Consider the following 115,343-nt stretch of genomic DNA (forward strand, 5'->3'; position numbering starts at 1 on the left):
CCGCAATTTAGTTGCTCTCGTGCTGATTTGGTTGCTTTCCGATTAGAATTGATTGCTCTCCACTTGGTACTGGTTGCCTTCCATCATCAATTGATTGCCCTTATCCATTTCCTGGATGATATTACTGGATAGTGTATTTACTAAAAAATTATTTTCCACTGCATTTCTACTATCCATTTTTAAAGCAATACGATAATTTGCTAGCAAATCTTGTGGATTGAAGCGGAAGGGCGGCGACTCCAGCGGGATGAGTGAGACAGATGAACCATCACAACGGACGCGTAGCTACGGTGATGGTTCATCGCTCACCCCGCGGAAAGCGTCCGCCCTGCAGCGAAAATCATAGCGGTCACCGTACGACGCATTTTCCCTAGAATACGTCGCAGGGAGTTCTATGAAACGTCTACTATAATGATCAATAAAAAAATAACTTACTATTTTAAATTTATCTTGTAATTGAAAACCCTTTCAGTTTATAATCTATATAAACCGATTTACTAAACCGGTTTATAAAAAAGAAAGTAAAAACATTTATGACTAGTTTAGTTATTAACTAGAATAGAAAAGTGCTACTCATGTGAAAGGAGTAAATGATTTTGGTTTCAAATTTTGGTGTTTTTACACTAGGGGATGCTCTGATTACATTTAATCCATCCGAAACTGGACCGCTTAGATATGTCCCAACTTTCTCACGAAAAGTAGGAGGGGCTGAATTGAACTTTGCGATTGGTTGTGCACGCTTAGGACTTAAGTCAAAGTGGATGAGCCGCTTAGGTGGCGATGAATTTGGTCGAGTTATTTATAATTTTGCACGTGGTGAAGGAATCGATGTTTCTGAAGTGAAGTTAGTAGAAGGTTATCCAACTTCTTTAAACTTTAAAGAAATTCGTGAAGACGGTTCTGGAAAAACATTTTATTATCGTTATCAATCACCCATTTTAACGATGGAACCAAGCGATATTACCGAAGCGGTGCTCGATGGTGTGGATATTGTTCATTTAACAGGCGTATTTTTAGCAATTGACCCTAAAAATATTGATATCACCATGAAAGTGTTGAAGCTTGCGAAAGAAAAGAATATTCCTGTTTCGTTTGATCCAAATATTCGGTTGAAGCTTTGGACAATAGAAGAAGCCATTACCGCATACATGAAGGTATTTCCGTTTGTGGACATTTTACTTACAGGTCGAGATGAGATTGAAATGATACTAGGAGAGTCTTCTGAGCGATCGCTTGTAAACTTTGCAAAACTATTTCATATCTCCCATCTTGTTATTAAAGATGGCGGAAACGGTGCGAAAGTATTGTTAAGCAATAAGTGGCATGAGAAAGAAGCCTTTAAAGTACAGCCTATTGATACAGTTGGAGCAGGAGACGGCTTTGATGCTGGTTACATTTATTCATACTTACATAATTACTCTCCACTTGAAAGTTTACAATTTGCTAATGGAGTAGGGGCACTTGTGACAACGGTTTCAGGAGATAATGAAGGACTACCTGAACTCGATGAAGTATTTGCATTTATTCGAAATGAAAAAGTAATTGAGAGATGAACATAATTTGGAAAGAAAAAGTTTTCTACTTTCAATACAAGGAGGAAAGATTAAATGTCAAAACATGAAATTCTTGCACAACTGACAGCAACAAAAGTAGTGGCAGTAATTAGAGGAAGTAGCTATGAAGAGGCTGTTCAACTGACTAAAGGAGCTGTAGAGGGTGGTATTCGTGCAATTGAGTTAACGTATACAACGCCACAAGTGCAAAAAGCATTCGAAGAACTACAAGACGTAGATGCACTACTAGGTGCTGGAACAGTACTTGATCCTGAAACAGCAAGACATGCAATTCTACACGGCGCGAAATTTGTCGTAAGTCCTCATTTTAGCGAAGAAGTTGCAACTGTATGTAACAGATATGCGATTCCATATTTACCTGGTTGCATGACAATCCGAGAAATGGTGAAAGCACTAGAAGCTGGATGCGACATTTTAAAACTTTTCCCGGCGAATAATTTTAGTCCTTCTTTTATTAAGTCTGTGAAGGGACCACTTCCACATGTACAAATTATGCCGACAGGCGGGATAAATGCAGGGAATATGAAGGAATGGCTTGATGCAGATGCAGTTGCTGTTGGTGTAGGCAGTGATTTGAATAAAGCATATAAAGCGGGCGGCTACGATGCTGTTGTAGAAGCAAGTAAAAAATATATAGAAGCAAGCGGCAATTAAAAAGGGAGGTAGTACGATGAATATTACGTTTCGTTGGTATGGAAGAGACAATGACACTGTGACACTGGAGCAGGTAAAACAAATTCCAGGTACAAAAGGGATTGTATGGGCACTACATCAAAAACCTGTTGGAGAAGTATGGGAAAAAGAAGAGATTAAATCGGAAATCGATTATATCCAATCATTTGGTTTTCATGCAGATGTAGTAGAAAGCGTTAATGTACATGAATCGATTAAATTAGGTAATAGTGAACGTGATCAATATATTGAGAACTACAAAGAAACCATTCGTAACTTGTCCGAATTTGGCGTAAAAGTCATTTGTTATAATTTCATGCCAATTTTCGACTGGACTCGTACAGAAATGTTCCATCCCCTAGAAGATGGTTCTACTGCTTTGTTCTTTGAGAAATCAAAAGTAGAAAATTTAGATCCACAAGAGCTTGTGAAAACAGTTAGCGAAGCATCCGATTTAACTTTACCAGGATGGGAACCAGAGAAAATGGCTAGAATTGCGGAATTATTCGAAGCTTATGAAGAAGTAGATGAAGAAAAGCTGTGGGATAACTTAGCGTACTTCTTAAACGAAATATTGCCGGTTGCGGAATCCGTTGGTATTAAAATGGCCATTCACCCAGATGATCCTCCGTACTCTATTTTCGGATTGCCAAGAATTATTACGGGTGAAGCAAGCTACGAAAAGCTAATTGAAATTTCGGACTCGGCTGCAAACGGTTTTACTATGTGCACAGGTTCAATGGGTGCTAATCCTGAAAATGATATGGTTCAAGTAGCAAAAAAATATGCTGATCGTTCTCCGTTCTCTCATATTCGTAATGTGAAGGTTTATGATAATGGGGACTTTGTAGAAACATCCCATTACACAAGCGATGGCTCGATTGATGTAAAAGGTGTTGTACAAGAGCTACACAAGCAAAATTATGATGGATACGTAAGACCAGACCATGGTCGCCATATTTGGGGAGAAGTTTGTCGTCCAGGTTATGGCTTGTATGACCGTGCGTTAGGCATTATGTACTTAAATGGATTATGGGATGCCTTCGAGATGAAGAAGGGGGATGCAGAATAATGATTCCTATTCATGAAAATTTAAAAGACCGTGTTGCTGTCATTACTGGTGGAAGTGGTGTTTTATGCTCCCGAATGGCGCGAGAACTTGTGCGACAAGGGGTTAAAGTAGCAATTTTAAATAAAACTGCTGAAAAGGGTCAAAAAGTGGCATCAGATATTTCAAAGGCTGGCGGAACAGCCATTGCAATCGAAACAGATGTTTTAAATAGAGAATCGCTTGTTCGTGCGAAAGAAATAGTTTTAGAGCAATTTGGTCGTGTAGATATTTTGATCAATGGCGCAGGTGGGAATCATTCGGACGCAATTACTGGACCAGAAAAGTTTGTGGAAAATGGGGAAGGCAAATCATTTTTTGAATTAGACGAAAACGGATTTTCAAATGTCTTTTCACTGAACCTTACTGGGACGTTTCTTCCAAGTCAAATATTCGGGAAAGAACTATTGAAAGCAGAAGCGCCTGTTATTGTGAATATCTCATCTATGAGTTCGTATACACCTCTTACAAAGATACCAGCTTATAGTGCTGCAAAAGCATCTATAAATAACTTTACGATGTGGATGGCCGTTCATTTTGCTGAAACTGGTTTGAGAGTGAATTCAATAGCTCCCGGCTTTTTCTTAACAACGCAAAATAAAGATTTACTGCTAGATGAAAATGGAAACTATACGGCACGTTCTCAAAAGATAATTGAAGCAACCCCTATGAAAAAGTTTGGTCAGCCGGAAGATTTACTCGGAGCATTGCTTTTTCTAGTAGATGAATCGTACTCCTCCTTTGTTACAGGCACGACACTAGCAATCGACGGAGGATTCATGGCTTATTCGGGGGTGTGATGTTAGATGAACAATGTAACCATAGCTGATGTTGCCACTCATGCAAATGTATCTAAAAGTACAGTTTCCCAATATTTAAACAAACGATACGAATATATGAGTGAAACTACACGTAAAAGAATTGAAGAGTCGATTAAAGAGTTGAATTATCGACCAAATATTGTAGCACGTAGTTTAAAACAAAAATCTACTTTCACGGTGGGAGTAATCGTGGCTAACATTCTTCACTCATTTTCGACTCAAATTATTCGTGCGATTGAAAACAATTTTCATGAACATGGCTTTCATATTATTGTGTGTAATGCCGATGATGAACCGGAAAAAGAAAGAAATTATATCGAAATGTTAATGGCAAAACAAGTCGACGGTATTATTATCTTTCCAACTGGGGGAAATTTAGATTTATATAAACAAATGAAAAAACAAAAATATCCAATTGTATTTATGGACCGAACAATCGAATCCATAGAGATTCCGACAGTAATGCTGGACAATCATCAAGCATCCAAGTTAGCTGTTGATCTTTTCGTGGAAAACGGTTACACACGTATTGCGATTGTCACTACTTCGATTATTCGAAATATTAGTCCACGTATAGAAAGGATCGAAGGGTATAAACAAGCACTGGAGCAGCACGGTTTGACGATCGATCCAGCATACATCAAAACTTCGGAGCCGGAAAATATAGAAGAGGTACTAAACGAGTTATTTAACCATGATCAAGTGCCAAAAGCTATTCTAGCTGCAAATGATAGGGTTTTAATAGAAGTATTAAAATATATAAAAAAGAGGAATTTAATCATTCCTAATGATATAGCAGTTATCGGTATTGATGATGTGTCATTTGCCAGTTTTTTTACACCACCTATTACGACTATTTCGCAACCTGCTATCGAAATGGCAGATCAAGCAGTTAGTCTGCTATTGGATCAAATTAGAAATGAAGCGAATGCTAAAGATTCGAATATATACCGTTTATCAGCTACTTTGAATAAAAGAGAATCATGCTAATTTAATAGATTAATCATTTATTTCAACATGGTGTGCATAATGAGAGGTAGAAAAGTGTTAATTAATAAAGGGTTAGTATATGGGAGGAAATATACATGGATTGGATAATAGAATATTTGCCATTAATTTGGGTTGCTTTAGGGGTAGCGTTACTATTATATTTGAATATAGTTGTAAAGCTTAATAGTGTATTGGCTCTACTTATTGTAGCAATTCTAGTTGGTATTTTAAATGGGTTAACATTAGATGCAGTTATCGTATCGATTAAAACTGGATTTGGAGGTACGCTCGGTAGTTTAGCGATTATTATCGGGATGGGTGCTGTTCTGGGTAAACTAATGGTCGATTCTGGAGCCGCACAACGTGTAGCTTCCACTTTATTGAACAAATTTGGTGTGAAGAACGTAGAATGGGCAATATTAATTGTCGGTTCAATTTTTGGAGTTTCCGTTTTTTATGAAGTAGCCTTTATCATTCTTGCTCCACTTGTAATTAGTATCGCGATTGAAGCTAAAATTCCTTACCTTCGTCTAGGAATTACAATGGTTGCTGCGGCTACAATGGCGCATAGTATTTTCCCTCCACAACCTGGACCAACTGCACTTGTAGAAGCGTATGGTGCAGATATGGGGATGGTATACATATTGGGATTAGTCGTTGTAATCCCAGCAGTTATTGCAGCAGGAATTATTTTACCTAGATTGTTACGTAATCTAGATCGTCCAGTGCCACCACTATTGAAAAAATCGAAAGAATTTACAGATGGTGAAATGCCTGGTTTTGGAATTAGTTTAGTCGTTCCACTATTACCTGCAATCATTATTACGAGTGCTACTGTGTTAAATCTATTTATAGACGAAACGACAAAATTTGCTCAAATTGTAAACTTCTTTGGTAGTGCTGAAATTAGTATGATACTAGCTGTATTAATAGCTATCTATGTATTCGGTATTAAAAGAGGGCGCAAAATGCCTGAAATTATGTCTTCATTCTCAGGTGCAATTGAAGGCATAGCAATGATTGTTTTCATCGTTGGTGCTGGTGGTGCTTTTAAACAGATCATTTTAGACACAGGTATTGGTGATTTCATTGCTGGTATGATGGAGAATACAAGTGTGTCTCCGTTAATAATGGCATGGGTCATCACAGCGATGATTCGTATTGCAACCGGGACAGGCGTTGTTTCGGCAATTACTGCTGCTGGAATCGTTGGCCCACTCATTCATACATTTGATGTGAACCCTGTACTAATGGTATTAGCAACTGCAGCAGGAAGTAACACAATTACTCACGTAAATGATGCATCGTTCTGGTTGTTCAAAGAATACTTTAACTTATCGATTAAAGATACGTTCAAAACATGGGGTCTTCTATTATTTACGACATCGATTGTTGGACTTGGAGTAGTATTAATCTTGAGCTTATTTATATAAATAAATTGAAACTGTCTTAAAATTCTTGGAAACAGGGATTTAAGACAGTTTTTTTAAAATTATGTTAAGCACTAGTTTATTATAGATACTTTTTCATATTAATCTCCAAAATAATTTTATTTTCAGTATAATGAAATAGTAAGTGTTTTAATATTTACAAAGGGGATGGAGAAATGAATTTTGATTTGACGCAAGAACAACAAATGATTCGCAAGACAATTCATGAATTTGCGAATGAGGTAGTCGCACCAGGTGCAATCGAGCGAGACAAAACGAAAGAGTTTCCAAAAGAGATTTTTAAACAGCTAGCCGACATGGGGATGATGGGCTTGCCGTTTGCAGAAGAGTATGGTGGAGCTGGAGCAGATACAGTAAGTTTTGCTATTGTAACAGAGGAACTAAGTCGTGCATGTGCATCGACAGGTATTACTTATTCTGCACATATTTCACTTGGAGGGGCTCCTCTAAACTTGTTTGGAACAGAAGAACAAAAACAAAAATATTTAGTGCCAATTTGTACGGGTGAATCATTCGGAGCATTCGGACTAACAGAACCTAACGCTGGATCGGATGCAGGTGGAACTCAAACGACTGCCAAAGAAGATGGCAACGATTTTGTTATTAATGGTAATAAGTCATTTATCACTAATGCAAGTTATGCCAAACATCTAGCATTAACGGCAATTACAGATGTAAATGATGGTAAAAAAGAGATTTCCGCTATTATTGTACCAACTGATGCGGAAGGATTTAAAGTGATTGATAATTACGAGAAAATGGGTCTGAATGCATCGAATACGACTGAATTAGTTATTGAGAATGTTCGAGTACCGCAAGAAAACTTGCTTGGGAAACGTGGTAATGGATTCAGACAATTTTTAGTAACGCTTGATGGCGGGCGAATCGGTATAGGAGCGATGGCAGTTGGAATTGCGCAAGCTGCATTTGACCGCGCATTGCGCTATTCAAAAGAACGGAAACAATTTGGTAAAACTTTATCTGAATTTCAAATAACGCAATTTAAGCTAGCAGATATGGCCATGAAAATCGAATTAGCAAGAACAATGGTATATAAAGCAGCATGGTTGAAAGATCAAGGGCGAGCGTTTGGCAAAGAGGCTGCTATGTGCAAACTATACGCTTCAGAAATTGCGATGGAAGTGGCAGATCAAGCAATTCAAATTCATGGCGGCTATGGCTATATGAAAGAATATGAAGTAGAACGTTTTATGAGAGATGCAAAACTTCTTGAAATTGGTGAAGGTACATCCGAAGTGCAGCGCATGGTAATTTCAAGACATATTGGTTGCTAAGTCGAAATTATGTCTAAATTGTCACAAAGAAATAAAACTTCCTCCTTAGGACTTTTCGTTTTGGTTAGAATGCAGTACAATATTAGTGTTGACTAATTCTATTTAGAAAAGTACATATCAAGAGGGAGGGTAAATTATGAAAAAGAATCCAATTATTCCGTTTCTATTAATTATGGGATTTGGAATTGGTTTAATTTTCTTCTTATCGATTCAAGGTGTTAATAACAAAGAAGAAATGGCTGCTACAGAAGAAGCTGCTGAAGGTGGCGGCGAAACGGCATCTGCTGGTGAGTTCGACCCTGAAGCATTTGCTCAAGGTAAATGTATCGGATGTCACGGTAACAGTTATGAAGGACAAGGTGCTTTCCCATCACTAGTAGGAACAGCTCTTTCTGAAGATGAGATTAAAGACATTTTAGCTAATGGTAAAGGTGCAATGCCAGGTGGTTTAGTACCAACTGAAAACATCGATGCTATGGCTGCATGGGTTAAATCTTTAGAATAGTACCATTTTTAAAAGACCATCGATTCTATAAAAGAATCGAGGTCTTTTTTATTTTTTGTTATAATGAGATACGGAAGAGGTGTTTACTATATGAATGCAAAAAATTTATCGGACAGACTGAAAACAGTCGCTTCTTTTGTTAAAAAAGATACTATTTTAGCGGATATTGGAAGTGATCATGCTTATTTGCCTTGTTATCTAGTACATACAGGTATTATTACACAGGGAATTGCAGGAGAAGTAGTAAAAGGTCCTTTTGAATCGGCGCAAAAGCAAGTGAGAAGTGAAGGCTTAGAACAACAAATAGACGTACGTTTTGGAAATGGACTTGAAGTGATTCAAGCGGCTGACAATGTGCAAACCATTACAATTGCAGGTATGGGAGGTCCCCTCATTGCTTCCATATTGGAGGCTGGGAAAGAAAAACTTTCAACTGTAGAAAATTTGATATTACAGCCGAATGTGCATGCAAAAGCGATTCGTGAGTGGGGCCAAAAAGAAAATTGGAAAATCGTGAACGAAACAATACTTGAAGAACATGACAAAATTTACGAAATTGTTGTCCTTCAAAAAGGTCATATGGAACTTACTGAACAAGAATTATTAGTTGGTCCATTTTTAATGAAAGAAAAATCAGCTGTTTTCCATAAAAAATGGTCAAATGAACTACGCGAATGGCAACGAATCATAGACCAACTAAATAATTCTGCCGAGTCTAAGGAAGTACAACAAAAGAAAGAAGAGCTCGAAAGAAAAATCGCCTTAGTAAAGGAGTCGTTATAAACATGAAGCAAACAAATGGTCAACAGATCATCTCTCTTTTTGAACAATGGGCACCAAAATCACTAGCTGTTGAAGGAGATTCGGTTGGACTTCAAATAGGTACACTTAATAAGCCGGTTTTCAAAGTACTTGTTACACTAGATGTTAATACAAAAGTTGTTCAAGAAGCGATAGAGCAGGGATGTGAGTTAATCATTGCACACCATCCTCCTATATTCCGCGGGATGAAAAATATGCGAACAGATTTGCCTCAAGGAAGATTAATCGAACAATTAATCAAGCATGATATCGCTGTTTACGCAGCACATACGAATCTTGATATAGCAACTGGCGGAGTAAATGATTTATTAGCAAATGCATTGCAACTAGAAAATGTAGAAATTTTAGAGCAGACAACTGCAGAAAAGTTAATGAAATTAGTAGTATTCACACCAAAAGAGTCAACCGAACAAGTAAGAGTAGCTCTAGCGGACACTGGAGCTGGTCAAATTGGTGATTATACCGATTGCAGTTTCATCTCACAAGGACAGGGAAGATTTAAACCTTCCGAAAGCGCTGATCCTTATATTGGTGAAGCCAATGAGCTTGCCATTGTAGAAGAAGATAAAATGGAAGTAGTATTTCCTGTTTCGATTAAAAATCGTGTACTAAAAGCATTGCTTGCAACGCATCCTTATGAAGAGCCTGCATATGATTTATACGAGCTAGATGTAGAAGTAAACGAAAAAGGGCTAGGAAGAGTCGGGATATTACCAAACTCGATTAATCTGGCCACATATGCCCAAACAGTGAAAAACCAATTACAAGTTCCATTTGTTCGTGTAGTAGGGGATTTGAATAAACCTGTCCAAAAAGTAGCGGTATTAGGCGGGGATGGTAATAAATATATCCATGCAGCCAAAAGAGCAGGTGCGGATGTGTTAATCACAGGAGATTTATATTTTCACGTTGCACAAGATGCCGAGGCGATTGGTCTTGCAGTCATTGATCCGGGACATCATATAGAACAAATTATGAAAACTGGGGTCTCCGATTATATGAATACAATATGTAAAAATAAAAATATTACATGCACCTTTATTCCATCTAAACTATCTACTGAACCATTTCAGCTGATATAAGTAAAAAGAAGCTGCTTCCGATTGATAGAAGCAGCTTCTTTTTATTAGTTGTTAACTGGATATGGTTCAATACGATCCACTGGTTTAGGTACTTTAATTTTTGGTAATATTTTTTCTGGCATTACTTTTTTCGTTGTATCATGAGTCGTAGGATCTTTTGGATCGTACTTCTCTAGAAACTGAATAACTTCCTTCACAATTGGAGTAGGAGTGGATGCTCCAGCAGTGACCGCAACATGGTTTACATTTTCTAACCATTCCAATTTCAAATCTGAAATATCTCCGATACGATAAGAAGGTGTTCCTGCAATTTCCTCTGAAACTTGTGTGAGTCTGTTAGAGTTATTACTCATCGGATCTCCAACAACGATTAATAAATCTGCTTCTCCAGCTTGTTCTGCAACGGCTTCTTGTCGAACTTGTGTCGCAAGGCAAATTTCTTTATGAACTTCAATTTGCGGATACTTTTCTCTTAAACTATCCATTAAATGTACAACATCCCATTGTGACATCGTCGTTTGGTTCGTTACAAGTAATTTGTCTGTTTCAATTGTTAACTCTTCCACATCTTTTATTGTTTGAACAAGATGCACTTTATCAGGTGCTACACCAATTGCACCTTCTGGCTCGGGGTGGCCTTTTTTCCCGATATAAATAATATCAAAGCCTTCTGCCGTTTTTTCTTTTATTAAGTCATGTGTGACAGTAACATCAGGACAAGTTGCATCAATCGAAACTAATCCTTTTTTACGAGCGAGTTCCTTTACTTCAGGAGAAACTCCATGTGCCGTAAAAATAACAGTACCCTGGTCTACTTTAGAAAGAATATCTAAACGGTTTTCACCGTCTAACGTAATAATTCCATCTTGCTCAAACGCATCAGTTACATGTTTGTTATGGACAATCATTCCTAATATATATATCGGCCTTGGAAGAGAAGTGTCGAGTGCAGCATTGCGGGCAATAATCATTGCATCCACTACACCGTAACAATATCCCCTTGGCGAAATTTTTTGTACAATCATTTCAGAAACTCCCTTCTGGTACGAACATATATCTATTATAACGGAGCCCTGGGCTGAATACAAAAGTTTAACTATTATTAAAACGGCGGTTGGAAAATACGTGGAAGTGAAGCACCGTTCGTTACTGCGGCAGTTCTTGCTACACTAGAGGCAGCCGAAGCGGCGGTTGTAGTAGCAGTGGCTGCAGCTGCCGTATTTGGAACACTTTGAAACCCGCGGTATAACTTCAGTAGTGCAGGCACATTTTGAATCATAGGGGCGTATTGTCTTACCATAGGGGTAAGCTGTTGGGCGGTATTTAAAAATTTATCGGCAGTTTGTAAATAGGACATTGCTTTACTAGGTCCTTGTGCTGCCTGTGCAGCTTGTGATGCTCCTTGTGCCATACCTCCGAATGGGTTACTCGATTGCATCCCGCTGGCCATACCTCCAAATGGGTTACCCGATTGCATTCGGCCTGCTATATTTCCGATATTGCCTAAAAAGTTACCGGTAGGACTATTTGCTCCCATATTGGAGGCTATATTACCAAGATTACTGAAAAACCCACCGCCTTGGCTAGTAGGTGCTGAGGGAGCGGAAAAATTTCCTAGACCACCGCCAAAAAATCCTCCAGCAGGCGAGGAAGGTGGAGTTTGGGGAGCCCCTGTAAAATTTAAAAAACCACCGCCAATGTTTCCAGCTTGAGAAAACGGATAAAAAGATTCGTAGCGCATTTTTTCATCTCCTTTCGAACAAATAAAGACTAATCTATTCTATGCAAATTATACGTTTTATGTACAATCGTGGTACAATAAAGAAATGTGAGGGAGGGACTAATATGTCCAAATATACAGATTATAATTTTCAGCCTTTTTTACAAAAAGCAATCGATAAACTAGGCTTCCAAGAACCAACGCCAATTCAAAAAGAAATCATTCCTTTAGTGTTAAAAGGGAAAAGTGCGATTGGTCAAGCACATACTGGAACAGGAAAAACACATAGTTTTTTGATCCCAATTGTTGAAAAAATAGATGCTAGTAAACAAGAAGTACAAGCAATTATTACATCACCAACAAGAGAGCTTGCAACTCAAATTTATAAAGAGTTGAACAAGCTAGTAGAAGGTACAGAGATTCAAACAAAATTATTTATTGGTGGTACAGACAAAGTACGTTCCATCGAAAAGTTGAAAACGCAGCCGCAAATTGTTGTAGGTACACCAGGAAGACTTCGTGATTTAACTGTAGAACAAGCATTACTCGTGCATACTTCGAACATTTTAGTAGTCGACGAAGCAGATTTAGCGTTCGACTTAGGATTTATCAATGAAATTGATCAGTTCGCATCTCGAATGCCAGAACAACTGGAAATGTATGTATTCTCTGCAACGATTCCAGAAAAACTACAACCATTCTTAAAAAAATATATGGATGCACCTGTTCATATTAAAATCGGAGACAAACGTCCCGTTGCAGAAGGTATAGATTTTACAGTTGTACCGGTGCGTAGTAAATCACGTAAAAAACGTTTACTTGAAGTTATGGAAGGAATCAATCCATATTTAGCGATTATTTTTGCCAACACAAAGCAAAATGCGAATGAAGTAGCGAATTTCTTACAAGAAAATGGGATGAAAGTGGGCGTTGTGCACGGGGATATCGCGCCTCGTGAACGTATACGTGTGATGAAGCAAATTCATGACCTAGAATTCCAATATATTGTTGCAACGGATTTGGCAGCACGTGGAATTGATATTCCAGGCGTAAGCCATGTCATTAACTATGAAATTCCGGATGATTTAGAGTTTTTCATTCACCGTGTCGGAAGAACTGCACGCGCAGGGCTTACTGGTTTAGCTATTACACTTTATGAACCATCAGATGAAGATGCATTAAATCGCATCGAAAAGATGGGTATTACGTTTGAACATAAAGATGTTATAAATGGCGAGTGGTCGGAGTTAAAAGAAAGACATGCCCGTAAAAATCGTCCAAAAATGGAAAATGAAATAGACGCCAAAGCAAAAGCATTAGTACGTAAGCCGAAAAAGGTAAAGCCAGGCTATAAACGTAATATGAAATGGGAAATGGAAAAAGTAAAGAAGAAAGAACGTCGCATTAAAAACCGTAAGAAATAAGGGGGACATACCAATGCTTTTAGGTTCACATGTTTCGATGAGTGGAAAAGAAATGCTGCTTGCATCAAGCAAAGAAGCAGCATCGTACGGTGCAAATACATTTATGATTTACACTGGCGCACCTCAAAATACACGTAGAAAACCAATAGAAGAATTGAATATTGAAGCCGGATTACAACATATGAAAGAAAACGGAATATCCAATATTGTTGTACATGCTCCGTATATTATTAACCTAGGAAATACGACAAAACCAGAGACTTTTGCTTTAGGAGTCGATTTCTTACAAAAAGAAATAGAACGTACTGCAGCTATTGGTGCCACTCAAATAGTATTGCATCCAGGTGCGCATGTCGGCGCTGGTGCAGATGCTGGAATAGCCAAGATTGCGGAAGGGTTAAATGAAGTCTTATCCCAAGACTTCCCAGTCCAAATCGCACTGGAGACGATGGCAGGTAAAGGGACGGAATGTGGTCGTACATTTGAAGAGCTTGCACAAATTATAGAAGGTGTGACGAATAACCATCGCCTATCGATTTGTCTAGATACCTGTCATATTCACGATGCTGGCTACGATATCGTAAATGATTTTGACGATGTACTAAACCAGTTCGATAAAACGATTGGGCTTGATCGTTTAAAAGTATTGCATATTAACGATAGTAAAAACGTTCGTGGTGCAGCAAAAGACCGACATGAAAATATTGGTTTTGGAGAAATTGGATTCGATGCTTTACTGCATGTAGTTCATCATCCACAATTATTAGAAATTCCCAAAATCCTAGAAACACCTTTTGTTGGAGTAGATGCGAAAACAAAACAAGCTCCTTATAAAGTGGAAATTGAAATGCTTCGTTCCAAATCATTTATACCAGACGCAATTGACGCGTTACGATAATACATTTAGTACCCTCTTCTAGCGAAAAGAAGAGGGTGCTTTTTCAATTATCTCTTTATATAAAGCGGTAGCACGTTTTTCACCAAGCAACCCAATAAGTTTATGTTGTACTGGGAGTGGTACCCCTAGCACAATCCAAGATAACGAAATTTCTTGCAATAAAGGATGTACTCCATCTAATTCTTTATCAGATAGCTTTATATCAAATCCTTTTAAAATTGTTTTAAACTCCTTTTTAGAGCAGCTTTGTAGCTGAGCGATGAACTTCGCTATATCCATCTAAACTTCCTTTCAAGTTTTATTTATTTACACCAAACAAATTTTCCTCTATACTTGAATATTGTAAATCGTAACGATTATGAATTAGAATAGAGGAAATGATACATGGCCACAGCATTAATACAATTAGACAATATATCCTATCAATATGAACAAACAAAAGCATTAACCGATATAAACTTAACAATAGAAGAAGGGGACTTTTTGGCGATTATTGGTCCAAATGGATCTGGAAAGTCCACTTTATTAAAAATTATTCTTGGATTATTAAAGCCAACAAATGGGAAAGTCCTTCTACTAGGACAGCCGGTTCATCAATTTAAAGAAAAAGAACAGATCGGATATGTTTCCCAAAAGTCCAATGCTTTTAATACGGGTTTTCCTGCAACAGTAGCGGAGGTAGTACGAAGTGGATTAGTGAAAAAAATTGGTTTATTTCACCGCTTTCCAAAAAATGTTCATCTAGAAGTTCGACAAGCACTAAAATCTGTAGGAATGGAAAAATTCGCACACCGCAATATTGGAGAACTTTCTGGTGGTCAGCAGCAACGTGTATTTATCGCTAGAGCATTAATAAGTAATCCAAAGGTATTGATACTCGATGAGCCGACGGTAGGTGTAGATAGTAAAAATGTTCGTTCGTTTTATCTTATGTTATCTCATTTAAATCGGGAACATAATATCACAATTGTTTTAGTAACGCATGATGTGGACGCGGTTTCGAAAAGTATAAGTCATGTAGCCTGCCTAAATCGGACGATTCACTTTCACGGATTTAAAAATGATATGGATACCATGAGCGATGAACAGCTTGAGGCTTGGTATGGGCATGCAGTTCGTAAAGTGGATCATCGAAGTGAGGTGCAACAATGATAGAGTCGATTTTTCGTTATGAGTTTTTACAAAACGCCTTTGCATCTGGCTTGATCATCGGAGTAATCGCACCACTTCTGGGCGTGTTTATCGTTGTACGAAGGTTGTCTTTAATCGCAGATGCACTCAGTCATGTGACGCTAGCAGGTATAGCAGGTAGCTTGTACTTAAGTCAATCCATTAGTGCCTTAGGGCTTTTGAATCCATTATATTTAGGAATTGCTGCTTCTGTTACAGGATCTTTGTTTATCGAACGTCTTCGCAGATTGTATAAGCATTATGAAGAGCTGGCAATTCCGATCATAATGTCAGCTGGTCTTGGCTTTGGGGCAATTTTCATTTCACTTGCAGAAGGCTTTAGTTCTGATTTATTTAGTTACTTATTTGGATCTGTTTCAGCAGTAAGTAGGCAAGATTTATGGATTGTAGTAATTATTGCATTGATTGTTGTATTATTTCTGAGCTTCTTTTTTAAAGAATTATTTGTTTTGTCTTTCGACGAAGAATATGCAAAAGCATCGGGACTTCCTGCCAAATGGATTCATGTGTTGTTTATGGTAGTCACGGCATTAGTTATTGCGGGCTCGATGCGTATAGTTGGTATATTGCTTGTTTCTTCTTTAATCACCTTGCCGGTTGCTGCAGCCATGCGTATTTCTAAAAGTTTTAAACAAGCGATTTTTTTCTCTATCGTTTTTGGTGAATTGGCGGTTATTGTAGGATTAGCAAGCGCATTTTATCTGGATTTAGCTCCAGGAGGGACGATTGTGGTCGTTTCTATTATTATCTTACTTCTGACGATATTTTCGAAAAAGTGGACGAAGAAGGGAGTTCTCACGCAATGAATATTGAAAAAGCATGGGACATTCTGAAAAAAGAAGGATTTAAAAAAACGGACAAGCGCGAACAAATTTTAGAGATTTTTTCGCAAACGGAAAAATATATTACGGCAAGAGATATTTTAGATGTAATGATGGCGGAGCATCCCGGGATGAGTTACGATACGATTTATCGTAACTTAAGTACCTTTGTGGAATTAGGTATTTTAGAAGAAACAGAACTTACCGGAGAAAAGCATTTTAGAATGCAATGTGAAGCAGAACATCATCATCATCATTTTATCTGTATGTCTTGTGGGAATATTAAAGAGATTCATTATTGCCCGATGGAGACGCTGCAAAATGCGATTCCCGGATATGAAATTGAAAATCATAAATTTGAAATTTACGGTAATTGTCCGGAATGTCATTAAAAAAACCTCCACCAGAATTTTGGTGGAGGTTTTATTGGTCATGTATTTGTTGTAACTTAAATATATCCAATTCATTTTTCGATGTTTTTTGATAGGTAAATGTTACTTCATCTTTAATGTCCTTCAATTCGTCTTTTAAAGAAGATAGGTCGCCGTGTATTTTGTGGACTTCCATTGTAAGGTTTTCTAGTTTTGCATCCGTTTCTTCTTGTCGATTGAAAATTGCCTTCGTTAATTGCGTATTTTCTTCTAATTGAGACTTTATCGTTGCTTGTTCGTTCTTAATACCAGTTACTTCATTCTTAATACCTGTGAGTTCAGTTAAAATTTGTTGTAATAGTTTTTCACTCACCTAATTTCATCTCCTTTCTTTAGTTAGTTGGATTTGCTTCTTAAAAAGATTATAACATCTGCTTTGCTATTAATCATGTAATTTGTCGAAATAGAATGGATGAAAAAAGACCTCGTCTATTATGGACAAGGTCTTTTGAAAATTATCTATTTAAGGAAAGCGCAAATTCCTTTTCAATCCAGTTATTTGCTTCAATCCAATTATTGACGCGAATGACTCCAGTTGGAGCTGGTTGTTGATTGTATGGTGTGTTAAATAATAACACGGGAATATCCAATTCCTCATGTATTTCAACCGCATTATCATGTTTGTCTTCGAAAAATACGTGGACGCCATGTTTTCTAGCGGTTTCAATTTTTTTATGTGTACCGATTAATTCAATATGATCGTACAGCAACTCTTGCTCTTTAAACCAGTTGAGCGTAACATCCATCACGTTTTCCCCGCGTGCAGAGATGAAAAATAATTCATATTTTTCTTTCCAGGCAGATAATACTGCATGGGCATCTGGCTGAATAGGGGAGGTTGCATAAATCGTTGCTTCTGATTTTTTAAACCACTCATAAAACTCCAGTTCACTAACAGGAAAAGCTTTAGTTAAGTCATATTCTTTAATATCACTTAATTGTAAATTACATTTAAATGCTTCATTAATATGTGGAAGCAAAGAAGTTGGGCATGTTACTGTCCCGTCTATATCGATTCCGAATCGAATATTCGTCATTTTCCAGACCCCTTATGCTTTTTGTATTTCTTGTTTTTGTTCGAGTTCTTGCTGTGCAAAATATTCTGCTGCAATTTTATCGATTTCAATTTTCAGTTCGTCGACCATTGTTTCTTCTGGTACTTTTCGTACTGTTTTTCCTTTACGGAATAGAAGACCTTCTCCGCGTGCTCCTGCAATTCCGATATCCGCCTCACGTGCTTCACCGGGACCGTTAACTGCACAGCCTAACACTGCAACTTTAATCGGTGCTTTAATATGAGAGATATATTCTTCTACCTCGTTTGCAATCGAAATCAAATCGATTTCAATACGTCCGCATGTTGGACATGAGATTAAAGTTGCTGCATTAGAAGATAAGCCGAATACTTTTAATAATTCTCTAGCGACTTTAATTTCTTCCACAGGATCCGCACTTAAGGATACACGAAGCGTGTTCCCAATCCCCATAGAAAGTAATGTGCCAAGACCTGCTGCACTTTTAATCGAACCAGCAAAAAGTGTACCTGATTCTGTAATACCTAAATGTAATGGGTAGTCAAATGCTTGTGAAGCTTTTCGGTATGCCTCAACCGCTAAGTTAACGTCTGAAGCTTTCATCGACACGATAATATCGTGAAAATCTAAGTCTTCTAGTATTTTAATATGGTGCAATGCACTTTCCACCATACCATCTGCGGTAGGGTAACCATATTTCTCTAAAATTTTCTTCTCTAGAGAACCAGCATTTACACCAATACGAATTGGAATACCTTTTGCTTTTGCAGCGTTTACAACTGCTTCTACTTTTTCTTTACGTCCGATATTTCCTGGGTTAATACGAATTTTATCTGCACCTTGCTCAATTGCAATAAGCGCTAGTTTATAGTCAAAATGAATATCCACAACTAGTGGAATATTAATTCGTTTTTTAATTTCCCCGATTGAATTTGCAGCGCGTTCATCTGGACAAGCAACACGGACGATTTGACAACCAGCTTCCTCTAATCGCAAAATTTCTGCAACTGTTGCTTCCACATCATGTGTTTTTGTTGTCGTCATACTTTGGATAAAAAGTTCGTCACTGCCACCTATTGTTAAGTTTCCAACTCGAACTGGACGAGTTTTGGAACGATGAATTATTTCACTCATGTAATTCTCTCCTTCTCGAGGCTTTATGCCATCACTACGATCATTTTATCAGTCTTTAGAAGGTATTGACAAGGAAGAAACCTCTATTTCTAATTTTTACATTGTGCGGGTGTTGTATAAAATGGCAAAAGTACATGTTCACCTGCGATAAGGCTTTGATTGATCAGATGTGGATTCAATGTATAAAAATCATTTAATCGCTCTGTAAAAGTAATAGACTCTTCTGCAGGATACAAAGAAAATAAGGAGTAAATGGTGTCACCACCAACAATTTCGACTGAAATATAATCGAGTTTTTCTACACATTCTTCCATTGTTGGCTCAGTTGGATAATAAGCAAGTGGGATTGTACCTTCGAATAGATCTACTTTCACTATATAGAACGAGATTAAGAGTAAGATAGTTGCAAAGAATATTTTCATATAAAAACCCCCTTGTCCTACTTTATGCATGGCAAAAGGGGTGTATGACTATCTTTTAATGGGATAATATTTAGTTGCCAGTACCATATACACAAATGTGATTATGTATATTGCTAACTGGATATAGCTACCTGTCCACTGTAGCAATGTTGCCAAAATAGATAGTAGCATCGGAACTGTACTAGCGAAAAGAGTTGTTCGCCATATATGACGATATTCTCCTTTTCGTTTTCTTAAATAGAGAATACCGACGCCGATGTAAGCTAGTATACTTATTTGTACAAAGATTAATAATGTATTAAATACAAATAAAAATACAAAGGCAAAAGGATAAAGTAGCCATTGGATTTTAGAAAAGTATTCTAGTAATCCTTCCATGCTAGTTTGTTGATCAGATATTCCACTGGTGAAAAAAACAAAAGAAATAGTAGTCAAAATAAAAATATAGCTAAATATATATTGCATTACTTTTCCTATCGGAATAAGTCGAAACGCCGCGATTTTTTTCGGGCTATGCAGACTAGCTTTGAAAATTTGATATAAATTCACAAACGTCACCCTTTCCCTTTAATTTTAGCATCTTTCCTATTGGAAGGAGACAAAAATGAAAGCTAATTGTAAAGAAATTATTATTATGTATACTTTAGCTTTATATTTCCTTTATACTTTATACGTAATGAGTTCAAAAAAATGCGAAATTTGTCGAAACGGGAGTTGAATTACTACATGGAGCTGAATTGGCAAGAGATGCTCTTTGAGTTTTTTGGTGGATTAGGGATATTCTTATTTGCCATTAAGTTTATGGGTGACGGTTTACAAAAAGCCGCTGGAAATAAATTACGCGATTTATTGGACCGGTATATTACCAATCCATTATCAGGGGTTGTTGTAGGTATACTTTTCACTTTATTAATCCAATCAAGTAGCGGTACGATTGTCATTATTATAGGACTAGTTAGCGCAGGGTTTATGACGCTAAGGCAATCTATTGGTGTCATTATGGGTGCTAATATCGGGACAACAATCAAAGCATTTGTCATTGGTTTTGATATTGGTGACTACGCACTTCCTATTATGGCAATTGGTGCTTTTTTAATTTTCTTATTTAAAAAGAAATCCATGCAAAATATTGGTGAGATCATCTTTGGTTTTGGTGGTCTATTTTTAGGGTTGGAATTAATGACGAGTGGGATGAGCCCCCTTCAGCACTTATCTTCTTTTACGGACTTCACTTTAGCAATGAGTGAACACTCTCTATTAGGCGTTATCGCTGGTGCAGTTATGACGATGCTTATCCAAAGTTCTAGTGCGTCAGTAGCATTTTTACAAGGGTTCTATTCGGAGGGGTTAATTTCGCTACATGGTGCATTGCCCATTTTATTTGGTGATAATATAGGTACAACTATCACTGCAGTTCTTGCTTCTATTGGAGCATCGGTAAGTGCAAAGAGAACTGCTGCTGCCCATGTTCTGTTTAATGTAGTTGGAGCAATTGTATTTCTTATTTTCTTAACACCTTTTACATTGTATATAGAGTGGATAGCCGGCGTACTTTCATTAGAAAATAAAATGCAAATTGCATTTGCGCATGGCACATTTAATGTAGCGAATGTCATTCTGCAGTTTCCATTAATAGGTGCTTGGATTTACCTATTAGTCAAAGTGTTGCCTGGGGAAGACGTGAATTCAAAGTATAAACCCAAACATTTAGAGGAAGATTTCATCGAAGAAGCCCCATCGATTGCTATTGGACAAGCAAAAGAAGAAATATTACGAATGGGACAATTTAGTGTTCTGGGATTAGAAAAAACATTTGAATATTTAAAGAATGGACATCAACATGATGCAGAAGAAGCGTATCGATTAGAAGATGCCATTAATCATTTAGATAAGAAAATAACCAATTATTTAGTGAAAATATCTTCCCAGCCGCTCTCAAGTCAAGATTCCACTCGGCATTTTATGTTACTAGGTACAGCGCGTGATATCGAACGGATAGGTGATCATTTTGAAAATATTATCGAATTGATCGATTATCAAGGGGAACAACGTCTTTCATTAACGCCGGATGCCTTAGAGGATATTTCACAAATGTTTGAGTTGACGATTAGCACGGTGAAAAAAGCACTAGAAGCATTAGATTTAAATAATGATCAATTAGCACATGAAGTGGTAGAACAAGAACAAGTTATAGATCGAATGGAACGTCAATTCAGAAAAAACCATATAATTCGTTTAAATGAAAGATTATGTAGTGGCCACGCAGGAGTAATGTTTGTCGATATTTTAAGTAATTTAGAAAGGATAGGGGATCACTCTATGAACATCGCAGATTCCGTCTTAGGAAAACGTATATGATTGAAATTATTGGGTGGATTTTAATCGTTGCTAGTTTTGTAGTGGCTTATATTGGAACGTTTTATCCGATTATTCCATCGGTTGTTTTCATGTTGCTCGGGTATGTTTTGTATGGGCTGTTTTTTTCTTTTACAGAGTTAAGCTGGATATTTTGGGTAATTCAGGCCTTATTTATAGTTTTACTATTTAGTGCCGACATGGCTGCCAATGCTTTTGGAGTTAAAAAGTTTGGAGGTACGAAAGCTGGAGTATGGGGAAGTACAATTGGGCTTCTGTTTGGACCATTTGTTATTCCAGTCGCAGGTATTTTAATCGGACCATTCCTTGGAGCGATTTTGGCAGAGTTGATCGTAACGAGAGGAGGCTTGAAACAGGCAGTAAAATCTGGAGTAGGATCACTAATAGGTTTTCTAACATCTTCCGTAGTGAAAATTGTCATTCTAACTGCCATGCTTGTTATTTTTATCTTATTCCTCTAAATTCAGTCAAAAGTATGAGAATATATTAAGTTCTTTTCATTGAACGTTTCCTTTTAATTTGATACGCTAATATACGGAAAGAATTTTCTAAAATATTCTTTAGGAGGAAACAAACATKGCATACGAATTACCACAATTACCTTACGCGTACGACGCACTAGAACCACATATCGATAAAGAGACGATGAATATTCATCATACCAAACACCATAACACATATGTGACTAACTTAAACAACGCGGTATCAGGTAAAGCAGATTTAGAAAGCAAATCAGTAGAAGAGTTAATTGCTGACTTAGATGCTCTTCCAGAAGATATTAAAACTGCAGTTCGTAACAATGGTGGCGGACATGCTAACCACTCACTATTTTGGGAAATCCTTTCACCTAACGGCGGCGGAAATCCAACTGGTGAATTAGCAACAGCAATCGATGCTAAATTCGGTAGCTTTGATGCTTTCAAAGAAGAGTTCGCAAAAGCAGCGACAACTCGTTTCGGATCAGGTTGGGCTTGGTTATCCGTTGCTAATGGAGAATTAGAAGTTTCTTCAACAGCAAACCAAGATTCACCAATCATGGAAGGTAAAACACCATTACTAGGATTAGACGTTTGGGAGCATGCTTACTACTTAAACTACCAAAACCGTCGTCCTGACTACATCGGATCTTTCTGGAATGTAGTAAATTGGGATGAAGTATCTAAACGTTTTGAGGCTTCTAAATAATTTTGTCTTCCCGTTTTTATGTTCTTCCTTCTGTAACAAAGTTCGTACCTGCTGATATTAAGTTGGTACGCAGAGTAGGAAGAAAAGCAGGAGCAGAATAACAAAATAGCTCGAAATGGAATCAGAGAAGCGTACCGTTGGTACGCCACTCTGGTTCTTTTTTTATGCCCAAAGAAGCTGACGACACAAGTGTTTGTCGCCTTTCAAGCCTGAGAAAAAAGAAACCTGAAAAAACGCCTGAGAACCATCCCTATCCCCTTAAACCTTATTCCTACTACGTTCCAACTTAATTACATTTTAAGCCCGTTTAAAAGCCTGAAAAAGAGGCTGAAAGGGTCAAAACAGGGAAGAACTTAATATCAGAATAGAGTTAAGGAAAAAGGGTGAAAAGAGGGTGAAAGGCAGGTGGAGAAGGAATGGTGAGGAAATGGGGTAAGGGAAGAACTTAAAAACAGAAATACAAATTTCATATTAAAAAGAACCTTAGCACACACTTTTACGTCTAAAAGTGTGTGCTTTTTATGTTACAATAAAAGCTAATAATGAAGTAGGTGAACTTATGCGTAAAATTACCAATAAACGTGCACAAAGTGTGAAAGCAAAACAACGAGCTAATATTACTTTTCGTATGAATATACTTTTCTTTTCCATATTCATTCTTTTTACGATGTTAATATTACGTCTAGGCTATTTACAAATAGTAAAGGGCGAAGATTATACGAGAGCGATTGAAAGAACAGAAGAAGTCCCTGTCAATACAAGCGTACCTAGAGGTCGGATTTTTGATAGCGAAGGTCGAATTTTAGTAGACAATAAACCCCAAAAAGCAATTACGTACACGAAGATGCAGACAACAACGTCGAAAGAAATGTATGAGATAGCAAAAAGTCTAAGTTTACTTATCGAAAAGGATATTAATGCTATAACTAAAAGTGACTTACAAGATTATTGGTTATTTACACATAACGAAGAGGCCAATGATTTAGTAACTACGAAAGAACGAAATGAAGTTGAAAATGAAGAAGACTTGTCAAAAAAAGAAAAAAATGCCGCGATTAATCGGTTGATACGTAGCAAAATTACAGAAGAACAATTGAATTCATTTTCACCAGAAGAATTAGAAATAATTGCGATTTATCGAGAAATGGCTTCTGGATATGCCTTATCACCACAGATTATTAAAGGTGGAGATGTTGCAAATAAAGCACTCAAACCCGGCCAAGTTTCAGAAGAAGTAACGGTAGAAGAATTTGCACGAGTATCCGAACGTTTAGGTGATTTAAAGGGAGTCAATACAACTACAGACTGGAGAAGAGTTAAGAATTCCACATTGGCCATTTTAGGAACGACGACATTGCCAAAAGAGGGAATACCAAAAGATCGATTAGACTATTTCTTGTCACGAGACTATTCTCGGAACGATCGTGTTGGAAAAAGTTATATTGAGCAACAATATGAAGAAGTATTACAAGGACAGAAAAGTATTGTCAAAAATATAACCGATGGAAAAGGTCGCGTAATTGATGTTCAAACAGTTTATGAAGGGGAACCTGGTAAGGACCTTGTATTAACCATAGATAGCGAACTTCAAACTGAAATGGAAGCAATATTAGAAAAAAAATTAGTAGAGATGAAAAGTAATAATGCGGGTACCAAATATTTGGATAGAGCATTTTTAGTAATGCTAGATCCGTATACAGGAGAAGTTTTATCATTAGTAGGGAAGCAAATTGTAAAAGATTCAGAAACGGGAAAAACGACAGTTCGAGATTATGCCTTTGCAGCTTTTACAACAGCTTATGAAGTTGGTTCTACTATAAAACCGGGTACGGTACTTACTGGCTATCGTGAAAATGCCTTGTCCCCTGGTCAGGTATTAATAGATCAGCCCATTCGCATTAAAGGTTCTAACCCAAAAAGCTCCGTATTTAACCGATCTGGCAGAATTCCTATGAATGATTTAGAAGCGCTTGAACGTTCTTCCAACTCTTATATGTTCCAAATTGCATATGCCGTAGCAGGCCGAACTTATCAGCCAAATCAAGGGATAAATTTTGGTCCAGAAGCATTCCAGAAAATGCGCAATGGTTATGCACAATTAGGGCTTGGCGTTCCAACTGGCATTGATTTGCCTGGGGAAGTGTCAGGAATGGAGGGCGGTTTAGAAATGGGGAAATTACTCGATTTAAGTATTGGTCAGTATGATACGTATACCCCTTTACAACTTGCTCAATTTGTAGCGACGATTGCAAACGGAGGAAATCGAATTCAACCTCATGTGGTGAAGGAAATCAGAGAGCCATCTGTTGATGGGGTAGAGCTAGGGAAAATTGTGAAAGAGATGACACCGAATATATTAAATACTCTAGATAATACAAGGGCAGAAATTGAGCGGGTCCGTCAAGGGATGCAACGAGTATATTTTGGTAATAGAGGAACTGCTCGGTCTGCTTTCGGGAATGCATCGTATACTGGAGCAGGTAAAACAGGTACAGCGCAATCATTTTTTTGGGATGTGGAAAAACAGAAAAACATTCAAACTGTTAATTTAACACATGTTGGATTTGCTCCATTCGATAATCCAGAAATAGCATATGCGGTTGTCGTCCCACATGCATCTATTGAGTCTAGTTACAAAACTAATCTTACCACCCCGCTTACCAAAGAATTAGTCGACAAATATTTTGCAATTAAACAAAAAAACAATGCATTAAAAGAAAATGAGTCTACAGTGACTCCACTCATTAAAGCTCCATATACGAATGATTCGATTGATGAGGAACAAGCTGAATAATGTCTAGAAAACCGGTCATACTATTTAAATGTATAGGGTGACCGGTTTTCTCTATATTTAATCAAAATGTTGTACAGTTTACAAAAGCTTTACATTAGATTCATACCGACTCAACATGAAACCTTTAAAGTAGTTTTTGTAAGACAGAAAAGAAAAACATAATTTTAGGGGGATTTACCTGATGAAAAGCTGGAAATATTTAATGATGACGACAATGATTGGCTCAGCGCTTGCGCTTGCTGCATGTGGGGATGACTCTGACACAGAGACAACAGAAGAAACACCAACAGAAGAAACTGCTACTGATGCAGGAACAGAAACAGAAACTCCTGCAGCTGAAGAAGCAGCAATAGAAGGTTCAGTATCTGGTGATGGATCAAGTACTGTAGCTCCGATTACAGAAGCACTTGTAGAAGAATACGCTGGAGTACAAGGTAAAGTTCAAGTAACAGTTGGTGTATCAGGAACTGGTGGCGGTTTTGAAAAATTCATCGCAGGCGAAACTGATTTCTCAAACGCATCTCGTCCTATTAAAGAAGAAGAAGCTACAGCACTTGCAGATGCAGGTATTGATTTCACTGAATTCCAGGTTGCTAATGATGGTTTAACAGTTGTAGTAAGTAAAGATAACGACTGGGTAGAAGATATGACTGTAGAAGATCTTAAAAAGTTATGGATTGAAGATGGAACTACTAGAAAATGGTCTGATATTAACCCAGAATGGCCAGCAGAAGAAGTAGTATTCTATTCTCCAGGTACAGATTCAGGAACTTACGATTACTTTGATGAAGTAATTCTTGATGGTGAAGATCTTGTTAAATCTGCAACTCTTTCTGAAGATGATAACGTATTAGTACAAGGTGTACAAGCTGACAAAAATGCAATTGCATTCTTTGGATATGCATACTACTTAGCTAACCAAGATACTTTAAAAGCTGTAAAAATTGGTGGAGTAGAACCTAACAATGAAACAATCGAATCTGGGGAATATTCTCCATTATCACGTCCATTATTCGTTTATGCTAAAAACAGTGCACTTGCTGAAAACCCAGCATTTTACGATTTCATGAAATACACACTTGAAAATGCAGGCGACATGGCGGATGCTGTTGGATATGTACGCCTTCCAGCTGACAAGTATGAAGAAGGTCTATCTACTTTAGAAGGTTTAAAATAAGTTTGAAAAAGGTAAACCGAGTGTAAGTGAATGAGTAGCATAACTGCTACTCATTTCTTACGTTTTGGTAAAAGGGGGATTCACCATGGCTCGAAAACAAGTATCTGATCAACCATCAGTACAAGAGCTAATTGCAAAATCAAGCAGTAAGAAGCAAAAACAAATAGTTGAAAAATTAGTGCCATATGTTTTATTGATCATTGCTTCTATTTCTATATTAACGACAATTGGAATAGTTGGAACTTTAATTGTTGAAACTTTTATTTTCTTTAAGGAAATTCCTATATTTAGCTTTTTATTCGGTACAGAATGGTATCCATTTGCGAATAAAGAACCTGCGTTTGGAATTCTACCATTGATCGCTGGAACATTAAAAGTAACGATTATAGCAGTGATAGTAGCAGTACCTTTTGGTATTGGTTCCGCTATATTCTTAAGTGAATATGCGTCTGATACGACTAGAAGAATTATTAAACCGATTTTAGAAGTATTAGCTGGAATCCCAACAATTGTTTATGGTTTCTTTGCATTAACATTTGTAACGCCATTATTGCAACAATTTATTCCAGATCTAAAAATATTCAATGCATTAAGTCCAGGTATTGTTGTTGGAATAATGATTTTACCAATGATTGCATCATTATCCGAGGATGCGATGTCTTCTGTACCAAATTCAATTCGTGAAGGTGCACTAGCAATGGGGTCTACTAAATTGGAAGTAGCACTTAAGGTTGTAGTACCGGCAGCACTATCCGGAATTATTGCTTCGGTTGTACTTGCCATTTCACGAGCAATTGGCGAAACGATGATTGTTTCACTTGCTGGAGGGTCAACGCCAAAATTTGACATGGATGTAASAGGATCGATTCAAACGATGACTGCCTATATTGTACAAGTTTCTTCTGGAGACGCGGGCTATGGAACAACTATTTACTACTCAATTTACTCAGTTGGTTTCACATTGTTCTTATTTACACTGATAATGAACTTAATTGCTCACGCTATTTCGAAAAAATATCGGGAGGAATATTAATATGAAATATATAGATCATGAATCCGTTGTAAAAAGAATGATGAATCGCCTCACAATTAATAAAGTTTTTAAAGCAATCTTCTTTTTTGCGACATTATTCGCGTTAATCGCGTTAGCAATTTTGTTTTATCGAATTATTACACAAGGTGTCGGTTATTTAACACCAGAGTTTTTCCAAAACTTCGGCTCTCGTTTTCCTGCAAAAGCAGGTATAAAAGCAGCACTAGTTGGGTCTATTTGGTTAATGTTCGTAGTAGCACCAGTATCCATTATTTTGGGTGTTGGTACTGCCATTTACTTAGAAGAATATGCAAAAAAAAATAAATTGAGTGATTTCATTCGAATGAACATCTCGAACTTGGCCGGAGTACCGTCGGTAGTATTCGGGTTACTTGGTTTAACAATATTTGTTCGTGCGTTGGCTTTAGGGAACAGTGTTTTAGCCGCAGGATTTACTATGAGTTTGTTAATACTTCCTGTCATTATCGTTGCATCTCAAGAAGCAATTCGTGCAGTGCCAAATGATGTCAGAGAAGCTTCCTATGGAATGGGTGCTACAAAATGGCAAACAGTAGTGAAAATTGTATTGCCGTCTGCTATTCCTGGGATTTTAACAGGTGCTATTTTGGCTTTATCAAGAGCAGTAGGTGAAACAGCGCCACTTATCGTAATAGGAATTCCTGTAATTATTCAGTTCCTACCGACAGGACTACTAAGTCAATTTACAGCATTACCGATGCAAATTTACGATTGGGCAAAACGTCCGCAGCAGGATTTTCAATTTGTAGCTGCCGCTGGAATTCTTGTTTTAATGATTTTCTTGTTAATCATGAACTCAATCGCTATATTTATTCGTAACAAATTCTCAAAAAGGTATTAACATTATTAGGAGGAAGTATAATGGTACAATCGTTAGAAAACGGGTCAAATGCACAAACTAATACATCAAATATCGTTTATAATACGCAACAACTAAATTTATGGTATGGGAATCACCATGCACTGAAAGATATTAATTTGCAAATTAAAGAAAATGAAGTGACTGCGATTATCGGACCTTCTGGTTGTGGGAAATCGACCTATATTAAAACGTTAAATCGTATGGTAGAATTAGTACCTACGGTTAAGACATCAGGTAAAATTTTATACCGAGACCGTAATATTTTCGATAATGATTATGGTGTGGAAGAGCTACGTACAAAAGTAGGGATGGTATTCCAAAAGCCAAATCCTTTCCCAAAATCGATTTACGATAATATCGCATATGGTCCAAGAATACATGGGATCAAAAACAAAAAGATTTTAGATCAAATTGTAGAAAAAAGTTTGCGTGGAGCAGCTATTTGGGACGAAGTAAAGGATCGTTTGCACACGAATGCGTACAGTCTTTCAGGAGGACAACAACAACGTATTTGTATCGCGCGTTGTTTAGCAATTGAACCTGATGTTATTTTAATGGATGAGCCTACATCTGCACTTGATCCAATTTCTACTTTAAAAGTAGAAGAACTTATTCAAGAATTAAAAGAAGATTACTCAATCATTATTGTGACACACAATATGCAACAAGCAGCTAGAATTTCAGACAAAACAGCATTTTTCTTGTCTGGTGAAGTAGTAGAGTTTGATCAGACTGATGTAATCTTCTCAACGCCAGAAGATAAACGTACGGAAGATTATATTTCAGGTCGATTTGGATAAGGAAAGGGGTTCAGTAAAATGGTTGGTAGAGAGAAGTTTGACGAAGAATTACACAAGGTGCAAGATTTGTTGTTAGAACTAAGTAATACCGCTATTAGTACATTGGATAAATCCATGGATTATCTATTAGGGAATGATATTGAGGGTGCACTGACAGTTATCAATAACGATATTCACATTAATCGCATGGAAGAAGAGATTAATGATCGTGTCATTTTACTAATTGCTAAACAGCAACCAGTTGCTACGGATTTAAGAAGACTAATGGTTCTTGTAAAAATAGCTTCCGATATGGAGCGTATCGGTGATTACGCAGTTAATATTGCCAAAKAAACGATTCGTATTGGAAAAGATGAGCATATTGAGCCTATTCGTTTACTGGATGAAATGCGTGTGAAAACAATCGCAATGTTAAAACAAATATTAGATGCATTTATTCATGAAAATATGGATGAGGCTAGAAAAATCGCAAAACTAGATGATGAAGTAGATGAGTTGTATGGTCACGCCATTCGAACGCTCCTAAATGTAGGGGTAGAGAAACCAGAACAACTTAGTCAAGTAACTCAGTTATCCTTCGTTTGCCGATATTTAGAAAGATCTGCAGACCATGCGACAAATTTAGCAGAGCGATTATTATATTTACTAAAAGGTAAGCATTACGAGCTAAATAATTAAAAGAAAAGCACAAGGTCCAGTTTACGGGGGACTCTTGTGCTTTTTACATACAGCTCAAAATAGGGTGAATGTGTCTTAAGATAGTGTCCGCTAGTATTTTTGCTCCCAGAAGAACAAAAGCTAAGAGCGCCACATCATGTGGAAACGCCTTCGTGACCAACATCTTGTTGGCCTTGGCAAGAGTCGCCGTCTGCATCGAAAATCAATGGAAAATACTAACTTATCGGGGTCCATTATTAACAATAAATGGTTGTACGAGACAATATAGACTGCGAACGCGACAAACCTAACTAGCCTATGCTAACTGCCGAAATTCTAAGACGCTTTATCCCTAGATTGTGCGGATGAATTATATTAATAGTAGCTTTTTTATTTTGTAATGATTTCTGCTATTTGTTTGATTGACATCGTAGAGTTAAGTTCATATTGTCCGATTTGGATCTTACCAGAAAGGTCTTGGACAGTTAAATAATCTTCAAAATCTTGCTTATTTTGTATAATGCCAGTTTGCTCTAAGGAGACGCTTATATCTTTTGATGTCATACCCGATTGAATATGCAGTACTACAGTTGTAGGTGCATTAGATGTATCTTCAGTAGGTTCTATCTTATCTTCCTTTTCAGGAGTTGCCCTTTCTTTTTGTGCATTGTCTAAATCGAGTTGAAGTTGTGCTAATTGGTTTTTAACACTTTTTAACTCGTTTTGGGCTTGTTCATAAGCTTGTGGCGTAATTGTGTCATCCTTTGCTTGTTTGTCCTCACCTAATATCCATTGAATTTGAATGGCCGCGCCAGCTAAAAATAATCCAATTCCAAGAAATCGAATTGCAGATTTATTCATTAATTGCCACCACCTATCACAGATTGTACTTCTTCGATAGTAAGTGAAGATCGGCTACTTATTTCATTTAATGAATACCCTTGCCTATGTAATTCTAGAACTTGGTTTTTGATAATATCATGAATGAACGCTTTTTTTGTCGTTTTTTTAGGTATCGTTATTTTTGTTGATTCGATTAACAATTCTTCTTCAACTACTTTTAATCTGCGTTTTAAAGCACTCGTTTCTTGATACAATGAGAAAGAAAGTTCTTCGACTTCAGCTTCTACTTTTTTGTTGGAATCCTTCAAGAAAAAGGAAAGGGCGGTTAATATTATCCCGATAATCATAATGATGATTGAAAAGTCCACTGTATTCACCTCTATATAATAAGTTCTTCATCTAATACTACCATATCCTAAAAAACATTGAATAAAATCTTATGTTAATTGTAGATTTTATTTGATTATATGCTATAATTGATTAGTCGTATAAATCATGCTCAAGTTTTATATTTAATCCTGGCAAAGAGTGGGAGGGACAACCATGCGCGTTAATATTACATTAGCTTGTACAGATTGCGGAGAGCGCAACTATATTTCTAAGAAAAACAAGCGTAACAATCCAGAACGTCTTGAACTTAAAAAATATTGCTCACGTGAAAAGAAATCAACTCTTCATAGAGAAACGAAATAATAACTTAAACCAAAACCAAATGAGGTTTTGGTTTTTTTCTATTGTCTGGAGGGAAAAACTTGTCCAAATCAATATTAAGAAAAGAAATGAAAATCCAATTGGCATCTTTGAACCGGAACTCCTATTTAACCTACTCAAAAGAGATTGAAAAGCGTCTATTAATAGATGAAAGTGTGCATGATGCTTCCATTATTGGAATAACCATTTCTGCTTTCCCAGAAGTAAATACGGATGGAATTATAAAATGTTTATGGGATTTAGGAAAAACGGTTGTTGTACCTAAATGCAACCCTAAAGAACGCCTGATGACCTTTTATAAAATAGACAGCTATGACCAATTAGAAACGGTGTATATGCAGCTTCAGGAGCCAAATCCTCTTTTAACAGTGGCAGTTGCACCTATTGAAATAGACTTGCTTATCGTGCCGGGAATTGTGTATAGTAGAACAGGTTATCGTATTGGCTATGGCGGTGGTTATTATGATCGATTTTTATCAAATTATGTCGGAAATATAATTTCATTAGCATTTGATTTTCAAGTAGTCGATGAGGTTGTACAGGATGTGTTCGATATCCCTGTCGATAAAATCATAACGAATAAGCAAATTATTCCATGTAAAGAGAACCGTGAGAAGGAAGTATAAGATGAATTCAGTATATGACGTTAGGCAACTATTAAAACGATTCGGTATTTACGTGTACACGAAAAATCGATTAGCCGATTTAGAAATGATGGAAGAGGAAGTAAAAGAACTTTACCGGATGCAAATGATTGAGGCGAAAGAATTCCAAATGGCTTTATTGGTATTGCGTCAAGAACAAACTAAACACAAGCACTAAAAAACAACAGATACACGGACAATCTGTTGTTTTTTATTTTTGTAAATAAAATGAAACTTTTTTGAGGTACAACCGTCTATTAAAGGGTATGAGAAAAACAATATATAATTATAACATCAACACTATTCATTTTTGTTGATTTATTGTGAAGAAAGTATTAAGATATACTCTGTTACTTTTACTCATACAATAAAGAGTGAAAAAAGGGGAGGATGTAGGCATGAGAAAGAAAAGCTGGCCGACACATTCTATTCTTGTTCTAGCTATTGTGGCCACATGGATAAAAACATACTTTGTCTATCACACAAGCTTTGATATGAAAATCGAGAATATAATGCAACAAGTAATATTATTTATTAATCCGCTTAGTTTTATATTATTTATTTATGGGTTTTCATTATTTTTCAAGAATCCTAAAGTAAAAAACAGATATATCGTCATTATAAGTTTTATTCTTTCTGCAGTGTTATATGCCAATGCAGTGTTTTATCGTTTTTTTACAGATTTTATTACGCTACCGGTATTATTCCAAACTAGTAATTTTGGCGACCTAGGTACATCGGCAGCAGAAAGTATTTATTGGTACGATATTTTCTATTTCACGGATGTCGCGATTATTATCATTGCATTAAAATGGTTGAAAATCGGTCAAACAGCATCTGTTATTAAACCGGCAGCTAGAAGAGCATACTTTGTGTTGACCGCAGCTATATTATTTTTGAACTTAGGCTTATCTGAAATCGAAAGACCACAATTGTTAACAAGAAGTTTCGACCGAGAAATGTTAGTGAAAAATATTGGCTCTTATAATTATCATTTGTATGATTTGTATATCCAATCTAAATCGCATGCACAGCGAGCGCTTGCTGATGGTAGTGAGCTTGTGGAAGTAAATAACTATGTTCGTTCGAACCAAGCAGAACCAAACGAAGAAATGTTCGGACTTGCAAAAGGTCGTAATTTAATCGTTATTTCTATGGAATCATTACAAAATTTTGTGATTAATAATGACATGAATGGGCATGAAGTAACGCCATTTTTAAATTCATTAACGCGGGATAAAAATACATTTTATTTTTCAAATTTCTACCATCAAACCGGATTAGGAAAAACATCTGATTCCGAATTTTTAGTTGAAAATTCCCTATATCCTTTAGGTGGGGGAGCCGTATTCTTTACGCATAGTGGGAATAACTTCCATTCTATGTCTGAGAGCTTAAATGAGCACGGTTATTTTACGAATGTTATGCATCCGAATAATAAAAGTTTTTGGAATCGTGATATGATGTATCAAGCGCTTTCTATTCAAAAATATTATGATGTGAACAGTTATGTAGTAAACGAGGGAGATGCGGTAAACTGGGGTATGAAAGATATTCCGTTTTTTGAGCAATCCGTTTCACTCATGAAAGAAATGCCTCAGCCATTTTATTCACGATTAATTACATTAACAAACCATTATCCGTTTGATTTGGATGAAGAAGATCAATTGATTCCTCCATATGATTCTAATTCTCGAACGTTAAATAAATATTTTCAATCTGTCCGATATATGGACGAAGCGTTGAAAACATTATTTGCCGATTTAAAAGAACAAGGTTTGTATGATAATTCTATTATTGTTATGTATGGAGACCATTATGGTATTTCTGAAAACCATAATAAAGCAATGTCCCAATATTTAGGTAAAGAAATTACACCATATGAATCTGCAAAATTACAACGTGTTCCTTTCTTTGTTCATATACCGAATAGCGGTAAAGGAGAAGAAATTACAGAGACTGCTGGTCAAATAGATATTCGACCTACACTGTTGCATTTACTTGGTGTGGAAACAGCTAAAGATATGCAATTAGGTGCAGATTTGTTCTCTAACGAGCATGAAGAGTTTGTTATTTTCCGAAATGGTGGATTTGTTACGGATAACTTAGTATTTGCAAATAATGCTTGCTATGACAATGCAACAGGAGAAGAGATTGCAATCGAAAGTTGCCAACCATATATAGACCGTACTATACAAGAACTCAGTTATTCTGATCAAATTATTAATGGAGATCTACTCAGATTTTATGATTTAAAAACAGGAAATCTATTAATAGATCAAGCGGAGCAGAAAAATCCGTAATTAGCTAAATGAATAGAAAAAGCACAGACTTCTAATGTCTGTGCTTTTTTGTGAAACAATTAGCAAACTGGGGCGTCTAATTGTATGAGAGTAAACAAAGTATATTGAAATAAGAAAGGGGGAGTCGATTGAAGAAGGTTGCAGTATTGTTAGTATGCCTGTTTTTTCTACAGGCATGTGAAGAAAAAAATATACAAGTAGTAGTCCCTGTTACGCCAAATAAGGAAGAAGTACCACAATCTTTACCGTCTGATGTTGATAATGCTCCTTCTACAGAGATTCCGTCTATCCAGATAGATCGTTCCGTCTTTCATAGTGTCATTGGTTGGATATCTGATGATGAAATACTTTTCATTTTAATGGAAAATGGGGAATGGACAGTACAATCCTATACATTGTCCACGGAAATCTGGAAAACGATATATACAACGACGACCCCGATTATTCAAGGTGAAATTCATCCTGGCAAAGAAATGATTCTTTTACATACATCTAGTAATTCGTCTTCAGCAGAAGTTCTTTTATTACATAGGGATGGTTACATAGTGCAAAGTTTATTTTTTGAATCTGCTGAAATGTATATGAACTGGCACCCTGAAAATCCAAATCTTATTGTATTTTCGACATTTTACGAAGATTGGACATATGATACCTTTATTTATGATGGAACGACCCAAAATTTAGTTGCAATTGAAGTGGATAATCCTTTTGTCAAATGGTATGACGATAATCGTTTAATGGTGTTTAAATGGACTGAAAGCAGTTTGGATGGAAGTGAACTTTTCTTTTATTTGATAAAAGAAAAAACTTTAGAAAAAACAAGTTGGACTCATCTATTGGACATACAAAATTTAGGGGCGAGCATGCTTTATATGACCATAAATGAACCACTAAACCAATTTGAATATCGATTGGAGGAAAAAGAAACGAATCAAGTGTTTGAGTGGACTTCTCCCGCTGTTAGCAATTATTCAGAATGGATTATACCGAATATGTCCATCATTCAGCCAAATGAGCTAATAATGCTACAATCAAAACAATCTGGGAATGTGGATGCCTTTACGGATAAAAGTGTACTTTTTAATATTTCATTAGATGGAGCCAAGCAATTTGGGGAATTAGATGCAGGACCTATTGATTGTTCACCAAATGGTGCAGTTTGCCTTGGTGGATACGAGAAAGAAAATTGGATACAAGTAGATCCATTCAAAGAACAAATTTGGTTGGATTTGAAGGAATAGAAAAAAGCTGTCATACATAAAGTATGACAGCTTTTTTCTTGTACATTTTAGTGTAAACTTGGTGGAAAGCCTTGGTTCAAAATAGTCATGACTGTAAAGAAGCCAAAAACTGCAAAAGTACCAAAGTTAAATAGAACTCCTAGCACATTCTTTTCTTTAAAAGCTTGGAAAGTGCCGATTACAGCTAAAACTGTAACTAGTCCAAAAATAACCATTAATAAGTTCATGAAAGACACTCCTTTCGACATCAGAAAATGAATGTCGCTTTGCATATTCCTCTTCTATTGTAATTGTATTCTTCAATTTTGTCGAGTGAAAAAAGTGGCGAAACGTTGAACAACAGATGGACTATCGTTTAAACTAGAAAAGAGGTGATTTTAATGTTGAACATACGTACGTATCCACTAGGATTTATTCAAACCAACTGTTATATTATTTCAAACGCAGAAAAAGATTGTTTAATCTTTGATCCAGGTGGAGAAGGGGAAAAAATAATAAGCGAACTTCGCAAGTTAAATTTGAAACCACTTGCAATACTTCTAACACATGCTCATTTCGATCATATTGGAGCAGTGGAAGATGTACGAAAGGCTTTTCAGATACCTGTATACATTCATACTGCGGAAAAGAAATGGTTGCTTGATCCTTCTAAAAATGGTTCTGCAAAATATGCAGAAATTCCATCTATTGTTTGTAATGAAGCAGATGTAATTGTAGAGAATGAATCAAATCTAGAAATCGGTAGCTTTACCATGCAATTATTGCACACCCCTGGTCATTCGCCGGGAAGTATAACTTATTATTTTGCAGAAGCAGAATTTGCGATAGTCGGGGATACTTTGTTTCAAAATAGTATTGGGCGGACGGACCTACCAAGCGGCAATCAAGCTGAATTGATGAAATCCATTCATACGAAGTTATTAACATTACCGGAGTCTACGATCATTTATCCAGGTCATGGACCAGCAACAACTATTGAAGATGAAATGGAATCCAATCCATTTTTAAATGGGTTTTAACTTCATCATTCAGCCAAATACAAAAAAGCAGCTCAACTTGAGCTGCTTTTTTGTATGGACGATTAATGTCCTGCGCCTGGTACGTGCATAAAAGTAGTGTAGTATGTAAAACCTGCGAAGAAGAACATTAAGTAAGCTCCGAAGATGTACATATACATACGTTCCGAAAGGTTTAAAAACCCTAAAAGAAGGAATAATCCCGTATTTGCTAAAAATAGTAAAGAAGCTTCTGACATACCACCTAAATAAAAGAAGACTGCGAAAATCCCTGTCCAGAAAGCCATCACTTTATACATATTGCCCATTTGTAGTCCCTCCTTTTGCAACGACACAAATATTCTCTTAATCATTATAGATGATAATGTCGACAACTGTAAACTGATTATTGCATTTCGATTTAGAATATACATTGGATTGTCACAATTATGATTCATCTATAGCCTCATTATAGAACTTCTATTTGATATACGCAATTGTTACAATGATTTTGCATACTTTCAGTCTGAAGAAATTTGTTAGCTGGGAAAAGTGCATCAAATTGTCCCTTTAAAAAAGATTCATGTAGGGAACAAACAAGGGCAGGGTATTTATGTAACTGATTTTTATATGGGCAATTATAAATGGAAAAAGTAATAACCTTTTTGCCATCGTTTTCTGCAATTTGAGGTATATACCCAATCGCATTTGCTGTTTCTGTTAATAATTCCATTTTATTTTCAAAAGTATGTGTAGAAGAAGTAGTTTGATTAATAATTGCTAATCCGTGTTGGTAGCTAATGTTTTTTGCTTTAGTAAGGGCTACTTCTCCCATTGAATCTACTAATTCTAATAACCATTGTAACAATAAATGATTTTCTTGTTTTGGAAAGCTTAAATAGATTGGTTCTTCTGCAGGAAAATATACTCTAGCAGGGCGTCCACCTTTTTTGTTATTTTCTAATTCAGAGCAAACTAATTTGGAGTCATTTAATTTCGTCAAATGTAATCTTGCGACGTTCGGATGTATGCCAAATTGTTCTGCAATTTCTTGCACATTGACTTGTTTCTGTTTTTTCACAATATATTGATATATTGAGTACCTAGTCTCGTCAGCTAGTGTATTTGTAATCTTTAAAGTATCTGGCATACTATTTTCTCCTTTCCATCTTTTCTTTAATTATAATGAAGAATAATCAAATGACAAATAAAACTGTAAATTAATAATTCGAAAATTTAGAGAAATCTCTTTATTTATTTTAAGTTTGGAAGTATACTAAATTTGTACAGGCTGTTTGCGGTCACAGCTTGTATCTGGAGAAAGGAACGATGCATGCAACAAATAGAAAATACAATTGAACAAAAATGTGCGCTTTTATTAAGAAAAGCACATCGGTTTGGCGCAAATGATTTGCATATGATCCCAAACGAAGAAAATTATTTTTATTATTTCAAAAAACAAGCTCAAATGTTTGAAGCAGGGAAGCTTCCCCTTCATTTGGGTGAACGTATTATATCATTCTTCAAATTTTTATCCTCTCTTGATATCAGCGAAAAACGGAAGCCACAAAGTGGTTCATTTCAACAAACATTCAATAATCAAAAATTCTCATTTCGTGTTTCAACATTACCATCAGTTTACGGTAAAGAAAGTCTCGTCATTCGTTTGCAACAACATGATAATGCAAAAATAATTCACTCTTTGTCCTTATTTCGAGATGCCTCCGAAAAAATAGTGGAGCTTGCCAACAATCGACAAGGGCTTATTCTTTTTGTTGGTCCAACTGGCTCTGGAAAATCGACAACTATGTACTCGCTTACTAAATATTGTTCTGAAAACTTAAATCGACATGTTATTTCACTGGAAGACCCCGTTGAGAATAGTCAATCACATTTACTGCAAATTCAAGTAAATGAACGGTCTGGTGTAACTTATTCGACAGGACTGAAAGCCATATTAAGGCATTCTCCAGATGTAATAATGATTGGTGAGATTCGTGACGAGGACACTGCTAAAGCTGCCATCCAGGCTACTTTAACAGGTCATCTGGTCGTCTCTACGATCCACGCAAAAGATGGCGTAGGTGCGTTTTATCGATTAATGGATTTAGGAGTATCTGCAGAAGAATTAAAACAAACGATTATCGGCATCGTCAGCCAAAGACTTGTAACCGTTGCGAATATGAAACAACCGGAGTTCTCCGCTATATTTGAAATTATCTCAGATGAATTTTTAGAAGAAGCACTAAGTTCTCTTTTTACTGGTAAGGATTTTCATATCCCGCACGCCATTACTCTTTCCTATCAAATCGAGAGAGGGGTAAGAGAAGGTGTTATTCAAAGAAATTAAAACATATTTCACCAGAAAAGATGAAACAATCCCTGCTAATATGCAGTCCCCATTTTTAAGTAGATTAAGTGATCTGTTGAAGGAAGGCTATACATTTCATGAAGCTGTTACTATGTTATTGCCTTTCCATGTAAAAAACACGGATAAAGCGATTTCTCAAGTAACCGAAATTCAAAAAAGCGGTCTGAATGTGACCGAAGTATTTAAATTATTAGGTTTTCCTAGTCGATTACTACTTCCGATAAATTTAGCGATGATTCATGGTCAATTACAGGAAACTGTTTCGACACTGGGTGTCAATGTCGCTGTTTATGAGCGAGCAAAAAAACGATTAAATAATCTATTAATGTATCCGCTGTTTTTGTTTGTCGTTATTTTTATCCTGTTTACCGTTTTTAGGCTGTATTTTCTTCCGAATATGGAATCTTTACTAGGTGCAAAAGAGTCTGGGGAATCTGAAAGCTCTATTGTTTGGACAAGTGTATTATTGCAATTACCCAATGCTTTTTTAATAGTACTGGTTTTGTTGGCAATAATTATAAGTGTTTTTCTGTTTATCTTAAATAAGAAGACAGTGGAAATACAACTCGCGTTTTACCGTAAAATCCCAATTGTGAATAGCTGGTATAAACTACTACTAACAAGAGTCTTTTCAAGGGAAATGGGAGGGCTAATTGAAAGCGGGATGCCTCTACAACAGTCGTTCGAAGCATTGATCAATCAACAAGAACATAAAACGCTTCAGTTTGTTGCAGAACAAATGAAAAATAAAATTGTGCACGGAGAATCTTTTTCTAAGTCTGTTTTACTGTTAGATTATTTCACGGAAGATTTTCATCTTTTTGTCGTGCACGGAGAAAACAGTGGGTATCTTGGAAGGGAATTAACCTTATATAGTGATTTTTTATCGGACCGAATTGAAACGAAGCTTACTCGTTATTTAAGTATTATTCAACCAACATTGTTTTTAATCTTAGCTATTTTCATTATTGGTGCGTATTTAGCGATATTATTACCAATTTACGAAATGATAAATATTGTGTGAAGGAGATTATTAGAATGAAAATATGGAAGAATGAACGAGGATTCACTTTAGTAGAAATGATGATTGTTTTATTAATTATTTCCGTTTTGATACTTATTTCTATCCCAAATGTAACGAAACATTCTGCTAACATTGATAAAAAAGGCTGCGATGCTTTTATCAAAATGGTAGAAGGGCAGGTACAAGCATACAAAATTGAGAATAATGATATTCCGACAATGGAGGAGTTAAAAACAGGTGAATTTATTAGTGGAACGGATGCTTGTCCAAACGGTGATAAGATAGAAATCGCTGGGGATGGAAGTGTGTTAGTGACAGAAAGCCCGGAATAGTAAGATGCGTGAACTTCTACGAAATGAAAAGGGCTTTACTTTAATCGAAACGGTTCTCATCTTATCTATTGTCATGGTAATAACTTCCTCCATTGTGTTTGTGTCGACTTCTAAACTAGTGGAAGCAGAAGAAAAGCGTTTTTTCCGGCAATTTCATTTAGACATACAAAAACTGCAATCAATTGGAATTGCTGAAAATAAATTAACAAATCTTAGTTTTGAAGAAAATGGCAGTAAGTATGTAGGGAAATGGAGAGATACCCGTCTATTCGAACACAAATTACCGAAGAATATACGCCTTAATTCGGGGAGTACATTACTTGGAGTGTCTTTCCATCCAAACGGAACAGTGAGCCAATTTGGCACTTTTTTCTTCGAAACGAGTAAAGGAGAAAAAACAGTTACGATATACATCGGTGGAGGCAGGGTAAATTATGAGGAATAGTAATGGGTTTTCATGGCCAGAAACGATACTGGGACTCAGTATTACAATGGTCCTTGCGACAACTTTACTACCATTGTTAAGTAATATGCATATACAATTAGAAGAAAAAAAGCGAAAATATCATGCCTCTATTGTAATGCATGAAGCTGCCAAAAAGTATATAACTGAAAATAGTTGGAATGGAATCATGCAAATTGAACAGGTTGCTTACGCGTATGAAATAGATCTTTCACAAATTTGCGTACATTATGAAGGGATGCGAGAGGAGAAAACGAATTGCGTAACCGTTTCAAACTAAGCATTCGCAACGAGAAAGGATATACGTTAGTGGATGGAATCATTCAGCTAGCTGTTTTAATGGTTTTTTCTCAAGTATTTGCATTTACGGTCGGTTGGACAGCTAAAGTGGAAGAAATGATTACCAACCCAACTGATATGGATTGGGCGCTGTTTGTCCAAAACGTAGAAGCCTATATAAATGATATTGATTCACTTATCATTCAGAAAGACCAGCCAGGAATTCGGTTCAATAAAAATGGGGAAGAGTATGATATTGAATTTTATACAAACTTAATAAGAAAGCAAAAAAAACGATTAGGTCATGAACAGATGCTGCTTCATGTAAAATCAATATCTGTAACAGTCGAAGGTCAATCTTTACACTTTTTTGTCACTTTTTTGAATGGGTTGAAAAGGGAGCATACTTTTTATGTTACATTTCGTTCGGAATGAAAAAGGCGTGTTGTTACCAGCCGCCATGTTACTGTTAGTCATCGTTTGTTTGTCGCTTTTTGCAACAACTGCTGCATACCAATCCAAATATAGAACGTATGATTCGTTGGAAATGAGCAATATTAATGCTACTATCATTAAAATAGATAATTTTAAAGAGCGAGAAAATAATCTAGATATGTAGCGAGTTGGTGAATCATGTACAAAGTATATTTGGTGGGATTTATGGGAAGTGGAAAAAGTGCAGTCGGAAGAAGACTAAGCTATTTATTAAAAATGCCTTATTACGACATGGATAAAGAAATCGTAAATAAGCAAAAAAGGGCCATACCTGAAATATTTGAACAGGAAGGGGAAGCATATTTCAGGCAATTAGAAACAGATTTCCTGCAAAATTTCCGTAAGGAGTCATGTATTATTTCTACGGGTGGTGGGGTTGCGATGAATGAAGAAAATGTTCGAATTATGCGAAATACAGGATTAGTGTTGTATTTAGACGCAACGTTTAATGATATTTGGATGCGTATTAAAAACGACAAAAATCGACCTATCGTGCAAAATAGTACAAGAGATGAGTTGGAGCAACTGTACAATAAAAGAAGAAGAGCCTATAAAAAAGCGACCCATATTACAATCCACACGGAAAATCGACCATTACGGCAAGTGACAGAGTATGCTGGATATCAAGTGAATCGCCTGAAAGGCGAATGAAAAATATTAATTTTAAAATAATGTTCGCTTTTTAAGTAATTTTATAAAAACTATTGCGTCTTTTCATGTTCAATGTTAGGATATAGACAAAGCAAGCCATTTAAACAGATATCGCGGATGAGTATACGGGGAGAGAACGCAGCAAGTAGCGTCGCCGAAGGAGCAAGTAATGATTATTATGAATCTCTCAGGCAAAAGAACTCGTATAGGACGCAACTCTGGAGAGTGCTTTCGTTTAGTATCACGCAAAGCCACCAAAGAGGCAAGCCGTTTTCGGTAAACTTTCAGGTGCCAGGACAGAGAACCCTTGTTAATATAAAGGGGTTTTTCTGTCCTTTTTTATGTGTGAAAAACTTAAGGAGGAGATTTTTTTGTCAGAACAGTTAAAGCGTACACCTCTATTCGATGATTATGCTACATACGGTGGAAAAACAATTGATTTTGGTGGCTGGGAATTACCTGTACAATTTTCTAGTATTAAAGAAGAACACGAAGCAGTAAGAACGAAAGCAGGATTGTTTGATGTCTCTCATATGGGAGAAATTATTGTTACAGGCTCTTCAAGTGAGGCGTTTTTACAAAAAATCATGACAAACGATGTTTCCAAATTAGTAAATGGGCAAGCGCAATATACAGCAATGTGTTACGAAGATGGTGGCATAGTAGATGATTTATTAGTCTATAAAGTTGAAGAGAACCATTATTTATTAGTAGTAAACGCAGGCAATATTGAAAAAGATTTTGACTGGATGAAACAATTTAAGACGGAAGATGTAGAACTAGTAAATAAATCGGATGAATACGGTTTACTTGCATTACAAGGACCACTTGCGCAAGAAATATTACAAAAGCTTACTTCTAAACCGCTAGACGAAATCGGATTTTTCCGTTTCGAGAATAATGTCGAAGTAGCTGGAAAATCAGTTCTTGTTTCCCGTACTGGTTATACAGGAGAAGATGGATTTGAAATCTATGCAGCTGGTAATGATGTAAGAGATTTATGGAGCGATATTTTAAAAGTGGGTAAGGAAGATGGACTTCTACCTTGTGGGCTAGGGGCTCGTGACACATTACGTTTTGAAGCTTGCTTACCCTTATACGGTCAAGAACTTTCCAAAGAAATTTCTCCGCTAGAAGCTGGTTTAGGCTTTGTTGTAAAACTGAAAAAAGAACAAGATTTCAATGGTAAAGCTGTGTTAGCTGATCAAAAAGAAAATGGTGTACCAAGAAAAAGTATTGGTATTGAAATGATTGATAAAGGAATTCCACGTACTGGATACCCAGTGTATGCTGGTGAAACACAGGTCGGTATTGTTACTACAGGAACTCAATCTCCAACGCTGAAGAAAAATATTGGTTTAGTGTTAATTGACGCAACATTCGCTGAAATAGGTAAAGAGCTAGAAGTGGAAATAAGAAATAAACGTTTAAAAGCAGTTACAGTTGCTACTCCATTTTATAAAAGAGAAAAATAATACGAAGAAAGAGGTTGTCTATTGATGAAGCATCGTTATTTACCAATGACTGAGCAAGATCAAAAAGAAATGTTAGATGTAATCGGCATTTCTTCTATTGATGAATTGTTTGCAGACATTCCGGAGAAAGTACGTTTTAAAGGCGAGTATAATATTAAAGCTGCGAAAGCAGAATCAGCTTTATTAAAAGAATTAGCAAATCTTGCAGACAAAAATGCAGATAGCAAAAAATACGCTACTTTTTTAGGTGCTGGCGTTTATGATCACTTTAAGCCAATTATAGTTGATCATGTTATCTCTCGTTCTGAATTTTATACAGCATATACTCCGTATCAACCTGAAATTTCACAAGGGGAATTGCAAGCTATTTTTGAATTCCAAACAATGATTTGTGAACTAACTGGCATGGATATTGCAAACTCTTCTATGTATGACGGTGGTACTGCCCTTGCTGAAGCAGGTAACTTAGCTGCAGGTCACACTCGTCGTAATAAGTTAGTCGTTTCGGAAGCTGTTCATCCTGAATATATCGATGTGGTTAAAATGTATGCAAAAGGACAAAATGTTCAAGTTGTAACGGTTCCAACAAAAGATGGCGTAACAGACTTAGCGAAACTGGAAGAATTAGTAGACGAAGAAACGGCAGCTGTATTAGTTCAGTATCCAAACTTCTTCGGTCAAATTGAAGATTTAGCAAAAGTGGAACAACTAACACATGCACAAAAAGCATTATTCGTTGTCTCTGCAAACCCACTTGCTTTAGGTGCATTAACACCTCCTGGTAAATTTGGAGCAGATATTACTGTTGGAGATGCGCAAGTCTTTGGAATTGCAGAAGCATTTGGTGGTCCACACTGTGGTTTCTTTGCAGTCTCTTCTAAATTGATGCGTAAAGTTCCTGGTCGTTTAGTTGGAGAAACAACAGATGAAGATGGTCGTCGTGGATTTGTATTAACTTTACAAGCTCGCGAGCAACATATCCGTCGCGACAAAGCTACTTCTAACATCTGTTCAAACCAAGCACTAAATGCACTGGCAGCTTCAGTTGCAATGACGGCACTTGGTAAAAAAGGCGTAAAAGAAATGGCAATCCAAAACATAACGAAAACACATTATACAAAACAAGCTTTTGAAAAAGCTGGATTTGAAGTACCTTTCCAAGGTGCACACTTCAACGAAATCGTCGTAAAAGTAAACGGTTCTGTTGCAGATGCAAATAAAGTACTGCTTGAAAAAGGAATTATCGGTGGATTTGACCTAGGTCGAGTGAACTCTGATCTTAAAAATCACGTATTAATCGCTGTAACTGAGCAACGTACAAAAGAAGAAATAGATGCACTCGTGCAAGAAATGGGGGCTCTTCATGCATAAGGACAATCAACCACTAATTTTTGAAATCACAAAAGAAGGCCGTGTAGGGTATAACTTACCAGAACTAGATGTGCCGGAAGTAGATGTAGCATCACTTTTACCACAAGGTATGCTTCGAGATGAAGAGGCGGAATTACCAGAAGTGTCTGAGTTAGATATTATGCGTCATTACACAGCTTTATCAAACCGTAACCACGGTGTAGATACAGGATTCTACCCACTTGGATCTTGTACGATGAAATACAATCCAAAAGTTAATGAATCGGTTGCACGTTTCCCTGGATTTGCAAATATTCATCCATTACAAGATGAATCTTCTGTACAAGGTGCAATGGAGTTAATGTATGATCTACAAGAGCATTTAATCGAAATCACTGGAATGGACGAAGTGACACTTCAACCAGCTGCTGGTGCACACGGTGAGTGGACAGCTCTAATGATGATTCGCGCATTCCATGAAGCAAATGGTGACTTGGAGCGAACGAAAGTAATCGTTCCCGATTCAGCTCATGGAACGAACCCGGCTTCTGCAACTGTGACAGGCTTTGAAACTATTACAGTAAAATCGGATGAAAATGGTTTAGTAGATTTAGAAGACTTACGTCGCGTTGCTGGTCTAGATACAGCTGCGCTAATGCTAACGAACCCAAATACATTAGGTTTATTCGAAGAAAGTATTTTAGAGATGGCTGAAATCATTCATGGTGTAGGCGGTAAATTGTACTATGACGGAGCAAACTTAAATGCAGTTATGTCGAAAGCACGTCCAGGAGATATGGGCTTTGACTGTGTTCACTTAAACTTGCACAAAACATTTACAGGTCCTCACGGCGGTGGGGGACCAGGTTCGGGACCAGTAGGAGTAAAAGCAGACCTAATTCCTTTCTTACCAAGTCCGGTACTTGTTAAAGAGGATGACAAATATACATTCGATTATAATCGTCCTCAAACGATTGGTCGTGTAAAACCATTCTACGGAAACTTTGGCATTAACGTGCGTGCATACACATATATCCGTTCCATGGGGCCAGATGGTCTAAAAGCTGTTACGGAATATGCAGTGTTAAATGCAAACTATATGATGAGACGTTTAGAAGAGCATTTCGATCTTCCATACAACCGTCATTGTAAGCATGAATTCGTATTAAGTGGTCGTCGTCAAAAGAAATTGGGCGTTCGTACATTAGATATGGCAAAACGTCTGCTTGACTTTGGCTATCATCCACCGACAATCTACTTCCCGCTAAATGTAGAAGAAGGTATGATGATTGAGCCGACAGAAACAGAGTCAAAAGAAACATTAGACGCGTTTTGTGATGCATTAATCCAAATTGCTAAAGAAGTGGAAGAAAACCCAGATATCGTTCAAAATGCACCGCATACAACGGTTATCAATCGTTTAGACGAAACAAAAGCTGCTCGTAAGCCAGTGCTACGTTATACAAAAGCATAAAAAGAAAGTGCGGTCCGCAAACGGACCGCACTTTTATTAGTCTTCAAATGGTATTTCGTATTGCCTTGCTTTTTGGTAAATTGCACTTTGCACGGATCCATTAACAACACCGGATACAGGAAATTCAAATACATACCCATCTGTAAATTCAAAAATATATATTTCGTCTTGTTTCTCTTCTGGTTCCTCTAATACATGGACTACCTTCGCAAGGTCTCCCCATTCATGTTCTACTTTATTTCCGAAAAGTGGGTTAAACTCTATTTTGTCTTCACGTAGATATACATAATTTTGAACACCAACCGTAAAAATGATAATAAATCCAATTGCTGCCACAACAACCGTTATGACCTTTAACATATTGGATTTTAAAAAATAGGACGCACAAAGGAGTGCGATCGCAAAAACAAATGCGAAGGCAAGCATCCAAAAACTCGTGCTAAGTGGGATAAAAACGATCGATCCAGGGCCGCTATAAAATGTAATCGACGTAATTATCGGGGTGAGTATGCAAACAAATGGAGCAAATATTAATAGAATAAGTGCAAAAATCCAAAACAAATCTTTACGATCTCTTAATGCCAAAATGAACCCCCCTCATTAAAATAATTCATGATCAAACATCATGTTAATCGTTATACGGAAATAGAAGTAAGAAGTTTCAGAAAATATTATTTTTGCCCTAAATAAAAAAGGATCCAAACGGAGGATCCTTCTTAGACTTGTATATGAAATGGCTAAAACCCAATAGAAGATTCGTCTTTTTCCCATTCATTTTTCATTGATCGTTTGTTTTGTTTAAGCAATTCTTCAATCCGCTTTTCGTATGCGAGTTCACCGTCGTAGTGCCAATTGAGTGCAACCGACATATAAAGCTCGTTTAACTGGGACATGGATAATCCTTTAGAGCGTTTGGCCATGTCCGCAAATTGGTCGTCTGTGAAAATATGCTTAATATCGAGTTTGCGCAAATAATTTTCTCGTACTTTTTCGGACGGGGAAGGGATTTCGTATGCTCGGTCAAACCTTCCTGCCCGGTTAATAAGCGCAGGATCAATTTTTTGCGGGTAGTTTGTCGTGCCGATGATAAATAACCCTTCTCTAGATTGCGCGCCGTCTAAGGTGTTTAAAAAGACGGAACGCGTGTATTCTGGCATCGAATCGATATCTTCAATTACTAATATTGCTGGAGCTAGCCGAGTAACAATGCCAAATACTTCTTGGACGGAATGACTACCTGTGAATTCGGTAATTTGCCAATAGACAACTGGTGCCTTAGTAGAACCGGTGATGGATTTTACTAAAGTCGTTTTACCGTTTCCTGGTGACCCGTATAACAATATACCGCGTTTGTATGGTAGACCATAGTCTTTGAAAAAGTGGCCATCTTCTTTAAAGAATTCATCGATTGAGCGGAAAATGTCTTGTTTAATGTTTTCGGATAATAATACATCCTCACGTCCCACGACAGCTTGTTCCCCGTATTTTCTGCGTTGTACCCCATGCTCTGTATCGACCAAATAGGTAACAGATTGCATGAGCAACTGACGCATTTTTTCATTGATTTCTTGCAAGAAAAAAAGTGCTGTTTCAGCGGAAGTTGAAAAGAAATAATATTCTGGCCAAGTATTACCTCCAGAGTAGTTAAAAGAGAATGTCATCGCGACATCATATTCGGGGAAAAAGATGAGATTATTTTCAAACGTTTCTACAATCTCGAGCTTACTTTCTACCGATAATTGTGATTTGCTTGTAATCTTGCTTTGGGCTCTTGTTTCAAATATGGATGCTAATACTTCATACGTTATAAGATTGTTTTCCATCATTTCTAATAAGTTACCGTCTAATTGTAAAATGGATTCTCCGATGTCGATCGTTTGCCAATTAGCGTATTTACGTTCTTTCAATAGATGAATAATTCGTTTGGAATGAATAGCAAAATCTTCGTAATTGGGATGGGTTTCTCGGAAATCTTCATTGTGTGAAAATAAAACAGGTTTTTGCATCTAATACCTCCGAATAATATGATAGAAAAAAGGTTCTCCTGGATATAGAAGAACCTTTATGTATATCGTGACTTAAATAACTACAGCTTTTTTAGAAAATTATTTCGATTTGATCTTACCTGACCAAGTCTTAAAGCCGCCTTGTAGCTGGTTTAACTCTGTATATCCTTTTTTCTTTAAAAACATTGCTGCACGCGAACTTCTCGCACTGCTTTGACAATATAGATAAACAGGTTTATCTGGACGAATTTCTTTGAAGCGTTGTCGAAGTTGTGACGAAGGAATATTTCTTGCTCCTAGTATATGTCCAGCATCGAACTCTTTAGGTTCTCTCACATCGATTAATTGGGCTTTACGGTAGCCGGCGATGAATTGTTCTTGCGTAAGATTTGTAACTGCTTTTTTTAATCGAAGTGCTTGGACGATAGCATAAACTACTAACACGACAATTACTGCGATTAAAAAGTATAAAGTATTAGACACGGTCTTTCCCCTTTCTATGTTTCCATATCTATTATAAAAGAATCACTAGATACAATTCAATCTATTTGATAAAATGAATATCGTTGTGAAGGGGGAAATTTGCGTGGAAAAGACAAAATGGTATTTTATTAACTCGGGACCTTGTAGCCCATCTTATAATATGGCACTTGATGAAGCCTTATTAGATTGGCATAGTGAGGGCCTCATCCCGCCGGTTGTTCGATTTTACGAATGGAATCCTGCTACTTTGTCGATTGGCTATTTTCAATCGGTTGAAAAAGAAATTGACATGGACGCTATAAAACAATTAGGATTAGGATTTGTTCGAAGACCTACCGGTGGAAGAGGCGTACTCCATGAACATGAACTTACATATAGCGTGATTGTGACGGAGAGTTATCCTAATATGCCAGCTACTGTCACAGAAGCTTATCGAGTGATCAGTGAAGGTTTGTTAATAGGTTTCCAAAATTTAGGCCTAGATGCATATTTTTCTATCCCTGACACGGATGAAAAAAAACAGGATTTAAAAAAGCCCAAATCTGCTGTTTGTTTTGATGCTCCAAGCTGGTATGAACTAGTAGTGGAAGGTAGAAAAGTGGCTGGTAGTGCACAAACTAGGCAAAAAGGTGTCATTTTGCAACACGGAGCTATATTATTGGATATGGATGAAGATAAATTAATTCAGACATTCAAATTTTCTTCCCAAGCATTAAAGGAACGCGTCAAAGCTGGTTTGTCGAAAAAAGCAGTTGCTATCAACAAGATAAGTCAACATTCCGTAACAATCGACGAATGCAAAGTAGCATTTAAAAAAGGTTTTGAAGATGCATTGCAAATTGAACTAGTTGAATATAAGTTAACAGAAGAACAAGAAATATATGTACAAGAGCTGGAAGCAAAGCGATATGCTAACGATGAATGGAACTTTAGAAAATAATTTATTTTTTTTTAGTCATTTAGTCCATTGACTACTGAGCTGATTAGGTTTGAAGGGAATCTATTCATTTGCAAAATAACACAACATATAGTATCGTTTATAAACGACGATACACTATATGGTGTGTTTTATTTTTGAATAAAAGGGAGGCAATATGATGGTATTAGCATCTCAGAATAAAAATGCAACCATTAACATTGAACAGTTAAACAAAGACATTGAACAATTTCCTCAAGTACACCCAATTACAAACAACATGACATTGACACATAAAGGTGTATCTAGATTAGTTATGATCGACCGTTATTCTTTTAAAGACACAGAGAAAAAAACGCTGAAAACAGGAGATTTTGTCGTATTAACGGTGAAAGATGATCCGAAATTTCCGGCGCGAGGATTAGGGCATATCGTGTCGATCAATCAGGATGCAAAAACAGCAGATGTATTGATCGAAGAAGATTACCGCAGTGCGATTGATGATAGCAACCAAGTTGCATCAGGCGTTGTGACTCGTCCCCTTAGCGTCATTGAAAAGCCTTTAGAAGTATTCTATGAACAAATTGCTAAGCGAAATGCTACTGGACTTGCTTCTGTTGAGAAAACAGAAGACAAAAGAGCGGAATGGTTCGAAAAGTTCTATCAGCAATTAGTTTCACTAAAATTCATCCCTGCTGGACGAGTATTATACGGAGCAGGTACAGGAACCGATGTAACGTACTTTAACTGTTACGTAATGCCCTTTGTAGCTGATTCTCGTGAAGGAATTAGTGATCATCGTAAACAAGTAATGGAAATTATGAGCCGCGGTGGTGGAGTTGGTACAAATGGTTCCACACTTCGTCCGCGTAACACGCTAGCACGCGGTGTAAACGGAAAATCTTCCGGTTCCGTTTCTTGGTTAGATGATATTGCAAAATTGACTCATCTTGTCGAACAAGGTGGATCACGTCGTGGAGCACAAATGATAATGCTGGCAGATTGGCATCCGGATATTGCGGAATTCATCATTTCTAAAATGCAAAATCCACGTATTTTACGATTCCTAATCGAAAATACAAACGATGAAACGATTAAACAATTAGCGAAGGACAAGCTTAAATTTAAACCTTTAACATTTCAAGAAGAAGCAATGTATCAAGGAATTATCAACTATAAAGCAATACCAGGACTTGGAGGATTCAGCAACGAAATCATTCGTGATGCAGAAACAAAACTTCGTGACGGTGGAACCTACACTGTTCATAATCCTGAATTTTTAACAGGTGCCAACATTTCAGTAACATTAACGGATGATTTCATGAAAGCAGTAGAAAAGGATGAAGATTTTGACCTTCGTTTCCCTGCGACTGAATCCTACACAGAAGAGGAAATGGCATTCTACAACGAAAATTGGCACACGGTTGGCGATGTTCGTGAGTGGGAGAAAATGGGTTATGCTGTAAGAACTTACCGCACAGTAAAAGCGAAAGAACTTTGGAATCTGATTAATATTTGTGCGACATATTCAGCAGAGCCAGGTGTTTTCTTCATTGATAATGCAAATGACAAAACAAATGCAAAAGCATATGGACAAAAAGTTGTTGCAACTAACCCATGTGGTGAGCAACCACTAGCTCCATATTCTGTTTGTAACCTAGCAGCTGTTAACTTGGCACAATTTGCAAATAAAGAAACAAAAACAGTTAACTATGAAGCATTAAAAGAAACAGTACGCGTTGGTGTACGTATGCAAGATAATGTCATTGATGCAACTCCATATTTCTTAGAAGAAAACAAAGTACAAGCACTTGGGGAGAGACGTGTTGGACTTGGAGTAATGGGATTAGCCGATTTACTTATTTATTGTGAAAAAGAATACGGTTCTGAAGAGGGCAATATTTTAGTAGATGAGATATTTAAAACCATTGCTATCGCAGCTTATGAAACTTCTGCAGAACTTGCAAAAGAAAGAGGAAGTTTCCCGTTCTTAACAGGCGAAACAGTAGAAGAAACAAATCGACTTCGCAAAGCTTTTACCGAAACAGGGTTTATGCAAACAATGCCAGAGGAAATTAGAAATACAATTTTAGAATCAGGCATTCGTAATTCGCATTTATTGACAGTTGCTCCTACTGGTTCTACTGGAACAATGGTTGGTGTTTCCACTGGTTTAGAACCTTATTACTCGTTTACCTATTACAGAAGTGGACGTCTAGGGAAATTTATCGAAGTAAAAGCAGATATTGTAAAAGAATATTTAACGAAAAATGAAACAGCAGAAGAAGAAAATCTGCCGAACTGGTTTGTAACGGCAATGGAATTACCACCAGAAGCACATGCAGATGTACAATGTATTATTCAACGCTGGATTGATAGTTCCATTTCCAAAACAGTGAATGCTCCACGTGGTTATACAGTGGAACAAGTAGAAGGTGTTTACGAGCGTTTATACAATGGTGGAGCAAAAGGCGGTACTGTATACGTGGATGGAAGTCGCGATGCCCAAGTATTAACGTTAAAAGCTGAAGAAAACACATTAGATGACCATGAACAAGAAGAAAAAGTAATTGAAAAACGTCCAATCGTGTTAATCGACACAATCCAGGATTTACGCTCGACGAATGTAACGATTGGTTCGGAAGTAGGGAACACTTGCCCAGTTTGCCGAAAAGGAACTGTAGAAGAAATGGGCGGCTGTAACACATGTACGAACTGTAATGCACAGCTAAAATGCGGTTTATAATAGACAAATAGGTAAAAGCATGTGGCTTTGAAATAAAATCCTACCGTTTATAAATAAAGATGCATCTTTTTTCCCCTTTAGATATGATTATCTAAAGGGGTGTTTTTTGTTTTTAAAAGAAAAAGAGCATCAAAAATAGAGAAGAAATTTTGAAGAGACATATGTGATAAAATTAGGAAAAAGGAGGTTCGAAATATGAAAATCCATAGAATCGATCATGTGGGTATAATCGTCAATGATCTTCCTGCTGCGAAAGCGTTTTTTCTTGAATTTGGTCTTGAAATGCTAGGGGAAGGAAAAGTGGAAGGCGAGTGGGCTGAGCGGATGAAGGGAATTATAGGGTTTCAAGACGTTAAAGAGGAAGTTGCAATGCTGCGAACGCCAGACAGTGATGCAAATATAGAACTAGTAATGTTGCGAACGCCAGAAGGTGACGCAAATATAGAACTAGTAAAATTTCACTCGCCATCAGATGAAAATGGCATCCAGCATCCCTTAGCAAATAATCTGGGGATCCAGCATATTGCCTTTGCTGTTGAAGATATTGAAGCTCTTGTTACCAAATTGACAAAGAAAGGCGCAGCACTTATTGGTGAGATACAAAACTACGAAAACGCTTATAAATTATGCTTCGTTCGTGGGCCAGAAGGAATTATTTTGGAGCTGGCTGAGAAAATCAAATAAAATATCCCATCTTTTTATCACAACAGCAAATTCATTGATAAGAAAAGCAACCACTTTGATCAATCTTTTTTCAAAATGGTTGCTTTTCTTTGGCTACTAAATAAGGGGATGGTCTCTTACTTTTCTCAAACTTTATTTAAAACCTACAAAAGCACAAACTGATGAAAGTAACTTGTCAGTTTGTTTTTTTGCTTTAGGAAATAAAAGATTATAGTATGCAGATACCCCTATCTTGGCGATAGAAGGTATATGTCACTGATTAGGGATACTGTGTCGTAGACATTCAATAAAGTTACCGCTAGGATTTCCGCTTCAGGGCGGCGGGAATGGCTGCTCATCACTCACCCCACGGAAAGCGTTCGACTGCAGCGAAAATCAAAGCGGTCACTAGTCAGCACACTACGACGCAGTATCCCTATATTGCACAAATAATCTTTTAAAGTTCCAGAGAACAAGCCACGAGCACTTTTTTTATTGTTTGTTTAAATATTCCTTTCAAAGCCTACACTAAACTAAAAAGGATAAGGGGATTTCGCATGAAAGGTTTAGCGATTAGTACTAGTTTTGCGGTGACATTGATTACAGTAATCATGTTTAAAATATTAGATTTTTTCCATTTTATCAAATGGGATCCAGTAGGGTTTTCGGATAATTTTCAAGCTTTAAAGGATAGCAATGCATTTATTAAATGGGGAATATTATTCATCATCGTATGGGCTGCGAGCATTCTTTTATACTATATTAGCTTGTTATTCATGAAGATTCCGGTAGCTATTACGAGTATTGCTTTAGGGCTATTAATCGCATTTGCTTTAGAATGGATTATTTTGGATGCTAGTTCTATTGAAAAAACGATTAAAAGAATGTCTATACCTTTTATTTGCATTATCATATTGGCGACGCGATTTTTAATGGAGTCCGCTATTTTCCATGCGCAAGATAAACCATTAAGCAAATAGAAAATTTACCATCCTTATTTCGTATGATAAAATAATAGGCAGTACTTATTTAGAATATGAGATGAGGGGTAATAATGAAACTTGCGAAATTACGCACTGTGTTAGAAGAAAAAGGGATCGATGCTTTATTAATTACAAATGAATACAATAGACGCTATATGACAGGATTTACTGGAACGGCAGGCGTTGCCATTGTTTCCAAAAACGACGCTGTTTTTATTACGGATTTCCGGTACACGGAACAAGCAGCAAGCCAGATTAAAGATTTCCGCATTGTTAAACATGAGAAAACATTAATCGAAGAAGTTGCAACACAAGTCGCTCAAATGGGCATTCAAACATTAGGATTTGAAAAAGAGGATTTGACATACAGCAGTTTTGAAATGTACAAGCAAGCTGTCAAAGCAGATTTGGTGCCAGAAGCTGGATTAGTGGAAAAAATTCGCTTGATAAAGACCGTCGAAGAGATTAGTATAATAAAGGCAGCTTGTCGTATTGCGGATGAGGCTTATGAGCATATTGTTACATACATAAAACCGGGAATGACAGAGCTTGAAGTATCCAATGAGTTGGAATTTTTCATGCGTAAGCGTGGTGCAACCTCTTCTTCATTTGATACAATCGTTGCTTCAGGAGTTCGTTCTGCATTACCACACGGCGTTGCGTCTGATAAAGTGATTGAAGTTGGCGATTTTGTGACATTAGATTTTGGAGCCGTATACAATGGTTATATTTCGGATACGACTCGAACAGTTGCAGTTGGGGAGCCAAGTGAGAAACTCAAAGAGATTTACCAAGTTGTGCTCGATTCACAATTACTTGCTTTAGAAAAAGTAAAACCGGGTATGACAGGTAAAGAAGCAGATGCAATCGCTCGTGACTATATCGCTTCTAAAGGCTACGGGGAAGCATTTGGGCATTCATTAGGTCATGGAATTGGTCTAGAGGTGCATGAAGGTCCTGGATTATCATTCCGTTCGGATATTGTGTTAGAGCCAGGTATGGTCATTACGATTGAACCGGGTATTTACTTACCAAATATCGGCGGTGTGCGAATTGAAGATGATGCACTTGTAACAGAAAATGGTTTAGAGAAGCTCACGCACTCGACAAAAGAACTATTAATACTATCTTAATATTTGGAGGAAAATACATGATTTCAGTAAATGATTTTAAAACAGGATTAACAATTTTAGTAGACGGGGTACTTTACCGTGTATTGGATTTCCAACATGTAAAACCAGGAAAAGGTGCAGCGTTCGTACGTTCAAAACTTCGTAACCTACGTAACGGATCAGTGAATGAAAAAACATTCCGTGCAGGGGAAAAAGTAGAAAAAGCACAAATTGATAACAAAAAAATGCAATATTTATACGCAAGTGGGGATCAACATGTATTCATGGATACAGATTCTTACGAGCAATTAGAGCTAAATGAAAATCAAATCGAGTACGAATTAAAATTCTTGCGTGAAAACATGGAAATTCATGTAATTCAGTACGCAGGTGAAACACTTGGAGTAGAATTACCAAAATCAGTTGAATTAGAAGTAACGGAAACAGAACCTGGTATTAAAGGGGATACTTCTGGTGGTGGATCTAAAACGGCAAAATTAGAAACTGGTTTAGTCGTAACAGTTCCTCTATTCATCAACGTTGGAGATAAATTAATTATCAACACTGATGAAGGATCATACGTTTCAAGAGCATAAATTAAATCTAAAAATAGCGAGTCTTTCCTCGATTTTGTCGAGAAAAGGCTCGCTATTTTGTTATTTCCGCATATTTCAAACCGACGATTCAGGACTTTTCAGTGTTGCATAATGTCTAGTTGGAAAATTTAGAGCTTTAGTTGGAATTTCAATGCATTTAGTTGGAAAACGGAGTCCCCGTTAGTAATTTTCAATTATGAATATTTTTCATATTCTCCAACCTCCGTTCATATGTTATTCGTATGGAAGGGGGAGGCATTGTGGAACTTCACGATGTACTTCGAGTTGCGGGTATAGGATTATTGATTGCGATTCTTCACTTGTTCTTTGAATCTACTGGTAAAAAAGAGTTTGCTTTTTTCTTGTTTTTTGTTGGATATATATATATGACAATCGAATTGTTACGTTTATTAAGATTATTTTTTTATGAGATTTCCACATTTTTAGAATGGCTTCTTATGACGAGTTAACCAATGGTTGTATATGTCACGATTATTCTCGCGTTTTGCTTGTTGCAATTAATAAAAGAAACGTATCCACGTTTACATTCGATTATCTATACGATTTATATCTTCCTTTTTTTAATGTATTTAGTTATGTCCCTTATTATCCCGTTTGTAACGAACTATTTCTCCATCGTTCCAGTCGCCCTACTACCTGTATTTAAACTACTCCTGTTTTCTGTGTTATTACTTTTTATTTCTCAAATTGTAGAAGAACTTCTCTCGGACTATGAATATACAAGCCTAGCTACTATGTTTACTTTTACGACTAAGGCGATTATTCTGCTCGTTTGGCTGCAACATATGAAGCAATTTTACGAAAAGTTTTTTTCCGTACTCGGATTACTCTCTTGAAGGAATGAACAATGAATGATGGATGAAATATTACAGACATTATTGCAGCCAGTCAAAGAGGTCATCCAAACATTTACCTATATTTTACTGTTTGGACTGGTATTTGTTTGTTTAGAATGGTTGATTCCAAATAGTAAAAGGCTTTTCAAATTTTTGTTTATCATGATTATTTGTTTTTACTGTTTAGAGCCTGCCATTCGAACATTAGATATGATACATGCGCTTTCGAATCAACTAGTTACACTTTTTTTAGGAATGTATCCATTATTAACAGCTGGAATTGCTGTATCTGGTGGTGCGTTACTAATCACTTTGTGGAATCCAATGGTTATGCTATTTGCTTCGTTTACAACGATCTTAGCTGAAAAAGTGTTAATACCTTCGATTATGGCGGCTTTCATTTTTGACGTCATTACGCGAATACATCCAGCTACTTCGTTTTCGAAAATGTCGGATCTAATCCGCATGACCTTAGTTGGGACTACCTCTATTATTTTAGTTTTGTATAGTTTTTTTATGACGGTAAACGGGGTTTTTACATGGTCGGTCAGTGGCGCGGTTAGCGAATCAGCCAAACGATTAATCGCTAATAATATTCCATTTGTTGGATCACTATTAACGGAAAGTATAAGTACGATGAAAAGTTACTCCTCTTCGGCTTCGGTTGTTACCGGCAATGCAGTGCTGTTTTCGGTATTAATCTTAGTGTCTATACCAACGATTCAAACGATTTTAATCGCTTTTTTATACAGATTGTTAGGAGCCGTACTCGATCCTTTTATAGATGGTAATATTAGTGGTTTGCTAGATGATATTGGAAGGACATTATTCGTGCTGTCTATTATATCGGTACTAATCGCTTTTGCTTTCTTTTTTACCATAATATTAACGATGCTTTTTGCAAAATTACTTATAACTGTGAAAGGATAAATACAATCGTTACCAATTTTTTATTTGGTCTCTTACTAATTGTAGTTGTTGGGGAACTTCTTTCGATATTACTAGAAGGTTCAGGTAGTGAGAAGATAGACTTTCTCGTGAAAATTGCGATAATCTTTTGGATCTTGTCCTTTCTCTTCATATAAATAGTTTGTCTTGCATAAAGTATTGTATCCATCATGAAAAGAAGGGTGAAGCATTATATCATTCAAACAAAAACCCACTTTTCGTTTTGTTGTCATAAGTATTGCTGTTCTCATCATCAGTCTACTTTTTTCAGAAATGTTTCTTTCAAATGATGGAAGTAATGCTACCGATACAAATCTAGCTCCCAAAACAACAGAAGATTTAGGCTACATATTGGAAAAAATCAGTGGGGTTGGCCGAGTGGAAGTGTATTTTCATTACAAAGAGGGCACTGAAAAGTCCACGGGAAGCGATGTATCATTTTTCCAATGGACAAGTGACGGTAAGGAGAACAAAGAAGAACTGATTGGAATACTAGTAGTAGCGGAAGGAGCGAGGGATAAACGCGTACAAAATAATTTGATCAAGACCCTTTCATCTGTTTTGCAAATAGCTCCACATCGAATCGTGATACAAGAAATGGAAATGGAGGATAAATAATATGAATATAAAAAAGAGATCAGTTTGGTTTTTAACTTTAATCAGTTTAGTAGCGGTAGTGACGGTTTTCTACTTATCGGATCGCCCATCCCCTTTTGATGGAATCGCCCTATTTTCCAATGACACATTAGAGGATGTGGAATTAGTCGAAACATCCTCTACGAATGAAGAAGCATTTGCTTCTCACAGTAATGAATTCGAAGAGATGAGAATGGAAGTACTAGAAAAACGTAGTCAACTTCGTGAGACTTTAACAACAAAGGTCGGTTCCAATGAGTTTACTGCAGAACAAAAAGATGAAGCGTTTAACAAGATTGAAGAACTAGTGAAAATAGATTCCACAGAAGCGATGTTGGAACTGATCATCAAATCACTAGGATATGACGATGCGCTTGTTCGCATCGAAGAAGACAATGACGTATTAATAGATGTTGTGGCAAACGAACAATCTACTAAAAAAGCTTCGGATATAGTTTATGCAGTCAAAAGAGAATGGCCACAAGCCTATAATGTAGAAGTAAAATTTAACGGATTATAAGAAAAAAGTGCCTTTAGCGGGCGCTTTTTTTCATTCTTTCGTGAAGATTTCCTACCTAGCTATTTCAAATTATCGTAAAAACGTCTAAAATGGGAAGAGTAAGTATTAATAATGTATATAAAAGGGAGACAAGTCACATGAAAATCCAAGAAATTAGAGAAATTATTAAATTAATTGATCAATCTTCATTAGACGAATTTTTATATGAATCAGATGGCACGAAAATTAAATTGAAAAAGAATGAAAAAGGAATTGTAACGACAGGTGGACAAACTTTCGAAAGCTCTTCAGTAGTAGAACAACCAAAAATGGTTGAAGTAAAGCCAGAGCTTGTAAGTGAAGTAAAAGAAGAAGTGGTTGTAGCAGAAGCGAAGCCGGTAACAGTAGACAGCTCACTACATAAAGTTACTTCACCAATGGTAGGTACTTTCTATCAATCTTCTTCTCCGGATGCGGAAGCATATGTAGAAGTTGGCAGTAAAATAAATGCTGATTCAATCGTTTGTATCGTAGAGGCGATGAAACTATTCAACGAAATTGAAGCAGAAGTAGATGGTGAAATCGTAGAGATTCTTGTGAAAGACGGACAATTAGTTGAATACGGTCAACCATTGTTCCTCGTAAAAGGAAATTAAGAAAACAAGAGACGAGGAAAGGGGTAGTAAGAATGAAAAAAGTATTAATCGCCAATCGTGGTGAAATCGCCGTTCGTATCATACGTGCGTGTAAAGAGTTAGGGATTGAAACGGTAGCGGTATATTCCGAGGCAGATCGGGAAGCCCTACATGTCCAAATTGCAGATGAAGCTTATTGCATCGGACCAAGATTATCTAAAGATTCGTATTTAAACTTTTCTAATATTATAAGCGTCGCGAAGCTTACTGGTTGTGAAGGAATTCACCCTGGTTACGGATTTTTAGCAGAGAATGCAGAATTCGCTGAGCTATGTGAAGAATGCGATATTAAATTTATCGGACCGACATCCCAGGCAATCAGAAGTATGGGGATTAAAGATGTTGCAAAAGAGACCATGCAAAAAGCTGGTGTTCCAACAGTTCCAGGTTCAAAAGGAATTGTGGAAACTGAAGAAGATGCTCTAAATGTAGCAAGAGAAATCGGGTTCCCCGTTATTATTAAAGCAACTGCTGGCGGTGGCGGTAAAGGAATTCGAGTTGCTAAAGATGAGGCAGATCTTATTAATGGTATTAAAATTACGCAAAAAGAAGCGGCCGCAGCATTTGGTAACCCGGGCGTTTACTTAGAAAAATACATCGAAGTATTTCGCCATGTAGAAATTCAAGTACTTGCGGACGGCCATGGCAACGCAGTTCATCTTGGTGAACGTGATTGTTCTATTCAACGACGTATGCAAAAACTGGTTGAAGAAGCACCATCTCCTGCATTATCAGAAGCACTTCGCGCAGAAATGGGAGAAGCTGCTGTAAAAGCAGCGCTAGCAGTTGGTTATGAAAGTGCGGGTACCGTAGAATTTATATTTGATCATATCCATCAAAAATTCTACTTCATGGAAATGAATACTCGTATCCAAGTAGAACATCCGGTAACGGAAATGATTACAGGCATAGATTTGATCAAACAAATGCTACACGTGGCGTCAGGTGAAAAATTACCGTTCAAACAAGAAGATATAAAACTGAATGGATGGGCAATTGAATGCCGTATCAATGCAGAAAATCCTTCGAAAAACTTTATGCCTTCTCCAGGACTAGTAGAATTTTACTTGCCGCCTGGTGGTCTAGGGGTGCGTGTTGACTCGGCGGTTTACCCAGGTTATAACATCCCACCATTTTACGATTCCATGGTGGCAAAACTAATCACTTATGGGGAAACACGAGAAGAAGCAATAGCGAAAATGAAACGTGCTCTTTCCGAATTTGCTATAGAAGGTGTAGAAACAACAATTGCTTTTCATGAAAAACTCATGGATCATGAAGTATTTGTATCTGGAGATTTTGATACGAAGTTTTTAGAGAAATACGATGTGATGAATTCATAAAAGGAGTGTACCAAATGACAGAAAATACCGAACAAAAATTTGTTCAAATGACTCCTGAAGGAAAAGACAACTTAGGCACAATTGAAATTGCTCCTGAAGTAATTACGGTAATTGCGGGTATTGCAACAAATGAAGTAGAAGGTATCGCTGGAACACGTGGTAATTTTGCTGCGGGTGTAGTGGAACGGTTAGGTAAAAAAGTCCATGGAAAAGGGATTAAAACAGAAATCACAAGCGACGGATTGTTTATTGACGTCTATTGTTTAGTTAAATACGGCGCTTCTGTTCCTACTGTTGCAAGAGAAGTACAGTCTCAAATTCGCCAAGCAATCGAGAATATGACAAGCCTTACACCAAAAGAAGTGAATGTTCATATTACTGGTGTGCAATTTGAAACAGCAGAATAATTGTTTAGAGCCATCCTCTAAGGTGGCTCTTTTCATTTTTTCTTTCTTCTCTTACGCATTTCGGAGGGAAATATGCTATTATTGTTCTTTAGATAGCTACATTTAAAGGAGAACTTATTCATGAAACGAAGACAAGCAAGAGAGTTAGCATTGCAATCACTATTTCAGTTAGACAATCACGAAATTTCCATAGAAGAGGCCATTGGGCATGTTACGGAGAAACAAGACCCGTTTCTAACACAATTAGTAACCGGTACACTTCAACATAAAGAACAAATCGACGCTTCTTTAATTGACAAATTAGAGAACTGGTCACTACCTAGATTACCTAAAATAGAACGAACAGTTCTTCGTATAGCTGTATATGAATTATTATTTACGGAAGAAACGCCAGCAAAAGTGGTGATTAACGAAGCATTAGAAATTTGCAAATTATTCGGTGACGAAAAATCAAGCCGTTTCGTAAATGGAGTATTATCAAAATATACAGAGCAATAATTTACTTACAATGGAGGAACATCAAAAGTGACAAATCATATAATTGATGGCAAACAAATCGCAAGTCAAGTAACAGAAAAAGTAAAGGAACGTGTCGAGCGTTTAAAAGCGCAAGGCGTCACTCCTGGTTTAGCAGTTGTTTTAGTTGGAAATAATCCAGCTTCACAAACCTACGTGAACAACAAAACGAAAACATGTGAAAGACTAGGTATGTATTCTGTCATGATCGAATTAGAAGCGGATATTTCAGAACAAGCGCTTCTAACGCATGTAGAAACATTAAATAATGACCCAAAAATCCACGGTATTTTAGTGCAATTACCTTTACCAAAACAAATTGATGAAGATCGAGTAATTGCAGCAATTTCTCCGCTGAAAGATGTGGACGGTTTTCATCCTGAAAGTGTAGGTAAAATGATGATTGGACAGGCAACCTTCCTTTCTTGTACTCCGTTCGGAATTATGAAATTACTTGAATATAGTGATGTGGAAATAGCGGGAAAACATGCTGTAATCATTGGGAGAAGTAATATCGTTGGAAAACCAATGGGACAACTGCTATTACAAAAAGATGCAACTGTGACGTACTGCCATTCTAAAACAAAAGACTTACATACATTTACAAAACAGGCGGATATTTTAGTAGTAGCTACAGGCCGTGCGAAAATGATTGATGCAAGCTTCGTTAAAGAAGGAGCTGTTGTGATCGACGTTGGTATTAATCGCGATGAAAACAATAAGCTTTGCGGCGACGTTGATTTTGCATCTGCTGAGCAAGTAGCCTCTAAAATTACGCCGGTACCTGGTGGAGTGGGCCCAATGACGATAGCGATGCTAATGGAAAATACATGTTTAGCAGCTGAAAATACATTGAACAACTAATAGGGAAAAAAGCTGTTTTTCTACAGAAAGACAGCTTTTACATTGCCCAGAGTCTGAGGAGTTGTTTTCGTGACATCATATACATACTTAACTGTTAAGGCATTAACTAAATACATAAAAAGAAAATTTGATGCGGATACACATTTACGTGATGTTTACGTAAAAGGAGAGCTTTCCAATGTAAAAGTCCACTCAAGTGGGCATATTTATTTTACATTGAAAGACGATGCTGCGAGAGTTACTTCTGTCATGTTCGCGATGAATGCAAGAACGCTCAAATTCACGCCTGAAAGTGGCATGAATGTGCTTATTCGTGGCGATATTAATGTTTTTGAAGCGGCTGGGCAATATCAGCTTTATGCTTCCAGTATGCAGCCGGATGGAATTGGAGAACTTTTCCTCGCTTTTGAACAATTAAAAAAGAAATTGGAGAATGAAGGATTATTTCATCCAAGTCGTAAAAGGGCAATTCCCACTTTTCCGAAAAAAATTGGAGTAGTTACTTCGAAAACCGGAGCAGCTATTCGAGACATCTTAACTACTTTAGAACGTAGATATCCAATTAGTGAAGTAGTCGTATTTCCAAGCATTGTTCAAGGACCCCAAGCGGCACCTTCGATTGTTAAATCGATTGAGCTTGCAAATAGTACGGATTCTATAGACGTGCTTATTGTAGGAAGAGGCGGCGGATCTATTGAAGACCTATGGGCGTTCAATGAAGAAATAGTAGCTAGAGCGATTGCAAACAGTTGCATACCGATCATTAGTGCAGTTGGGCATGAAACGGATACGACAATTGCGGATTTTGTGTCCGATTTACGGGCTCCTACGCCAACAGCAGCTGCAGAGATGGCGGTACCTAGTAAAGAGAATCTAATGAAAAACATTTTATCTTATCAATCTGCCTGTTTACACTTTGTGACCAAAAAATTAGCAGATGAGAAAAATAGATTTAAGCGAGCCATAGAATCTCCCGTGCTTGCAACTCCCGAAAAGTTATATCGTCCTTTTATAGAGAGATATGTACGTGCAGAGCAACAACTTCAAAGAGAAACAAGTCGTTTATATAAAGATAAGCATCGTTATTTTACACAGTTGCAAAATAGATTTATCCAACTTTCACCTCAGAAAGTAATAGATCAACATCAAAAATCAGTACAAACAGTCACCAATCAACTTAGTCAAGTGTCATTATCCATATTGGAAAAAAATCGGGGGCAATTTATCGCGTCCATACGTACCTTAGAAGCGTTGAATCCATTGAAGATTATGGACCGTGGATATAGCATTACCTATAAGAAGGATAAATTAGTAAAAACAGTGGCTGATGTAGAGCAAGGTGATTCAATCGTTGTTACTTTATCAGATGGCCGATTTGAGGCAATTGTTCAAGAAGTAGATATGAATGAGAGAGGGGACTAATTTTCATGACTAAAAAAGAAATTCCATTTGATGAAGCGATGCTACAACTGGAAAATATTGTTCGTCAATTAGAACAAGGGGATGTACCGTTAGAAAACGCAATCGAATTGTATCAAAAAGGCATGGAGCTATCTAAACTTTGTAGTGATAAACTACAAAGTGCAGAAAAGCAACTCGTCTCTTTCATGGGGGAAACAACAGAGGAAGCTGGTACGGTTAATGAGTAAAGGACTACAAACATTCATCCAAACCAATGCGCCAATTATCGAACAAAAGATATCTACATTAATACAGGAAATTCATGCCCCTGAAAAATTAAAAGAAGCGATGGAATATTCACTCCAAGCAGGTGGAAAAAGAATTAGACCGCTTTATACACTTGCAGTATTAGAAGAACTGAACATAAAAAGTGAAGATGCGGCTACAGTAGCTAGTACGATTGAAATGATTCATACGTATTCCCTTATACATGACGATCTTCCAGCAATGGATGATGATGATCTTCGACGTGGAAAACCAACGAATCATGTAGTTTTTGGAGAAGCTCTGGCCATTTTAGCTGGAGATGGACTTTTGACACTTGCATTTGGAATACTAGCGAGACTTCCCAATTTAACAGCAGAACAGAAAATAGAGTTGATTGAAAGACTAAGCTATGCCGCGGGAGCAGAAGGCATGGTTGGTGGACAAGTACTAGATATTTTAGGTGAGGGAAAATCGTTAACGCTTGATGAACTAGAACAAGTTCATATAAATAAAACAGGGGCACTTCTTTCCTTTAGCATCTTAGCCGGTGGGATCATAGCAAACGCATCGGAAGAAATTATGAAAGCCTTACAAACTTATGCTTTCCATATAGGTTTAGCTTTTCAAATTCAAGATGATATTTTAGATATCGAAGGCACTTCAGAGCAGCTTGGAAAAACTGCTGGAAAAGATGTCTTAAGCGAAAAGAATACGTATCCTTCAATCTTAACGCTAGACGGTGCAAAAGTGCAGTTGCAAAAGCAATATGAATCGGCAATTGTCGCATTAGAAAAAGTTAATATGCATAAAGGTATTCTGGTTGAATTTGCCGATTATATTACAAAAAGATCGAACTAACAGCGTATAATTTTGTTTTAATGCCGTTTATTGATATTATATTAACTAGTTGTAAAGAAGGAAATCAAAAAAGAAGGTGTGTGATGGCAATGGATTTAACTTCAATTTCTAGCCCATCCTTTTTAAAAAGTTTAGATAATGAACAATTAAAGGAATTAAGTGAAGATATTCGATCGTTTTTAATAGAGAAATTATCTGTAACGGGTGGTCATATTGGACCAAATCTAGGCGTTGTCGAATTGACAATTGCACTTCATAAATCGTTCAACAGTCCAGAAGATAAATTTCTTTGGGATGTTGGGCATCAAGCATATGTGCATAAAATCTTAACAGGACGAGCAGATCAATTTGATACGCTACGTCAATTTAAAGGGCTTTGTGGCTTTCCAAAAAGAATCGAAAGTGAACATGATGTGTGGGAGGCAGGGCATAGCTCCACCTCTCTTTCTGCTGCAATGGGAATGGCAAAAGCGCGAGATTTACAAAATAAAAAGAATTATGTCGTCCCAATTATTGGAGACGGAGCGCTAACAGGCGGTATGGCATTAGAAGCACTTAATCATATTGGGCATGAAAAAACAGATATGATCGTGATTTTAAATGATAACGAAATGTCTATTGCCCCTAATGTAGGAGCTTTGCATAATGTATTAGGGAAGCTACGTACACATGGTACCTATAATAAAGCAAAAGATGATTTAGAATATTTACTGAAAAAAATTCCTGCGGTTGGTGGGAAACTTGCAGGAACAGCAGAGCGGGTAAAAGATAGTTTAAAATACTTACTTGTATCTGGCGTGTTTTTTGAAGAAATGGGCTTCACTTATTTAGGTCCGATTGATGGACATAGTTTCGAAGCGCTAGAAGAAAATTTAAAAAATGCCAAGAAAATGAAAGGTCCTGTTCTTCTTCATGTTATTACGAAAAAAGGAAAAGGATATAAACCCGCTGAACAAGATAAAATTGGTACTTGGCACGGGACTGGTCCATATAAGATGGAAACAGGCGATTTAATCAAATCTTCTTCGAAGGCACCATCTTGGAGCGGTTTAATCGCAGAAACAGCAAGAAGACTTGCGCGTACAGATAAACGTATCGTTGCAATTACACCTGCTATGCCTGTCGGATCCAAATTGGAAGGTTTTGCTTCCGAGTTCCCAGATCGAATGTTTGACGTTGGGATTGCAGAACAACATGCAACGACGATGGCAGCTGGAATGGCAGCAGATGGGATGAAACCATTTTTAGTCATTTACTCGACGTTTCTACAAAGAGCATATGATCAAGTGCTTCATGATATTTGTCGTCAAAACTTGAATGTAGTAATTGGTATTGACCGTTCTGGTTTGGTTGGAGCAGATGGTGAAACGCACCAAGGAGTATACGATATTTCCTTTTTACGCCATATGCCAAATATGGTCATCATGATGCCAAAGGATGAAAACGAAGGACAACATATGGTGAATACGGCATTTGATTATTCAGATGGTCCAATTGCCATTCGTTACCCAAGAGGAAACGGTTTAGGTGTGCCGATGGATGAGAACTTAAAAACCATTCCTATTGGTTCATGGGAAGTTTTAAAGGAAGGTACTCAAGCAGTCATTTTAACGTTTGGTACGACGATTCCAATGGCGATGAATGCAGCCGAACAATTGGCTGAAGCGAATATTTCAGTCGAAGTTGTGAATGCCCGTTTTATCAAGCCGCTAGATGAAGAAATGTTAGAGAGCTTGCATGCACGCAATATTCCGATCATTACTGTGGAAGAGAGCGCGCTTCAAGGTGGTTTCGGAAGTGCAGTTTTAGAGTTTTTCAATGAAAAACAGTTACAAGCGAATGTAAAACGAATTGGAATTCCAGACGTATTTATCGAACATGGTGAAGTGAATCAACTATTAGAGGAAATTCATATTACGACAGATGATATCGTAAAGTTAGTGAGTACTTCCGTAACTGAAGGTTCAAGGTATATTTCATCATGACAAAAGTGCCGAAAGAGCGTGTAGATATATTATTAGTGGAACAAGGTTTATTTGAAACGAGAGAAAAAGCAAAACGTGCGATTATGGCAGGGCTTATATATAACAAAGAAGAACGAGTTGACAAACCAGGTGAAAAAATTGGAATCGATGCTGTTCTAACAGTTAAAGGTCAAGTATTGAAATATGTAAGTAGAGGTGGCCTAAAGCTAGAAAAAGCATTAGAACAATTCGATCTTACAGTTCAAGACAAAATTATGTTAGATATCGGTTCCTCTACTGGTGGATTTACAGATTGTGGATTACAAAATGGTGTCAAGCATGCATACGCGCTCGATGTTGGAAGCAATCAATTAGCATGGAAAATTCGTCAAKATCCACGTGTGACGGTCATGGAGAAAACGAATTTCAGGTATTCGACTCCTGCTGATTTTACGGAAGGTCTTCCAACGTTTGCGTCGATCGATGTATCATTTATTTCGTTAAAACTAATTTTTCCGACATTAAAAACTATTTTAGTTCCAAACGGTGATGTTATTGCATTAGTAAAACCACAGTTTGAAGCAGGAAAAGATCGTGTTGGGAAAAAAGGTATTGTAAGAGATCCAGCGGTACATATAGATGTATTAAATGATATTGCTAATTTTGCGGAAAGTACGCATTTCCAATTGATAAATGCATCGTACTCGCCGATCACTGGTGGGGAAGGCAATATCGAGTTTCTGTTTCATCTGAAAAGTGTAAACGAGGGACAAGTGATCCCTCATGATATAGATTTGACAAAACTCGTCAGTGTTGCACATAATTCCTTCAAATAATTCGCGACTCTCCAAAAGAGTCGCGTTTTTTCTTGTGACTTTTAAGTGGAAATGCTACCCTATAAAATAAAGGGTATAAATATACAATGGGGTGACTTAGATGAATAAAGGACAAAGGCATATACGGATTCGTGATATTATTGCCAATAACGAAATAGAGACACAAGACGATTTAGTCGATTTTTTGAAAAATACAGGATATAACGTGACACAGGCGACTGTTTCAAGAGATATAAAAGAATTACATTTAGTGAAAGTTCCTTTACCAAATGGTAGCTATAAATACAGTCTCCCAGCAGACCAACGATTTAATCCAACCCAAAAATTACGTCGTGCATTAACAGATGCATTTGTAAGTATCGATGGAGCAAGCCATTTCTTAGTTATGAAAACCTTACCTGGTAATGCACACGCAATCGGTTCACTTATCGATTATTTAGATTGGACCGAAATACTAGGAACGATTTGCGGAGATGATACTTGTTTAATCTTATGTCGAGAAGAAGCAGATAGTGAAATCGTCAAGAGCAGACTCTTAGAAATGCTTTAACTTGAATCTGCAAAAATCACTGCAGATTCAAGTTAAGCCTCCGGCGGATGTCACAGATTTTGAAAGAAGTTAATTGCGTTTGCGCAATTCAAAATCTGGACGCAATTACACCGAGGCGCAATTGATAATAAGGGGTGAGGACTGTTGTTAAAGGAAATAACCATTAAAAATTTTGCGATCATAGATGAACTCACGGTTAGTTTTGAAGAAGGACTAACCGTATTAACTGGGGAAACAGGGGCAGGTAAATCGATTATTATCGATGCCGTTCATTTATTGTGCGGTGGTAGAGGGTCTCAAGAATTTATTCGTCATGGAGCAAAAAAGGCAGAGCTCGAAGGATTATTTATCATTTCTAATCCTAAACATGCTGTGTTTAAAAAGATGATGGATGTTGGGATCGACATAGACGAAGAATCCATTATTTTAAGAAGAGATATTAATGATTCGGGTAAAAGTGTTTGTCGAGTGAATGGAAAACTTGTCACGATAGGTATTTTAAGAGAGATTGGCGCATCGTTAATCGATATTCATGGTCAACATGAAAGCCAAGAATTAATGGATGACAAAGCGCATATCCATCTGTTAGACCAATTTGCTGGCGAAGATTTAAAACTCGTAAAAGATTCGTATAAAGAACTTTTTTCTCAATATAAAAAATGGAAAAAAGAGCTTGCAACTTTAACGGAAAATGAACAACAAATCGCTCATAAAATCGATTTATATACATTTCAAGTAGACGAAATTGAAGAGGCGGGTTTAGTCAACGGGGAAGAAGAACAGCTACAAGAAGAAAAAAAGAAGCTACAAAACTTCCATAAAATGTTTGATAAAATGAGCAGTGCATATCAAGCAATATTAGATGAATCTAAAGGGTTAGACTACATCGGGACGGCCATGGCTGACTTACAAGATATAGCAGAAGTAGATAAAAACATGCATGATTTAAGCGAGAACGTATCAACTGCATTTTATATGTTACAAGATGCTGCATACCAATTAAAAAATGAATTAGATGAAATGGAATATGATAGCAACCAATTACAGATTGTAGAAGATCGACTTGCTTTGATCCAAACATTGAAAAGAAAATATGGTACTTCTATAGAAGAAATTTTGGAATATAAGGAACAAATCGCCCGTAGCCTTGGACAACTTGTAAATAGAGATGAACAAATCCAAAAAACGGCTGAAAAAATAAATCAAATCGAAAAAGATTTAGAATTGGAAACAACCGATTTAACACATAAACGAAAAGTGGCAGCTAAACAATTAAGTAAAGCAATTATGGATCAATTGCAAGAGCTTTATATGGAAAAGGCTACATTCTCAGTCATGTTTTATGATTCAATGAAACAAGTGTATAATGAAAATGGGCTAGACGAACTTTCTTTTTATATTTCCACCAATGTAGGAGAACCACTAAAAGCATTAACGAAAATTGCTTCAGGTGGTGAGCTTTCTCGAATGATGCTTGCTCTAAAGAGTATTTTTTCCAAGCATCAAGGTATTACATCCATCATATTTGATGAAGTCGATACAGGAGTAAGCGGAAGAGTAGCCCAAGCAATCGCTGAAAAAATCGCTGGAATTGCAACGAATTCGCAAGTATTATGTATTTCTCATTTACCGCAAGTCGCGGCAATGGCAGACCAACATTTAATGATTAAAAAAGAAGTTAACGGCAATCGAACATACACAGTACTTGAAGAGATAGTGGGTGATAAGCGTGCGGAGGAACTTAGCCGTATGATGTCCGGTGCCGAAATTACAAGCACAACCTTACAACATTCAAAAGAACTGTTGAAACTGGCAAAAGATCGAAAAAAAATATTACGAAAAGTGTGAAGACCTACTTAAAGGGTCTTCATTTTTTCGTCTAGTTCCAGCGCCTTGCCCCGACAGGCAAATGGGAAAAAGCTGTGGTGGCTGAGGAGCTGCCTCCTCGCTTTTCCCCATTTGCCTGTCGGGGCAGTGACACGCGCTTGCACATTTGTTTTTTATCAATTATTTACCTCACATAGAGTTCCTTCTGCGGGACATAGTATTTGTATAGGAGGTGAAATATGAAAAAAACCTATCGTAAATGGTCGCTAATGCCAATGCTTTTCTTTACATTATTTTTTGCGAGCAACTCTACTTTTGCAGCCGGACTTTCCGTCGTCCCACTTGGTCAATCCATACAAATTGATCTTCAATACGGCGCTGTATTCCTCAGTCATGATGTTATGCTAACAGACGAAGAATGGTTGCGTGCTGGTGATTCCATTCACCAAATTAACGACCAAACGATAACGAATGTAGAAGAAGTAAAAACGCACGTAAAAGATAAAGAACAAATTACTATTCAGTATGAGCACAATAAAAAAATGCATACAAAAGAAATTACTTCTGAACAAACATTAAAGCTGCTTCCTTTTTTACGGGATGCTACAGAAGGAATTGGCACATTAACTTATTTTGACCCTGCTACGAAGGAATTTGGAGCACTTGGTCATCAAATTGTCGACCATACGACAGGAGTAACTCCCAAATTTTCGGAAGGATCTATTTATTTGTCTTCCATTGAGCAAATAAAGAAAAGTATTCCAGGACAACCTGGATATAAAATTACTTCTCATGACGCAAATACTTCGCCAATAGGCGGTGTAGATGAAAATAATGTTTATGGCATATTTGGCAAGTTAGAGGATAACGCTTTAGAGAATATACCGTTGCAACAAGTTGAAATTGCAAATGTAGAAACGATAATGCCAGGTGAAGCAATTATGCGAACATCTATCGACGGTGAAAAAGTACAAGACTTTACGATAAATATTTCTTCGGTCGATGGAAATCTTTTTCAGTTCACTGTAACGGATAAATCGCTCATCCAAAAAACAGGTGGAATTTTACAAGGTATGAGTGGAAGTCCGATCATTCAAAAAGATAAACTAATCGGTGTGGTTACACATATGTACGTGGACAAACCTAAAAATGGTGCGGCACTTGCAATCACCGAAATGATGAAAAAAAATCCATGAAAATGATCATGCAGGGTAGACCGAATTTGGGTCTACCCTTTTTCACTGAGTACCGGTACAATGAATATATAGAAAAATTCGACAAAATGTCGAAATGATGATTTAATTGGTGAAAAAGGTAGAAACTGTAATAGAAAAGGCTTATTTTTAGCAAAAATAAAGGAAGTAATCTAAAAATAGCGAATAATACCTTAGTCAAAAAATACAAAGGTGGATGAGTATGATGGAAAAAATTACAATTGCAATCGTAGACGACAATAAAGACTTAATAAGGACTATGGGAACCTATTTTGATCAACATCCAGAAATAGAAGTTATCGGAACGGCTAGTAACGGGAAACTTTGTCTGGAATTATTAGAAACAAAAAAACCAGATGTCCTTTTACTAGATATTATTATGCCACATCTTGATGGAATTGCAGTGCTCGATTCCTTGCAAAAAAACAATCAATTGAACGGTATTCAAATTATTATGCTAACTGCTTTTGGTCAAGAAGACGTAATGAAACAAGCGGTCGATTTAGGCGCATCTTATTTTATGTTAAAGCCGTTTGAATTTGATCGTCTCGTTACACAAATAAAGCAAGTAGCCGGCAAAAAAGAATTTACTCAAGACATTCCTACTAAGTCAAGTCCAGAAAAGGAAGCTGCACAAAGTAAACGGATGATTGATCACACGATTACAAATGTCATTAAAGAAATTGGTGTGCCTGCACATATCAAAGGATATTCATATTTGCGAGAAGCAATCCAAATGGTTTATACAGATGTGGAGCTACTTGGATCTATCACCAAAGTATTATATCCAGAAATCGCTAAAAAATTTCAAACGACACCATCTCGTGTAGAGCGTGCAATTCGCCATGCAATCGAAGTCGCATGGAACAGAGGAAACTACGAAACTATTTCGAAAATGTTTGGCTATACAGTTCATCATTTAAAGTCAAAACCTACGAACTCAGAATTCATCGCGATGATTGCAGATAAAATTCGTATGGAGAACATGGCTAGCTAAACATTACTATTACAGGACTTATTAATATTATCCAAAGCCAACGAATAAGTCGATTCGCTGGTTTTTTTTTGCTTTACAAATTATTAAATCTATGGCAAATGGCTTATTTTCACTAACTTACATAGAAATGGGCTTATTACTTGGAGCTTAGTTTAAGGAAACTGCGTGGTAGTGAGGCGAATAAAGTGTCCGCTGTGATTTTTGCTACAGCCGTACGCTTTCCGCCGGGTGAGCGATGAGCCATCCCCGCCGCCCTTAGGCGTACGTTGGGATGTCTCATTAGCCCACTCATCCGGCAGGAGTCGACGCCTGTAGCGAAAATCAATGGAAATTGCTTACTTATCAGTGTCCGAAATTAACAATAAATGGTTGAACGAGACAATCTCGCCTTGGAACACGACAAACTAGTCGAGTAGATGCCGGAAAGGCGTGTTCGACGGGCTTTAAGACATATAATTCATATAATATGTCGGAATTATAGTTGTCTCACATCGAGTACACTTGCCATTTTGAGAATTGGTTGCTCACAGTCATCGGTTGGTTGCCCTAAGCCATTTACTGGATGCATGCGATGGGGAAAATAGGTAAAGTTTTGTTTTTTCAACTGGTCTGCACTGATAAGTATGCAGATTCTATTAATTTTCACTTCTCCCAGGGGAAGTCGTCCTCCCGGCAGTGAAAATCTTAGCGGTTAATAAGATGCGCTATCCCAATAATACGTCTCAATCCTAGTAAACTTGCCATTTGGAGAATTGGTTGTTCTCACGAGTAATTTGGTTGCTCTCGTGCTGATTTAGTTGCTTTCGTAGTAGAACTAGTTGCTCTCAGTGATTGGTTGGTTGCCCTAAGCCATTTATTGGATGAATCCAATGGAAAAACTGGTTGAAATTTTGTTTTTTTAATGGGATGGTATTGATAATTGGGCAATTTCCATTGATTTTCGCTGCAGGCGGCGACTCCAGTGGGATCAAGTGAGTAAGATGAGACTTCATAACGTACGCGCAAGCGGCGGTGAAGGCTCATCACTCACCCCACGGAAAGCGTCCGTCCTGCAGCGAAAATCAGGTCACTATTCAACTCACTACGTCGCAGTTTCCCTATATTGTAAAGTTCCAAAGGACTGCCTTATATTTAGATCTATTTCTAGGAACGGAACAAAAGTTATATAGAAAAGGGAAAATATGACCTTTCGATCTAATATGTGCAGAAAAAACCAACCAAACGACTGTATTTAACAGTAAACTTTCATTGTTTGTTGGCGAAGTTAGGTATTAATACGGAAATTCAACAACGCTTTTAGATTTTTTGTCCGTTAATCGTTAATAGACGTATAATAATGTAGAAGAGGGAGTGTGCTACTTGATAATTATAGAAAAAAATGACGAAATAACATTATCAGAAGAGAAGGGACGGGTGTTCATTGCAATAACTAGTAGTGGATACAACTTGAAAAAGTTTGAGGAATTGACACGCAAGCACACACGCCTAAAAGTATCTGATTTTTTGGCGTTGAAAAAGGCGTTAGACGATAAATCACATCACCCAATTGAAATAGGCAGTTGGATAGATAGTATGCAGTTAGAAATAAGTGAAGATAAAATGGAAGCCTTCCTTACGATTTATGAATCACAAACTTACATCCAAGAAAATTTAGCGGAAATTCATACAAACATTCAAAAGTTATTAGAAGAACAACGTATTACTTATGGACATAAACCAATCGATTTACTATCTGTAAAAACAGGGAAAACATACATAGTTGCAAAAGGATTGACGTCTCAAAAAGGAGAGGATGCAAAAGTAATCTATTTAGACCAAGCGGAAAAGAAACCGGTCATTAAAGAGGATGGCAACACCGACTTTTTTGACATGAATTTTATCGTTGAAATAAAAGAAGGATCGTGGCTGGGAGAAAAAACACCACCCCAAAAGGGAATAGACGGGATAAATATATTTGGGGAAACTGTACCTGCTGAGTTAGGTGAGGATACAACATTAAAATATGATACAAAAAGTGCATATGAAGTGGAAGAAGAGGGAAAAACAGTGCTTCGTTCCAAAACAAAAGGGATTATTGGAGAAGTGAATGGAGTGTTATCAGTTCAAAAGCATCTTGTTATAGATGGAGACGTTGGACTAGAGACGGGAAATTTAACATTTGATGGCTCGATTCTTGTAAAAGGTACGGTTATGGCAGGATATTCAGTTATCGCATCCGGGGACGTTTCGATTGAAGGAAAAGAAGGCGTGCATGCCGCGAAGTTGATAAAATCAGTAGAAGGCGATGTATTTATCAAAGGTGGCATTTTTGGTCGTGATGAAACAACTGTCGAAGCATACAAAAATATTTATGTAAAACATGCAAACGCATGTACTTTAGAAGCAAAAGAGAATATTCACATAGGATATTATACGCTCGGTTCTACCATTGCAGCCAATCAAATAGTGCTAGATGAACGAAAAGGAAAAGTTATTGGTGGTAAAACGATAGCGATACATTCTATTACTACTGCATATTCTGGTAATAGCATGGAAAGAAAAACGGAACTAATCGTCCAAGGTATTGATCGAAAAATACTAGCGGAGAACGCAAAAAGGAAAGCGGAAGAAATGATGAAGCTCCAAGAGGAGTTGTCCAAACTGAACGTGCAAATTAGCCAATTCAACCAACTAAAAACAGCAATGACGGTCCAACAAATAGCCTTATTTGAACAAACAAAACAAAAATATAACCAATTGGGACTGAAAATAAAAGAAATAGATACAGAAATCAAGCGAATATTAATAACACTACGCCAACCAAATAATCATTATATTCAAATTACAAAAGAAGCAAATGCTGGGACGATTATTCAAATTGGCCATAAATCTTCTGTGTTATCCAGTCCAACCAGTGGGAAATTTAAAATAGAAAATGGGGAGTTAAATGTCTAGAATACCCGTATACGCGCACCGTGGAGCTCCGAATAGGGCTGTCGAAAATTCTATGAAGGCTTTCAAGCGGGCAGTTATGCTAGGAGTAGATGGAATAGAAATAGATTTACAGCTGTCTGCGGACGGTGTTGCTTTCGTGACGCATGATATTGATTTTTTTAGATTGGCCGGTAATAGTCGACGCATTACAGATATGACATCGGATGAAATTTTGCAATTGAAATTAGGAAGTCCATTTTATCGGAAGTTTTTATATAGTCGGGTGATGACATTCGATCAGTTTATACAGGTAGTAGCCCCTTCTGGTATAAAATTGAATATTGAACTGAAGGAATCATTCTTAGGAAAAATTGAAAAAATTATTGAAGTTGTTGAAAAAACAAAAGGTATAGAAGACGTCCATTTTTCTTCGTTTGAATTTAGTATATTGCAAACGATTCATACGATGGGATTGAATGCAAAAACAGCTTTCATCGGGAAAAAAAATACCGATTGGGATTATATTTTATCGATTAGAAAATGGGAGGCAATCCATTTAAATAAAAAATTTTATGATTCCGAACTCATGCACAAAATTTGGAGTGAGGGATTTCCGATTCGTTTTTACAATGTTAAAGGAAATGAAAAATACATCGTTCATCCACATGAATCGGTTATTGGATGGATTTCGGACTATCCAGAAAAGATTATACAGCGACAAAAAAGGAATCTGACTTAAAAAGTCAAGATTCCTTTTTCTTTTGAAATCGTGGAGCTACTTTTCCGTTTTTTCGATCCCTGTTCAATAAAAATCCGGCGAAAAAGCCTAACCCTAAAACAGTGAAAATAATTCCGCTTATAAACTGGATGGCCAAGCCTCCAATAGGAAGAATCTGCAATCCGAAAAACGTATCTCTTATTAATTTAATCCCAAACGCCGCTAAAATTCCAGGAATTAATAACACGATTAAAGCCGCTAAACGACCCATTTTCTTCACTCCTGTTCTTACATTTTTAATTTTACATGCAAGAATATGATTGTCAATGAAAGAAACTTACGTTATGATAAATGGGAAGTGCAATAAGTTGCGAAAGTGAAAACGGGGGTGTGCATATTTTTGCAAAACATACTTATTGTTGGTGCAGGTAACGGTGGATATGCACTTCTGAAATTGATTGAACAGGCTGATTACTTACAAGTGACAGCAATTGTGGATGTCAACGAAGAAGCTCCTGGAATAATTTACGCAAAAGAGAAGCAAATTCCTACTTTTTCAGATTGGAAACCTCTTTTAAGCGGAAATATTCAAATCATTATTGATGTAACAGGGCAGAAAGCGGTGTTTCAAGAACTACTTGCAAATAGACCCGCTACAGCAGTTGTTATACCAGGTGAGATTGCCAACTTAATCGTTACGTTATTGGAAGAAAAAAATGATTATATTCAAATCATTGATCGCAAAAAAATGATGCAAGAACTTATTTTTAATTCTATTGAAGAAGGCATGATTGGTATTGATAGCCGAGAAATCGTCAATTTTTTCAACAAAAGTGCGGAAAGAATGACGGGAATGCCAGTAGAACAAGCAATTGGTAAGCATGTGCATGAAGTAATCAGTTTAAGTGAATTACCGAGAATATTCAAAATTGGCCATGTCGAACTAAACAAGGAACTCACTCTTGAAAGCGGTACCAAAATTGTTACGTCAAGGTATCCGATGATCAATGAGGAAGGAAAAAAAGTTGGCGCATTTGCAGTATTTAAGGATATCACGGAAGTACTTCGACTTGCAGAAGAAATTACAAATTTAACAGAAATACAAAAAATGTTAGAAGCGATTATACATTCGAGTGATGATGCTATTTCCGTAGTAGATGAAGAAGGAAAAGGGATCCTTATTAACCCGGCATATACTCGAATTACTGGTTTCAGCGAAGAAGAAGTGATCGGCAGACCTGCAACTGCGGATATTTCTGAAGGGGAAAGTATCCACTTAAAAGTGTTGCAAACGAAAAAGCCAATACGTGGGGTAAATCTTCGAGTTGGAAAACAGAAAAAAGAAGTGATTGTAAATGTCGCTCCAATTATTGTGAATAGTGAGTTAAAAGGGAGTGTCGGGGTTATTCATGACATGACCGAGATGCGCGGACTTATGAAAGAACTGGATCGCGCTAAAACACTTATTCGTACATTGGAGCTATCCTATTCACTAAAAGATATTTCGGGAACATCCAAACAGATTATTTTCGCAATGGATCAAGCAAGGCTAGCAGCAAGTGTACCTGTTACCGTCCTCTTAAGGGGAGAGGTTGGTTCGGGGAAGGACCTATTTGCGCATGCGATTCATAGCGAAAGCGATCGTGCGTTCCATCCATTTATCCGCATTAACTGTAGCTCAATGGAAGAGCATTTATTGGAAAGAGAATTATTCGGCTTGGAAGAGAGTGGCTTAAGTCAAGCAGGATTATTTGAGAGTGCTACTAATGGTACTATTTTCTTGGACGAAGTTGGGGAACTTACGAAAAAGACACAAGCAAAATTGCTTAGCGTTCTTCGAGAAAATGTCATTATTCGAGTTGGGGGAACTACATCTATTCCTGTAGATGTACGAATCATTGCATCAAGTAGTATAAATTTAGAAAAAGCAATGCGTGAAGGCACATTTCGTGAAGATTTTTATTTCCAATTAAATCGAATGCCTATTCATATTCCAGCATTAAGAGAGCGAAAAGTAGATATTCCACTTATAGCGGAACATTTACTTGTAAAGCTTAACCAAGAATTTGGTCGAAATGTGGAAGGGTTCACAGAGGAAGCGATGGAAAGTTTACTTGACTATGATTGGCCTGGAAATGTTCGCGAACTAGAAAATGTTATCAGTCGTTCGATGATTTTCTTACAGCCGAATGATCGATTTGTAGAAGAACATCATATACCAAAATCGATGCTCGTTTTAGCGAATAATGAAGAGGACTTCGAGTCAAACGGCACGCTAGCCGAACAGATGGATGAGATGGAGAAGAAAGTATTAGAACGTGCGTTAAGATCTTGTGGCGGCAATAAATCGCAAACGGCAAAAAAGCTGCAAATTTCCTTGCGCACCTTATATTACAAATTAGAAAAATACAATTTAGTTTAAAATGGGAGTTATGTTCAAGCAACAAGGGGTATTTATAATATAAAGCAAAACATTTAACTACTGGGAGGAATTACACATGGATATTTTCAAATATATGGAGACTTACGATTATGAGCAATTAATTTTTTGCCAAGACAAAACATCAGGATTGAAAGCGATTATTGCAATTCACGACACGACACTTGGACCAGCACTTGGTGGAACTCGAATGTGGAATTATGCGTCAGAAGAAGAGGCAATTGAAGATGCATTACGCTTAGCAAAAGGGATGACTTACAAAAATGCTGCTGCTGGACTTAATCTTGGCGGCGGTAAAACAGTTATTATCGGAGATCCATTGAAAGACAAAAATGAAGAAATGTTCCGTGCATTTGGTCGTTTCATCCAAGGATTAAATGGTCGTTATATTACGGCAGAGGATGTTGGTACTACTGTAGCGGATATGGACATTATTCATGAAGAAACGAATTATGTAACGGGTATTTCGGAAGCATTCGGTTCCTCTGGTAATCCATCACCAGTAACTGCTTATGGTGTATATGTAGGAATGAAAGCTGCTGCTAAAGAAGCTTTTGGTTCAGATTCTTTAGAAGGTAAAACAGTTGCAGTGCAAGGTGTAGGAAACGTTGCTTATACATTATGCGATTATTTACACAAGGAAGGTGCAAAACTGATTGTAGCAGATATTAACCAAACTTCAGTTGACCGTGCAGTAAATGCATTCGGAGCAGTACAAGTAGGTGTAGATGAAATTTATTCACAAGATGCGGATATTTTCGCACCGTGTGCACTTGGTGCAATAATTAATGACAACACAATTCCACAACTAAAAGTGAAAGTAATTGCAGGTTCTGCTAATAACCAACTAAAAGACACAAAACATGGGGATATTATCCATGAAATGGGCATTGCATATGCGCCAGACTATGTGATTAATTCAGGTGGCGTTATTAACGTGGCAGACGAGTTATACGGCTATAATCACGATCGTGCAATGAAACGAGTTTCTGGAATATATGATACAATTGAAAAGATTTTCGCTATTTCTAAAAGAGATGAAATCCCAACGTACGTTGCAGCAGACCGACTTGCGGAAGAGCGCATTGAACGCATAGGGAAATCTCGTAGCCAGTTTTTACAAAATGGCAAACATATTATTACAAATCGATAATATAAGATAGACAAAACGAAAGCAAAATAATAGAAAACAAATGATGGGCCGACTTTGAAAAAAGCGGCCTTCATTGGTTCTGTTTAGTATTAAGGAGGCTAATTCGTTGGCAAAAGAATATGATGTAGTCATTATCGGTGGTGGAACAGGCGGGTATGTCGCTGCTATTCGATCGGCTCAATTAGGATTGAAAACAGCAATCGTAGAAAAAGGCAATCTTGGAGGTACATGCTTACATAGAGGATGTATTCCGAGTAAAGCATTGCTTCGTAGCGCAGAAGTATATGCAACTACAAAAAACCATGCCGCTGACTTTGGGGTAAATACTTCTGAAGTGACACTTGATTTTAGTCGTGTGCAAGCACGTAAAGAATCCATTGTTAGCCAGTTGCATAAAGGTGTACAAGGGCTTATGAAAAAAGGTAAAATTGATGTGTATGAAGGCACAGGAAGAATGCTTGGTCCATCCATCTTTTCGCCATCTCCAGGTGGAACAATTTCAGTTGAGATGAATAATGGTGATGAAAACGAAATGCTTATTCCGAAAAATGTGGTCATTGCAACTGGTTCAAGACCTCGTACTATACCAGGGCTTACAATAGACGGAACATTTGTCATGAGTTCAGATGAAGCATTGGCAATGACAGAACTACCAAAATCAATACTGATTGTTGGTGGTGGTGTTATTGGTATTGAATGGGCTTCCATGTTAAATGACTTCGGAGTAGAAGTGACGGTTATTGAGTATGCGGATCGTATCATCCCAACGGAAGATAAAGATATCTCAAAAGAAATGCAAAAACTACTTGCTAAAAAAGGAATTACCTTTGCAACAAGTGCAAAAGTACTTTCAGAAACATTAGAAACAACGGACAATCAAGTGACTATTTCGGCAGAACTAAATGGAGAAAAGAAAACATTTACTGCAGAAAAAATGCTGGTATCTGTAGGCCGTCAAGCAAATGTAGAAGGTATTGGTATCGAAAATACAGATATCGTAGTGGATAAAGGATTTATTCAAGTAACTGAAACATTCCAAACAAAAGAATCTCATATATATGCAATTGGTGATGTAATTGGAGGGCTTCAACTAGCACATGTAGCCAGTCATGAAGGAATTACTGCAATCGAGCACATGGCTGGAAACGAAATTTCACCAATTGACTATAAACTAGTTTCTCGTTGTATTTATTCAAGTCCTGAAAGCTCTAGTGTCGGTATTACAGAACAACAAGCAAAAGAGCAAGGATTTGATGTGAAGATCGGAAAATTTTCTTTTAAAGCTATTGGGAAAGCACTAGTTTACGGTGAGTCGGATGGCTTTGTGAAAATTGTTGCGGATAAGAAAACGAATGATATTTTAGGTGTTCATATGATAGGTCCGCATGTAACGGATATGATCTCAGAAGCAGGTCTTGCTATGGTTCTTGATGCAACTCCTTGGGAAATCGCACATACAATTCACCCGCACCCTACACTTAGTGAAGTAATGGGTGAAGCAGCGCTAGCTGTAGATGGTAAAGCTATTCATATGTAAAAAGGAGGAGTTCTACATGACAACAAATCGTCACGCAGAATTAGGGTTAACAAATGAAGATGTGTTGAAAATGTTTGAAACGATGCTAATGGCACGTCGTATTGACGAACGTATGTGGTTATTAAACCGCGCTGGGAAAATTCCTTTTGTTATTTCTTGTCAAGGACAAGAAGCAGCTCAAGTAGGCGCAGCGTTTGCACTTGATAATACGAAAGATTATATCGCACCTTATTACCGTGATATGGGCGTTGTTTTACATTTCGGTATGACCGCAAAAGATTTGATGTTATCTGCTTTTGCAAAAGCGGAAGATCCAAACTCTGGCGGTCGTCAAATGCCTGGTCATTTTGGACAAAAGAAAAATAGAATCTTAACTGGATCCTCACCGGTTACGACTCAATTACCACATGCTGTGGGAGTAGCATTAGCTGCGAAAATTGAGAAAAAAGATTTTATTACCTTTGTAACTTTAGGGGAAGGTTCGTCTAACCAAGGGGATTTCCACGAAGGATTAAACTTTGCAGGTGTTCACCAATTACCATGTATCACAATGGTTGAAAATAATAACTATGCAATTTCTGTACCCTTCGACCGTCAAGTGGCAAGTACAACCGTTGCGGAGCGTGGGTCTAGTTATGGTATGCCTGGTGTGAGAGTTGATGGAAAAGATCCGATTGCTGTCTATAAAGTAGTAAAAGAAGCAGCAGATCGTGCTCGTAACGGGGAAGGTCCAAGTTTAATCGAAGCGGTCACTTACCGTCTAACTGCTCACTCTTCGGATGATGATGATCGTCAATACCGTACGGCAGAAGATATTGCGGAAGGAAAAGCACTGGATCCACTTATTACGTTCGCAAAATATTTGCGAGATCATGATATTTTAACAACGGACTTAGAAAAAGAAATTAACGACCGTATTATGAAGGAAGTAAATGAAGCAACGGATTATGCTGAAAATGCACCATATGCAGCTCCAGAAGATGCATTGAAGCACGTATATGCAGAAAAAGATGGGGGGAACGCATAATGGCAATCATGTCTTATATCGATGCAATCACACTTGCAATGAAAGAAGAAATGACTCGCGATGAGCGCGTATTCGTTCTTGGAGAAGACGTAGGTCGAAAAGGCGGTGTATTCAAAGCAACGAATGGTCTGTATGATGAGTTCGGTGAATACCGCGTTTTAGACACACCTCTTGCTGAATCTGCCATTGCTGGTGTAGGAATTGGTGCTGCTATGTACGGGCTTCGTCCAATAGCGGAAATGCAGTTTGCGGATTTCATCATGCCTGCAGTGAACCAGATTATTTCTGAAGCGGCTCGTATTCGTTACCGTTCCAATAATGACTGGACGTGTCCGATTGTTATTCGTGCCCCGTTCGGCGGCGGTATCCATGGTGCGCTTTATCACTCCCAATCCGTGGAGGCAATATTTGCCAACCAACCAGGATTGAAAATTGTCATTCCTTCGACTCCTTATGACGCTAAAGGATTGTTAAAAGCGGCAATTCGCGATGAAGATCCTGTTATGTTCTTTGAGCATAAACGTGCATATCGTCTTATTAAAGGCGAAGTTCCGGAAGAGGATTATACAATCGAAATCGGGAAAGCAGATGTAAAACGTGAAGGTGATGACATTACAGTTATTACGTATGGTCTTGCAGTTCACTTTGCCCTGCAAGCGGCAGAACGTTTAGAAAAAGATGGAATTTCTGCGCATATCCTTGATTTACGAACAATTTATCCATTAGATAAAGAAGCAATTATAGAAGCCGCTTCGAAAACAGGTAAAGTTCTTCTAGTAACAGAAGATAACAAAGAGGGCAGTATTATTAGTGAAGTAGCGGCAATCATTGCAGAAAACTGCTTATTTGATCTAGATGCACCGATTATGCGTCTTGCTGGACCAGATGTTCCTGCTATGCCGTATGCGCCAACGATGGAAAAATTCTTTATGATCAATCCAGATAAAGTCGAAAAAGCGATGCGCGAACTAGCGGAATATTAAGGAGGAACTTACATGGCTTTAGAACATATCAAAATGCCTCAACTCGGTGAAAGTGTGACAGAAGGAACGATTGAAAAATGGTTAGTAAAACCAGGCGATCATGTCAATAAATACGACGCTCTAGCAGAAGTAAACACGGACAAAGTAACCGCTGAAGTACCTTCTTCCTTTACAGGTGTTATTAAAGAGCTAATCGCAAACGAAGGAGATACATTTGCGGTTGGAGAAGTCGTTTGTACGATCGAAACAGAAGGTGGAGCTACCGAAGAAGTAGTGGAAGCTGCTCCAGAACAACCAACTGCTGAAACAGTCAAGCCAGCAGAAGTCCAAAAACATACTACACCCGTCAACCGTGAAAAAGGGGCAAAAGCTCGTTACTCTCCAGCAGTGCTGAAGCTATCACAAGAACACGGAATTGACCTAACGTTAGTAAATGGAACTGGCAATGAGGGACGAATTACACGCAAAGATCTATTGAAAATTATTGAAAGTGGAGAAATCCCAGTAGCTACACAAGCAGAACCGAAAGTGGAGCAAGCACAATCGGCACCACAAGTTCAAGCAACAGCTGCGCCAAAAGCAGCTCCAGTAAACGTAACAGTGGCAGTTGGAGATATCGAAATTCCTGTAACTGGCGTTCGTAAAGCCATCGCTGCAAATATGCTACGTAGTAAACATGAAGCTCCACATGCTTGGACAATGATTGAAGTGGATGTAACAAGCTTGGTGCAGTATCGTGATTCATTAAAAGCAGAGTTCAAAGCAAAAGAAGGCTTCAACTTAACGTATTTCGCATTTTTCGTAAAAGCTGTTTCTCAAGCATTGAAAGAATTCCCAATGATGAATTCGATGTGGGCTGGCGATAAAATCATCCAGAAAAAAGATATTAATATTTCGATTGCGGTTGCGACAGAAGATGCACTTTTCGTTCCAGTCATCAAAAATGCGGACGAAAAAACGATTAAAGGCATTGGTCGTGAAGTAAACGAACTTGCTACAAAAGTTCGTTCTGGTAAGTTAAAATCAGACGAAATGCAAGGTGGTACTTTCACTGTAAACAACACAGGATCATTTGGTTCTGTTCAGTCTATGGGAATTATCAATTACCCACAAGCAGCGATTCTTCAAGTAGAATCCATCGTGAAACGTCCTGTAATTATGGATGGTGGAATGATTGCAGCTCGTGATATGGTAAACCTATGTTTATCACTCGACCATCGTGTACTAGACGGATTAGTTGCTGGTCGTTTCCTAGCACGCGTAAAAGAGATTTTGGAGAATATTACAAAAGAGAATACATCTATTTATTAACAACAAAAGACTCAAAATCGTTTAAAAACGGTTTTGAGTCTTTTTAGGCAGAATAAAGTACTTCTGCAAACTTGGGCATATGTTAATATAATAGTTACAATAAATTAAAAACTCCGAAAGAGAGGTAGATTAGAAAATTGAAGAAGATCCGATTGGGCTTATTCGGTGCGGAAGATTCTATCGAAATAATGGAATCAGTAGTGATGAAATATCCTGAATTTAGCTGCATTTCTATCTCCTACTGGCGTGATGAAGAGATAGTAGAAAAATTAACAAAACAAACGAATGAGGTAGATATGTGGCTTTTTTCTGGACAGATTCCGTATGGATTTGCGAAGAAATGGGCTGGAATTACAAAACCAATGTTCTACGTTCCTTCTTCCGGCTCCAGCTTGTATAAAACGTTGTTGCATATCGCATACAATCAGAAAATACCTTTCGATCAGTTAAGCTTTGATACGTTCCATCCTACTGAACTAGAAAGAGTTTTTAAAGAATCTGAGATAGCTCCTAAGCAAGTGTATTTAAAGCATTATGAAGAGGAGATTCTTACGGATGAAGTAGTAAGCTACCACTATGAACTTTGGAAAACTGGACAGACTTTAGCTGCAGTCACTTGCCTAAAAAATGCTCAATATGAGCTTAACAAGCTTGGCGTACCTGCATTTCGAGTTCTTCCTACTCAAGCTGCCATCGTTTCAACTTTAGCCCTCATACTTCAAACGCATGAAACGATGCATTTTAAGGATACCCAAATTGCCGTACAGATGATTGAATTTGATTCATTTTCTAGTTTAACAAAAGAGACCTTTAGTACGGATGAAATTTATAAAATCGAAATAAAAATGACGGAAAAGCTGCTCGAATATACGAAAAAAATAAACGGTTCTCTTAAATCTGCTGGACCTGGACGCTATGTGATATTTACTACACATGGACTTCTTCAAGAAATGACGAAAGATTTTACTGTAGTTCCTGATTTTGCTATTCTTCAGTTGACCGGTCATGATGCGGTCACTTGCGGTATAGGAATTGGACAAACTGCCTATGAGGCTGAAATCAATGCTGGGACAGCCTTGCTACATGCAAAAGAATTCCACAAAGGATCATCGATGGTAGTCTTTGACGACAAAACTATTGTCGGCCCGCTAGGACAGCCTGAGCAAATTACATATGGATATGCACCGGAGCATCTCCAATTGCTAAGCGAGCAAACGTCGCTTAGTATCGCCACTTTAAGCAAACTCGAATCGATATTAAGAAAAATTGGAAAGACTGAAATAAGTGCGCATGATCTAGCCCAACAAATGAGTATTATGCCAAGAAGTGCCCGTAGGATTTTGACTGAGTTAGAGTCAAAAGGATTGGCGCAAGTAGTTGGAGAAGAAACTCCTCATCCAAGGGGCAGACCAAGAAAAGTTTTTCAAATAATGTTATGACAAGATCCTTTGGGGTCTTGTCTTTGTTTTTTTTTTTGATTTTAGAAAATTAGGACTTGATTAAAATGTCGTAATTAATATATAATTTTGGTCATAGCCGTAAATGAACCTTAAATGAATAGTAGCTCTAAAAAGTATAAACATAGATTAGGAGGAGAAAAAATATGAAGGCTACTATACTAAGATCTACACTTAGACAATTAATAGAAATGATTGAGGATGACGTAATCTCCTGGAGAAGATATCTACATAAATATCCGGAATTGTCCTTTCAAGAGGAGAAGACGGCTCAGTTCATTTATGAAACACTTCAGACTTTCGGTAATCTAGAAATTACTCGTCCTACTAAGACAAGTGTGATGGCACGATTGATTGGAAATCAACCGGGCAAAGTGCTAGCGATTCGGGCTGATATTGATGCATTGCAAATACAAGAAGAAAATTCTCATTCATTTTCCTCCCAAAATTCAGGCATTATGCACGCTTGTGGCCATGATGGACACACGGCTATCTTACTTGGGACAGCTAAAACACTTGCTTCCATACAAGATCAATTGAAAGGCGAGGTCCGGTTTTTATTTCAGCATGCGGAAGAGTTAGCTCCTGGTGGTGCAGAGGAAATGGTGCAGGCGGGTGTGATGGACGGAGTTGATATGGTCATCGGAGCACATCTTTGGTCTCCGCTAGAAACTGGAAAAATTGGCGTTGCGGCAGGACCTGTAATGGCTTCACCTGATACGTTTACTATCACGATTAATGGACAGGGAGGTCACGCGGGACTTCCACATCAAACGGTCGATGCTATAGCGATTGGGGCACAAGTGGTTAGTAACTTGCAGCATATTGTTTCTCGAAACGTCGATCCGTTAGACGCACTAGTCCTTTCCATTACTAAATTTGCAGGTGGTACTGCTATGAATATTATTACAGGCTCCGTTGAAATTGCGGGGACTGTTCGTCTCTTCAGTCCTGAACTTCGACCAGTAGTCACTGAATTGATGGAACGAGTTATAAAAGGGATAACGGAAGCCCATGGTGCTACTTATCAATTTGAGTATGAGGAAGGTCCAGCTCCAGTCATTAACGATGCAGAGGTAACTCGAATAATCGAAGAAACAGTTTGTGAACTTTATGGAGAAGAAGCTCTAGTTCCGGTGAAACCCAATATGGGTGCGGAAGATTTCTCCGCTTTCCTGCAAAAGGCACCTGGCACATACTTCTTCACAGGGTCAGGTAATAAGGAAAAAGGAACTGATTATCCGCATCATCATCCTCGATTCGACATCGATGAAAACGCTTTATCGAACGGAATAAATATGTTTGTTCATGCAACCTTTAAACTTTTAGACTAATGTGGTTTTGAGGGAAGGTTTGCTTTTGCAGAAGGAGGAGCTTATGGAAGCTAAAACAAAAAAAGAAAAACGATTTTCTTTAAAAATGCCAGATACTTATGTCTTATTATTTGGCATTCTATTACTCGCTGCACTCGCTACTTATCTAGTTCCATCAGGTGAGTTTGAAAGAGATGTAAAAGATGGGTTAACGATGGTAGTGCCCGGTACTTATCATAGTGTTGAGGCTAGTGGAGTTGGGGTGATGGATATTCTCCTTTCTCTACAAAAAGGAATGGTAGAGTCTGGTAGTATCATCTTCCTCGTACTATTTATCGGTGGTTTAATGGAAGTCATCGAATCGACTGGTTCTATTAAAGCGGCAGTAATGAAAGCAATAGATAAAACAAAGGGAAATGAATTTATATTAATTGCAGTTATTACGATTCTATTCGCTTTAGGTGGAGCGATAGGGGCTGTTGCTAACTCGGTCATCGCTTTTGTGTCGATAGGACTCATTGTTTCTAAAGCTTTAAGACTTGATCCAATTATTGCAGTGGCTATCACATTTGGAGCTACTTTCGCAGGGTTTAATGTTGGATTCATCAATCCATATTCAGTAGGGATAGCTCATAAAATTGCAGAACTGCCATTATTCTCGGGTCTACTCTTCCGTGTGATTGTGTTTGTTGTCATTGTTTCGATTACAATTTGGTACACATGGCGATATGCGAAAAAAGTGTTGAAGGATCCTAAAAATAGTATCCTTTCCCATTCGTTTATGGATGAAAATGATCCAAATGATCAAAAAGAGCTTCAAGTGGATTTTACGAAGAAACATAAAATTATTTTGCTATTTGTAGGTCTTGCTTTTGCTTTTATGGTATTTGGCACGATACAGTTCAAATGGACACTTGACCACATGTCTGCCTACTTCTTGGGCATCGCAATTTTGGTTGGTGTTATTGGAAAAATACATTACAATCAGTTTATTGTTCATTTTATGAAGGGTGCCGAAAAGTTACTTTATGGAGCACTCATAGTAGGAGCAGCTCGTGCAATATTAGTCGTGTTAGAACAGGGGCAAGTGTTAGATACAATCGTGTATGCTTTATCTAATTTATTTACCGGTCTATCCCCAATAATGGCTACAATGGCTATGTTTGTTGCTAATACAATCATTAGTATTGTTGTTCCTTCTGGAAGCGGACAAGCTGTACTAATTATGCCAATCATTACGCCCCTTGCAGATATGCTAGGTATTACAAGACAGGTTGCTGTTCAAACCTATTTGTTCGGAGATGGATTTACAAATAGTATAATTCCTACATCAGGACCCTTAATGGCAAGTCTAGCGATCGCAGGAATCCCATATACAAAGTGGTTTAAATGGATGTTTCCCCTTTTCCTAATTTGGATGGTTATTGCTGTCATTACACTAATCATTGGAGTTTCCATCAATTGGGGACCGTTTTAGTAGAATCTATTACTATATTAAAAAAATGTTTGAATGAATTAGTATAGATGTTATGATTTGTTAAGGTAAAAATAATCCTCTTCTATGAATACTTGTTCAGCAAGTATTCTTCAAGAAGGATTTTTTATTTTTACTAAATCTGTCTCTATTTTCAACATTGATATTGGAAGGTTTTTGACAGCATGGGGAGGTAGATTTGAAATAATTACAAAATCGATAAAGAGTTTTCAGATTACATAAAAATTGTAGTGCATTAAAAATTATGCACTATAAAGGAGGAGATATCATTGCTGAAAGATTGGAAACTTCATATTATCGTATTAGTATTTGTCTTGATAGGTGAAGCAATAGGTGTTAAACAGTTCAATTTAGGAGTCGGTACAATAGCTTTGTTCCCGATGTTATATGTGTTGATAATGGGGGGAATCGTTAGTTTTCCCAAGTTGAAATTAATGAATGATACACAGATGAAGCGTGCAGCGGGAATACTGGGAATTTCATTTTTGTTATTTGTAGCTAAACTTGGATCGATGTTAGGACCATCATTGCCTAAAATTTTCGATGCAGGAGTGTCATTAGCTGTTCAAGAAGTAGGACATGTTTTAGGGACGATTATTATTGGATTGCCAATAGCATTACTTATTGGGATGAAAAGAGAAGCAATCGGTGCAACTTTCTCGATTGACCGAGAGCCGAATTTAGCCATTATTTCTGAAAAGTATGGAGCAGATTCACCAGAAGGAAGAGGGGCATTAGGTGTCTACATATGCGGGACTGTTTTTGGAGCTATCTATTTAGCTATTTTAGCTGGGTTTTTAGGGAGTCTTGGTATTTTCCATCCGATTTCATTGGCGATGGGAGCTGGAGTAGGTTCAGGAAGTATGATGGCAGCAGCTTCTGGAGCATTAGCTGTTACGTTTCCAAATGATGCGGAAGATATTGCATTATTTGCAGCGGCAGCCAACTTGATCTCGACGATATTAGGAACGTATTTATGTGTATTCTTCTCACTTCCAGTAACGGCACGTCTTTACGAATGGTTGGAGCCTAAAATTGGCCGTTCACGTAAGGAGGCTGCAAAATAATGATGGAAAAAATGAAAGTATTAGCATTGATTGGAATCATAGCCATTCTTGGAAACTGGGTAGGGTATGGTGTATCTCCGATTAAAGCCCTTCCTGGGATAATTCTTATCGTGTTATTTACAGTAATCGGTTTAGTTTTAAATAAGTATTTACCTAAAATGCCAGCAGTGGTGTGGATTTCATTGATAGCGCTAATTGCGACTACTCCTATTTTCCCTGGGAATGAATGGATTGTTGCAAAAACGGCTGAAATTAACTTTATGGCATTAGCTACACCGATTCTTGCCTATGCTGGTCTTTCTCTCGGGAAAGACTTAGAAAGTTTCAAAAAGCTAGGCTGGCGAATTGTGGTTATTTCATTAGTTGTTTATACAGGAACTTTCTTATTTGCAACATTATTTGCGGAGATTGTTTTTAAATTGCAAGGTAGATTTTAGAATGAAAATAAGAACCCAATCGGTTTATAGCTGATTGGGTTCTATTGTTTTATAAAGTGTACTTTAATAGATTTTAATATTTATGGTGTAGAGTTTTCTGTTGAATCCGTACCTTCATCCACTTCTTCTCCATTTTCGTCTTCAGGAACCCCAATATCATTTTGACCATCATCCTCTAACAACGGATCATTCACCTCAATATCATCCAAGTCATCGTCGCTATCCCCGCAAGCCCCTAATAGTAGCGCAGTGGATAAAGCTAATGGTAATGCAATTATATTTCTTATCATTGAAATTTCCTCCATTTCCATTTTTAATAGTTACCTGTCCTTATTTTCTATGTACCACTTATTCCATCACGTAAACGTATTTCTAGTAATAGAGTTAGAAAGTCACTTTTGTTTACCTTCCAATCGTTAAAGAATACAATTTGGTAAAGAGGAAAATTTATCGCTATTTTACATAAGAAGAAGGGAAGATTACAGAATGAAGTTAAGTGTTCTAGATCAAGCACCTATTACGGTAGGAAATACTGCGGTTGATGCATTAAAAAAAGCGGAAGAATTAGCTATTTTAGCGGATGAGTTAGGATATTATCGCATGTGGATGGCAGAGCATCATGGCACCGGTACAATTGCGAGCTCTGCGCCTGAAGTAATTGCAGCGCATTTAGCAGCGAAGACCAACAATATTCGTATTGGCACAGGAGGAGTAATGATGATGCATTATTCGCCTCTTAAGCTTGCCGAAGTGTTTAAAACACTTAGTGCATTTTCACCAGGGCGTATCGACTTTGGTGTAGGGCGTGCTCCAGGAGGAGATAATTACGCAATGTATGCCTTATCAGAAGGTCGTCAACCAATGCTTAATAATATGTATGAAAAACTAACGACAACTCTACAATTACTAAACGATGAGGTGCCGGAAGATAGCTTATACAATCGGACCATTGCAACACCATCGAATGTCGTTTTACCAGAAGCATGGCTGCTCGGTTCAACGGGAAACAGTGCAATGCAGGCAGGCAGATTAGGAGTCGGGTATTCATTTGCACAATTTTTCCAAGGAGGTATGACGAAAGAAATTTTCGAAACCTACCATCGTAATTTTAAACCTTCCGCACTGATGGAAAAACCAGAAATTAACGTAACGTATATGGTAACAGTTGCTGAAACGAAAGAAGAGGCGGAATACGAAGCACTTCCGCAAGATATTTCGAGGCTATCGCTCATGAAAGGTCAAATTCGACAAACATTAACGCCGGAAGAAGCACAAAATTATCCATTAACGGAAATGGATCGCATGGCCATTCAACAAAATCGCAAAATCCATTTAGTTGGAACAGCAAAAGAAGTTGCAACGATATTACAAGAAGAGCAAGTTAAGTATGGTTTTGATGAAGCAATGATTTGTAGCATTCCACATTCTCAAGAAAAACGTTTAAATGTGTACCGACTACTAGCTCGTGAATTGTTTTAGTAAATATTAGAATAACAATAGAAAAAGAACCACTCTTAATGAGATGGTTCTTTCTTATTGTCTGAGGCATTAAGTAATACGACACCTCCAATAATAAGGGCTAGGCCAGAAAGTGTAAGCAAGTTAAACGGATCATTCCAAAAGAGTACCCCGATTAATGCTGTTATAGCAGTTCCTACTCCAGACCAAATGGCATAGGCCAAACTTAAAGGAATAGTTTTTAAACATAGAGCCAAACAATAGAACGATAAGCCGTATCCTGCAATAACTCCAATAGAAGGTCCAATATTCGTAAACCCTACTGATAACTTCAGCATCGCCGTTCCAAAAACCTCACTAACAATCGAAATACTAAGCAAACCGTAACTTTTCATATGTAATTCTCCTCTCTCTTTACGAATGAATGTCACCGTTTGAAAGATTTAATAAAATGACGCCACCAATTATCAATAAAAGTCCAAAAAACTTTTTCCGGTTAAAGCCTTCTTTGTAAATGATTATCCCGACTATAAGGGTTAAAGCAGTTCCTACCCCAGACCAAATCGCATAAGCGGTACCGATTGGAAGTGTTTTTAACGAGAGAGATAATGCATAAAAAGCAATCGTATAACCTAATATAACACCGATAGTAGGAAGCACTTTTTTAAACCCCTCTGTAACTTTCAACATAGAACTACCAAAAACTTCACTCACAATCTTGATTGCTAATAATAGATATGTATTCAAATACAACGCCTCCTCCATAATATTTAAACGTCAAAAGCAAGGAAATGTCAAACTAACAAAATTTACATTATAAAAGGAGGATTCATGCAGTAGTTTGTGGAAGTTTCTATCAGGAAGAAATGCATCTGGAGACGATTAAAAGTATATATCGTACTGTTGTTAATTAGTTTAAAAAAGTCCGCAGCGAATATAAAAAGGACCAAAAATTTGGTCCTACTAATTTATTCTTCTCTTGCCATGTTTTTAGCGTAAAAAATTTCATCCATTTCTGTTTTTAATTTCTTTGTAATGGATATTATTTCTTCATCTGTTAACTCGTCTTCCGTGTAGCCGAATAGGTAGTTATTTATATCAAATTCCTTGAGTTTACATTTAGTATGAAAAATATTCTCTTGGTATACATTTACATCAATCATTTGATAATATTTTTGTATAGCAAGGGGAATATAGTTTTGGATAGAATTAATATCGTGATCGATAAATAATTTATGGCCAGTTACATCGCGAGTAAAGCCGCGTACTCGATAATCCATTACCATAACATCCGTCTCAAATGAATGGATCAAATAATTCAACGCTTTCAAAGGAGATATTTCTCCACAGGTGGAAATATCAATGTCCGCACGGAATGTACTAATTCCCTCATCTGGGTGATACTCAGGATAAGTATGAACGGTTATATGACTTTTATCTAGATGACCTACTACCGTTTCAGGAAGCGGTCCTGGGGATTCTTTAAAAGAATCTATCGGAGAATCATCAACAGGTCCTTCGGAAACTAAGATGGTCACACTAGCTCCTTGTGGTTCATAATCTTGCTTGGCGATATTTAAAATATTTGCTTCAATAATATCTGATACTTTACTTAATATTTTCGTCAAACGATCCGCATTATATTGCTCGTCGATATAGTCAATATAAGCCTCTCTTTCTTCTTTTGTTCTTGTGTAGCAAATATCATACATATTAAAACTTAAGGACTTAGTCAGGTTATTAAATCCATGTAACTCAATTCTTTGCTTAGGAGTTAAGCTCATGTGGAACTCCTCTCTTTCACTTTAATTTTGGACCGGTTAAAACGATATAATAAGTATGCGTTAAAACCAGATTTACATTCTATATAGCTTTATTTTTCCATAAAGAACTGTTCTAAAACATATTGTTTTTAAAAAATACATTACTTGGAGGTATATATGATGAAAATCAAAGGTTTTGGTGGAGTTTTTTGGAGATCAAAAGATATTGATTCCTTAAAAAAGTGGTATGAAAAGACGCTAGGAATTTCGATGGGAGATTGGAATGGGACTATTATTAAACCAGATGCCGACAATGAAACAATCTTTTCTCTCTTTAAAGAAGATAGTGAATACTTTCCAGAAAATCAATCTGTAATGTTGAACTTTCAAGTAGAAAATATAGAAGATTGGATTGAGCATTTTCATAAAAATGGTGTAGCTCTCCTAAAAGAACCGGAAAAAAGTGAGTATGGTACATTCGTTTGGATTGCGGATCCAGATGGTAGATGGATTGAAATTTGGGAGAGATAAACTAATATAAATCTTATCTATCTTGAGGAATCCTTTTAAGTGAAACTTCCATCTTTATGAATTCGTACAAAAGGAAAGGGGGAATGAAGGATGTGGCAACAATTACAAGAGCAACAAGCCCAGTTAATCGTAAAGAAAAATGAATATAATCGACTGCAAAGAAAGCAAGAATCACTCCAAACACAGCGCATGGAATTAGAAGCCGCTTACAAAGGTTTGGAAAAAGCACTTATCGAAGAGCAAAAAGATGTACAGAAATTAGACAAGTTCTCCTTCTCCAATTTAGTTAGCCAATGGAAGGGAACGATGAACGAAAAGCGGAAAAAAGAAATTGCAGAAGCAGCAGAAGTTGAATTGAAATTTAATGAGGCTGAGAAAACATTACGGGATCTCGACAAAGAAATGGAACTGGTAAAAATGGAGATAACTAATGGTGACTACCGTTTAATAGATCACCAGTGGGCATCATTAATGCAAGAAAAGGAGCAGTGGCTTTACGATAATACTGTCGATGATCGACAAGCCTTAGAAAATATTTATGAAAGCCGAGCCAACTTGGAATCGATGCAAAAAGAAATAGAAGAAGCAATGCTTGCAGGAAAAGATGCCCTACAAGCGCTAGAGCAAGCAAATACTGAACTTGATTCAGCATCAGCGATGTCTACCTGGGACACCTTTCTCGGTGGCGGTATATTTGTAACAGCCATGAAGCATAGTAGTCTAAACAGTTCGCAAGACTATATCCATAATGCGCAAATGGCTCTCCGTCGTTTTGAAACCGAATTGATGGATGTAGAAAATATTGTCACAGAAGTTATTCAAGTGGACCGAAGTAATTTCATGACCTTTACCGATTATTTTTTCGATAACATATTTACAGATTGGATGATACATTCGCAAATTAATGCGTCCAAAGATCGTCTGAACGAAACTTTGCGCCAAGTTAAAGTGGTGCTAGAAAAATTGAGTGCTAAGGCAAGTGAAGTAGAGTCTGAGTTAGAGGAAGTCAAATATAAGATGAAAAGCATAATTGAAATGTAATAATCGAACTCATGATTTCATTTTCAGTGTAAAACGTCCTAGAACAGGGCGTTTTTTTGTTGCTTAGCAAACTGTAAAAATTTAGATATGTAATAATTTTTTCTGAGTGAAATTCTTTATATTGTACGCCATATAGGGATACTGCGTGGTAAAGAGTCTTATAAGGTGGCCACTATGATTTTCGCTGCTGTCGGACGCTTTCCATGGGGTGAGTGATGAGCCTTCACCTCCGCTTGCGCGTACGTTGTGAAGTCTCATCTTGCCCAGGCAGAGGAACAAAGGCTAAGAACGCCACATCGTGTGGCAACGCCTTCGTGACCAACATCGTGTTGGCCTCCATTGGAGTCGCCGCCTGCAGCGAAAATCAATGGAAATTACTACCTTATTGAGATCCCATATTAACAATAAATGGTTGAACGAGACCATAACCACTGCGAACGCGACAAACCAGTCGAGTAGATGCTGGCCAGGCGTGTTCGGCGGTCTTTAAGACATATAATTCCTATAATATGTCGGAATTATAGTTGTCTCACATCAAGTAAAGAGCCATTTTGAGAATTGGTTGCTTTCACAGGTATTTTGGTTGCTCTCGTGTTGATTTAGTTGCTTTCATAGTAGAACTGGTTGCTCTCAGTGATCGGTTGGTTGCCCTAATCCGTTTATTGGATGAATCCAATGGAAAAACTAGTTGAAATTTTGTTTTTTAATGGGATGGTATGGATAATTGGGCAATTTCTTTTGATTTTCGCTACAGGCGTCGACTCCTGCCGGATGAGTGGGCTAATGAGCCATCCCAACGTACGCCTAAGGGCGGCGGGGATGGCTCATCGCTCACCCGGCGGAAAGCGTACGACTGTAGCGAAAATCACAGCGGACACTTTATTCGCCTCACTACGACGCAGTTTCCATATACTGCGCAGTATTCCATCCGGCGTTTCGGTTTGTCGAGAGGGATAGAGGCAGACGCTTGTGCTTTTTTTATATAAATTTCTAATCCCTCTTTACAAATCAATTTCAATTAGTGTACTATGTAACTAATACACTAATACTTAAGGGGAGTGCATATGAAACAGGTGAAAGGATTAATAAAAAAAGAATGGGAGCTGATGAGGCTTTGGCTTGTCATTCTATTCATTTTGAATACGTTAGGCATAATTGGAATCCCATTATTGTTGCATACATGGATAGACGATGTGCCCATTTTTAAGACTGCCATCATATTAGCTGGGATTTRGCTACTTGTTAGTCATTTAATTGCATCCATTCTTTTTCTTACAAGTCTGCAACTGGATATGAGGAGACCAGATATTTGGTTGCATACAGAAAGCTCTATTTATAAACTAATCGGCACTAAACTTGCTTCGGCAACCGTCATTACATCATTGTCTTTACTGTGGATCGAGTTATTATTAGTCATCTTACAAGCGGTAATTGGCGATCCTGTGTTTATGACATTTGGCCAGTTATTGGAATTGAACGTATATGCCTTTGTTGGTGTCTTTTTGTCGCTCATTCTTAATTTAATTATCGTGCTTTTCTTTTGGGTCATTTATCATTTAATGCGACCATATGTAAAAGGGTTTTCTATTGTCATTTCTGTTTCTTTGTTTATTGTTAGTTCCGGTATCTGGAGTATGAGTAGCAACGTCGAATTGTTCGAAAAGTTGCCTCGTTTCGGAGGTATTCCTATTCCTATCCCGAGTTTTATTGAGCAGTTGAGGAATTTTAATAATATCGAGGGTTTGACATTTTTAGTAGAACCAACAATATATGTTAGTGAAATTTTCCTCATTACGCTGTTTGCCATTATTCTTTTTTGGGGGTCGGCATTATGGTTCGAAAAGAAAGTGAGGATTTAAGATGAGCATCGATTTTTTGCCAGACAAACCAATTTATCAGCAATTAATAGATCGAATTACGGGAGAAATTATTCGAGGTAATGTGAAGCCAGGTGAAAAATTACCTTCAGTTCGTGAATATGCAGTGGAAGTCGGTGTGAATGCAAATACAATGCAGCGTGTATACAAGGAGCTGGAAATGATGGGTATTTCAGAAACGAAACGTGGTCAAGGAACTTTTGTAACGGACGACGAATCACGTTTACAGCAATTACGCGATGAAGTAAAGGAAGGACTTGTCCAGTCTTTTTTAACAAGTATCGAAGCATTAGGTTTTTCCAAAAAAGAAATGATTGAATATATCCAAACACGAGAGCGAGGGGGAGAACGGTGATTGTATTAGAAAATGTGAAAAAAAATTATGGAAAACATCAAGCCTTATCTAAACTCAATCTCACCATACCACCAGGTAAGATTATTGGGTTAGTAGGGGAAAACGGAAGTGGAAAATCCACCCTTTTAAAGATAATAGCAGGTCTTACAACTCCTTCAAGTGGAACAATTCAGGTCAATGGAATAGAAGCAACTAGAAGAATCGCAAGTGAGGTAGCCTATATGTCAGATGCAGATCTCTTCTATCCCTTCTTTTCGGTCGAAAGATTATTCCGTTTTTATGAAACACAGTTTGAAGACTTTAATTATTCGAAAGCTTGTATCGTCGCACAATATTTAAATGTACCGTTAGATGCAAAGTTAAAAAATTTGTCTAAAGGGAACAGAGGCCGTGCTAAAATGGCGGCAACTTTAGGACGAGAGGCATCTTATTATTTGTTAGATGAACCCTTTTCCGGATTTGATCCTCTTGTTCGCGAGGACATTATTAAAGGAATGATTCGATTTACGGATCCGGAAACACAAACGGTACTCATGTCCACACATGAAATTAAGGAAGCAGAACCGTTACTAGACGCCATTATACTATTGAATCATGGGAAAATTTTAGCTTTTGAGGAAGTGGAAACAATCCGTGATCAGTATGGAGTAGACGCAGTGACATGGATGACAAAACTAATTAAGGAAGGTGATTTGAATGGAAATAAAACCAATCGTTGAATTGAAGAATTTATCGAAAACTATTGGAAAGAAAAAAATTATCGATCAACTAGATCTGTCCCTATATCCCGGTCAAATTACAGGGTTTTTAGGACCAAATGGAGCTGGTAAAACGACAACAATCCGTATGATGGCTGGACTGATGAAGCCGACTACCGGAGATGTGATAATTGATGGTCTTTCTCTACGTTCGAATTTTGAAGTAGGTATTAGTAAAATGGGCGCAATCGTTGAAAACCCGGAATTATATAAGTTTATGTCCGGTTACAAAAATTTAGTTCATTTCGCCCGAATGCATAAAAATGTGACGAAGGAAAGAATTGATGAAGTCATACGCCAAGTAGGAATGGAAAATCGCATTCATGAAAAAGTATCGACGTATTCACTTGGAATGCGTCAACGTTTAGGTTTAGCTCAGGCTTTGCTAAATAACCCGAAGTTTCTCATTTTAGATGAACCGACGAACGGTTTAGATCCTGCAGGCATACGAGAATTTCGTACCTATTTACGGAAAATTGCAGCAGAAGATGGCGTTTCTGTTTTAGTATCGAGTCACTTATTATCTGAAATTGAGCTTATGTGTGATCGGATTGCGGTTATTCAAAATGGAAAACTTGTCGCAATTCGAGAAGTGAATGCAGTAGAGGAATCTCAATACTATATGGAAGTCCAACCAGTAGATACAGCCCGTAATTTATTGACAGGTAAAGGCATCGTCGTAGAAGACTATCAAGATGGTTTATTAATAAATGTAGAACAATCTGTTATTCCGACAGTTGTGGAACAATTAGTGCAGCAAAATATTGCCATATATGCGGTTTCGCATCACCGCAAAACATTAGAAGAGCAGTTCTTAGAAATGACAGGAGGTGGGCAAGTTGTTGAATCTAATTCGAAATGAATGGATGAAATTATGGCATAAAAAAGCAACATGGGTGATGGTCATCTTACTTATTGCAATGATTGTTGGACTTGTTGGACTCACGAAATGGATGGACCTCAATACGAAAACCCCTGCTTGGGAACAAACGGTCACGGAAGAACTAACGATGGTTAAACAGCAGCTCATGGTATCAGATTTAAGTAAGGAAACGAAAAATAATTTAGAAGAACAGCAAATGTTACTTCAATATCGTCTAGATGAAGGAGTAGCTCCACTATCAAGTGATGGATTTGAAGGATTTATGATTGATTCTTATGGTATGTCCTCTATTATTACATTATTAACTGTTATTGTAGCTGCAGGGATTGTCGCTTCCGAGTTTTCCCAAGGAACTATTAAAATGTTGTTGGCACGTCCAGTTCGTAGATGGAAAATTCTAACGTCGAAATTTTTGACGGTCGTCGCATTTGCACTTTTCTTAACGGTAATCTCTTATGTCGTATCGCTCATTATGGGGATAATTTTTTATGAAACTTCAGGAGGAAATCTACTGGGAGTTGTGAATGGTCAAGTAGTAGAAGAGTCGTATTGGCTAAAATCGATTTGGTTGAATGTATTAGCGTTCGGTGATGTTATTATTACAGCAAGCTTTGCTTTTGCAATTGGTACCGTCTTCCGTTCTAGTTCCTTAGCGATTGGAATCGCTATTTTCCTTATGTTCACCGGCACACAATTTTCGTTTTTCCTACGAAATTATGAAGTAGCGAAATATATATTGTTCACGCATACATTTACTCAATTAGAAACAGGAGGTTCCTTTATAGAAGGAATGTCGACGCCATTTTCAGTCAGCGTATTGGTAGTTTACTTTGCTTTCTTCTTAGCAATCAGCTATTGGACCTTTACGAAACGTGACGTCACTGCATGATTAATGTCCTGTGTAAGAATTAGGCCTTGCAAATAGAACCAATCCAAAATTCTAATAAAAGAAGGATTTCTGCAGAAGTATGTGGAAGGTATCTTAGAAACGGACATTAGGGGAGGATATTATATGGAACAAACAATTTTACACCATATGGATACGGTGCGAGGAATAACGATAAAATCAATCGAGAAAATACCAGAAGAGATTGCAGATGTTGTGCCTAAAGGCTTTAATAATAATATTCGTTGGAATTTCGGACATATTGCAGTGGTGCAAGAAAGACTTATATACAATGTCCTAGGTGAAAAGCTAAATCTACCGAATGAATATCAGGAATTATTTGGTCCTGGGACAAAGCCAGCTGATTGGAAAGAAACTCCGCCATCACTTACAGACATTTCTGTGATTCTTACAGAGCAAGTAGCTAGGATAAAAGAATTTGTCCCAGGCAATTTTTCGGAAAAACTGCCAGAACCATTTACGAATCGTATGGGTATCACTTTTTATATGCTAGGTGAGACACTATTGTTTAGTTTTTACCATGAGGCAATGCATATGGAAACGATTAAAAGATTATACAAAACTATTTCCAATTAAATATTGCGAGTAAAGCTTGTCAAATAGGATCCTCTTTAGGTAGTCAGTGTATAAAGACCATGCATTCATGGAATGATACACGGCTATATGAAGAGGATTTTATAATGGCTAAAATCTATTGAAAATAAACAAACCTTCCACCAAGGCACGTCGTCTAACGAAATGAGAGGAGGGGGATTGTGGAAGAAGTGTTTGAGGAAGCGGTTGAACTAGATAATCAGGAAGAACTAATGAATGAAATGATGAACAAATATGGTCAGGATATATTAAGGCTTGTCTATTCATATGTGTATGATATTGCTCTTAAAAGAGCTACTGTCTAAAGCAGGATGGTTTGGAAACCCAATGCCAACGAKGTACATACCGGAATTTCATGAGACTTTGTTTTTGCAAATCTCCCCTCTTACTTTGGATGAATTTTTGCTATTTTCAATGCCTTCTTAATCGGTTTCGTGCTAAGCGTATACCGACGTAAAGACCTAGTTGCTAGCGGTTTTATAACAAATCATGATCCTTTGAAACCTAACCCCTCCTCATACGACTAACTTGGTGGAGGTGTGCCATGAACAAAGTTATTGTAAGTTTAATGTTAGTTATATGTTCTATCTATTTAACCGGTTGCATGGAGCCGAAAACGGAAGTGAAGGTATCTAAAAATCCTGATGCAGAGGAAGTTTTACATTTAGATCCAAATGCAGATATTTTTCAATGGGAAGGTTTCATTTATAAAACCAATATCGACTGGGTGGATGAGATTAAACTCACGAAGTATGAGTCGGTTGGAGAAATAGGGGGAATTTTCGATAATAAAAAACAATTTAGCGATGGAATGGCAAATAAATTGTCTATAGGAGCGAAGATTTTCTCAGCAAAAGAGCGTGGAGATATAGTAATCGTTGAATATGATGGGAAAAGCAAAAAGTATTTAGCACTAGGCGAAGGGTAAAGGGAGCAAATGTCTCCCTTTGTGTCGTCATTATGTAAGAGTGAAAATGAATGAATTGGATGTTCCATTATAAACGATTCATAGAAATCACTTGTATGGTAAAAGTCTGTTGGTCTATATGATTTTTTATCATCATATCATTGAAAATCTGCAATACTTCTTGCTGTTGATGCTCTGAAATTTCTTTTATATTATTTAGAATGATATCAAGTCTAATATCATTGGAAGAATATAACATGGCCGCGATGGAATAATCATATCCCGCTTTTTCCATTTCAATCCCCACTTGCTCAAAGAATCCGCCATCCGAATAAAGGTACTCTTGAACATCATATAAAGCTTGCTCTTCCACACCGGTTATTTGAAAAGGATGTTCAATTGTTTCTTTTTCCGATCCAGATGGCTGAGGGTACATAAATAAAGCAACGAGCATTAATAGAAAGAAACCAAAACTTCCTATAAGGCGATTCCATTCCCTCACACTGCCCCTCCTATAGCGTTTATTCAATTATATGTTGGCTTAGCTAAATTCATAACCACTTGCACTTCTAGCCTTTCCACAAATCACTTATTTTTGCAGGAAAATTAGTGATGAATCTTGAAGTATTATATTAGAAAAATGGAAAAGAGGAATGCTCGATGGAAAAGCTACAATTCATAAAAAATTATAAAGAGCATGAGCAATATAGAAAGAGCTTTTTTCATCTTGCTAACAGTGTTTTTGGTTTGGACTTTGAAAGTTGGTATGAAAAGGGATTTTGGGAAGCAAGTTACATACCTTTTTCCTATGTAGATGAAAATGAGGTAATAGCAAATGTTTCTATTAATATTCTGGATATGATTATTGAAGGAAAACAATATAAAGCATTGCAAATTGGAACCGTTATGACTCATCCAGACTACAGAAACAAAGGGCTTTCCAAAGATTTAATGAACAAAGTTTTAGCAGAATACAAAAATATGTACGATTTCATGTATCTTTTCGCAAATGATAGTGTTTTAGATTTTTATCCGAAGTTTGGCTTTGAACGAGTCGCAGAATATCAATATTCTACAAATTTTTCGTACAATCTAAAACATAGAAAGGAGCTTCGTAAGCTGGATATAACAAATAAGGATGACCTTTATTTTATTTATCATTTGGCGAACGAAAGAATACCAGTTTCCCAGCGTTTTGCAACTGTAAATGCACCAGGGATTTTCATGTACTATTGCTTAAATGTTTTTTCTGAGGATATTTATTATCATGACTCCGAGGAGGCAATGGTGATTTTCCAAAAAGCTGAAAACCAAATTGAAATTTTCGATATTATTAGCAGGAAGCCGGTAGACATACATAATATATTAATGGATATTTCTAGGATAGGAACGAATAAGATAGTTTTTCATTATACTCCAGATTATGAAGGTTTAACATATGAAAGTAATCCAGTTAAAAATGGAGGAACCTTATTTGTAAAAACAAGCGGTAATAATGAATTTCCAAAACAGGTTAAGCATCCTATCACTTCTGAAGCGTAAGTGTCTAGCAAAGTTAAAGAATAGAAGTGTATTAAGATAGATATGTAGGAATGAGGTATATGAGATCAATAAAGCATATAAAAAAACAAGTAATATTCCTTCATAAGCAAGACGGCGCAACCGAAATTTACAAAGAGGAAGAGATATAGATGCCAATTGAGCAGCGAAAATTCCAAGTTAACGGGGTTTGTTACACAATAAGACCTGCAATGAAAAAAGATGCAAAAGAATTATCCGAAATTAGAGTACAAATTGATGGAGAGACGCAGAACCTCGATAGAGAAAAAGGGGAAGCCTACATAGACACACTAGGTTTTGAGGAATTAATTAAAACAGATACGGAAAAAGGGAATAATCTTTTTCTAGTTGCCGTTATGAACGATAATATTGTCGGGTTTTCAAGATGTGAAGGGAATCTCTTAAAACGATTTGCTCATAAAGTAGAATTTGGTGTTTGCGTCTTAAAAGATTACTGGGGCTATGGGATCGGAACTAACCTGTTAAAAGAATCTATTACTTGGGCGGATACCAATGAAATTACTAAAATGGCGTTGACTGTTTTAGAAACAAATGAAAAAGCAGTAGATCTTTATAAAAAATTCGGTTTTAAAATAGAAGGTATATTAGAAAAAGATAAACTTCTATCAGACGGGAAATACTATAATACTGTGGTTATGGGAAGATTTAATGGCTAGGAACAGTTCTACACCATGATAATAGTCAGTATTAAAAGAAAACGATGTGCATCTAGCTAGTGCACATCGTTTTTGTTATTCAAAGGAAGCGCAAATAAGGCATTATTAAAAGACACTTCATAATCTAGATATTCAAATGTTGAAATCGTTCTGCTACAAGCCTCAAGTCCGCCAAAAATAAGGCTCGTAAATTAGGACGCCGTCTAATGGCAAGTGGATGGTAGGCGACTGAAGTCTGAAAACCTCGTACATCGTGCCAACTGCCTCGGAAAGACTTCACTTCGGCTTCCGGGTTTTGAAAAAAGGATTGGACCGCCACATTGCCTAAGCAAAGAATAAGTTTAGGCTTTTTTTCTTGTAGCTGCTGTTCTAAATGTCCCATACAAATTCGACGCACCAATTCTTTGTCATATGCACGTACGGGTTTTCTCTTAAGGATAAAAGTGACGTACAAATCATTTATATCCAAGCCAGCTTCATTGGCCACTTCTTGCAATGTTTGCCGCGTTCCGCAAATAAATGACTCACCACTACGGTCCTCACGTGCTCCTGGATTATCAAGAATAATCATAATCGGCGCTTCCGGATCCCCTTCGCCCCAAACCATTCGTGTCCCTTGTTCATACAGACCACATTCCTTACAATTAATGAGGTGATCAGGGGTGGGTTCTTCCGCAAGCATTTTTGGGCAGAAATTAGACATTATTTTCAGCTCTCTTTTACTTTTATTTTCAATAAAGAAAGCTTTCCATCAATCAGTAGATATTAAACAGTAAAAGATTTATTTGCCATTGTTTTTTCAAATTTCCGATAAAGTTTCATTCTTTAACTGCATCTTCTGAATCACTTTACTAAATATTGCAGCAAGTACCTGCTGAAAGAGCATGCCGAAAACTACAGGCATTGCAACTTTCGGTGGGAAATACGTGGTGGCAACAATCACACCAACCGCAATATTTCGCATTCCGCCAATGAAAACAAAGGTTGTGACAATCCTTGTGTCTTTCCAGATAAATCGGCCAATCAACAGAGCAAAAGTATAACCAGATATAGTAAGGAGGAGTACAACGAATATTACACCGATTAATTCCCAACTAATATCTTTTAGGTAAGGAGCTACAGCGCTACTATTTATCATAACGACCGCGAAAAGGCTTAGCTTTGAAAATGGGGCTAAATATTTCCCGAAACTATTCCGAATAGAACCATTAGATACTTCATTTAGTATAATTCCTACGATGGAAGGAAGTACAATCATCCAAAGTAAGTCGATGATAATTTTGGATGTATCGATTGCTATACTTTCACCTGCAATTATATCCAATAAAAAAGGAATAATAATAGGAGAAACTAAAGTATCAATCAAAATAATCGATAGACTAAGCGGTAAATGTCCTTTACACATATTGACCCAAATAACACTGGTAACCCCAGTTGGGACGGCAACTGAAATAACATATCCTAACGTCAATAAATGATCATCAAAAATAATAATTGATAAGAAATAAGCCCAAATAGGCATCAAAATATGTAGAAATGCAATGCTAAATAAAATGGTTTTCGGATATGTAGTAAACACCTTAATATCGTTAAACTTCATACTCAGACTGCTGGAAAAAGTCATGAAGGCAAATAACCATGGAACTAAAAATAGTAGATGCCCACCCCCGTCTTCAAGTAATACACCTAGTACTAAGCTTAAAGGAGTTAACACTGCCATCCATCTTTGTATAAAAAAATTGAACTTTTCAAGCAAAAGAACTTCCTACCTTCTAACATATTGTGTGTTCATTATACACCCGAAAAATAGGAAATAGAGAGATCAATATATTAAAAAAGGATTTTACATAGCAGATGGGGAATATATAATAAAGAAACCATTATTTGGTGAAAGAAGATAGATAGAAGGAATGATAATTAGTGAAAATGCTTATATTGGGCATAACTGGCTTTCTAGGTTGGACTTTATTTGGCTAAGCTTCGATGAGACCAAAAATAATAGAAGAAGGGCATATTCCACATTTACCTCTTGATAATTCTTTAACACAGAAAAAGCAAATAACTTACTAGAAACTACATTTCGTAAGGTTTAGATTGTTTTTGAGCAATTTCTACGAATTAAAAGGAGGTGTATTAATTCATTGCATCCAACTGAATTAATAGAATGGATAATTGTAGGTGCAATCTTTCTTGCTATTTTATTCTTTTCTTTTCTTTTGAAAGGAAAATGGAGAAAAGTCATTCTAGGATTGGCTATTGTTTATGTAGTGTCTTATGGTGGCTTTTATGCTGTTAGACCTTATTGGATTGACTTTCAAATTGAAAACAAAATTGGTTACTTAGATATGTATTTGAAAGAACAATATCCAAAAGAGAAGTGGGAATTTTGGACAGTGCCTCACCGTGAGGAAGGCTTTAAGCATGTGAATCCATATTATATTGGAGTTATATTTGAAACAGAACCAGAAGTAAAATATAACTATTTTGTTAGTACTAAAGAAGATATTATTCAAGCGGGCTATTCAACTCCAAATGAATTACAAAGTGATCTATTTCATTTGGAAAAAGAATAAATACTATGTTAAATCTGAGGAATTGAAAGAAGAAATATTCGATATAGCTTTTCTACTTCTAAATGTCTGTGAAACTATTTTTGGAGGAGTGAATTAAAATTAAACTGTTTGAACATTCAATATTAAATGCCCTGTTTCTAGTTTTAATGTCGGCCATTTATTCTTTTCTCTTTATATTTACTTCAAACCATATGGAATTTACAGGACTTCTCCCAAAGACTGAGACACTACAATCACCTTTTTGGAATGCATGGTCTGATTTTATTAAAGTTGGGAATATGAAATATATTGGGTACGTGATTATCGTTATAAGCATCATCATATTTGTGGTAGCGTTTCTTAAGAAACCAAAAAGATTAGGAGAATATGAGAGAAGTACTTTATCCAAGGGCTTGATAATAGCCGGAGTACTCTCAATACTAATGCTGCCTGTACTTATGGTTCTTATTTTAAGTGATCCTAATTATACAATCGCAGTGATGTTTTTATTTGCAACTATTCAGTGGGGGAGTATTTTAGTAACATACTTGATTTATATATTTAGGAATTAAATAAAATATAGGGAAAAAATAACTTTTATTTGGAGAAGAGGTGCTTTAACAAGGAATACAATTCTATTTTGTGCAAGTAATCCGTTTCGATACTTTTTTACAAATATTTATATATAAATAGAAGTAGTTTTAAAATAAATCCCTAAATATTAGATCAGAAGAGACAGGTTTTATTCCTATTTCTCTTGACCAAACGGACAATTGTCCAATATGATGGATTTCATGCGATATAATATGGCAAATTATTTTATCAAATGAGAGTGATTTAGTAGTTCCATTCCTACTCCGAGTTACTAAACTTTTTTCCCTTGCATCAGAAATATGAGCTTGTAAAAAGTTCCATGTTACTGTTTTGGTTAAGTTTGAAAATTCCTTCACGTCTTTAAGTGTCGATATTTTATTTATATCTTTAATGATAACGGGTGTTCCTTGCATTTGGTTTACCCAAATTTGTTCGCAATCGATTACGTGAAATAGATTATGTAAAACACTACCCATACCACCAAAACGTTTTTTCGTTAGTTCTTCATTTTAAATGGTATCGCACCATTTAAACCAGTCTTCTCTGATTTGCCAATTATACAAAAACATATCTTTCAATCCAATCACTCCATCGTTATATTAGTATATAAAATGTACTGTTTTATTAAGATAAAAAGAGGTGCATATAAAAAGGTTACTAGATTATGCCGAACTTTTTTAGTGCAAAGTCGATTCCGTCTTCACTTGACCTCTTCGTAACGAAATCTGCCACTTTTTTTAAGTTTTCGTTCCCATTTCCCATAGCTATACCAAGTCCTACTAATTCCAACATGTCTATATCATTCTCTCCGTCACCGAACGCAATAGCCTCGGATTTATCAATGTCAAAATACTGTAAAACTTTTAGTATGGCTAAAGATTTAGAAACCTCTTCTTGTAACACATTCAATACAAAAGGATGCCATCTTTTAAATGTTAAATGCGGAAATCTGTGAATATATTTCTCAACCATTTCATCATTTGCATACAAACACAAAAGGTATACCTCTTGGTTATAGATCGAGTGATTGATAGCGGGATAGTCATTCAATGATAAAGTTTCCTTTAATGCTTTTAATGTTTCAGTATTATTTACACCATTCATGCTAAATTCTTCCGTGAAAAAAGATAGATCCTGATTCTCGGTGGACGCAAATTCAAACACATCTTGTACAATTTTTTTATTCATCGGCACTTTATGAATAACTATTTGGTCGTGCTTTACATAGGCTCCATTTGCTGTAATGAATGTGTCTATCCCTAACTTCTTTATTTCTTTACACATGGATAGGGGTCTTCCAGTTGCTGCTACCACTCTTAATCCTTTGTTTTTTAATGCTTTTATTGCTTCTTTTGTATTATTTGAAATGCTACCATCTTCATGGTGCGTAATAGTTCCATCTACATCGAAGAATACAATCTTGTAATCCATAACAATCTCCTTTTATAAAATCAGATGCCATCAATTAATGGATAATATGTAAATTAAAAATTAAAAGGCTAGTCTTTAAATCAAACACCGTTTGGATATTGGCTGAACTAGAAGGAGTCTTAAATCAAAATCTAGAATACATAGAATATAGCCAATTCTTGGAGGTAAATCAATATAATATTTAAAATAATTAATTAAGTTTGTGATTGAAGGTTGTTAATTAAAAATCATACCCGGTAAAGAGCATGAGGATATTAAAATGATTTTGATAGTTTAACTTTGAGCACATTACAGGATTAGGAGGAATATCATTGCAAAATACATTTCACCATTTAGCAAGAGGAATTTTTATCAAAGATAAAAAAGTGCTACTAGCACATGCTAAGGGATATACAAATACATTTTTACCAGGTGGTCACATAGAATTTGGTGAAAGTGCTAAAGATGCATTGGTGAGAGAGATAGAAGAAGAATTAGGTATTACAAGTACCGTGGTAGATTTCCTTGGCCTAGTGGAACATAAATGGGAAAAGAAAGGCATTTTACACTGCGAGATAAATCAAATATTTGAAGTTATAAGTGAAGATTTAAAGACAAGTGATAACCCGAAATCTAGTGAGGCTCATTTGGAGTTCTTTTGGTGGAACGTAGAAGATTTGGATACTATAAACTTACAACCTTACCCATTTAGGAACCTGATAAAAAAATACCTCAACGGAAATAAAGAAGTTTGGTGGGAGAGCACATTAAACACAGAAGTAGATGAATCGAATAGAAGTTGAAATTGAGTGAAAAGAGACTGCTTGTTTTTCAAGGGATGAAGTATTACCGACAAAAGAGAAAAAGAAATGCATAGTAAAAATTATCATTATGGATGGTATATAAAAGATATTTATATGCCATTCGATCATTTACTATTTTTCTCTGATGCTGGAAATGGGGACTTACTCGGATACAGAATATTAAATGGGAGCATTCAAGATAATGAAATTTTTGCATGGAATCATGAAGACGATAGTAGAACATGGATCTCCTCTTCGTTAGAAAACTTTCTGAAGGGATGGATTACAGGAGAAATTACAGTTTAATAGCAGTGTGTCCTAAAAGTTTGAAATATCCGAGTTGAAAGAGTAAAGTAGAGTTGTTTTTTAATTTCATTACTATGTTAGAAAAGGGAGACCTGAGATATGACAGAATTCTGGGAAGCAAGTTTTATAGGGAATMAAATGATGTGGGGATTTGAACCTGCAGACTCTGCAATAATGACAAAGGACTTTTTTCTTGAGAAGCAAGTGAAGGATATATTGATACCAGGTATTGGATATGGTAGAAATGCAAAAGTTTTTATGGACAATGGAATAAATGTAACTGGTATTGAGATATCCAAAACTGCGATCGAATTGGCAAATCAAAATGGGCTTAATATAAATATTTTTCATGGTTCAGTAAATGATATGCCTTTTGATAACAAGCTATATGATGGGATATTTAGTTATGCACTTATTCATTTATTGAATAAAGAGGAGAGAGAGAAGTTTATCAAGGATTGCTATAGTCAGCTAAAGCCAGGAGGATATATGATTTTTACTACTATTTCAAAAGAAGCCCCAATGTTTGGTAAAGGTAAACAACTTGGTAAAGATTATTTCGAGATCATGGATGGGCTAAAAATGTTTTTTTATGATTCCGACTCGGTGAAGCAGGAGTTTGGAAAATATGGACTGATTGAAATTTCGGAAATTGTGGAGCCGCATAAGAACATGGAAAGTAAACCTCCATTTAAGTTTACCATGATAAAATGTCAAAAAGAACTATAACACTATTCAAGTACTCAGACGATATGCAGCGGTAAAAGGAGGAATAATTACAAATGAAAAGAGTAGATGTTGCTTATGTTCTGCTATTTGATGAGCTTGAACAGAAAGTGTTAATGGTAAAAAACAAAGGTACAGGGGCTTCCTATTATACCCTCCCAGGTGGAGCAGTGGAAAAAGGAGAAACGCTTAAAGAAGCTGCCGTACGTGAAGTGAAAGAAGAAACGGGATTGGATGTACAAGTGGATGGTGTTTTTTCTGTAGGGGAAGCATTTTTTGTAGAAAGGGGACACCATGCTATTTTCTTTACTTTTGTTGGAAAAATAATCGGTGGAGAAATAAACATATCCTATCCCGAAGAAATTGAAGAAGTGACTTGGATGGATTCAACACAAGCAGAAAAATATATACATATTACAAGTGAGCATGAAGGGTTGATAATGGACAGAAATACAGTTCCATATATGCTTAGAGAAGTTTTATAAAAGGGGTGATTTCTTGAAAAGCATTTTAAATTTATTAATTGGACTTGCATTTTGTTTTATTGGGTATTTAGCATTTGGGGCAATCATTGCTTATATTGGCTACGAGGGAGCAGGGATATTAATTGGAGTTGTTTTTATTATTTTATTGACGATTATTATTAATCTGCTAATGAAAATAAACGATAACATAGAAAAATTAAAGAACGAATGATAGCAAACTTCCCCTATACTGTATTTTTCAGTTGTATTTTATTGTTACTAATGGGAACCATAACTACAAAAGTATTGCTCAATTGAAGAGGTGGAATTAAATGAAAAAAGCAGTCTTTTTGGATCGAGACGGCGTAATTAATGAAGTACTATCAGACCGAGTTAAATTTGTGAACAAGCCGGAAGAGCTATATTTTTTACCAGGTGTGCCGGAAGCAATTAAGAAATTGAATACTTTTTTTGATTATATATTTGTTGTGACGAATCAAGGTGGCGTGGGGCTTGGATTTATGAAGGAATCGCAACTCATAAATATTCATGACCATATGATTACTGAACTTAAGAAGGAAGGGGCGATTATTCATGAAGCGGTTTATTGTGCCCATAAACCGAAATCGGGTTGTGCTTGCCGCAAGCCGAACGGCAAATTAATTGAAGATCTTGGTCAGAAATATAATATAGATTTAGCCCATTCTTACATGGTCGGTGATACTGATACAGATATTATTGCAGGGAAAAAGGCAGGTACTAAAGGGGTATTTTTAGGTAAGAGTGACCCGCTAGCAGATGCCGTATTTCCAGACCTGTTAAGTGCAGCAGACTGGATTATTAAGGATGCTAAAGCGAGGTAAAGATCGATATATTCGCAATGTAAGGGTATTAAGCAATTAGTTGAAAAGCCTTTATTACCTTGTTATACTTGAAATAGATATGGAATATACTAAAAAAGACTGTTTGGTGCTACAACACCAAACAGCCTCTGCAATAAAATAGATCGTTTCAATGGCGATCAGCATATCACGATAAGTAAACCGCTTAGCTGTCAGGCTCAGGGCGGTTTACTTTTTTCTTGCAAAAGTATATGACAAAGCAATGATAGAAACAATTAGTGTAGAAAAACCAATCATCACCATTAAAGCTTCGAAAACCGTCATAAGCATCATCTCCTTTCCCCTCACCCATTTGAATGAAGTAATGGAAAAGATGTGCTAACCACCCTTGAAACCCCTATTCTATTACTCTTTAATTATACCACACATACGTTCTTTTTTATTTTTGATCTTAAATACCTAAATAGAATTATCATGTATATTAGTTTAATTGTTTGGAAATATGGAATTAAAAAAGGATGTTTATTCTTGTCAAAGGGTATAATAAATAGACAATAAAAAATAAAAGAAGACAAGGAGACAAGATGACAAACAAAAAAGAAATGATAGAAATTGGATGGAATTTCGATAATAGTTATGCTCATCTGCCAGAAATATTTTACACAAAACACGTCTTGAACGCCGTACACGCTCCTAAGTTGACGATACTGAATGAGCGACTAGCGAAAGGGTTGGGTTTGGACATACCGAAGTTACAAAGCGAAGAAGGTATAGCAGAGCTTGCGGGTAATCAAGTTCCGGAAAATGCTATACCACTTGCCCAGGCATATGCAGGCCATCAGTTCGGGCATTTTAATATGCTAGGAGATGGACGAGCTATTCTTCTTGGCGAGCAAATTACGCCTACTAATGAGCGTTTTGATATTCAGCTTAAAGGAGCGGGAAGAACACTATATTCGCGCGGGGGAGATGGCAGAGCTGCTCTTGGTCCAATGTTAAGAGAGTATATCATAAGCGAAGCAATGCATGGACTTGGTATTCCTACTACCCGAAGTTTAGCAGTGGTGTCAACGGGTGAACCAGTAATTCGTGAAACGAGCTTACCTGGTGCTATTCTTATCAGAGTGGCTGCAAGTCATATACGTGTAGGTACTTTTCAATACGCTGCTAGATGGGGCACGAAAGAGGATCTTCGCGCGCTGGCAGATTATACTTTGGAAAGACATTTTCCGGAAGTGGATACTGATTCGAATCGCTATCTTTCCCTACTTCAGGAAGTGATCAAGCGGCAGGCGGAGCTGATTGCAAAGTGGCAACTTGTTGGGTTTATTCACGGGGTGATGAACACGGATAATATGGCCATTAGTGGAGAAACAATCGATTATGGTCCATGTGCCTTTATGGATGTGTATGATCTGGAAACGGTATTTAGTTCTATTGATAAGCAAGGACGCTATGCATATGGCAATCAGCCGAATATCGGTGGTTGGAATTTAGCGAGGCTCGCTGAATCTTTATTGCCATTACTTCATGAAAACCTGGAGGAAGCATATAAATTAGCAGAGAAAGCACTTCAAGCGTTTCCTGAATTGTATTACGCTAATTGGTTATCTGGAATGCGAGCAAAACTAGGTTTATTTAATGAAGAGGTTGAAGACGAGGCGCTTATTGAAAAACTACTCGCTATGATGCATAAGTATCGTGAGGACTACACAAATACTTTCTTAGCATTAACTTTTGATAAACGGGGAGATACGACACTGTTCGATTCTAACGAATTTGGCGATTGGTTCGAAGAGTGGCAAGCAAGATTAAGCAGACAAGAGGAGTCCAAAGCTTCTGCAGTCCAGTTGATGAAAGACAGCAATCCAGCGGTAATTCCTCGGAATCATCGAGTGGAAGAAGCATTAGATGCAGCAGAGCGAGGGGATCTTACTGTAATAAAGCAACTTCTGAAGGTTCTTTCAAATCCCTTTGCGCACTCTCCTGAACAAGTTCCATATACCACTTTGCCCGTGCAGTCTGACCGTAAGTATCAAACCTTTTGCGGAACGTAACAAGAAAGTTTGTGCACTATTTAGAACATACGAGCAATATTACCCGTTATACTTGCAATTTAGTTTACCAAACTTGGAACGTTAGAGGGCATTCCCACAACAAACAAGGAAATGTCTTTCCGGTAAATTAATGGAAAACATGCTAAAACATTTATTTTATCTAAGATTGTTTGATTATTATATCAAACAATCTTTTTTATTTATGTACCCATGTAATATGCGACACAGGGGCATAAGGGTTTCAGTACATAAAGATGAGTCCAGTATTCTTAATAACAGACTAACAGAGGGTATATTCTTTTTGTTGAGGAACCATTGTGTTTACTGGATATATCATTTCCTCTCTTCACCTTAATAAGTAGATTTATTTTTATTAAAATTAAAAAAATAAAATTTTCAGATTATTATTGACTCTTTAATGAGCAGTGATATAATTGCTTTATTGGGACAGTGTCCCTGATAATAAAGAATTACGAGGAGGAATTAAAATGAGTAAAGTAATGATGTTTGGTTTAGGGGAAGTCGGCACTCATATTTTAGAATTTCTAGTAAGAGATCCTAAATGCCCAGAACTTATTGTTTGTGATGTAAACGAAGAAGTTTCACAAAAAAGAATAAATAATGCGCTAATTGGAGCAGCTATTTTCAAACTGTATCCTAAAGTTACATTTAAAAAAGTAGATTTAACAGATGTAGATAGTACCGCACTACTTGTAAATGAAGAAAAACCAGATGTTGTGATTAACTGTGCGGTTCTACAGACATGGCATGTAATTAGACAACTTCCAGAAGATTTGTATGCGAAGTTAAGCTCAGCTAGTTTAGGTGCATGGCTCCCTTGCCAACTAGGACTTTCTTATAATCTAATGTTAGCCATAAAAAAATCTGGTGTTCAAACTAATGTGATTAATACCTCCTTGTCATGTATAACAAATCCAGTTTTAGCGAAAGCAGGTCTTGCACCTACAATTGGTATTGGAAATGTTGAGTTAATCGAACCAGCAGTTCGACTAGCAGTCTCACGTGATCTAAATGTGCCGCTTGATATCGTAAAAGTATATCTTGTGGCACATCATGTATGGTGGGTATACCCTCGAGAAGCTGGTTATAAAAAGGGTCCATATTATGTGAAAATTGTTGTAAATGATCAGGATGTAACGAAGCAATTTAATACCGACCAATTATTATGGGATGCTATTAAGCTATATCCACCTGACACAGAATTTACAACTGTTTCGGCAAACTCTACTATTAAGAATATGTATGCATTATTG

General features: G+C 37.0%; 129 protein-coding genes and 1 riboswitch (1 of these 130 running past the window's edge). Of the genes, 101 read left to right on the forward strand and 28 right to left on the reverse strand.

Going from position 1 to position 115,343, the window contains the following annotated elements; genetic code table 11:
- Positions 1-596 precede the first annotated feature (596 nt).
- The 10 genes from AC1DFT_RS10775 (at position 597) to AC1DFT_RS10820 (ending at position 10,320) form a co-directional block, all read left to right on the forward strand.
- Positions 597-1,553: a sugar kinase gene (locus AC1DFT_RS10775; RefSeq protein ID WP_477919202.1), complete on the forward strand. Its 957-nt coding sequence runs from the start codon at positions 597-599 to the stop codon at positions 1,551-1,553.
- 54 nt (positions 1,554-1,607) lie between these two features.
- Positions 1,608-2,228, forward strand: coding sequence for a bifunctional 2-keto-4-hydroxyglutarate aldolase/2-keto-3-deoxy-6-phosphogluconate aldolase (locus tag AC1DFT_RS10780; protein ID WP_477919203.1), 621 nt, complete (start codon positions 1,608-1,610; stop codon positions 2,226-2,228).
- Positions 2,229-2,244: 16 nt separating this feature from the next.
- Complete coding sequence (uxuA, locus tag AC1DFT_RS10785) at positions 2,245-3,318, forward strand: mannonate dehydratase (RefSeq protein WP_477919204.1); 1,074 nt, start codon at positions 2,245-2,247, stop codon at positions 3,316-3,318.
- Positions 3,318-4,154: an SDR family oxidoreductase gene (locus AC1DFT_RS10790; protein WP_477919205.1), complete on the forward strand. Its 837-nt coding sequence runs from the start codon at positions 3,318-3,320 to the stop codon at positions 4,152-4,154. Before uxuA ends, AC1DFT_RS10790 begins: the two co-directional genes overlap by 1 nt.
- A 6-nt stretch (positions 4,155-4,160) precedes the next feature.
- Positions 4,161-5,165, forward strand: a complete 1,005-nt coding sequence (locus AC1DFT_RS10795) for a LacI family DNA-binding transcriptional regulator (RefSeq protein ID WP_477919206.1) — start codon at positions 4,161-4,163, stop codon at positions 5,163-5,165.
- Between the two features lie 95 nt (positions 5,166-5,260).
- Positions 5,261-6,598, forward strand: a complete 1,338-nt coding sequence (locus AC1DFT_RS10800) for a gluconate:H+ symporter (RefSeq protein ID WP_477919207.1) — start codon at positions 5,261-5,263, stop codon at positions 6,596-6,598.
- A 173-nt stretch (positions 6,599-6,771) separates the two neighbouring features.
- Positions 6,772-7,911, forward strand: coding sequence for an acyl-CoA dehydrogenase family protein (locus AC1DFT_RS10805; RefSeq protein WP_477919208.1), 1,140 nt, complete (start codon positions 6,772-6,774; stop codon positions 7,909-7,911).
- A 136-nt stretch (positions 7,912-8,047) separates the two neighbouring features.
- A complete protein-coding gene (gene cccA / locus AC1DFT_RS10810; RefSeq protein WP_477919209.1) occupies positions 8,048-8,416 on the forward strand; it encodes a cytochrome c550 in 369 nt (122 codons plus the stop codon).
- Positions 8,417-8,506: 90 nt separating this feature from the next.
- Complete coding sequence (locus AC1DFT_RS10815; protein ID WP_477919210.1) at positions 8,507-9,199, forward strand: tRNA (adenine(22)-N(1))-methyltransferase; 693 nt, start codon at positions 8,507-8,509, stop codon at positions 9,197-9,199.
- A 2-nt stretch (positions 9,200-9,201) separates the two neighbouring features.
- Positions 9,202-10,320, forward strand: a complete 1,119-nt coding sequence (locus AC1DFT_RS10820; protein WP_477919211.1) for a Nif3-like dinuclear metal center hexameric protein — start codon at positions 9,202-9,204, stop codon at positions 10,318-10,320.
- Positions 10,321-10,364: 44 nt separating this feature from the next.
- On the opposite strand, the gene AC1DFT_RS10825 is transcribed toward AC1DFT_RS10820, so the two are convergent.
- Both AC1DFT_RS10825 and vrrA read right to left on the reverse strand, forming a co-directional pair.
- Positions 10,365-11,345, reverse strand: coding sequence for a 4-hydroxy-3-methylbut-2-enyl diphosphate reductase (locus AC1DFT_RS10825; RefSeq protein WP_477919212.1), 981 nt, complete (start codon positions 11,343-11,345; stop codon positions 10,365-10,367).
- Between the two features lie 77 nt (positions 11,346-11,422).
- Entirely contained in the window at positions 11,423-12,061 is a 639-nt protein-coding gene (gene vrrA, locus AC1DFT_RS10830) for a VrrA/YqfQ family protein (RefSeq protein ID WP_477919213.1), read from the reverse strand.
- Between the two features lie 104 nt (positions 12,062-12,165).
- Here vrrA and AC1DFT_RS10835 point away from each other — a divergent pair, with 104 nt between their 5' ends.
- On the forward strand, positions 12,166-13,464 hold the full coding sequence (locus AC1DFT_RS10835; RefSeq protein WP_477919214.1) for a DEAD/DEAH box helicase: 1,299 nt from the start codon (positions 12,166-12,168) through the stop codon (positions 13,462-13,464).
- Between the two features lie 13 nt (positions 13,465-13,477).
- Positions 13,478-14,362, forward strand: coding sequence for a deoxyribonuclease IV (locus tag AC1DFT_RS10840; protein ID WP_477919215.1), 885 nt, complete (start codon positions 13,478-13,480; stop codon positions 14,360-14,362).
- 18 nt (positions 14,363-14,380) lie between these two features.
- Here AC1DFT_RS10840 and AC1DFT_RS10845 read toward each other — a convergent pair whose 3' ends face one another.
- The gene (locus tag AC1DFT_RS10845) at positions 14,381-14,641 is read right to left on the reverse strand and encodes a hypothetical protein (protein ID WP_477919216.1); all 261 of its coding nucleotides are present in this window, start codon (positions 14,639-14,641) and stop codon (positions 14,381-14,383) included.
- A 105-nt stretch (positions 14,642-14,746) separates the two neighbouring features.
- Here AC1DFT_RS10845 and AC1DFT_RS10850 point away from each other — a divergent pair, with 105 nt between their 5' ends.
- The 3 genes from AC1DFT_RS10850 to AC1DFT_RS10860 are packed head-to-tail and all read left to right on the forward strand — an operon-like array spanning position 14,747 to position 16,766.
- Positions 14,747-15,514: a metal ABC transporter ATP-binding protein gene (locus tag AC1DFT_RS10850; RefSeq protein WP_477919217.1), complete on the forward strand. Its 768-nt coding sequence runs from the start codon at positions 14,747-14,749 to the stop codon at positions 15,512-15,514.
- Positions 15,511-16,359, forward strand: coding sequence for a metal ABC transporter permease (locus AC1DFT_RS10855; protein ID WP_477919218.1), 849 nt, complete (start codon positions 15,511-15,513; stop codon positions 16,357-16,359). Before AC1DFT_RS10850 ends, AC1DFT_RS10855 begins: the two co-directional genes overlap by 4 nt.
- Entirely contained in the window at positions 16,356-16,766 is a 411-nt protein-coding gene (locus AC1DFT_RS10860) for a Fur family transcriptional regulator (RefSeq protein WP_477919219.1), read from the forward strand. The genes AC1DFT_RS10855 and AC1DFT_RS10860 overlap by 4 nt, the downstream gene beginning before the upstream one ends.
- Positions 16,767-16,797: 31 nt before the next feature.
- Here AC1DFT_RS10860 and AC1DFT_RS10865 read toward each other — a convergent pair whose 3' ends face one another.
- From AC1DFT_RS10865 to AC1DFT_RS10885, 5 genes are all read right to left on the reverse strand, one after another.
- Positions 16,798-17,118 carry a hypothetical protein gene (locus tag AC1DFT_RS10865; RefSeq protein ID WP_477919220.1) on the reverse strand — a complete coding sequence of 107 codons (321 nt, stop codon included), beginning with the start codon at positions 17,116-17,118 and terminating at the stop codon, positions 16,798-16,800.
- A 142-nt stretch (positions 17,119-17,260) separates the two neighbouring features.
- The gene (locus tag AC1DFT_RS10870) at positions 17,261-17,842 is read right to left on the reverse strand and encodes a 5' nucleotidase, NT5C type (RefSeq protein ID WP_477919221.1); all 582 of its coding nucleotides are present in this window, start codon (positions 17,840-17,842) and stop codon (positions 17,261-17,263) included.
- 12 nt (positions 17,843-17,854) lie between these two features.
- On the reverse strand, positions 17,855-18,973 hold the full coding sequence (gene ispG, locus AC1DFT_RS10875) for a flavodoxin-dependent (E)-4-hydroxy-3-methylbut-2-enyl-diphosphate synthase (protein ID WP_477919222.1): 1,119 nt from the start codon (positions 18,971-18,973) through the stop codon (positions 17,855-17,857).
- An 89-nt stretch (positions 18,974-19,062) separates the two neighbouring features.
- Positions 19,063-19,395: a hypothetical protein gene (locus AC1DFT_RS10880; RefSeq protein ID WP_477919223.1), complete on the reverse strand. Its 333-nt coding sequence runs from the start codon at positions 19,393-19,395 to the stop codon at positions 19,063-19,065.
- A 48-nt stretch (positions 19,396-19,443) separates the two neighbouring features.
- Positions 19,444-19,944: a DUF1189 family protein gene (locus AC1DFT_RS10885; protein ID WP_477919224.1), complete on the reverse strand. Its 501-nt coding sequence runs from the start codon at positions 19,942-19,944 to the stop codon at positions 19,444-19,446.
- A 177-nt stretch (positions 19,945-20,121) separates the two neighbouring features.
- Between AC1DFT_RS10885 and AC1DFT_RS10890 the strand changes: the two genes are divergently transcribed.
- The 9 genes from AC1DFT_RS10890 (at position 20,122) to phoU (ending at position 30,339) form a co-directional block, all read left to right on the forward strand.
- Entirely contained in the window at positions 20,122-21,753 is a 1,632-nt protein-coding gene (locus AC1DFT_RS10890; RefSeq protein WP_477919225.1) for a Na/Pi cotransporter family protein, read from the forward strand.
- Entirely contained in the window at positions 21,753-22,232 is a 480-nt protein-coding gene (locus AC1DFT_RS10895) for a DUF456 domain-containing protein (RefSeq protein WP_477919342.1), read from the forward strand. The genes AC1DFT_RS10890 and AC1DFT_RS10895 overlap by 1 nt, the downstream gene beginning before the upstream one ends.
- Positions 22,233-22,347: 115 nt before the next feature.
- Entirely contained in the window at positions 22,348-22,956 is a 609-nt protein-coding gene (locus AC1DFT_RS10900) for a superoxide dismutase (protein WP_477919343.1), read from the forward strand.
- Between the two features lie 559 nt (positions 22,957-23,515).
- Entirely contained in the window at positions 23,516-25,750 is a 2,235-nt protein-coding gene (locus AC1DFT_RS10905; RefSeq protein WP_477919226.1) for a peptidoglycan D,D-transpeptidase FtsI family protein, read from the forward strand.
- A 181-nt stretch (positions 25,751-25,931) separates the two neighbouring features.
- Entirely contained in the window at positions 25,932-26,927 is a 996-nt protein-coding gene (locus AC1DFT_RS10910) for a PstS family phosphate ABC transporter substrate-binding protein (protein WP_477919227.1), read from the forward strand.
- A gap of 85 nt (positions 26,928-27,012) precedes the next feature.
- On the forward strand, positions 27,013-27,960 hold the full coding sequence (gene pstC / locus AC1DFT_RS10915; protein WP_477919228.1) for a phosphate ABC transporter permease subunit PstC: 948 nt from the start codon (positions 27,013-27,015) through the stop codon (positions 27,958-27,960).
- A gap of 1 nt (position 27,961) precedes the next feature.
- A complete protein-coding gene (pstA, locus tag AC1DFT_RS10920; RefSeq protein ID WP_477919229.1) occupies positions 27,962-28,840 on the forward strand; it encodes a phosphate ABC transporter permease PstA in 879 nt (292 codons plus the stop codon).
- Between the two features lie 20 nt (positions 28,841-28,860).
- Positions 28,861-29,661, forward strand: a complete 801-nt coding sequence (gene pstB / locus AC1DFT_RS10925; RefSeq protein WP_477919230.1) for a phosphate ABC transporter ATP-binding protein PstB — start codon at positions 28,861-28,863, stop codon at positions 29,659-29,661.
- A gap of 18 nt (positions 29,662-29,679) precedes the next feature.
- Entirely contained in the window at positions 29,680-30,339 is a 660-nt protein-coding gene (phoU, locus tag AC1DFT_RS10930; protein ID WP_477919231.1) for a phosphate signaling complex protein PhoU, read from the forward strand.
- 369 nt (positions 30,340-30,708) lie between these two features.
- On the opposite strand, the gene AC1DFT_RS10935 is transcribed toward phoU, so the two are convergent.
- Positions 30,709-31,179: an endolytic transglycosylase MltG gene (locus tag AC1DFT_RS10935; protein WP_477919232.1), complete on the reverse strand. Its 471-nt coding sequence runs from the start codon at positions 31,177-31,179 to the stop codon at positions 30,709-30,711.
- The gene (locus AC1DFT_RS10940; RefSeq protein WP_477919233.1) at positions 31,179-31,529 is read right to left on the reverse strand and encodes a hypothetical protein; all 351 of its coding nucleotides are present in this window, start codon (positions 31,527-31,529) and stop codon (positions 31,179-31,181) included. The genes AC1DFT_RS10935 and AC1DFT_RS10940 overlap by 1 nt, the downstream gene beginning before the upstream one ends.
- A gap of 175 nt (positions 31,530-31,704) precedes the next feature.
- On the opposite strand from AC1DFT_RS10940, the gene rpmG reads away from it, so the two are divergent.
- The 5 genes from rpmG to AC1DFT_RS10965 all read left to right on the forward strand — a co-directional run bounded on the left by rpmG (position 31,705) and on the right by AC1DFT_RS10965 (position 36,060).
- Positions 31,705-31,854 carry a 50S ribosomal protein L33 gene (rpmG, locus tag AC1DFT_RS10945; RefSeq protein WP_093265860.1) on the forward strand — a complete coding sequence of 50 codons (150 nt, stop codon included), beginning with the start codon at positions 31,705-31,707 and terminating at the stop codon, positions 31,852-31,854.
- Between the two features lie 59 nt (positions 31,855-31,913).
- Positions 31,914-32,498: a 5-formyltetrahydrofolate cyclo-ligase gene (locus tag AC1DFT_RS10950; protein ID WP_477919234.1), complete on the forward strand. Its 585-nt coding sequence runs from the start codon at positions 31,914-31,916 to the stop codon at positions 32,496-32,498.
- Between the two features lies 1 nt (position 32,499).
- Positions 32,500-32,694, forward strand: coding sequence for a YqgQ family protein (locus AC1DFT_RS10955; RefSeq protein ID WP_477919235.1), 195 nt, complete (start codon positions 32,500-32,502; stop codon positions 32,692-32,694).
- A 220-nt stretch (positions 32,695-32,914) separates the two neighbouring features.
- The gene (locus AC1DFT_RS10960; protein WP_477919236.1) at positions 32,915-34,819 is read left to right on the forward strand and encodes an LTA synthase family protein; all 1,905 of its coding nucleotides are present in this window, start codon (positions 32,915-32,917) and stop codon (positions 34,817-34,819) included.
- Between the two features lie 128 nt (positions 34,820-34,947).
- Positions 34,948-36,060: a YqgU-like beta propeller domain-containing protein gene (locus AC1DFT_RS10965; protein ID WP_477919237.1), complete on the forward strand. Its 1,113-nt coding sequence runs from the start codon at positions 34,948-34,950 to the stop codon at positions 36,058-36,060.
- A gap of 47 nt (positions 36,061-36,107) precedes the next feature.
- On the opposite strand, the gene AC1DFT_RS10970 is transcribed toward AC1DFT_RS10965, so the two are convergent.
- On the reverse strand, positions 36,108-36,287 hold the full coding sequence (locus tag AC1DFT_RS10970) for a DUF2759 domain-containing protein (RefSeq protein ID WP_142538338.1): 180 nt from the start codon (positions 36,285-36,287) through the stop codon (positions 36,108-36,110).
- Between the two features lie 153 nt (positions 36,288-36,440).
- On the opposite strand from AC1DFT_RS10970, the gene AC1DFT_RS10975 reads away from it, so the two are divergent.
- Positions 36,441-37,079, forward strand: a complete 639-nt coding sequence (locus tag AC1DFT_RS10975; protein ID WP_477919238.1) for an MBL fold metallo-hydrolase — start codon at positions 36,441-36,443, stop codon at positions 37,077-37,079.
- 62 nt (positions 37,080-37,141) lie between these two features.
- On the opposite strand, the gene AC1DFT_RS10980 is transcribed toward AC1DFT_RS10975, so the two are convergent.
- A complete protein-coding gene (locus AC1DFT_RS10980) occupies positions 37,142-37,384 on the reverse strand; it encodes a DUF2626 family protein (RefSeq protein ID WP_142538403.1) in 243 nt (80 codons plus the stop codon).
- 140 nt (positions 37,385-37,524) lie between these two features.
- Positions 37,525-38,205 (reverse strand): helix-turn-helix transcriptional regulator, encoded by a 681-nt coding sequence (locus tag AC1DFT_RS10985; protein ID WP_477919239.1) that lies wholly within the window; start codon positions 38,203-38,205, stop codon positions 37,525-37,527.
- A 183-nt stretch (positions 38,206-38,388) separates the two neighbouring features.
- Between AC1DFT_RS10985 and comGA the strand changes: the two genes are divergently transcribed.
- The 11 genes from comGA (at position 38,389) to gcvPB (ending at position 46,969) form a co-directional block, all read left to right on the forward strand.
- Entirely contained in the window at positions 38,389-39,405 is a 1,017-nt protein-coding gene (gene comGA, locus AC1DFT_RS10990; protein ID WP_477919240.1) for a competence type IV pilus ATPase ComGA, read from the forward strand.
- On the forward strand, positions 39,386-40,450 hold the full coding sequence (comGB, locus tag AC1DFT_RS10995; RefSeq protein WP_477919241.1) for a competence type IV pilus assembly protein ComGB: 1,065 nt from the start codon (positions 39,386-39,388) through the stop codon (positions 40,448-40,450). Before comGA ends, comGB begins: the two co-directional genes overlap by 20 nt.
- A 14-nt stretch (positions 40,451-40,464) precedes the next feature.
- Positions 40,465-40,782, forward strand: coding sequence for a competence type IV pilus major pilin ComGC (gene comGC, locus AC1DFT_RS11000; RefSeq protein ID WP_477919242.1), 318 nt, complete (start codon positions 40,465-40,467; stop codon positions 40,780-40,782).
- Positions 40,783-40,786: 4 nt separating this feature from the next.
- The gene (comGD, locus tag AC1DFT_RS11005; RefSeq protein ID WP_477919243.1) at positions 40,787-41,227 is read left to right on the forward strand and encodes a competence type IV pilus minor pilin ComGD; all 441 of its coding nucleotides are present in this window, start codon (positions 40,787-40,789) and stop codon (positions 41,225-41,227) included.
- Positions 41,217-41,525 (forward strand): hypothetical protein, encoded by a 309-nt coding sequence (locus AC1DFT_RS11010; RefSeq protein WP_477919244.1) that lies wholly within the window; start codon positions 41,217-41,219, stop codon positions 41,523-41,525. The genes comGD and AC1DFT_RS11010 overlap by 11 nt, the downstream gene beginning before the upstream one ends.
- Positions 41,504-41,959 (forward strand): competence type IV pilus minor pilin ComGF, encoded by a 456-nt coding sequence (comGF, locus tag AC1DFT_RS11015; RefSeq protein WP_477919245.1) that lies wholly within the window; start codon positions 41,504-41,506, stop codon positions 41,957-41,959. The genes AC1DFT_RS11010 and comGF overlap by 22 nt, the downstream gene beginning before the upstream one ends.
- Positions 41,937-42,143: a hypothetical protein gene (locus tag AC1DFT_RS11020; protein WP_477919246.1), complete on the forward strand. Its 207-nt coding sequence runs from the start codon at positions 41,937-41,939 to the stop codon at positions 42,141-42,143. The genes comGF and AC1DFT_RS11020 overlap by 23 nt, the downstream gene beginning before the upstream one ends.
- Before the next feature lie 14 nt (positions 42,144-42,157).
- Positions 42,158-42,670, forward strand: coding sequence for a shikimate kinase (locus tag AC1DFT_RS11025; RefSeq protein ID WP_477919247.1), 513 nt, complete (start codon positions 42,158-42,160; stop codon positions 42,668-42,670).
- 117 nt (positions 42,671-42,787) lie between these two features.
- A riboswitch (glycine riboswitch) is annotated at positions 42,788-42,883 on the forward strand.
- A gap of 128 nt (positions 42,884-43,011) precedes the next feature.
- Entirely contained in the window at positions 43,012-44,145 is a 1,134-nt protein-coding gene (gcvT, locus tag AC1DFT_RS11030) for a glycine cleavage system aminomethyltransferase GcvT (RefSeq protein ID WP_477919248.1), read from the forward strand.
- 24 nt (positions 44,146-44,169) lie between these two features.
- The gene (gcvPA, locus tag AC1DFT_RS11035) at positions 44,170-45,516 is read left to right on the forward strand and encodes an aminomethyl-transferring glycine dehydrogenase subunit GcvPA (protein ID WP_477919344.1); all 1,347 of its coding nucleotides are present in this window, start codon (positions 44,170-44,172) and stop codon (positions 45,514-45,516) included.
- Positions 45,509-46,969, forward strand: coding sequence for an aminomethyl-transferring glycine dehydrogenase subunit GcvPB (gene gcvPB / locus AC1DFT_RS11040; protein ID WP_477919249.1), 1,461 nt, complete (start codon positions 45,509-45,511; stop codon positions 46,967-46,969). Before gcvPA ends, gcvPB begins: the two co-directional genes overlap by 8 nt.
- Positions 46,970-47,005: 36 nt before the next feature.
- On the opposite strand, the gene AC1DFT_RS11045 is transcribed toward gcvPB, so the two are convergent.
- From AC1DFT_RS11045 to AC1DFT_RS11055, 3 genes are all read right to left on the reverse strand, one after another.
- Positions 47,006-47,554 carry a hypothetical protein gene (locus AC1DFT_RS11045; RefSeq protein WP_477919250.1) on the reverse strand — a complete coding sequence of 183 codons (549 nt, stop codon included), beginning with the start codon at positions 47,552-47,554 and terminating at the stop codon, positions 47,006-47,008.
- A gap of 152 nt (positions 47,555-47,706) precedes the next feature.
- On the reverse strand, positions 47,707-48,975 hold the full coding sequence (locus AC1DFT_RS11050) for an ATP-binding protein (protein ID WP_477919251.1): 1,269 nt from the start codon (positions 48,973-48,975) through the stop codon (positions 47,707-47,709).
- A gap of 99 nt (positions 48,976-49,074) precedes the next feature.
- Positions 49,075-49,434, reverse strand: a complete 360-nt coding sequence (locus AC1DFT_RS11055; RefSeq protein ID WP_477919345.1) for a rhodanese-like domain-containing protein — start codon at positions 49,432-49,434, stop codon at positions 49,075-49,077.
- Positions 49,435-49,561: 127 nt separating this feature from the next.
- On the opposite strand from AC1DFT_RS11055, the gene AC1DFT_RS11060 reads away from it, so the two are divergent.
- The 25 genes from AC1DFT_RS11060 (at position 49,562) to spo0A (ending at position 73,153) form a co-directional block, all read left to right on the forward strand.
- On the forward strand, positions 49,562-50,398 hold the full coding sequence (locus AC1DFT_RS11060; RefSeq protein ID WP_477919252.1) for a lipoate--protein ligase family protein: 837 nt from the start codon (positions 49,562-49,564) through the stop codon (positions 50,396-50,398).
- Between the two features lie 157 nt (positions 50,399-50,555).
- Positions 50,556-53,120: a vitamin B12-dependent ribonucleotide reductase gene (locus AC1DFT_RS11065; RefSeq protein ID WP_477919253.1), complete on the forward strand. Its 2,565-nt coding sequence runs from the start codon at positions 50,556-50,558 to the stop codon at positions 53,118-53,120.
- Between the two features lie 195 nt (positions 53,121-53,315).
- Positions 53,316-53,804: a VOC family protein gene (locus AC1DFT_RS11070; RefSeq protein ID WP_477919254.1), complete on the forward strand. Its 489-nt coding sequence runs from the start codon at positions 53,316-53,318 to the stop codon at positions 53,802-53,804.
- A gap of 536 nt (positions 53,805-54,340) precedes the next feature.
- The gene (locus AC1DFT_RS11075) at positions 54,341-54,763 is read left to right on the forward strand and encodes a hypothetical protein (RefSeq protein WP_477919255.1); all 423 of its coding nucleotides are present in this window, start codon (positions 54,341-54,343) and stop codon (positions 54,761-54,763) included.
- Between the two features lie 71 nt (positions 54,764-54,834).
- Positions 54,835-55,899, forward strand: a complete 1,065-nt coding sequence (locus AC1DFT_RS11080) for a M24 family metallopeptidase (protein WP_477919346.1) — start codon at positions 54,835-54,837, stop codon at positions 55,897-55,899.
- Positions 55,900-55,916: 17 nt separating this feature from the next.
- Positions 55,917-56,474: an elongation factor P gene (gene efp / locus AC1DFT_RS11085; protein WP_477919256.1), complete on the forward strand. Its 558-nt coding sequence runs from the start codon at positions 55,917-55,919 to the stop codon at positions 56,472-56,474.
- A gap of 260 nt (positions 56,475-56,734) precedes the next feature.
- On the forward strand, positions 56,735-56,944 hold the full coding sequence (locus AC1DFT_RS11090; protein WP_093265786.1) for a SpoIIIAC/SpoIIIAD family protein: 210 nt from the start codon (positions 56,735-56,737) through the stop codon (positions 56,942-56,944).
- Positions 56,945-56,947: 3 nt separating this feature from the next.
- Positions 56,948-57,331, forward strand: coding sequence for a hypothetical protein (locus AC1DFT_RS11095; protein ID WP_477919257.1), 384 nt, complete (start codon positions 56,948-56,950; stop codon positions 57,329-57,331).
- A 15-nt stretch (positions 57,332-57,346) separates the two neighbouring features.
- Positions 57,347-58,261 (forward strand): stage III sporulation protein AE, encoded by a 915-nt coding sequence (locus AC1DFT_RS11100; protein WP_477919258.1) that lies wholly within the window; start codon positions 57,347-57,349, stop codon positions 58,259-58,261.
- A gap of 396 nt (positions 58,262-58,657) precedes the next feature.
- Positions 58,658-58,897: a hypothetical protein gene (locus AC1DFT_RS11105; protein WP_477919259.1), complete on the forward strand. Its 240-nt coding sequence runs from the start codon at positions 58,658-58,660 to the stop codon at positions 58,895-58,897.
- A gap of 1 nt (position 58,898) precedes the next feature.
- On the forward strand, positions 58,899-59,435 hold the full coding sequence (locus AC1DFT_RS11110; RefSeq protein WP_477919260.1) for a SpoIIIAH-like family protein: 537 nt from the start codon (positions 58,899-58,901) through the stop codon (positions 59,433-59,435).
- 137 nt (positions 59,436-59,572) lie between these two features.
- Positions 59,573-60,070: an acetyl-CoA carboxylase biotin carboxyl carrier protein gene (gene accB / locus AC1DFT_RS11115; protein ID WP_477919261.1), complete on the forward strand. Its 498-nt coding sequence runs from the start codon at positions 59,573-59,575 to the stop codon at positions 60,068-60,070.
- A 32-nt stretch (positions 60,071-60,102) separates the two neighbouring features.
- Positions 60,103-61,452, forward strand: coding sequence for an acetyl-CoA carboxylase biotin carboxylase subunit (gene accC / locus AC1DFT_RS11120; RefSeq protein WP_477919262.1), 1,350 nt, complete (start codon positions 60,103-60,105; stop codon positions 61,450-61,452).
- Positions 61,453-61,466: 14 nt separating this feature from the next.
- A complete protein-coding gene (locus AC1DFT_RS11125; RefSeq protein ID WP_477919263.1) occupies positions 61,467-61,859 on the forward strand; it encodes an Asp23/Gls24 family envelope stress response protein in 393 nt (130 codons plus the stop codon).
- Between the two features lie 120 nt (positions 61,860-61,979).
- Complete coding sequence (nusB, locus tag AC1DFT_RS11130; RefSeq protein ID WP_477919264.1) at positions 61,980-62,357, forward strand: transcription antitermination factor NusB; 378 nt, start codon at positions 61,980-61,982, stop codon at positions 62,355-62,357.
- Positions 62,358-62,384: 27 nt separating this feature from the next.
- On the forward strand, positions 62,385-63,239 hold the full coding sequence (gene folD / locus AC1DFT_RS11135) for a bifunctional methylenetetrahydrofolate dehydrogenase/methenyltetrahydrofolate cyclohydrolase FolD (RefSeq protein WP_477919265.1): 855 nt from the start codon (positions 62,385-62,387) through the stop codon (positions 63,237-63,239).
- Between the two features lie 69 nt (positions 63,240-63,308).
- The gene (gene xseA, locus AC1DFT_RS11140) at positions 63,309-64,661 is read left to right on the forward strand and encodes an exodeoxyribonuclease VII large subunit (protein WP_477919266.1); all 1,353 of its coding nucleotides are present in this window, start codon (positions 63,309-63,311) and stop codon (positions 64,659-64,661) included.
- A gap of 5 nt (positions 64,662-64,666) precedes the next feature.
- A complete protein-coding gene (xseB, locus tag AC1DFT_RS11145; RefSeq protein ID WP_477919267.1) occupies positions 64,667-64,888 on the forward strand; it encodes an exodeoxyribonuclease VII small subunit in 222 nt (73 codons plus the stop codon).
- Positions 64,881-65,765 carry a polyprenyl synthetase family protein gene (locus AC1DFT_RS11150; RefSeq protein ID WP_477919268.1) on the forward strand — a complete coding sequence of 295 codons (885 nt, stop codon included), beginning with the start codon at positions 64,881-64,883 and terminating at the stop codon, positions 65,763-65,765. Before xseB ends, AC1DFT_RS11150 begins: the two co-directional genes overlap by 8 nt.
- Positions 65,766-65,854: 89 nt before the next feature.
- Positions 65,855-67,750 carry a 1-deoxy-D-xylulose-5-phosphate synthase gene (gene dxs, locus AC1DFT_RS11155; RefSeq protein WP_477919347.1) on the forward strand — a complete coding sequence of 632 codons (1,896 nt, stop codon included), beginning with the start codon at positions 65,855-65,857 and terminating at the stop codon, positions 67,748-67,750.
- Positions 67,747-68,565 (forward strand): TlyA family RNA methyltransferase, encoded by an 819-nt coding sequence (locus tag AC1DFT_RS11160; protein WP_477919269.1) that lies wholly within the window; start codon positions 67,747-67,749, stop codon positions 68,563-68,565. The genes dxs and AC1DFT_RS11160 overlap by 4 nt, the downstream gene beginning before the upstream one ends.
- A gap of 100 nt (positions 68,566-68,665) precedes the next feature.
- A complete protein-coding gene (gene ahrC, locus AC1DFT_RS11165) occupies positions 68,666-69,115 on the forward strand; it encodes a transcriptional regulator AhrC/ArgR (RefSeq protein WP_142538503.1) in 450 nt (149 codons plus the stop codon).
- A gap of 144 nt (positions 69,116-69,259) precedes the next feature.
- Entirely contained in the window at positions 69,260-70,963 is a 1,704-nt protein-coding gene (gene recN, locus AC1DFT_RS11170; protein WP_477919270.1) for a DNA repair protein RecN, read from the forward strand.
- A 218-nt stretch (positions 70,964-71,181) separates the two neighbouring features.
- On the forward strand, positions 71,182-72,138 hold the full coding sequence (locus AC1DFT_RS11175) for a SpoIVB peptidase S55 domain-containing protein (RefSeq protein ID WP_477919271.1): 957 nt from the start codon (positions 71,182-71,184) through the stop codon (positions 72,136-72,138).
- A gap of 223 nt (positions 72,139-72,361) precedes the next feature.
- On the forward strand, positions 72,362-73,153 hold the full coding sequence (gene spo0A, locus AC1DFT_RS11180) for a sporulation transcription factor Spo0A (protein ID WP_477919272.1): 792 nt from the start codon (positions 72,362-72,364) through the stop codon (positions 73,151-73,153).
- Between the two features lie 475 nt (positions 73,154-73,628).
- On the opposite strand, the gene AC1DFT_RS11185 is transcribed toward spo0A, so the two are convergent.
- Positions 73,629-73,799: a hypothetical protein gene (locus AC1DFT_RS11185; RefSeq protein ID WP_477919273.1), complete on the reverse strand. Its 171-nt coding sequence runs from the start codon at positions 73,797-73,799 to the stop codon at positions 73,629-73,631.
- 713 nt (positions 73,800-74,512) lie between these two features.
- Between AC1DFT_RS11185 and AC1DFT_RS11190 the strand changes: the two genes are divergently transcribed.
- Together AC1DFT_RS11190 and AC1DFT_RS11195 are read left to right on the forward strand one after the other, a co-directional pair.
- Positions 74,513-76,087: a DUF342 domain-containing protein gene (locus AC1DFT_RS11190; RefSeq protein ID WP_477919274.1), complete on the forward strand. Its 1,575-nt coding sequence runs from the start codon at positions 74,513-74,515 to the stop codon at positions 76,085-76,087.
- Positions 76,080-76,805 carry a glycerophosphodiester phosphodiesterase gene (locus AC1DFT_RS11195; RefSeq protein WP_477919275.1) on the forward strand — a complete coding sequence of 242 codons (726 nt, stop codon included), beginning with the start codon at positions 76,080-76,082 and terminating at the stop codon, positions 76,803-76,805. The genes AC1DFT_RS11190 and AC1DFT_RS11195 overlap by 8 nt, the downstream gene beginning before the upstream one ends.
- A gap of 4 nt (positions 76,806-76,809) precedes the next feature.
- On the opposite strand, the gene AC1DFT_RS11200 is transcribed toward AC1DFT_RS11195, so the two are convergent.
- Entirely contained in the window at positions 76,810-77,055 is a 246-nt protein-coding gene (locus AC1DFT_RS11200; RefSeq protein WP_477919276.1) for a DUF2627 domain-containing protein, read from the reverse strand.
- Positions 77,056-77,184: 129 nt separating this feature from the next.
- On the opposite strand from AC1DFT_RS11200, the gene AC1DFT_RS11205 reads away from it, so the two are divergent.
- The 11 genes from AC1DFT_RS11205 to AC1DFT_RS11255 all read left to right on the forward strand — a co-directional run bounded on the left by AC1DFT_RS11205 (position 77,185) and on the right by AC1DFT_RS11255 (position 91,004).
- On the forward strand, positions 77,185-79,206 hold the full coding sequence (locus tag AC1DFT_RS11205; RefSeq protein ID WP_477919277.1) for a sigma-54 interaction domain-containing protein: 2,022 nt from the start codon (positions 77,185-77,187) through the stop codon (positions 79,204-79,206).
- A 76-nt stretch (positions 79,207-79,282) separates the two neighbouring features.
- A complete protein-coding gene (locus AC1DFT_RS11210) occupies positions 79,283-80,377 on the forward strand; it encodes a Leu/Phe/Val dehydrogenase (protein ID WP_477919278.1) in 1,095 nt (364 codons plus the stop codon).
- 106 nt (positions 80,378-80,483) lie between these two features.
- Complete coding sequence (lpdA, locus tag AC1DFT_RS11215) at positions 80,484-81,914, forward strand: dihydrolipoyl dehydrogenase (RefSeq protein WP_477919279.1); 1,431 nt, start codon at positions 80,484-80,486, stop codon at positions 81,912-81,914.
- A gap of 16 nt (positions 81,915-81,930) precedes the next feature.
- Entirely contained in the window at positions 81,931-82,941 is a 1,011-nt protein-coding gene (locus AC1DFT_RS11220) for a thiamine pyrophosphate-dependent dehydrogenase E1 component subunit alpha (RefSeq protein WP_477919280.1), read from the forward strand.
- Positions 82,941-83,924, forward strand: a complete 984-nt coding sequence (locus AC1DFT_RS11225) for an alpha-ketoacid dehydrogenase subunit beta (protein ID WP_477919281.1) — start codon at positions 82,941-82,943, stop codon at positions 83,922-83,924. Before AC1DFT_RS11220 ends, AC1DFT_RS11225 begins: the two co-directional genes overlap by 1 nt.
- 12 nt (positions 83,925-83,936) lie before the next feature.
- Complete coding sequence (locus AC1DFT_RS11230; RefSeq protein ID WP_477919282.1) at positions 83,937-85,235, forward strand: dihydrolipoamide acetyltransferase family protein; 1,299 nt, start codon at positions 83,937-83,939, stop codon at positions 85,233-85,235.
- Positions 85,236-85,423: 188 nt separating this feature from the next.
- Positions 85,424-86,674: an ArsR family transcriptional regulator gene (locus AC1DFT_RS11235; RefSeq protein WP_477919348.1), complete on the forward strand. Its 1,251-nt coding sequence runs from the start codon at positions 85,424-85,426 to the stop codon at positions 86,672-86,674.
- A 164-nt stretch (positions 86,675-86,838) separates the two neighbouring features.
- Complete coding sequence (locus tag AC1DFT_RS11240; protein WP_477919283.1) at positions 86,839-88,026, forward strand: M20 family metallopeptidase; 1,188 nt, start codon at positions 86,839-86,841, stop codon at positions 88,024-88,026.
- A gap of 43 nt (positions 88,027-88,069) precedes the next feature.
- Complete coding sequence (locus AC1DFT_RS11245; protein WP_477919284.1) at positions 88,070-89,482, forward strand: YfcC family protein; 1,413 nt, start codon at positions 88,070-88,072, stop codon at positions 89,480-89,482.
- Between the two features lie 287 nt (positions 89,483-89,769).
- The gene (locus AC1DFT_RS11250; protein WP_477919285.1) at positions 89,770-90,567 is read left to right on the forward strand and encodes a DUF3100 domain-containing protein; all 798 of its coding nucleotides are present in this window, start codon (positions 89,770-89,772) and stop codon (positions 90,565-90,567) included.
- A complete protein-coding gene (locus AC1DFT_RS11255; protein WP_477919286.1) occupies positions 90,567-91,004 on the forward strand; it encodes a hypothetical protein in 438 nt (145 codons plus the stop codon). Before AC1DFT_RS11250 ends, AC1DFT_RS11255 begins: the two co-directional genes overlap by 1 nt.
- Positions 91,005-91,084: 80 nt before the next feature.
- On the opposite strand, the gene AC1DFT_RS11260 is transcribed toward AC1DFT_RS11255, so the two are convergent.
- Positions 91,085-91,294, reverse strand: a complete 210-nt coding sequence (locus AC1DFT_RS11260; RefSeq protein WP_477919287.1) for a hypothetical protein — start codon at positions 91,292-91,294, stop codon at positions 91,085-91,087.
- Between the two features lie 196 nt (positions 91,295-91,490).
- On the opposite strand from AC1DFT_RS11260, the gene AC1DFT_RS11265 reads away from it, so the two are divergent.
- Positions 91,491-92,483, forward strand: coding sequence for an LLM class flavin-dependent oxidoreductase (locus tag AC1DFT_RS11265; protein WP_477919288.1), 993 nt, complete (start codon positions 91,491-91,493; stop codon positions 92,481-92,483).
- Positions 92,484-92,518: 35 nt separating this feature from the next.
- Here the strand turns inward: AC1DFT_RS11265 and AC1DFT_RS11270 are convergent, their stop codons facing one another.
- From AC1DFT_RS11270 to speD, 3 genes are all read right to left on the reverse strand, one after another.
- Positions 92,519-92,857: a DMT family transporter gene (locus AC1DFT_RS11270; protein ID WP_477919289.1), complete on the reverse strand. Its 339-nt coding sequence runs from the start codon at positions 92,855-92,857 to the stop codon at positions 92,519-92,521.
- 19 nt (positions 92,858-92,876) lie between these two features.
- A complete protein-coding gene (locus AC1DFT_RS11275; RefSeq protein ID WP_477919290.1) occupies positions 92,877-93,209 on the reverse strand; it encodes a DMT family transporter in 333 nt (110 codons plus the stop codon).
- 221 nt (positions 93,210-93,430) lie between these two features.
- Positions 93,431-94,246, reverse strand: a complete 816-nt coding sequence (speD, locus tag AC1DFT_RS11280; RefSeq protein WP_477919291.1) for an adenosylmethionine decarboxylase — start codon at positions 94,244-94,246, stop codon at positions 93,431-93,433.
- Between the two features lie 159 nt (positions 94,247-94,405).
- Here speD and AC1DFT_RS11285 point away from each other — a divergent pair, with 159 nt between their 5' ends.
- The 10 genes from AC1DFT_RS11285 to AC1DFT_RS11330 all read left to right on the forward strand — a co-directional run bounded on the left by AC1DFT_RS11285 (position 94,406) and on the right by AC1DFT_RS11330 (position 102,099).
- Complete coding sequence (locus AC1DFT_RS11285; protein ID WP_477919292.1) at positions 94,406-94,756, forward strand: VOC family protein; 351 nt, start codon at positions 94,406-94,408, stop codon at positions 94,754-94,756.
- A gap of 90 nt (positions 94,757-94,846) precedes the next feature.
- Positions 94,847-95,797, forward strand: a complete 951-nt coding sequence (locus tag AC1DFT_RS11290; protein WP_477919293.1) for a hypothetical protein — start codon at positions 94,847-94,849, stop codon at positions 95,795-95,797.
- Between the two features lie 1,064 nt (positions 95,798-96,861).
- Positions 96,862-97,656 carry a hypothetical protein gene (locus AC1DFT_RS11295; protein ID WP_477919294.1) on the forward strand — a complete coding sequence of 265 codons (795 nt, stop codon included), beginning with the start codon at positions 96,862-96,864 and terminating at the stop codon, positions 97,654-97,656.
- 1 nt (position 97,657) lies between these two features.
- The gene (locus AC1DFT_RS11300) at positions 97,658-98,029 is read left to right on the forward strand and encodes a GntR family transcriptional regulator (RefSeq protein ID WP_477919295.1); all 372 of its coding nucleotides are present in this window, start codon (positions 97,658-97,660) and stop codon (positions 98,027-98,029) included.
- Positions 98,026-98,748 carry an ABC transporter ATP-binding protein gene (locus tag AC1DFT_RS11305; RefSeq protein WP_477919296.1) on the forward strand — a complete coding sequence of 241 codons (723 nt, stop codon included), beginning with the start codon at positions 98,026-98,028 and terminating at the stop codon, positions 98,746-98,748. Before AC1DFT_RS11300 ends, AC1DFT_RS11305 begins: the two co-directional genes overlap by 4 nt.
- A complete protein-coding gene (locus tag AC1DFT_RS11310; protein WP_477919297.1) occupies positions 98,726-99,649 on the forward strand; it encodes an ABC transporter ATP-binding protein in 924 nt (307 codons plus the stop codon). The genes AC1DFT_RS11305 and AC1DFT_RS11310 overlap by 23 nt, the downstream gene beginning before the upstream one ends.
- The gene (locus tag AC1DFT_RS11315) at positions 99,618-100,559 is read left to right on the forward strand and encodes an ABC transporter permease (protein WP_477919298.1); all 942 of its coding nucleotides are present in this window, start codon (positions 99,618-99,620) and stop codon (positions 100,557-100,559) included. Before AC1DFT_RS11310 ends, AC1DFT_RS11315 begins: the two co-directional genes overlap by 32 nt.
- 123 nt (positions 100,560-100,682) lie before the next feature.
- Positions 100,683-101,153, forward strand: coding sequence for a DinB family protein (locus AC1DFT_RS11320; protein ID WP_477919299.1), 471 nt, complete (start codon positions 100,683-100,685; stop codon positions 101,151-101,153).
- A 179-nt stretch (positions 101,154-101,332) separates the two neighbouring features.
- Positions 101,333-101,476 (forward strand): hypothetical protein, encoded by a 144-nt coding sequence (locus AC1DFT_RS11325; RefSeq protein ID WP_477919300.1) that lies wholly within the window; start codon positions 101,333-101,335, stop codon positions 101,474-101,476.
- 239 nt (positions 101,477-101,715) lie between these two features.
- The gene (locus AC1DFT_RS11330) at positions 101,716-102,099 is read left to right on the forward strand and encodes a hypothetical protein (RefSeq protein ID WP_477919301.1); all 384 of its coding nucleotides are present in this window, start codon (positions 101,716-101,718) and stop codon (positions 102,097-102,099) included.
- A 67-nt stretch (positions 102,100-102,166) separates the two neighbouring features.
- Here AC1DFT_RS11330 and AC1DFT_RS11335 read toward each other — a convergent pair whose 3' ends face one another.
- Positions 102,167-102,580 (reverse strand): hypothetical protein, encoded by a 414-nt coding sequence (locus tag AC1DFT_RS11335; RefSeq protein WP_477919302.1) that lies wholly within the window; start codon positions 102,578-102,580, stop codon positions 102,167-102,169.
- A gap of 158 nt (positions 102,581-102,738) precedes the next feature.
- Here AC1DFT_RS11335 and AC1DFT_RS11340 point away from each other — a divergent pair, with 158 nt between their 5' ends.
- Both AC1DFT_RS11340 and AC1DFT_RS11345 read left to right on the forward strand, forming a co-directional pair.
- A complete protein-coding gene (locus AC1DFT_RS11340) occupies positions 102,739-103,620 on the forward strand; it encodes a GNAT family N-acetyltransferase (RefSeq protein WP_477919303.1) in 882 nt (293 codons plus the stop codon).
- A gap of 149 nt (positions 103,621-103,769) precedes the next feature.
- On the forward strand, positions 103,770-104,315 hold the full coding sequence (locus AC1DFT_RS11345) for an N-acetyltransferase family protein (RefSeq protein ID WP_477919304.1): 546 nt from the start codon (positions 103,770-103,772) through the stop codon (positions 104,313-104,315).
- 124 nt (positions 104,316-104,439) lie between these two features.
- Here AC1DFT_RS11345 and AC1DFT_RS11350 read toward each other — a convergent pair whose 3' ends face one another.
- Both AC1DFT_RS11350 and AC1DFT_RS11355 read right to left on the reverse strand, forming a co-directional pair.
- Positions 104,440-105,018: a uracil-DNA glycosylase gene (locus tag AC1DFT_RS11350; RefSeq protein WP_477919305.1), complete on the reverse strand. Its 579-nt coding sequence runs from the start codon at positions 105,016-105,018 to the stop codon at positions 104,440-104,442.
- Between the two features lie 96 nt (positions 105,019-105,114).
- Positions 105,115-106,071: a bile acid:sodium symporter family protein gene (locus AC1DFT_RS11355; RefSeq protein WP_477919306.1), complete on the reverse strand. Its 957-nt coding sequence runs from the start codon at positions 106,069-106,071 to the stop codon at positions 105,115-105,117.
- 385 nt (positions 106,072-106,456) lie between these two features.
- Between AC1DFT_RS11355 and AC1DFT_RS11360 the strand changes: the two genes are divergently transcribed.
- Positions 106,457-106,888 carry a hypothetical protein gene (locus tag AC1DFT_RS11360; RefSeq protein ID WP_477919307.1) on the forward strand — a complete coding sequence of 144 codons (432 nt, stop codon included), beginning with the start codon at positions 106,457-106,459 and terminating at the stop codon, positions 106,886-106,888.
- Between the two features lie 680 nt (positions 106,889-107,568).
- Here the strand turns inward: AC1DFT_RS11360 and AC1DFT_RS11365 are convergent.
- Positions 107,569-107,937, reverse strand: coding sequence for a DinB family protein (locus AC1DFT_RS11365; protein ID WP_477919308.1), 369 nt, complete (start codon positions 107,935-107,937; stop codon positions 107,569-107,571).
- Between the two features lie 181 nt (positions 107,938-108,118).
- The gene (locus AC1DFT_RS11370) at positions 108,119-108,892 is read right to left on the reverse strand and encodes a Cof-type HAD-IIB family hydrolase (RefSeq protein ID WP_477919309.1); all 774 of its coding nucleotides are present in this window, start codon (positions 108,890-108,892) and stop codon (positions 108,119-108,121) included.
- Positions 108,893-109,203: 311 nt separating this feature from the next.
- Between AC1DFT_RS11370 and AC1DFT_RS11375 the strand changes: the two genes are divergently transcribed.
- The 6 genes from AC1DFT_RS11375 (at position 109,204) to AC1DFT_RS11400 (ending at position 112,033) form a co-directional block, all read left to right on the forward strand.
- Positions 109,204-109,674 carry an NUDIX domain-containing protein gene (locus tag AC1DFT_RS11375; RefSeq protein WP_477919310.1) on the forward strand — a complete coding sequence of 157 codons (471 nt, stop codon included), beginning with the start codon at positions 109,204-109,206 and terminating at the stop codon, positions 109,672-109,674.
- Positions 109,675-109,740: 66 nt separating this feature from the next.
- Positions 109,741-109,980, forward strand: coding sequence for an SMI1/KNR4 family protein (locus AC1DFT_RS11380; protein WP_477919311.1), 240 nt, complete (start codon positions 109,741-109,743; stop codon positions 109,978-109,980).
- Positions 109,981-110,079: 99 nt separating this feature from the next.
- Positions 110,080-110,709, forward strand: a complete 630-nt coding sequence (locus AC1DFT_RS11385) for a class I SAM-dependent methyltransferase (RefSeq protein ID WP_477919312.1) — start codon at positions 110,080-110,082, stop codon at positions 110,707-110,709.
- Positions 110,710-110,762: 53 nt separating this feature from the next.
- On the forward strand, positions 110,763-111,191 hold the full coding sequence (locus tag AC1DFT_RS11390) for an NUDIX hydrolase (RefSeq protein WP_477919313.1): 429 nt from the start codon (positions 110,763-110,765) through the stop codon (positions 111,189-111,191).
- A gap of 13 nt (positions 111,192-111,204) precedes the next feature.
- Positions 111,205-111,402 (forward strand): hypothetical protein, encoded by a 198-nt coding sequence (locus AC1DFT_RS11395; protein WP_477919314.1) that lies wholly within the window; start codon positions 111,205-111,207, stop codon positions 111,400-111,402.
- A gap of 100 nt (positions 111,403-111,502) precedes the next feature.
- Positions 111,503-112,033: a D-glycero-alpha-D-manno-heptose-1,7-bisphosphate 7-phosphatase gene (locus tag AC1DFT_RS11400; RefSeq protein ID WP_477919315.1), complete on the forward strand. Its 531-nt coding sequence runs from the start codon at positions 111,503-111,505 to the stop codon at positions 112,031-112,033.
- 207 nt (positions 112,034-112,240) lie between these two features.
- Here the strand turns inward: AC1DFT_RS11400 and AC1DFT_RS11405 are convergent, their stop codons facing one another.
- Positions 112,241-112,336 (reverse strand): putative holin-like toxin, encoded by a 96-nt coding sequence (locus tag AC1DFT_RS11405; RefSeq protein WP_477919316.1) that lies wholly within the window; start codon positions 112,334-112,336, stop codon positions 112,241-112,243.
- Between the two features lie 260 nt (positions 112,337-112,596).
- Here AC1DFT_RS11405 and AC1DFT_RS11410 point away from each other — a divergent pair, with 260 nt between their 5' ends.
- On the forward strand, positions 112,597-114,069 hold the full coding sequence (locus AC1DFT_RS11410) for a protein adenylyltransferase SelO (RefSeq protein ID WP_477919317.1): 1,473 nt from the start codon (positions 112,597-112,599) through the stop codon (positions 114,067-114,069).
- A 488-nt stretch (positions 114,070-114,557) separates the two neighbouring features.
- Positions 114,558-115,343, forward strand: the 5' portion of a protein-coding gene (locus tag AC1DFT_RS11415) for a saccharopine dehydrogenase NADP-binding domain-containing protein (protein ID WP_477919318.1). Its footprint extends 339 nt past the window's final position; 786 of the gene's 1,125 nt are visible here — the first part of the coding sequence; it begins with the start codon at positions 114,558-114,560; the stop codon falls past the right edge of the window.

The sequence above is a fragment of the Psychrobacillus sp. 05T411 genome (genome assembly GCF_056396485.1).

Bases quoted from the DNA above. Each gene is read 5' to 3' on its own strand.
- AC1DFT_RS11220 (WP_477919280.1), top strand. From the start codon at position 81,931: ATGACAACAAATCGTCACGCAGAATTAGGGTTAACAAATGAAGATGTG.
- AC1DFT_RS11065 (WP_477919253.1), top strand. From the start codon at position 50,556: ATGGTATTAGCATCTCAGAATAAAAATGCAACCATTAACATTGAACAG.
- AC1DFT_RS10890 (WP_477919225.1), top strand. From the start codon at position 20,122: ATGGAGCTGAATTGGCAAGAGATGCTCTTTGAGTTTTTTGGTGGATTA.
- AC1DFT_RS10825 (WP_477919212.1), bottom strand. From the start codon at position 11,345: ATGATTGTACAAAAAATTTCGCCAAGGGGATATTGTTACGGTGTAGTG.
- AC1DFT_RS10805 (WP_477919208.1), top strand. From the start codon at position 6,772: ATGAATTTTGATTTGACGCAAGAACAACAAATGATTCGCAAGACAATT.
- AC1DFT_RS11010 (WP_477919244.1), top strand. From the start codon at position 41,217: ATGAGGAATAGTAATGGGTTTTCATGGCCAGAAACGATACTGGGACTC.
- pstA (WP_477919229.1), top strand. From the start codon at position 27,962: ATGAAATATATAGATCATGAATCCGTTGTAAAAAGAATGATGAATCGC.
- AC1DFT_RS11095 (WP_477919257.1), top strand. From the start codon at position 56,948: ATGGTTGTATATGTCACGATTATTCTCGCGTTTTGCTTGTTGCAATTA.
- AC1DFT_RS11345 (WP_477919304.1), top strand. From the start codon at position 103,770: ATGCCAATTGAGCAGCGAAAATTCCAAGTTAACGGGGTTTGTTACACA.
- accC (WP_477919262.1), top strand. From the start codon at position 60,103: ATGAAAAAAGTATTAATCGCCAATCGTGGTGAAATCGCCGTTCGTATC.
- AC1DFT_RS11070 (WP_477919254.1), top strand. From the start codon at position 53,316: ATGAAAATCCATAGAATCGATCATGTGGGTATAATCGTCAATGATCTT.
- comGC (WP_477919242.1), top strand. From the start codon at position 40,465: ATGAAAATATGGAAGAATGAACGAGGATTCACTTTAGTAGAAATGATG.
- AC1DFT_RS11175 (WP_477919271.1), top strand. From the start codon at position 71,182: ATGAAAAAAACCTATCGTAAATGGTCGCTAATGCCAATGCTTTTCTTT.
- AC1DFT_RS10860 (WP_477919219.1), top strand. From the start codon at position 16,356: ATGAATATTGAAAAAGCATGGGACATTCTGAAAAAAGAAGGATTTAAA.
- AC1DFT_RS11260 (WP_477919287.1), bottom strand. From the start codon at position 91,294: ATGATAAGAAATATAATTGCATTACCATTAGCTTTATCCACTGCGCTA.
- AC1DFT_RS10855 (WP_477919218.1), top strand. From the start codon at position 15,511: ATGATAGAGTCGATTTTTCGTTATGAGTTTTTACAAAACGCCTTTGCA.
- AC1DFT_RS11125 (WP_477919263.1), top strand. From the start codon at position 61,467: ATGACAGAAAATACCGAACAAAAATTTGTTCAAATGACTCCTGAAGGA.
- AC1DFT_RS10815 (WP_477919210.1), top strand. From the start codon at position 8,507: ATGAATGCAAAAAATTTATCGGACAGACTGAAAACAGTCGCTTCTTTT.
- speD (WP_477919291.1), bottom strand. From the start codon at position 94,246: ATGAGCTTAACTCCTAAGCAAAGAATTGAGTTACATGGATTTAATAAC.
- AC1DFT_RS11310 (WP_477919297.1), top strand. From the start codon at position 98,726: ATGGAAATAAAACCAATCGTTGAATTGAAGAATTTATCGAAAACTATT.
- AC1DFT_RS10850 (WP_477919217.1), top strand. From the start codon at position 14,747: ATGGCCACAGCATTAATACAATTAGACAATATATCCTATCAATATGAA.
- AC1DFT_RS10845 (WP_477919216.1), bottom strand. From the start codon at position 14,641: ATGGATATAGCGAAGTTCATCGCTCAGCTACAAAGCTGCTCTAAAAAG.
- AC1DFT_RS10795 (WP_477919206.1), top strand. From the start codon at position 4,161: ATGAACAATGTAACCATAGCTGATGTTGCCACTCATGCAAATGTATCT.
- AC1DFT_RS10820 (WP_477919211.1), top strand. From the start codon at position 9,202: ATGAAGCAAACAAATGGTCAACAGATCATCTCTCTTTTTGAACAATGG.
- uxuA (WP_477919204.1), top strand. From the start codon at position 2,245: ATGAATATTACGTTTCGTTGGTATGGAAGAGACAATGACACTGTGACA.
- AC1DFT_RS11300 (WP_477919295.1), top strand. From the start codon at position 97,658: ATGAGCATCGATTTTTTGCCAGACAAACCAATTTATCAGCAATTAATA.
- AC1DFT_RS11230 (WP_477919282.1), top strand. From the start codon at position 83,937: ATGGCTTTAGAACATATCAAAATGCCTCAACTCGGTGAAAGTGTGACA.
- AC1DFT_RS10910 (WP_477919227.1), top strand. From the start codon at position 25,932: ATGAAAAGCTGGAAATATTTAATGATGACGACAATGATTGGCTCAGCG.
- AC1DFT_RS10935 (WP_477919232.1), bottom strand. From the start codon at position 31,179: ATGAATAAATCTGCAATTCGATTTCTTGGAATTGGATTATTTTTAGCT.
- AC1DFT_RS11290 (WP_477919293.1), top strand. From the start codon at position 94,847: ATGTGGCAACAATTACAAGAGCAACAAGCCCAGTTAATCGTAAAGAAA.
- efp (WP_477919256.1), top strand. From the start codon at position 55,917: ATGATTTCAGTAAATGATTTTAAAACAGGATTAACAATTTTAGTAGAC.
- AC1DFT_RS11100 (WP_477919258.1), top strand. From the start codon at position 57,347: ATGATGGATGAAATATTACAGACATTATTGCAGCCAGTCAAAGAGGTC.
- AC1DFT_RS11370 (WP_477919309.1), bottom strand. From the start codon at position 108,892: ATGGATTACAAGATTGTATTCTTCGATGTAGATGGAACTATTACGCAC.
- AC1DFT_RS10835 (WP_477919214.1), top strand. From the start codon at position 12,166: ATGTCCAAATATACAGATTATAATTTTCAGCCTTTTTTACAAAAAGCA.
- dxs (WP_477919347.1), top strand. From the start codon at position 65,855: ATGGATTTAACTTCAATTTCTAGCCCATCCTTTTTAAAAAGTTTAGAT.
- AC1DFT_RS10905 (WP_477919226.1), top strand. From the start codon at position 23,516: ATGCGTAAAATTACCAATAAACGTGCACAAAGTGTGAAAGCAAAACAA.
- rpmG (WP_093265860.1), top strand. From the start codon at position 31,705: ATGCGCGTTAATATTACATTAGCTTGTACAGATTGCGGAGAGCGCAAC.
- AC1DFT_RS10780 (WP_477919203.1), top strand. From the start codon at position 1,608: ATGTCAAAACATGAAATTCTTGCACAACTGACAGCAACAAAAGTAGTG.
- AC1DFT_RS10800 (WP_477919207.1), top strand. From the start codon at position 5,261: ATGGATTGGATAATAGAATATTTGCCATTAATTTGGGTTGCTTTAGGG.
- AC1DFT_RS10960 (WP_477919236.1), top strand. From the start codon at position 32,915: ATGAGAAAGAAAAGCTGGCCGACACATTCTATTCTTGTTCTAGCTATT.
- comGD (WP_477919243.1), top strand. From the start codon at position 40,787: ATGCGTGAACTTCTACGAAATGAAAAGGGCTTTACTTTAATCGAAACG.
- AC1DFT_RS11050 (WP_477919251.1), bottom strand. From the start codon at position 48,975: ATGCAAAAACCTGTTTTATTTTCACACAATGAAGATTTCCGAGAAACC.
- AC1DFT_RS10985 (WP_477919239.1), bottom strand. From the start codon at position 38,205: ATGCCAGATACTTTAAAGATTACAAATACACTAGCTGACGAGACTAGG.
- accB (WP_477919261.1), top strand. From the start codon at position 59,573: ATGAAAATCCAAGAAATTAGAGAAATTATTAAATTAATTGATCAATCT.
- gcvPA (WP_477919344.1), top strand. From the start codon at position 44,170: ATGAAGCATCGTTATTTACCAATGACTGAGCAAGATCAAAAAGAAATG.
- AC1DFT_RS11210 (WP_477919278.1), top strand. From the start codon at position 79,283: ATGGATATTTTCAAATATATGGAGACTTACGATTATGAGCAATTAATT.
- AC1DFT_RS11270 (WP_477919289.1), bottom strand. From the start codon at position 92,857: ATGAAAAGTTACGGTTTGCTTAGTATTTCGATTGTTAGTGAGGTTTTT.
- AC1DFT_RS10870 (WP_477919221.1), bottom strand. From the start codon at position 17,842: ATGACGAATATTCGATTCGGAATCGATATAGACGGGACAGTAACATGC.
- AC1DFT_RS10955 (WP_477919235.1), top strand. From the start codon at position 32,500: ATGAATTCAGTATATGACGTTAGGCAACTATTAAAACGATTCGGTATT.
- AC1DFT_RS11380 (WP_477919311.1), top strand. From the start codon at position 109,741: ATGCATAGTAAAAATTATCATTATGGATGGTATATAAAAGATATTTAT.
- AC1DFT_RS10880 (WP_477919223.1), bottom strand. From the start codon at position 19,395: ATGAAAATATTCTTTGCAACTATCTTACTCTTAATCTCGTTCTATATA.
- AC1DFT_RS11245 (WP_477919284.1), top strand. From the start codon at position 88,070: ATGGAAGCTAAAACAAAAAAAGAAAAACGATTTTCTTTAAAAATGCCA.
- comGA (WP_477919240.1), top strand. From the start codon at position 38,389: ATGCAACAAATAGAAAATACAATTGAACAAAAATGTGCGCTTTTATTA.
- AC1DFT_RS11350 (WP_477919305.1), bottom strand. From the start codon at position 105,018: ATGTCTAATTTCTGCCCAAAAATGCTTGCGGAAGAACCCACCCCTGAT.
- AC1DFT_RS11255 (WP_477919286.1), top strand. From the start codon at position 90,567: ATGATGGAAAAAATGAAAGTATTAGCATTGATTGGAATCATAGCCATT.
- AC1DFT_RS11025 (WP_477919247.1), top strand. From the start codon at position 42,158: ATGTACAAAGTATATTTGGTGGGATTTATGGGAAGTGGAAAAAGTGCA.
- AC1DFT_RS11405 (WP_477919316.1), bottom strand. From the start codon at position 112,336: ATGACGGTTTTCGAAGCTTTAATGGTGATGATTGGTTTTTCTACACTA.
- AC1DFT_RS11195 (WP_477919275.1), top strand. From the start codon at position 76,080: ATGTCTAGAATACCCGTATACGCGCACCGTGGAGCTCCGAATAGGGCT.
- ahrC (WP_142538503.1), top strand. From the start codon at position 68,666: ATGAATAAAGGACAAAGGCATATACGGATTCGTGATATTATTGCCAAT.
- AC1DFT_RS11240 (WP_477919283.1), top strand. From the start codon at position 86,839: ATGAAGGCTACTATACTAAGATCTACACTTAGACAATTAATAGAAATG.
- AC1DFT_RS11200 (WP_477919276.1), bottom strand. From the start codon at position 77,055: ATGGGTCGTTTAGCGGCTTTAATCGTGTTATTAATTCCTGGAATTTTA.
- vrrA (WP_477919213.1), bottom strand. From the start codon at position 12,061: ATGCGCTACGAATCTTTTTATCCGTTTTCTCAAGCTGGAAACATTGGC.
- AC1DFT_RS11320 (WP_477919299.1), top strand. From the start codon at position 100,683: ATGGAACAAACAATTTTACACCATATGGATACGGTGCGAGGAATAACG.
- AC1DFT_RS11330 (WP_477919301.1), top strand. From the start codon at position 101,716: ATGAACAAAGTTATTGTAAGTTTAATGTTAGTTATATGTTCTATCTAT.
- gcvPB (WP_477919249.1), top strand. From the start codon at position 45,509: ATGCATAAGGACAATCAACCACTAATTTTTGAAATCACAAAAGAAGGC.
- pstB (WP_477919230.1), top strand. From the start codon at position 28,861: ATGGTACAATCGTTAGAAAACGGGTCAAATGCACAAACTAATACATCA.
- gcvT (WP_477919248.1), top strand. From the start codon at position 43,012: ATGTGTGAAAAACTTAAGGAGGAGATTTTTTTGTCAGAACAGTTAAAG.
- AC1DFT_RS11365 (WP_477919308.1), bottom strand. From the start codon at position 107,937: ATGGGTAGTGTTTTACATAATCTATTTCACGTAATCGATTGCGAACAA.
- AC1DFT_RS10975 (WP_477919238.1), top strand. From the start codon at position 36,441: ATGTTGAACATACGTACGTATCCACTAGGATTTATTCAAACCAACTGT.
- AC1DFT_RS10840 (WP_477919215.1), top strand. From the start codon at position 13,478: ATGCTTTTAGGTTCACATGTTTCGATGAGTGGAAAAGAAATGCTGCTT.
- AC1DFT_RS11075 (WP_477919255.1), top strand. From the start codon at position 54,341: ATGAAAGGTTTAGCGATTAGTACTAGTTTTGCGGTGACATTGATTACA.
- AC1DFT_RS11285 (WP_477919292.1), top strand. From the start codon at position 94,406: ATGAAAATCAAAGGTTTTGGTGGAGTTTTTTGGAGATCAAAAGATATT.
- cccA (WP_477919209.1), top strand. From the start codon at position 8,048: ATGAAAAAGAATCCAATTATTCCGTTTCTATTAATTATGGGATTTGGA.
- AC1DFT_RS11340 (WP_477919303.1), top strand. From the start codon at position 102,739: ATGGAAAAGCTACAATTCATAAAAAATTATAAAGAGCATGAGCAATAT.
- nusB (WP_477919264.1), top strand. From the start codon at position 61,980: ATGAAACGAAGACAAGCAAGAGAGTTAGCATTGCAATCACTATTTCAG.
- AC1DFT_RS11225 (WP_477919281.1), top strand. From the start codon at position 82,941: ATGGCAATCATGTCTTATATCGATGCAATCACACTTGCAATGAAAGAA.
- AC1DFT_RS10790 (WP_477919205.1), top strand. From the start codon at position 3,318: ATGATTCCTATTCATGAAAATTTAAAAGACCGTGTTGCTGTCATTACT.
- AC1DFT_RS11020 (WP_477919246.1), top strand. From the start codon at position 41,937: ATGTTACATTTCGTTCGGAATGAAAAAGGCGTGTTGTTACCAGCCGCC.
- AC1DFT_RS10980 (WP_142538403.1), bottom strand. From the start codon at position 37,384: ATGGGCAATATGTATAAAGTGATGGCTTTCTGGACAGGGATTTTCGCA.
- AC1DFT_RS11235 (WP_477919348.1), top strand. From the start codon at position 85,424: ATGGAATCAGTAGTGATGAAATATCCTGAATTTAGCTGCATTTCTATC.
- AC1DFT_RS11265 (WP_477919288.1), top strand. From the start codon at position 91,491: ATGAAGTTAAGTGTTCTAGATCAAGCACCTATTACGGTAGGAAATACT.
- AC1DFT_RS11410 (WP_477919317.1), top strand. From the start codon at position 112,597: ATGACAAACAAAAAAGAAATGATAGAAATTGGATGGAATTTCGATAAT.
- spo0A (WP_477919272.1), top strand. From the start codon at position 72,362: ATGGAAAAAATTACAATTGCAATCGTAGACGACAATAAAGACTTAATA.
- AC1DFT_RS10970 (WP_142538338.1), bottom strand. From the start codon at position 36,287: ATGAACTTATTAATGGTTATTTTTGGACTAGTTACAGTTTTAGCTGTA.
- xseB (WP_477919267.1), top strand. From the start codon at position 64,667: ATGACTAAAAAAGAAATTCCATTTGATGAAGCGATGCTACAACTGGAA.
- ispG (WP_477919222.1), bottom strand. From the start codon at position 18,973: ATGAGTGAAATAATTCATCGTTCCAAAACTCGTCCAGTTCGAGTTGGA.
- AC1DFT_RS11390 (WP_477919313.1), top strand. From the start codon at position 110,763: ATGAAAAGAGTAGATGTTGCTTATGTTCTGCTATTTGATGAGCTTGAA.
- AC1DFT_RS11150 (WP_477919268.1), top strand. From the start codon at position 64,881: ATGAGTAAAGGACTACAAACATTCATCCAAACCAATGCGCCAATTATC.
- AC1DFT_RS11110 (WP_477919260.1), top strand. From the start codon at position 58,899: ATGAATATAAAAAAGAGATCAGTTTGGTTTTTAACTTTAATCAGTTTA.
- AC1DFT_RS11400 (WP_477919315.1), top strand. From the start codon at position 111,503: ATGAAAAAAGCAGTCTTTTTGGATCGAGACGGCGTAATTAATGAAGTA.